This window comes from Aquirufa sp. OSTEICH-129A (assembly GCF_054558355.1).
Genome location: NZ_JBPXKC010000002.1, coordinates 230,687 through 346,029 on the forward strand (window position 1 = coordinate 230,687; position 115,343 = coordinate 346,029).

The following is a 115,343-nucleotide window of genomic DNA, read 5'->3' on the forward strand; positions in this document are numbered from 1 at the left end:
GCAGGGGGATTAGGCACAACGGCTATTTTTGATATTAACTCCCGCATGGCCTTAATGATTGCCATACCTAGAAATGTGATTGCCGCGATTTCTACGCCCCTCTTAGCCCAAGCTTGGAAACGAAATGACAACAGCCAGATAGAAGAAATCTATAAAAAATCATCCCTAAACTTACTGTTGGTCGGTTGTTTTTTATTTCTGTTAGTCTGGCTAAACTTGGATCAAATCTATCAAATCATCCCTAGAAGTGAAGTTTACGAAACAGGGAGATGGGTGGTCTTGATGGTGGGGATTAGTAAAATCATCGATATGGGAACAGGCTTGAATTCAGAAATTTTAATTAATTCTAAATTTTACCGCTACGACCTACTTTTTTACATTATTTTGGCGAGCATTGTGGTGGTGGGGAACCTTATTTTTATTCCACTTTACTCATTTAATGGAGCGGCTTTAGCGAGTCTGTTGGCTCTCTTCATTTATAATACCATCAAATTTGTATTCATTTGGTACAAAATGGGACTGCAACCCTTTGAAATTCGCACCTTGGGTATCTTATTAGTCAGTGGAGTCATTTACCTATTAGTCAGCCAATTGCCTACCATTGAGGGAGAAAAGTGGATAAGCTGGTTTTTAAATATTAGTCTAAAGACTTTCAGTGTTAGTGCTTTGTTTCTATTGGCTGCTTGGAAATTGAATTTAAGTCCAGACATGAAGCAGTTGATTAAAAATTATTTGAAAAAATGAAATTAATGTCCCTGGCCGGTGGCCTGCCTCATTATTACAACTTAGTGCTGAATAAATTACAGCATGAATTTGGTGTGGAAGTGGTGGTGGTTGTACCTTCTGGCGAGGGTGCTACCTTGGGGGCAGGGGTATTTGAAAGTAAAAGCGGAATAGAATTCAAGGTGATTTATGCGGAGGAATACACTACCTATTATGGCAAAAAATTCTTTAAAGGTTTAAAGGAACTCATACTTCAGGAAAAACCAGATGTATTAATGGTGAATTGGCCTTACCAATTGGCCTATGTATTTTATCCTTCATGGTATCGATTTTTAAGAAAACATAAAATCGCACTCATTTCAAAAGAAATCCCATTTCAGGTGCCTACTTATCAAGAGGCCATTTCTTTTTATGTCAGCGGCGGCGGTATTACTGAAAACAATCAGCAGCATCAAAAAAGCCAGTCTTTACTAGCCTATCTTAAATATTGGATGGTGAGAGAGAGTAGAAAGCGCTTTGTTAACCTAGTGGATGCCCACATAAATTACTTGGATGAAGCTAAAAACATCCATGCAAGCTATGGAGTATCCCCTGAAAAAGTATTTGTGACGGCTAATTCCCCTGATACAGATTTTATAGCTCAGCAATACGCAGCCATCGAAAAAGCAGGATTACCCACATCGCATGCTTTTCGATTATTGCATGTAGGGCGATTGGTGAAATGGAAACAGGTTGATCTACTTATTCATGCGGCTGTTCAGCTTAAAAAAACATTTCCAGAAACGGAATTACATATTGTAGGAGATGGCCCCGAAATGGCTTCGCTAAAACAACTGGTAGAAAGCTTAGGAGCCAATGCCTATATTCACTTTTGGGGAGGTATTTATGACATGCAAGAATTGGGCAAAATCACCTTGGCAGCGGGTATTTACGTGCTAGCCGGAATGGGTGGTTTATCCATCAACGAAGCCATGTGTTTCGGAAAGCCCGTGGTATGCTCCATTGCCGACGGAACCGAGAAAAGATTAGTCAAGGAAGGCATCAATGGTCGATATTTTAAATCAGGAGATTTATCAAGTTTAGTGGAAGTAATCTCTGACTTATTCCAACATCCTGATAAAATTAAGTCCATGGGAATTGCTTCCAAGAATATCATTGAGGAAGAAATCAATATTCATAGCGTTTTGAGTAATTATATGGAAGCCTTTAAATTTGCCATAGAACGTCAAAATAAGCGGTAATTTTTTAATAAATCATTCGACAAAAATTCACATGAAAGTATTACAAATTGTAGGTGCCAGGCCCAATTTCATGAAAGTAGCACCACTACACCGTGCCATACAGGCTATGGAGGGCTGGGAATCTAAAATTGTACATACTGGACAGCATTTTGATGCCAAAATGAGTGATGTTTTTTTCACTCAATTAGAACTACCTAAACCTGATTTCTTTTTAGGAATAGGCGGTGGTACACATTCTGAGGTTACGGCTAAAATCATGCTGGCCTTTGAACCCATAGTTCAAGCAGAAAAGCCCGATTTAATCATTGTGGTGGGAGATGTTACCTCTACCTTGGCATGCACCTTAGTGGCTATTAAAATGGATATTCCTTTAGCGCACGTAGAGGCTGGCTTACGGAGTGGAGATCGAAAAATGCCCGAAGAAATTAATCGAATTTTAACGGATTCGGTGGCTAACTACTTATTTGTTACGGAAGAAAGTGGCATGCAACACCTTAAAAAAGAAGGAGTTGACCCAGAAAGAGTTTTTTTTGTGGGAAATGTCATGATAGATTCTTTGGAGCGGTATCGGGAAAAAGCAAAACAAAGTAGTATCATGGCCGATTTGCAGGTGCAAGCCAAAAACTACATTGTCGTAACCATGCATCGTCCAGCCAATGTAGATACAGAACAGGGGCTTCTTGCCATCTTGGAATTATTGGAATTAAGTACCGCTCAAACGAAAGTAGTATTCCCTATTCACCCGAGAACTAGGGCGCATATCGATAAATTTAAATTATCGGACCGCTTAAATAAGATCCCTAATTTGATTCTAACAGAACCTTTGGGATATCTAGAATTCATTCAGTTGATGTCCAATGCCACCGCTATCCTAACAGATTCAGGCGGAATACAAGAAGAAACCACCTATTTAGGAATTCCTTGCCTGACTTTCCGAGATAGTACAGAACGCCCCATTACTGTCACTTTGGGGACAAACCAATTATTGGCTGATTTAGACCCTCAAAAGACTTACGCGGCATTATTGGATATTTTACAAGGTAAAGTCAAAAAAGGGGAAGTTCCTCCGCTTTGGGATGGACATACGGCAGAAAGAATTGCGGCGATTATTCATCAATTGTTCCCTCATTCATGAACTCACCCCGACCTCTAAAAATCGTCTTACTCTCTTACCATAATAACAATGGCGGAGCGGCGATTGCCTGTGGTCGATTACATGATGCATTAGAAAAAGCTGGCCATCAAGTGACTACTTTAGTCCAAGAAAAAACTGGAAATGGCCCTAGTATTTCGCTAGCAAGTTCTGTTTGGAAAAAATGGATGGCATTTGCCCGATTTGTTGCTGAGCGACTTTACTTCGCTCGATTTGAGCGAGATAAATCCATCCGTTTTCTATTTAATCCTGGGATTTTTGGACAAGATATTTCCCAACATCCTGCTTTATTAGAGGCAGATATCATCCATTTGCATTGGGTAAATTTCGGTTTTTTATCTATTGCCACCATTGAAAAAATTTTACAAATAAATAAACCTGTTTATTGGACCTTGCATGATATGTGGACTTTCACTGGTGGGTGTCACCATAGTGGAAATTGCCAGGGATATGAAAGTGCATGTGGCAACTGTAAGTTTTTAGCCCAGCCCGCATCCAATGATCTATCTCATCAATTATGGTCTAAAAAAGTAAAGCAATTTCAGTACCCAAACCTGCACATCATCACCTGCTCAGATTGGTTAGGTCATCGAGCCAAGTCTAGCAGTATTTTAAAAGGTATTAAGATAAAAACCATCGCCAATGCCATCGACTTACAAATATTCAAGCCGGGTGATCAAAAAAGGGCCAAAAGTGAGCTGGGACTACAGCCTGGTAAGCACTATTTGCTTTTTGTAGCCATGCGCGTTTCGGCGCCTGAAAAAGGCTTTTCATTGTTGAAAACGGCTCTCCAGCAATGGGTGAATCTTCATCCTGATAAGGCTCAAAATACCGAATTACTGGTGGTGGGTGAAATTTCAGATTCACAAATTATGCAATCGCTGGCCTTACCATTGCATACCTTAGGCAAAATTCAAGATGTTCCTACCATGATTCTTGCCTATCAATCAGCCGAGATGTTCATTACCCCTTCCTTGGAAGAGAATCTACCCAATACCATCATGGAAGCCATGGCCTGCGGCACCCCTTGTCTGGGCTTTAAAGTAGGCGGTATACCTGAGATGATTGATCATCAAACAAATGGTTATGTGGCTGAGAGAATTCAAGCCGAGGACCTTTGTGAAGGAATAGATTTCATCGTTTCTCGTTCCAAAGAATTGGGAAATGAAGCGCGCAAAAAAGTAGAAACTCATTACGAAGCCTCCATCATCGCACAAAAGCACCTTCAGTTTTACCAAACATCCCTATAGTATGTCCAAACTACTTAGTATCATCACGGTCACCTACCAAGCTGAAGCCTTTATAGAAAATACCCTTCGAAGTATTTTCTCTCAGCGAGAGGATGACTTTGAACTGATTATCATGGATGGAGGTTCTCGAGATCGTACATTGGAATTGGTACAAGCCTATAAAAATCAAATCGCACACCTTGTTTCTGAGCCAGACAAAGGTATTTACGATGCCATGAATAAAGGGATGGCACTAGCCACAGGAAAATATGTATATTTTTTAAACGCAGGAGATACTTTTGCCGGGCCAGATACCCTACGTCAGATTATACGCGATTTACAAAATAACCCCGATATCCTATATGGAGATGCCATTTTTGTTAATCCTGCCGGCAAGGCCATCGGATTACGTTCAGAAGTGAGTCCCCATGAATTACCCGAAAATCTCAGCTGGAAAGACTTTAAAAAAGGCATGGTGGTTTGTCATCAATCCTTTATCGCCAAAAGAGAATTAGCTCCGATGTTTTCTATGGAATATCGAATGAGTTCTGACATCGATTGGGAAATTAATTGCTTGAAATTAGCCCATAACATCAAGAAGACCGATTATCCGATTTGTCGATATTTAATGGGAGGAGCTTCTGTAAAAAACCTCAAAACGAGTTGGAAAGAACGCTTTCAAATACTTAAAAAGCATTATGGATGGTGGACTACCTGCTATTATCACCTGATTATTGCCATTAGAGGATTAGTTTTTACCTGGCAAAAAAAGGGTAAATACTGGTAATCTTTTATAATTTTACGGAAATATGAAAAGACTAGGCTACTTGATATTATTTTTAATACTTTTTACCTGCCAAAATAGCTGGGCGCAAAAGTTTAAATTAGAAACAAGTGTGGGAAGTAGCCGTATTTTATGGTATGAAGATCAACAAACCGTTGATTTTGCGACTCAAATCACCTTTCAAAAACCCAACTCCAAAAAACTATTTTTCGTCCGCCTTAAAACATATGGGAACACACATCATTCGCTCGTGGACCTAAAAACCTATACTTTCATTGAACCTCAAAATGCGCCTACCAATTTAAATAATTTAGAATCCGCCTTTCGTGGAGGTGAAGCAGAAATAGGTATCAAATGGCAACATAAAGCTAAAAAAGAAGAACCGTTTTTTTTTCCTATGGTAAGCATTTACAGTAAATCATTGGCAAGAAGAATCTCTACTCCAACTTATAAATACATTGAAGAAGAGAAATACAGTTTACATGGTATTACAGCTGGCTTTGGATTAAAAATTCCAGGAAAAAATGATTTTGCCATCTCTGGTCAGGTATTTGAGCCCATCATTCGAGAAGTTACTTTATTTGGCCGATACGTAGGTGTACCCTTTCAAACATTGAGTACGGCAAATGACTTATCTTTTAAAGGAAAAATAGAATATAAACGCCAACAAATCGGGGCAACGTTCATGTACGAATTGCTTAACTTGGGTTCATCCTCGAATCCAAATTCTAAATCCATTCCAGCTTCGAGTGTGCATTTTCTTTCAGGCTACCTTACCTATTATTTTTAATGAAATTCAACCATACTTTAATTATCCGGATTTGTACTTTTCTACTGATCCCCAGTTTAACTTGGGCTCAAAATAAAGATGAATTCTCCAACAAAACATTAGCCACGGTAGAGGTACAAGCCTTTGAGAAAAAACGTAATCCACTTCGTTCTCCCGATGCCATCGTATTGCTAGATTCAAGCAAACTAAACGTTGGAAATGCCCTAAGTTTCCTACCCGCTTTAAATTCGCAAGCAGGAATTCGGATGGAAGAACGCTCGCCTGGAAGTTATCGTTTAGCCATTCGTGGAAGCTCACTTCGTGCTCCTTTTGGTGTACGAAATGTCAAAATATATTGGAATCAAATGTCTTTTACAGATGCTGGAAACAACTCCTACTTTGCATTACTTGATCCTGAGCAATTCCAACAAGTAGTCGTATCAAAAGGCCCAAGTGGGGGTCTTTATGGAGCGGGAACAGGAGGCGTATTATTGATGTCTAGTCAGGCTTACCAAGCTCCCTCTGTACAGCACCAGCAACTTTTTCATTCCCTGGGTGGCTATAAACAATCTTGGGATATCCGCTTAGGCAAGGCCACTAGTTCACACCGTTTTTACACTTCATTCTGGCAACAAAAAGGCTACCGAGATCAGTCTGCCCTGAAAAAACAATGGTTCTCCTATGAATGGAATAAAAGTTTTGGAACCACTGGTGCCATCAATTTAATTGCCTATTATGGAGATTTAGCCTACCAAACTCCCGGTGGATTAACCTTAAAGCAGTATCAAGAAAACCCCATCCAAGCCAGACCTGCCGCCGGAATTAACCGAGGTGCGGTAGAGCAAATGGCTACCTTTAAATTGAAAAGTTATTTTGTTGGGGCTCATGTTTCCAATGCTTGGAATGCCAATTGGGCCTGGGATGCCATACATGCTGTTCAAGTAAATAGTATCGAAAATCCGACCATCCGAAACTATGAGTTCCGAGAGGAACCCAACCTGAATAACCGTGGAGTAATACATTATAAACAAGCCGCAGGGAAAGGTCAATTTACCTGGGATCTGGGCTATGAATTTCAAGTGGGACAATTTGATAGCCGTACCTATGGAAATCGCAAAGGGGTAAAAGATACCTTACAATTTGAACAAAATACACGTGTCCAACAGGGTGGCATTTTCACTCAATTGGAATACGATGGCATTAAAAATTGGGCTTTTACCTTGGCCGGTAGTTACAATAAACTTTGGACTGAATTCCAATCCAGTGAAGGTATTTTTTCTCCACGTTTAGCCATAGTCAGAAGACTAAGTACTCATCAGAATTTAGTTGCCAAGGTAGCCCATGGTTTTTCACCCCCCAGCATAGCTGAAATTAGACCTTCTACCAATGTTATCAACCGCTCATTGAGAGCTGAAAAAGGCTGGAATTATGAACTTAGTTACCGAGGCTGGAGTCCTGCTGCTCGCTTAACCTGGGACTTAAGTCTTTATCAATTCAATTTGGACGAAACCATTGTATTGCGTAGAGCGGCAGACGGAGCTGACTTTTATGATAATGTGGGTAAAACAACCCAGCAAGGTATGGAACTTAGTTTACAGTGGGCGCCTACTTCCTTCTTACAGGTACTTTCTGCCACCACTTGGCAAAACTTCAGATTCACAGATTACAGTAATGCAGGTAAAACCTACAACGGTAATTTTTTAACAGGAACGAGTCCTTTCCAACAATCTTTACTTTTTGTTTGGAATATTTTACCGGGTTTAAGCTGGAACCAGCAGTTCTTAATGAGCGATTATATTTATTTGAATGACGCCAATACGGACATTCTCCCCTCGAGTAGAGTGTGGAACAGCAAAATTTCCTACCGCAAAAATATGGCCAAATATACTTGGGAATTGTGGCTTGCCGCCGATAATATTGGAAACGAGAAATACAGCGCTGGTCCAGATCTCAATGCCGTAGGTGCTAGGTACTACAATGCTTCTCCAGGAAGAAACTTCTCAGGAGGACTGAAAATAGGCTTCTTTTAATTAAGAAGGCCTTGTAAAATTCAGTTTTTCCATCAATTCACTGGCATGTGAATCACTTACAGGTATTTCAAATGTACCTATTTTGATGCGCTGCTGTTTGATGGATTCAATTTTTCGCATGTTGACAATAAACGATTTGTGCACACGCATGAATGAGTGATTGATCACTTTTGCTTCAATAGACTTCATGGTCAGCTTGGTCAACACTGGCCTCCTTTCACCCTCTAAATAAATTTTGACATAGTCTTTCAAACCTTCAATGTGGGTGATTTGTGGAATGGAAATACGAACCAAAGCATACTCCACATTGACAAAAAAGAAATCTTCTTGTGGGGCTGCTTCTACTGAACTAGCTCTACTACCTGCATCTACCTTACTTTTCTTATTTTGGAATAAACCTAAAGCCTTGTGTGCAGCCAAACTAAATCGTTCGATACTTACTGGTTTCATTAGGTAATCGACGACATCTAATTCATAACTTTCCACGGCATAATGATCATAAGCGGTAACCAATATAGTCAATGGTTTGTCCTTCAAGGTTTGTAAAAACTGAGTTCCCAACATACCTGGCATTTGGATATCTAAAAAGATTAAATCAACAGACTGAGTTTGTAAGACTTCCATCGCTTCAAAAGCATTCTTACAAGAAGCCACCAATTGCAAAAAGGGTAATTGTCGTACGTTTTCCTCCAACAACTTTCTGCCCATGTTTTCATCATCGACAACAATACAATTTAACTTTTCCATATACCTATAATTTATGCAGTTTTAATCGTAGTCCTACTTTAAAGTCTTTTTCCAAATCTTCTATATTCAATACATGTCGATTTTTATAGAGTAATTCCAATCGACGAATAACATTTTTTAAACCTATTCCAGAGCTTTCATCCTTGACACTAGGATCATGATCTCCTTTTTTATTTTCCACGGTAAAATTCAATATACCATCCTCTATCCCAAAACTAATTTTAATGACGGGATCCACCACGAAGCCTACTCCATGTTTAAAAGCATTTTCAACAAATGGAATCAGTAACATGGGTTCAATAATGCAGTTTTTTATTGTACCTGTAATTTGAAAATCTATCCGTACATCATCATCAAAACGCATTTTTTGTAAATCAATGTAATTCTTCAAATACTCTAATTCCTTAGTCAAAGGTATCATGGACTGATCCGAATCATACAGCATATAGCGCATTAAATTGGATAAACGAATAGTAACATCTTCCGCTTGTTTATCGGCCTTGGTACGAATTAAATACACAATACTATTCAATACGTTGAAGATAAAATGCGGAGAAATCTGGGAGCGAAGGAAGGATAACTCCGACTTCATTTGCTCATTTTTCGATTCTTCATTTCTAGCTTCTATGGTGATAAATTCCAATAATAAACCATAAGTTGACGCGATTCCCGTTATCATAATTAAGGGGAAAAAGCCTTTGATGGTCGGCCACTCCATTGTTCTTTCGTCAAATGGAAGGATATAAGCCATGACAAAATACTGAATAAACCAAAAGCTTATTACGAGCAAAATAACGGAAACAATGTAGGACAATACCCCTCCTTGCCTAAACACAATGGGGATTAAAATGAGGGTAATGGTGTAAAACATGGGGACTACCGTGCAAATCTCCAACCAAATATGCTCAGTGAACTCAGGGTTTTGATGAGGATGTGGGTGGTCGTTCGAGTGCGACTGGTGCACAGGACTTAATAGAGGTAGCCCAATCCACAAACCCCATAAAATGAGGTTGAAGAGTATTTTAAAAGTTCGTTGAGATTTAGGTTGTAATAAAGCCTTCCACATAAGCCTGTTTTATTGCCCACAAAGCTAGCTATTCTATACCAATTTAGAAATCCACTCTTCAATCAAGGGAAATCAATCGACAAAACAAACAATTTTGACTTCTATTGAAATTATGCAGGCTTATCGACAAAATATGGGTATATATCCTCCTTTCATCTAGGCTAATCGAAAATTAAATTTTACTTCGAAAATGCTTTCTACATTCGTTCCATCATTTCAAACCACCCCCTATATGAAACTTTATTCAATCCGCCCTTTAGTATTCTGCTTATCCGTGTTCATGTCACAAGTTGCATTGGCGCAAACTACCTTATCTGCTCAAGATAAAAAAGATGCCAAGACAGATTCCGAAACCAAAACCTTGTTTAAAGGAGGTACTTCTCCTAAAATCAAAAGTATTGGTTTATCCTTTTCTCCATTGGTCCAGTTTGGACAATTGGGCCCACAACAAGGTGGTGCACTAGCCTTGCATGTAAATAATAAATGGGAAATTGGTGCTAGCTTTTTAGGCAGCATGCGCCACCGAAATGAGTTTTACTCCAATGATCTGAGACAAAATTTCTCTGCTTTTTCCTTGGCATATACACCCAATGCCAACAAATTAGTTCACCTAAGTTTTCCATTGTTGATAGGAGTTATTCGTTATCAAGATGCTAGTATGATGACAGGCATGCCGGGTCCAGGCGGGCGATTTGACAATTTTTATTGGAGAAATGCTCGTAATGCCTTTGGCCTTCAGCCAGGTATTAATGCCGAATTAAATGTTCATAAATACATTCGTTTATTTGCTGGAGCTAATTATCGCTTAGCTATTGGAAATGACGAGATACCTGAGCTATCTGGATTTTCAGGTCAGGTAGGACTTAAAGTTGGTTTTTTCAACCACAAAATTAGCCCAAAGAAATAATCTACTCTCTGAATAAAAAAAGGCGAACCAAATGGTTCGCCTTTGTATTTTATAAAAACTGTACCTTAGAAATTCCTTTCTCCAGCCTCTCTTTTACCTAATAAAACAGCACCTACCATAGCCACAAAGAATAGAATAGATACTAATTCAAAGGGTAGTAAAAACTCGCCATAAAGTACTTGACCCAGATTCTCCACCATACCTGTTTGAGAATTAAACTTCTCCAAAACCGGGCCAGGAATATTATTTTTACGAATGATCGCTATTAGAATCACCAATAAAGTACCTGCCACTACGGAACCCGCTAATTTGGTTAACGAACTTTTAGACTCAGGAATATTCTTCTTTAAATCAAACATCATGATAACAAATAAGAATAATACCATGATGGCTCCTGCATAAACAATAATATTAACAGCCATCAAAAATTGAGCATTTAACAACACGTAATGTGCAGAAATACAGAAGAAGGTAAATACCAAATACAATACACTGTGGATGGGATTCTTCGACAAAATCACCATCAACGCGCTCAATAAGGTCAAGGCCGATAAAAAGTACCAAATATTAGAAATCTCCATACATCTATTTATTTCCAACCATCGCGCAAATAGCGATGATCCATTTTTTCAACTAATTTATCTTTACCCCAAATCACTTCATCGCGCTGGTGGAATACTGGTACCATGGTATCATGGCGTAAGAAAATAGCTTCCTTAGGACAAGCCTCCTCGCATAAACCGCAAAAAATACAACGAAGCATATTGATTTCATATACTTTGGCATATTTCTCTTCACGGTACAATGACTCCTCACCTGCTTTTCTTTCCTCGGCAACCATAGAAATTGCTTCGGCTGGACATGCCACAGCACAAAGGCCACAAGCCGTACAACGCTCTGCACCAGCTTCGTCACGCTTCAAAATATGTTGCCCACGATACACAGGACCCAAATAGCGCTTTTGCTCAGGATAACGTATGGTAACGGGCTTCGAAAAGAAGTGTTTTAAGGTAGTGGCCATACCACCTACTATGGCAGGTAAGTACATACGCTCAGCTAGGGTCATTTCCCCTTGCTCCAAGACCTTGGTTTTATTGCTTAATTTCATATACCTAAGCTATTTTTTTCTTAACTAATAATTGATCATACACGAACAATGCCGCGATTAATAGCACTAAACCTGCGATGGAAACCATGAATGGTTTTCCCACTAAAATTCCAAATCCAGTCACGACCACGTTGTACATCGCTAATGGAATTAAGCCAGTCCAACCTAAATTCATTAATTGGTCATAACGGAATCTTGGGATGGTCCAACGTACCCACATGAAAACAAATACGAAGCCTAAGGACTTTCCAATCAAAGCACCAACACCAACAAAACTAGCTACATTGCTTCCAAATTGCTGCGTCACAAAATCAATCCCTGGGTAATCATAACCACCAAAATATAAAGTAGCCATTACTGCACCCGAGATAAACATATTGATATATTCAGCAAACAAATAGAATCCCAATTTCATCGAAGAATACTCGGTATGGTATCCACCAATTAATTCCGTTTCACATTCTGGTAAATCAAAGGGGGTACGATTACATTCGGCAAAAGCACAAATGATAAAAATGATGAAACCCAAAGGTTGATAAAAAATGTTCCAATGGCCATTTTGCTGTACTTCAACAATCTCTTTCGTAGATAATGAACCGGTAATCATCAAAATAGTAATGATGGCCATACCCATAGCTAACTCATAAGATATGTTCTGAGAGGCGGCACGAATGGCCCCTAGCAAGGCAAATTTATTGTTCGATGCCCAGCCACCGATCATGATACCATAAACGCCAAGAGAAACAATACCAAAAACCCACAAAATACCGATGTTTACATCTATACCTTGTAAATCAAAAGTAGCTCCACCAATGGTTACTGTATCTCCAAAAGGTACTACTGCTGAGGTCATTAAAGCGGTTAACATGGACAAACATGGTCCGGCGATAAACAACCATTTATTCGAATTAGCCGGGATAAAATCTTCTTTCATGAACATTTTAACCGCATCTGCCAAAGGCTGTAAAATACCAAATGGACCAGCACGGTCTGGACCAATTCGGTCCTGCATGAACGCAGCAATCTTCCGTTCAAAATAAGTTGAATAAGCAGCAACCCCTAGAGTAATCGCGAATACGATTCCTACGATGATGGCTTTTGCGATAAAAACGGTATTAATTAATTCCATGATTATTTCTTTTCTGAACTAGGAAGACTCTTTTTAGCAGGTAAAAAACTACGATCTCGATCATCGTCAATTGGCTTATAAGCCAAGGCCGCTTGTTTGATTGGGAAGGATGGTTTAATCAAATTAGCTCCGTATTTATTCGCTGAAATTACTGAATGCCGAGCTATTTTGGTTGGCCCCTCAATTACCCAATCCGAAGTTTTCTTACGTTCAAAACGACAAGTATTACAAATAAATTCTTTCACCTCACCCCACTCATTCTTACGTCCTGTCACACGAATAACTTCATCTCCACGATACCATAAGGTCACATTGCCCGAGCATTTGTCGCAATCACAATGTGCATCTTCAGGCTTAGAGAACCAAACACGACTTTTGAAACGGTATGTTTTATCGGTTAATGCTCCAACAGGACACACGTCAATCACGTTTCCAGAAAAATCATTGTCAATGGCCTTTTCTATGTAGGTACTAATCTCCGCATGATCACCACGGTGCATCACTCCATGAACACGACCCTCAGTCAGCTGATCTGCGGCATATACGCAACGGTAACATAGAATACAACGATTCATGTTAAGCTTGATGTAAGGACCTAAATCAACAGGCTCAAACGTATTTCTTTCCTCAACCGTACGAGTAGAAGAAACTCCATGCTCAAAGGAGAAGTCTTGTAAATGACATTCTCCAGCTTGATCACAAACAGGGCAATCTAAAGGATGGTTTAACAACAAAAACTCTACAATACCTTTTCTTGTTTCTAATACCTGCTCATTGATGGTATTTTCTACAATCATACCATCTTGTACCGTAGTGATGCAAGAGGGTACCAATTTTGGCATAGGACGAGGATCTTTTTCTGAACCGGCAGTAACTTTAACCAAGCAACCCCGACATTTACCTCCCGTACCTTTCAAAGGTTCATAGTAACACATAGCAGGAGGCGCAATCTCTGGACCAATCATCCTTGCCGCCTGCATGATGGTAGTACCTGGTTCTACCTCTAATGTGATGTTATCAATTGTTACTTTCATTTTCTATTTTTAAGGGTTTAAGCCCTTGATCAATGTTCAATTAAAGATCTTTTTCTAATGCAGCCCATCGTTCCATAAACGCTTTCACGGTATATTGGGTGGATCTAGCTTTTAATTCTTCACCTAAAAGTACTTTTTCAGAATTGGGAGCCTCTAACCAACGAATAATTAAATTCGTCATTTGCCCTTCATCCATATAATCTACTAATAATCCCTCTATCCCCTGGGTGAAATCAGCAATTCCGCCACTTTCCTTAAACCCGACCAATGGCTTGGCTTGATAGCCTGCTTCTAGCATTACCAGTGGAAAAGGGTCCTCTCTAGACGACAAGAAAAACAGGTCCATGGCCTCAAAATAGGCTTTAGTATCTGCTCTGGCAGGGATTAAATGCACTTGTGCGCCTACATCCCATTTTTCTTTCTCTTCTATGAGCTCCGCAGAATAGAGGTTATCACCCATGCCTAACCAAACGAAATGAACTTCCGGTTTTAATCGAATCACCTGTCTAGCTACGCGAATAAAAACATCTGTTCCTTTCCTCCATTCAGCTAATCCACAACCCAAGACCAATGGACTTGTTGCTGGGATATTCAATTGTTCTCTTACTTGCTCAGACGTTCCAGATTTGGTTTTAGCCAACTCGGCAACGGGTGGAAGTAAAGCCAATTTTTCTTGGGGAATACCATATTTCTCCTTCAATAATATTCTCACTTGTTCTGAAACCGCAAAAACATGCTTTACTTTTTGCGCTAAAAACTGCATGTCCTTTTCCGAAGCATAAGTCTCGCAAGAAAACTTCAATTCATGCACATAAGCACCAAAAGCAATTTTCAAGGAAGTCAGCTGCTGCATCAAGGATAAAGATGCTACCGTATTTCCTAGAATTAAATCAAATTTTTGTTGACGAAATTCGCCCAACATCTTTTGAATTTCTGCTTTATTAGGTTCCCGATCTGGTGAACTTTCCTCTCTTTTGAGAAAAGGTATTTTTTTAAATATATTTCTGGCCTTGTTATGCTCTCTCCTCCAAATCCAAACTTCCGCATATTTACGGTAAGTGGCTAATAAATCTCCGCCTTTCTCTAATAACAAATATCCTTTTTGACCCTTTGCCGCATTTTCTTTCAACCAATGCAATAATACGAGTTGTGCTCCTGCACGGTTAGCATCATGCCCTACAAAAAGAATTTTGGCTCCCATCATTAATTAGACCAGCTGGCACCCGGACGCATGTAAACCGCACCAGGTTGAGTCGCTAATTCAGGATGTTCAATATGCCATTCAAATTCATCTCTAAAATGACGAATTGCCGCAGCTACAGGCCATGCGGCCGCATCACCTAATGGACAAATCGTATTTCCTTCGATTTTCTTAGCCACATCCACTAACAAATCAATATCTTCTTTTCGGCCATGGCCTAATTCAATACGCTTGATAACCTTATCCATCCAGCCAGTACCTTCTCGGCAAGGAGAACACTGACCACAAGATTCATGGTGATAAAAACGAGCAAAAGTTAAGGTATTATGTACGATACATGTTGTCTCATCCATCACAATAAATCCTCCTGAACCTAACATCGTACCTGTAGCAAAACCTCCGTCAGACAAAGACTCATAAGTCATCAATCTTTTCTCACCTGATGCCGTCGTTAAGATCATTTCTGCAGGTAAAATAGGTACAGATGAACCACCAGCTACTACAGCCTTTAATTTATGCCCTTCCCGTATACCACCACACCATTCATCTGAGTAGATAAAATCCTCTACCGTTATCCCCAATGGAATTTCGTACACACCTGGCTTACGAATATGCCCTGATGCAGAAATTAATTTAGTACCTGTACTTCTTCCTATTCCAATCTGCGCATACGCATCACCACCATTATTCACAATCCATGAAGTAGCAGCGATAGACTCCACATTATTGACTACTGTCGGACATTGCCAAAGACCTTTTACGGCTGGGAATGGTGGCTTATTACGTGGGTTACCACGTTTACCTTCCAAAGATTCCAACAAAGCTGTTTCTTCTCCGCAGATATAAGCACCGCCGCCCGACTGAACATATAAGTCCAAATCATAGCCAGAACCTAGTATATTTTTACCCAACAAACCCTTATCATAGGCTTCTTGGATGGCTTTTTCTAAAATATGAATCACATACATCAACTCTCCACGAACGTAGATGTAAGATGTATTGGCTCCTAAGGCAAAACTGGAAACAATCATACCCTCAATTAAGGTATGAGGAGATTTCCACATCAAATAGTGGTCTTTGAAAGTACCAGGCTCAGACTCATCTGCATTACAAACTAAATAACGGGGTACTCCTTCTGGTTTTGCCAAAAATGACCACTTCATCCCAACTGGGAATCCTGCACCACCACGACCACGCAACCCTGATTTCTTCACCTCTTCGGTTACTTCATCAGGAGTCATTTTTTTTAACGCTTTTTCTACCGCTTGGTACCCACCATGCTTACGATATACGTCAATCGTCTCAATTCTAGGTACCTCAATATGTTCGGTTAATATCTTCATCCTCGCTTATTTTCCTAATTCATCAATGATTTGATCTACCTTCTCCTTCGTCAAGTGCATGTAAAACTTCTCACGAATCTGAAATACAGGTCCCCATCCACATGCAGCTAAACATTCTACTTCTTTGACGGTGAATTTACCATCTGCTGACGTTCCTCCAGTCTCAACTCCTAAGCGCTTTTTCAAATGGTCATACACCTCAACTCCTCCCATCAAGCAACAAGGACCGGTTCGACAGTACTCAATGACATGTTCTCCCACCGGTTCCAAATGGAACATGGTATAAAAACTAGCCACTTCATACACCTCCACCGCCTTAATAGACAATAAAGAAGCTACATAATCCATCACCTCTGGACTGCACCATTTCCATTCGGCTTGAGCCAAATGTAAAATGGGCAAAAGTGCCGACTTCTGTTTCCCCTCAGGGTAACGAGCAATGATTTTCTTCACTAATTCCAGCGTTTCTGCTGGGAAAACGATGTTATTCTTACCTTCCATGTATTATGTATCTAACTCACCTGCAATCACATTCATCGATGACATTGTTACAATGGCATCCGATAAAGTCGAACCTTTGATCATTTCTGGGAATGCTTGATAATATATATATCCTGGTCTACGGAATTTCAAACGATAAGGTGTACGTCCACCATCCGAAACCAAATAAAATCCTAACTCTCCATTACCCCCTTCTACCGAATGATATACTTCACCCACTGGAGCGTCTATTTCTCCCATTACAATTTTGAAATGGTAAATTAAGGCCTCCATGTTTCGGTAAACCTCTTGCTTAGGAGGTAAGTAATAATGTGGGGCATCTGCATGGTATGGTCCTTCTGGCAAGTTATCCATGGCCTGTTGAATGATGCGTAAACTCTGCCACATTTCCTCTTCACGCACCAAGAAACGGTCATAGGTATCTCCTTTGGTACCTACTGGAATTTCAAAATCAAAATCTTCATACGATGAGTATGGATTCAAGGAACGCACATCATAATCTACTCCAGCAGCACGTAAATTAGGACCAGTAAAACCGTAGTTTAAAGCACGTTCAGCCGAAATGGCGCCCACATTCTGTGTACGATCCATGAAAATTCGGTTACGTACCACCATGCTTTCAAATTCCTTCAAAGCAGCAGGTAACTCGGCCAATAATTTCTTAATTTTCTCTATGGCAACCGGGCTTAAATCCCTTTCCATGCCACCAAAACGACCCATGTTGGTCGTTAAACGAGCTCCGCAAAGCTCCTCGTAAATTTCATAGATAAACTCCCTCCATTGGTAAACATACAGGAAGCCGGTAAGGGCTCCGGTATCAACCGCCAAAATGGAGTTACAAATAATATGATCTGCCAAACGAGCCAATTCCATCATGATAACTCGGATATATTGTGCACGTTTTGGAACTTCTATTCCCAATAATTTTTCTACCGTCATGTGCCAACCCATATTATTAATAGGAGCTGAACAATAATTCATGCGGTCAGTTAATGTGGTAATTTGATAGAATGGACGACGCTCCGCAATTTTTTCAAATGCACGGTGGATATATCCCACGGTTTGCTCTGCATCCACAATCGTTTCTCCATCCATGGTCAAGATATTTTGAAAAATACCATGGGTGGCTGGGTGGGTAGGACCTAAATTTAGGGTAGTCAACTCGTTCACATAAGGGCCGCTTTTCGGCGTCTTATCTAGACCTACGTTGGGGTTATTTACTAATGCTACTTCAGACATGTTTCGCTCGTTGAAGGTAGTTTATCTACCAAATAATTCATCTATTTTATCGTGACGGGTGGCGTCCTCTAAAGGATATTCCTTACGCATTGGATGGTAATCCATGTCCTCAACGTTCAAAATACGAATCAAATTCGGGTGACCTTCAAAAATGATACCGTAAAAATCGAAAGCTTCACGCTCCATCCAGTTGGCGGTGGCAAACAAACCAGTCACCGTAGGAACCTCAGGCTTTTCAATCGGTACATAAATTTTGATCCACAATCGCACATTATTTTCTAAACTGTGCAAATGGTATATAACCCCCAACTCTTGCCCTTTAGCCTCAGGAAAATGTATCCCTGCTAAATCAGTTAAAAATTGAAATTTCAATACCGGATGTTGGTACAGAAAATGAAGCATCGGAACGATGTGTTCTACTTCAGTGGTTATTTGTAAGATCCCATGGGATTCAGCGATTCCATAAATAGCCTCTTCGCCGAATTGCCCTTGTAAGGCATCTATAATTTGTTGATTACTCACGTTTTCCATGCTCGATTTACTTATTCAATACCATAAGATTCCAACAAAGCCTTATACTCGGGTTGGTTTCTACGACGAATAGATTCATTTTTTGCTAGTTCTTGGATTTGCATAAAGCCATCCAAAATCTGCTCTGGACGAGGAGGGCAACCTGGCACGTATACATCCACTGGGATAACCCGATCAATACCCTGCAATACAGAATAAGTATCAAAAATACCTCCAGAACAAGCGCATGCACCTACGGATAAAACCCAACGAGGTTCAGCCATCTGCAAATACACTTGCTTAACAACCGGTGCCATTTTCTTGGCTATCGTCCCCATTACCATCAACACGTCCGCTTGGCGAGCAGAAAAACTCAAACGCTCTGCACCAAATCGGCCAATGTCATAATGAGAGGCCATAGTAGACATGAACTCAATACCGCAGCAAGATGTAGCAAAAGGCAATGGCCAGAGCGAATTTGCTCTAGCCATCCCTACTAATGAATCTAAACTGGTAGCAAAAAATCCTTGACCCTCTAAACCTGCCGGCGCTTCTACGATATTAATTTTTGCATCACTCATATATAATCTTCTTTTCTATTAAAAATAAACCCAGCAAAAAGCTAATTGTTTATTTTTCCCAGGTTAAAATACCTTTTTTAATTACGTAGATAAATCCAGCTAATAACAAGCCCATGAATACGATCATTTCATAAAAACCGTTCCATGCCAATTGCTTAAAGTTAACCGCCCAAGGGTACATAAATACAATCTCCAAATCAAACAAAACGAATAATATCGCTACCAAGAAATACTTCACCGAAATCGGCGTACGAGCATCTCCAATAGATTCAATTCCACACTCAAAAGAATCGTCTTTTTTCTGCGAATGACGTTTAGGACCTAGGGCATGGGTTAACACCATGACCAGAACGATAAATGCCAAGGCCGCCCCTAATTGAACGAAAATGGGTAAAAAATCTTGAGGTTGATAGTTCATCTTGTACTTCGCTAAATTTGAAGCGGCAATTTACTCACTAAAATCTAATTTTGAAGATTATTTTATTAAAAATACTTGGTTTTTCCTGGCACTGCTACTGGGTACAATCCATTCGCATCTGGCTTCAATGGCATATCTGCATCCCAAGCAAATCGACTTGGTGCTATATTGATCCCTGAATTAATCGCTTTATCCCATTCAATGATCTGTCCTGAATAGGTAGCCATTCTTCCTAAGATGGATGTCATGGTAGAATATGCCCCATTTTCTGCATCAGCAAATTTGTACTCTCCCGCTGCTACACTGGCCCATAACTCATCATGCTCGGTTTGATATGGATTATTCTCTTTTGTCTTTTTATCAAAAGCATAACTCACATTTCCTTTCAAATCCAACATTTTGGCTGAATCAAATAACACCTTTCCTTTAGTACCAATTAAATGCTCATCTACCTTTGTCCAGGTTCCAGGAATATGCCGACATTGACTATTTAGGATAGTACCATCTGCATATTCAAATTCTACAATATGGTGATCAAAAATTTCACCATAATCCTTCCCTTTTCTTACTTCTCTACCTCCTGTACCTCTGGCTCTAACTGGATATCCGTTTTTCGCCCAGTTGATCACGTCAATATTATGAATGTGTTGTTCTGTAATATGATCCCCGCAAATCCAGTTGAAATAATACCAGTTTCTCATTTGGTATTCCATTTCCGATTGCCCCTCCTTGCGTGGTTTTACCCATACGCCATCGTTATTCCACCAACAAGATGCCGATACAATATCACCAATCTGGCCATCTTGCACACGCTTCATCAAATCACGGTAAGAATTTTGGTAGTGACGCTGCAATCCCACCACCACATTCAATTTCTTTTCTTTGGCTATTTTAGCCGCTGCCAAAACACGTTGTATACCCGCTGGATCAGTTGCCACCGGTTTTTCCATGAAAATTTGCTTTCCTAAACGTACCGCCTCTTCAAAATGATAGGGACGAAATCCTGGAGGAGTTGTCAAAATCACCACATCAGCCAAGGCCATGGCTTGCTTATAAGCATCAAAACCTACGAATTTATGGTCCTCAGGCACATTGACTTTCTGATTCACCGGTACTGCTTGAGCCGATTTATCTTTGGCACGAGAATTCATGACGCTCTTGTAGCAATCTTCCAATCGATCTTTAAAGGCATCAGCCATAGCCACCAATTGAATATTTTCTTTCGTACTTAAAGCCTGAATGATGGCTCCTGTTCCTCTACCACCGCAACCAATCAAGGCTACTTTCAAGGTATCTCCCACCAAACTTTGGCTAAAACTTACTCCTGGACTGGCCTGTGTGACTAGTGGAGCTGCTAGCATTGCTCCGGCTCCCAGGCTCGACTGCACGATGAATTCTCTACGTGAATTTTTCATGTTATTTAGGTATCTATTTTGAAGGTTAAAAATCTTTTAAATATTGATCAAAAAATGCCCGAACTTCCTCCGGACTTGGTTGTTTGGCAGGTCGCATAATACGAAATCCTACAAAAGGAGCGTCTGCATTCCACCATTTACTTTTAGGCTCCTGAGGATCTCTTCGGTTCCAAACTGGATCAGCGGCTAATCGGCTGGCACTTCGAGCCATGTTGGCCTCATCCCGGAAACTACCTCCACGGACAATGGCATCCGCATATTTATCTTTAAAAATCGCTTGATGTGCCTTTTTATTAGCTGAGTAAGTTGGCTCATAATGATCCAATACCCATTCATGTACATTTCCTAGCATATCATATAATCCCCAAGCATTAGGCTTTTTCTGACCAACCAAATGATATTTATCCCCTGAATTACTAGCTATCCAAGCGTAATCTTCTAATTTCTCATTGGCTGATAAGGAAGAATAAGCTCCTTTACCACCAGCCCGACACGCATATTCCCATTCGGCCTCGGTAGGTAATCGGTAAAATATCTGGGTTTTGGCATATAACCACTTACAATACATCAGCGCAGCAAAATGCTGCATGGAATTGGCTGGGTAGCCCCCTACTTTTCCCATTCCAAGGGTAAAATCAATGTAGGGTGGACTAGGACGAGAAATAGCATCGGGTCCTTCTTTAGCTGGTTTGGGAGCAGGATCACGATCTTCTTCAAAAAACAATTGATACTCGTCATAGGTCACTTCGGTTTTCCCCATCCAAAATGCCTCCATGGTCAATTTTTGTTGAGGACCCTCATCTGCATTTCTCCCCGCCTCAGTATTCGGACTTCCCAATAACAAATTACCCGCAGGAATGGCCTGCATATCAAATGCTACCGTAGAATTAGGAATGGTTTGTCGGTATGATTTTAATTGCTGCCCCATTCCAAGCTGACTTATCCCTACACTCAAGGCCAGTACTAATACACGTAATTTTCTATTCATTCTTTAATTAATTCTAATCGACTTTCAAGATACCATGATTCAATAATATTTCCAATTCCCCATTTTGGTATTCCCATACAAGCACCTGTACCTTGGGAATGCTTTTTAGTAATTCTTTGATCTTGTCCAATTCCATCATCGTAGCAGCTGTGGCTATCCAATCTGCCCTTGCTCCATCAGGTGCTATGGCAGTAGCCGATCGAGCATGCTCCAATCCTAGGCCTGTCTTGGGATTAATGACATGAGAATAATTTTTTCCAGCAATTTCAACTTGCTGATAGGTTTTACCTGAACTTGCTATCGATTGGTTTTTAATTTCAATAAAATCAACTGCTACTTTTTTTGAATTGGGCAATTCTAGACCGACTTTCCATGCATCTCCGTTGGGATTTACTTGGCTGGCGCAAATTTTCCCTCCTGCATCTACTAAGGCATAAGGATACCCTGATTTCCTTAAAAAATCCAAAACTCGTTGGGCTACAAAACCTTTCCCAATAGAACCCAAGTCTATTTGACAAGCTGAATTAGTTAATCGAATAGCACTACTATCCGCATTAAATTCTAAACAAGCTATTTCCGTGGCCTTTAGTCCAAATTGTAATACATCTTCCGCTGGTAAAACATGCGTCTTTCTTGCTATTCTCCACGCAGCAACTAATTTCCCAATAAAAATATTCAGGTTTCCGCCACTCTGCTCATATGCCAACATCGATTCCTTCAAGATAGCTTTAAATGGTTCCTTAATTGGGAAAAATTGCTCGGTTCCAGCTTTTTGGTTCACCTGACTAACATCAGAATTAAGCTGATAATCACTTAATTGCGATTCCAAATTCGCTGCTAAGGCTTGGGCATTTTTAATGGTTTGAGACAATCCTGTCGAATCTTGAGTAGAGACAATGATTCGAAATGGAGAGCCCATTCTGGCTGTTTCAAATCGATATTTGGTCCATTGAGCTTGCGTCAAAAAGCCGCTCAACATCAGTAAGGCAGCGACTAGCAGGGATTTTTTATTCATCTGTCAAATATTACAAAAAAAATTGTAACTTTGTCTCGCAAATAAGGGTATGGTTCGCCTTCATCCGATAAATCCAATTCCCGTTCAAACTATTTGCCATGCTTGATTCATCCAAATTTCTTTTTGAAGCTCTCACCTACGACGACGTACTGTTGCTTCCTGCCTATTCCGAAGTCTTACCACGTGATGTAAAGACTCAAACTCGACTGACCAAAAATATCAGTTTGAATATCCCTATTGTTTCTGCAGCTATGGATACGGTGACTGAGGCTGACTTGGCCATTGCTTTAGCGCAAGAGGGAGGCATTGGAATCATTCATAAAAATATGACGATTGCTCAGCAAGCGGCACAAGTTCGCAAAGTAAAGCGTTCAGAATCCGGTATGATCATCGATCCCATTACCTTACATGATACGCAAACTTTGGGAGATGCTCAGCGCATCATGAAGGAATTTAAAATTGGGGGTATTCCTGTCATTGATACCCAAGGAATTTTGGTTGGTATTCTAACAAACCGTGATTTACGTTTCCAAAAGGAAACGGCTAGACCTGTACATGAAATCATGACCAAGGTTAATTTAATCACAGCGAATGAAGGAATTAGCATGGAAGCGGCGGAGAGTATTTTGCAAGAGCATAAAATTGAGAAATTACCCATCATCGACAAGAATGGTCGATTGATTGGATTAATTACCTACAAAGATATTTTAAAGCGTAAAAGCCACCCTTTAGCTTCGAAAGATTCGTTGGGTCGTTTACGAGTGGGAGCTGCTGTTGGAGTTACCCCCGACTTATTGGATCGTGTACAAGCATTGGTCCAAGTAGGTGTAGACGTAATTAGTATAGATACAGCACATGGCCATTCCAAAGGTGTCATAGATGCTTTGAAATCCGTTAAAACGTCCTACCCAAGTTTGGATGTGATTGTGGGCAATATCGCTACGGGAGAAGCGGCCAAAGCATTAGCTGAAGCAGGAGCAGATGCCGTAAAAGTGGGGGTGGGTCCAGGCAGTATTTGTACTACCCGTATCATTGCGGGAGTGGGAATGCCCCAGTTAACTGCGGTATATGAGGCTGCTAAGGCCCTAGAACCTTATAATATTCCATTAATTGCTGATGGAGGTATTCGTTTTTCAGGGGATATTGCCAAAGCCATCGCAGGAGGTGCAAGTACCGTTATGATTGGATCCCTTTTAGCAGGTACTGACGAAGCACCGGGTGAAATGATCATTCTAGAAGGTCGTAAATTTAAATCGTATCGTGGCATGGGCTCTTTAGAGGCCATGGAAGATGGATCTAAGGATCGATATTTTCAAGATGCGGAAGATGATATTAAAAAATTGGTTCCTGAGGGTATCGTAGGTCGTGTACCATTTAAGGGTTCAGTGACGGAAATTCTATACCAAATGGTAGGTGGATTAAAAGCTGGTATGGGTTATTGCGGAGCGGGTACTATTGCGGATATGCAACAGGCCAAATTTGTTAAAATCACTTCGGCAGGCGTGAAAGAAAGCCATCCGCATGATGTCAGCATTTCCAAAGAAGCACCGAATTATAGTGCTAAATAAAAAACAGTTTTTTCCCTTAACGCTGTCAAGGTTTGAAACCTTGCCAGCGTTGCAAAAACGAATAAGTTTTTAAAGATATTGTCCAAGATATTGATAATCAAAAAAGCTCAGGGTTTAAACCCTGAGCTTTTTCATTTTTACCAACTATTCAATAAATTATACTGGATAATTATGAACGGTATCAACAAAACATTTCACCTTATCTGGGTGGATGTCAGGATAAACGCCGTGGCCTAAATTGGCTATATAGCGCTGGGTCCCAAATTGATCGATCATCTTTTTGGTTTCACTCTCTACCGTTTTAAAATCGCCATAAAGTGCACATGGATCTAAATTACCTTGAAGTGTTCTATTCGGACCTACCAGTTTTCTTGATTCCTGAATATCCATGTTCCAATCCAATCCAATGGTAGCGCAATTCAATTGAGCCATTTCTTCTCGAGCAAAAAACGCACCCTTTGCGAATAAGGTCACCGGAACCTCAGTTAAAGCATCGCAAATTTGCTTGAGGTAAGGAGTGGAAAAAATACTGTATTGGGCTGGAGACAAAATACCTGCCCAAGAATCAAATACTTGAATCAAGTTGGCACCTGCCGCCACTTGGGCTTTCAGGTAGGCAATGGTAGAATCCGTAATTTTTTGCAATAGCGCATGTGCTAAAGCGGGTTCAGCATAAAGCATTTTTTTAGCCTGAGAAAAAGTTTTAGACCCTTTCCCTTCCACCATATAACAAAATATAGTAAATGGTGCCCCAGCAAAACCTATTAAAGGTATTTTACCCGACAAATCCCGCTTAACAATTTTTATGGCATCCAACACATAGGCCAAATCCTCTTCGGGAACGGCTGTTTTCAAGGCATTTAGATCCGCTTGGGAACGAATGACTTGGGGAAATACAGGGCCCTTTTGCTCCTCCATCACATAGGGCAAGCCCATGGCTTCGGGAACGACCAAAATATCTGAAAAAATAATAGCAGCATCTACATCAAATCGATCTACCGGCTGAATGGTTACTTCGGCTGCCCACTCCGGATGGGTGGCCAATCCTATAAAAGAGCCAGCCTTGGCCCTAACTTCTCTATACTCTGGCAAGATTCTTCCAGCTTGACGCATCACCCAGACAGGTATTCTATCTACTGGCAACCCTTTCGCAGCCCTAATCAGGCGATCATTTTGTAGTACTTCCATATTGTAAATCAAGCCACAAAGGTAGTTAAGAAATGGCAAATGATTAGTTAATAGTGATTAGTTATTAGTGATTAGAGATACCTGCCATGCCGAAATCACTAAAAACTCATCCCTAATAACTAATAACTAAACCCTAATAAATAATATCCTTGTATCTTTACCATCTTAACCTGTTACCCATATGCAAGTAATTAGTGCGCAATTCATCACCAGTAATACCGATTACTTAAAATGTCCGCCTGACAAATTCCCAGAATTTGCCTTCATCGGTCGTTCGAATGTGGGTAAATCTTCTTTAATCAACTCCATTACCTTTCACAAAAAATTAGCCAAAACATCTCAAACACCAGGTAAAACGCAATTAATCAATCACTTTTTGATTAACGACAATTGGTATTTAGTGGATTTACCTGGCTATGGTTATGCCCAAGTAAGCAAAGAAAAGAGAAAGGAATTTGAAAAGATGATTTTAGATTACCTGATCAATCGTAAAAGTTTAACCTGTTTGTTTTTATTGGTAGACCTACGTTTGAAGCCTCAACCCGTGGATATTGCATTCATGGAAAGAATGGCAGAAGAACAAATTCCTTTTTACATTGTCTTCACCAAAGCGGATAAATTATCTCAAAAACAGGTGGATGACAATTTCAAACATTACCAAGAATACTTATTACAATCTTGGGAAGCTTTACCGAAAATGTTCATCACTTCCGCTGAAAAACATCAAGGAAGAGAAGAAATCTTAGCTAGTATTCAGGAATTAATTGACTCATCTCCCTATAAATCAAGGAAATCTTAATATTTTTGCGACCGAATTAAACATCACACATGGAATTATTAAATGAAATTGCCCACATCTCAGGCAAAAGCGGATTATTTAGAGTATTGAAACCCACTCGTACGGGGGTTATTGTAGAAACATTAGATGCTCTTAAGCAAAAGTCTGTTGTTAGTGGTCAAACACGTATTTCTGTATTAAAAGATATCTCACTATACTTAGATGATCACCAAGATAGCACCTTGCCATTAGGTGATTTATTCCAAAAGATTCATACTGTATGTCAGGGAAGCTTACAAATCGAGCCAAAAAAGGCAAGTGATTCAGAGTTATTTGGCTTATTAGCCAGCATTGTTCCAAACTACGATTCGGATCGTGTATATGCCTCAGACATCAAAAAAATCCTTTCTTGGTATTTAATTTTAGTGAATAATACTCCTGATATGTTCCAAACTGCTCCTGCCGAGCCTAAGGTGGAAAAGGCGGCAAAAGCGCCAAAAGCAGCAAAGGAAGTAAAAGAAGTGACAGAAGAAAAAACGGAGAAAGCTCCTAAAAAAGCAAAAGCGACTAAATAAGCCGCTCCATACTAAATAAAAAAATCCCGATTTATTCGGGATTTTTTTTATGCTTATTTCAAAGAATTGATCCAAGAAGCAATTTTCATGGCATCCGCCTTTGGTACATTTTTCAATGCCATCATTGGTGGGTAACCTGGCCAGTTCTCTGGTTTTGGATTCGCAATTAATTCAACAATTTTCGCATTGCTATACTTTTTCTTAGCAACCTCGGTGTAGGCAGGTCCAACTAAACGAGCGTCTACCTTGTGACAAGCAAAGCAAGTATATTTTTGCATTAATGGCTTGATATCAGCAGGAAAATCTTCTGCATGGGCTTGAAATCCAAATGCAAAGGTTCCTAAGGTAACAGCCAAAATAAATTTTGATATTTTTTTCATTTTGATTGAATGTTTAATTGTTCACAAAATAAGGGATTTAAACTTTATTTTCTATATGCTTTTACGCATATTTCTCCCTTTTTATTAAATAGAGGCATGAAAAGCATCCACAGCAGCTCTAACACTTCCATGTTGATCCAATAATTCCGAAGCTTTATCTTCTGTCACACCCGTGGCCTCCTTAACCATACGAATGGCTCGTAAAACTAATTTGTGGTTACTTAAGGCCATATCCACCATTTTATTTCCTCGAACCCGACCTAATCGAATCATTACCGCAGTCGAAATCATATTCAAAACCAATTTCTGTGCTGTACCTGATTTCATGCGAGTACTACCCGTCACATACTCAGGCCCCACTACCACTTCGATCGGATATTGAGCCACCTGGGCAATCAAACTTCCCTTATTACAAACAATGCAAGCGGTTAAAACGCCGTGGGCATTGGCATCTCGTAGACCTCCAATAACATAAGGCGTCCTTCCTGAGGCGGCAATACCTATCACCACATCATGTTCATCAATGTCGTAAGCTTTCATATCGAGCCATGCCTGCTTTTCATCATCTTCGGCATTTTCCACAGCCCTTCGAATGGCGCCATCACCCCCTGCAATTAAACCTATAACCCAATCATGAGGGACTCCGTAAGTTGGAGGACATTCCGAAGCATCTACCACTCCTAATCTACCACTTGTACCAGCTCCTATATAAAATAATCTGCCACCCTTTTGCATTCTAGCAACTATCTGTAAGACCAATTTCTCAATTTGAGGTATCACCTTTTCTACCGAATAAGGCACTGTTTTATCTTCGGCATTGATTTGTCGTAAAATGGTATCTACCGACTGTTTATCCAAATCCAAATAATTAGAGTCAGACTCGGTGGCTAGCTTGCTTAAATTCTCGGTCATTATTTTGAAGAAAGTGTGTAAAAATGCTTAAAAAAATGAGGAATTGTTTCTATTCCTTTATAAAAATTAAACAAGCCAAAATGCTCATTAGGCGAATGAATGGCATCTGAATCCAATCCAAAACCCATTAAAACCGACTTAATTCCTAATTCTTTTTCAAAAACAGTAGGTACCGGTATACTTCCTCCGCCACGAGTAGGAACGGGCTCTTTTCCAAATGTCTCGGCTAAGGCCTTGGAAGCAGCTTGATAAGCAATGGAATCCGTTGGCATCACATAAGCCTCCCCACCATGATGGGGTGTGACAGTCACTTTCACTCCTTTAGGTGCTATGGACTTAAAATGATCTATAAACAACTGGGTGATTTTTTCTGAACTTTGATTTGGAACTAATCGCATGGAAATTTTAGCATGCGCTACCGAAGGGAGAACTGTTTTAGCCCCTTCACCAATGTATCCACCCCATATTCCGTTAACATCCAGTGTCGGACGGATGGACGCTCTTTCAAGGGTAGAATAGCCTTTTTCCCCATGTACGGAAGCAATTCCTAAATCTTTTTGATAAGCATCCAAATCAAATGGTGTTTGAGCCATAGCCGCTCGGTCGGAAGCACTTAATTCTTGAACAGCATCATAAAAACCTGGAATGGTAATCCGATTAAATTCATCATGCATGGAGGCAATCATTTCACATAAAATATTGATCGGATTTGCTACCGCACCTCCATAAACCCCTGAATGTAAGTCGCGGTTTGGTCCTTGAACTTTTACTTCCAAATAGCTTAAACCTCGTAAACCTACATCAATGGATGGAATGTCATTGGCAATGATGGCCGTATCAGAAATCAAAATAACATTTGCCTTCAATAATTCTTTATGATTCGCCACAAAAATGGCTAAATTATTGGAGCCAATTTCCTCTTCCCCTTCAATCATAAACTTGATGTTACAAGGTAAATTATCCGTAGCTAACATCGCTTCAAAGGCTTTCACATGCATGAAAACCTGTCCTTTGTCGTCAGAAGACCCACGGGCATAAATGATATCATCTTTGATAACTGGTTCAAAGGGCGGGCTCTCCCATAATTCCAAAGGGTCTGCAGGTTGAACATCATAATGTCCATATACCAAAACAGTAGGAGCTTGGGGATCAATGATTTTCTCACCATAAACCACTGGAAAGCCAGCAGTTTCTTCTAAACGAACGTGATCTGCACCAGATTGACGTAAATTTTGGGCAATATATTCTGCCGCTCTACGAACATCTCCAGCATAGGCAGGATCCGCCGAGATAGAGGGGATTCGTAATAAATCCAATAATTCATCTAAAAATCGTTGTTGATTTGCTTGAATATAAGCTTGCGTTTTTTTCATATCGAAAGGCGAATGGGATTACAACATCCACGCACAAAGATAAATAAAAACGACTTAGGATTGTTTCTTTCGAGGGATTAGATACATGCGATTCTCCTTTCCTTGAAGGATACGCGCAATATTTTTGCGGTGCATGAAAATGACCAAAGATGCCACGATAAATCCAAAATATATCAGAATCGGAAATTCCTCTCCAAAGACCTTGAAAACCATCAAAAAGGGAAATACCAAGGAGGCCACCATAGAACCTAAAGAGACGTAATTGGATACATAAAATACAAGTAAAAATACAGCTATGCTCACCAAAGCTGCTTCGGGATGCAAGGCCAAAACCATACCCATCAAGGTGGCCACTCCTTTTCCTCCTTTAAAATCACAAAATATGGGCAGCAAGTGACCTAATACTGCCAAAAATCCAAAGACAATTTTTAAGGATACGCAGGTCTGCCAATCAATCAAATGAAGGTAAAATAAAAAAGTAGACAAAGAAGTAGCTAAAAATCCTTTAAATGCATCCACAAACAAGACAATACTACCTGCTTTTTTTCCTAATACCCGAAAGGTATTGGTAGCTCCTGCATTCCCACTTCCCAAGGTACGGATATCTACTCCATGGTAGGCTTCACCATACCAAATAGCCGTAGGTATAGAGCCCAATATGTAGCTTAATAAACAAAGCCCAATGAGAATTAAAATCATTATAATATTAAATGTCACCATAATTTAACGAGGCGCAGAACCCAAATATAGGGTGGCTTAAACCTAAAATCAAGAACATTAAAAACATTCTTGAAATGTTTAAATTTTCGTCTTAATAATATACCAAAATTGCTTAGAATGAGAAATTAACCGATGCCATCAGGCGAAAAGCCTTAGGTGAACCGTGATCCATATACGACAAACGGTGGAAGGCTTGAATCCTAAATAATTTGAAAATATTATCGATTCCATAACCCACCTCAGCATAAGGTACATTAGGATTCAAGGAGTCAAAAGAATACATGTCGAGAAACTTCGATTTCAATGGATTATTGACATCTTTCATGATGTCTTTATTTGCCTTTCTTTGACTGCCCCACAATAAATTTCCGCTAGCAATAAATCGCCATTTCAATTTCTTGATCAAGGGAATACGATTGAATAATAAACCTTCGAAATTATGGTTGTATTGCAAAGAAACGAATTGATCACTCACAAATTCAAAATAATTCATGGTGGAGAAGGCACTACGTACAAAAAACAAAGTCTCATTTCCTAGATGAGGAAATAATAAGGGAGCTGGTAAGTTGGATGGGGTATAACCCATGGATAAGGTATAATCAGATCTACCTAAAGTGCCTAATCTAAATGTTTGATAAGCTTTTAGCGTAAATCGCTCGTAATCAAAATCACCTCCCAAAAAGCCTTTTAGTCCCCTTTGATATCGAAAAGTCACCACGGGTATGCGCTTGGTAGCTAAAGTGATGCGTTCATTACCATTCATGATAAAAGTTTCCCCCTTGGCAAATCTAGCTTCTAGGGTAAAAAAGGACTCTTGGTAATAATCTTGTACAGGCGAAGCATTCCCTAACTCAGGTTTTAAACGGTATTGAAATCTAAACAGTGGATCAAATGAACGCGTATTCATTTGAGCTGTAAAACTCAAACCTTTGGTAAGCTCAGTACTAAAAAATGCCTCACTTTCCCTTCTAAAAAATGCTCCAGAAAAAGCTCCCCATCGGGTAAAAGCATAAAATAAGCGGTTATCACCAATTAATTCGGGAGTTAAACCAACCCGTTCGATATCATAGGAATGCCGTAATCCAGCAATTGTCCACTTCGCTTTGGAGAAAAGATAATTGACTTCAATGGAATATTTGGGCACTAAATCTTTTGTACCAAATCCCACATTACCTCGCAAAATCCAATGTTTATCAAAATTAGAATTGGTTCTGAATCCCAATCTAAATCGTGCTCCCTCCAAGCGATTGACGGCGAAACTACTCAAATAAGGCCCCACCTCAATATCATTGAACTTCTTATAACCACTCAATGCTATTTCCGCTATTTCCACATAGGTACGCACAACGGGCAAATTCTTTACCGAATCAATCAAGGCAAAGGCCGTTAAATCTTGTCGACTTAAAGGTTCATACCGTGCATGTTTCCAAAACTCAGGGTCAGGTTCTTTGGCATCCTCGGCTACTTCTGAAGTCAAATCATAAAACTCTAATGGCTTAGGCTGGTTAACAATAAAGCCTTTATTGGAGATATACATCTTTAATAACATCCCAGCTGAGCCTTTGGTCAGTTCTTCAATATCAATTAAAAAACGAGTGCGCGAGGGTAACCAAGCTCCATCAGCCACTTGTTCTAATTCTTGAGAGATTTTAATCTTATCAATGAAATTTAAATTGGCTTGCTTGTCGATCACCGCATCAATCTGCACTAAAGCAAAACTGGTAGTATCAATCCACATTTGACCCGTAAAGACTAGGTCTTGTGGATTTTTAGGATCAAAATCCAATTGATAGCAGATATGACCATCTACATTGACGGTATCGCCCAAGAAATATTTATAATTTCCTTTCCAGTTATCTCCAATAGGGCTGGCAAAATCCTTTCCGAAGAAGGGCACATAATTTTGGTAAAAATTATAATTTGCTACCAGATTACCACCTACCAACTGGGAGATGAAACCTCCGTCTTGTACCCCGACACCTTTGATATTGGTCTTTAGGATTTTTTCCTTCTTTCTTTTGGGGGACTCACGGTAATAAAATTTACCTATTGACTCCGAGATGTATGTTGGAATAACAGGCTTTCCATCTTCTCCTGCTTCTTTTTCAAACTTTTTAATGGAGGATTCAATCTCCCGCATGATTTTTGTATTCCTTAATTTCTCTGAAATGTTGTCTACATCCAGCTCCATTTTGGTATAAGAATCATACTCATAAGCCGTCAACTTATTGCGGTCATGGATGTCGCGCTGCTTTAATACTTGACGTAAAATTTTGAAGGCTGGATTTTCCCCAGAATACACCACGACTTCTTGCAAAGATCTCTGGGCTGGTTCCAATTGAAAATCAACTACTTGAGTCGTTTTCTTCTTATCAATGAATTTGACCTTTTTTTTGTACCCGACAAAAGATACAAATAAAGAATCCGTTAAGACTTTGGAATTAAACGTGTATTCCCCTTGAAAATTAGTTGTTGTACCTAGATTTATACCCACTAAACCCACCGAAGCAAAGGGCACAGGATCTCCATTGGAAGCATCCGTTACTCTTCCCTTGATCACATATTGAGCTTCAGCCCAATGCACACCCACCAAAAGAATTAGCAGAGCCAAAAAAACACGACTTCTCCAATTCATTTATCTACTGTTGAACAAAGTTAAAAGCTTAAAAGATACCTAAGCAAAAATACAGATTGATTGCAACAATCCCACTATATGTCGTGAGATTTTCGATTTTCGTCGACAAATCTTTTGAATTTCTGTAAAGCACGCGCTCGATGAGCCATTTGATTTTTTTCTTGAAGGCTCATTTCGGCAAAGGTCCGACTTTCACCCTCGGGCTGAAATACGGGATCGTATCCAAAACCAACTGAACCTTGGGCTTGTAAAGTAATATTTCCTAGTATTTCTCCTTCAAATTGAAAATACTGACCTTGTACATGATAGGTTAAAACGGTCACGAATCTTGCTTGGCGTTGATTGATGTGTTCTAAATTTTTCAATAATAATTCAAGATTCTTACGATCGTTTTTGGGCTCCCCGGCATACCTAGCGGAATAAACACCAGGTGCTCCACCTAAGGCTTCCACTTCTAAACCTGAATCATCCGACAAACAAGTAACCTGATAGCGTTGAGCAATGAATTGTGCTTTCAACAAGGAATTTTCCTGTAAGGTTTTTCCAGTTTCTGGTATTTCTTCCTCCAGACCCAAGTCTTTGACGGTTCTAAGCTCAAACTCCCCTTGTAAAAGCGTTGCAAGCTCTTCTACCTTATGAGGATTTTGGGTCGCCAGATATAAGATGGGTAACATGGAATTATTGAACTGGAACCTCTATTTCAAAGCATAAAGGTGAGTTGGCTGGAATAGATCCTTGGTTATTGGCGCCATATCCAAGTTTGGATGGTATGATGACGATGGCTTTTTCTCCCATTTTCAACTTCATGATACCTTCATCAAAACCGGCAATAAGTTGACCTGCTCCTACCAACATAGATGCTCCATTACGAGAATCAAAAATTGGATCATAAACGACCTTTCCGGCAGCATCCAGTTTTAAATAACTAAAACCTAAACGTCCTGTATAGTTGACCAGATACGTTTGAGCTGGTATTAGGGCTTTACCATTGGGATTAGAAATGGTTTTTTGGAATATCAAACCACTACTTGTCACCTCAGGATTGTTGACATTGTAGGTCTTTTTCATCTCATCAATTACCTGAGTTTCTGATTGGATAGAAATCAACTCTATATCGATTTTAATGACAGAAAAAGCAGGAATAAGGCCATTTCCATAAGAGCTACCACCAAAGGCTAAACTAGCTGGTAGTATAAAGACGCCTTTGTCGCCTTCTTTCATGTATCGCAAAGGCAATGAGAAAATACTCTCAAAACTTCCCGTTACATAGGCCCTAGGCTGCTTAAGAATACGGGAGGTAGAATCTACTTTGGAACCGTTTAATAAAGTCATGACATAATGGAACTTCACTAAATCGGTGTAATTAGCTTGTTTACCCGAAGTCCCTGCAGATAAGATGGAATAATACATCCCTTCTGGAGATTTTTGGGCATTTAACTTGTTATCCTTAATGTATTTTTGAATATCACTTTCGTTGTTTTCAACCTGTTGATCGATGGCATTAAAATTACAACTAGCGAATGTGAAAAGCGTAAAAATTAGTGTAATAATTAGGTAAAGTGTACTTCTATTCATGATAACTACTCATTAATTTTGGCTAAATATACTTCAAACATCAAGGGGGTATAACCCGGAATACTTCCTGATCCTGCTTGACCGTACCCCAAGGTAGAAGGGAAAACCAAGATAGCCTTCTCCCCCAATCGCATTTTCTCGATACCTTTTTGAAAACCTTTTACGGTTTGTGATCCTCCAATGGTTACTGAAAGACTGTCTGTTTTCAACATATTACCGTCAAAAGCTACACCATTTAAAAAACGGCCTGTATATTTCACTTTGACGACTTTACCGCTGGCAGCTAATTCCCCAGTACCTTTAACTAATTGTATAAATCGTAAACCATCCTCGGTGGTTTCAGTGACATTATAACCACGAGCAGCTATAAATTCATTGATATTATCAGCTTGTGAACGTACTTTATAGGATTTAATCGTCACTCTCATAGGTGTGTAGGCAGGTAAACCCGGAAACTCCTGGGCCGTTCCTGGCAATGCCAATACCGCCTGTTCTCCTTCACGAAGAAATGCCATCAAGCGGCTAAATACTGGATTCGTAAATCCATAAAGATAGACAAATGGAGCATTGTTTTTACGATCAGTACTGTCTAGGACCTGACCTGTAACCAAGTTAGCAAATTCAAAGTGTACGGATAAGGTGTCCCCTTTAGTGGCTAATTCGCCGCTTGGATTTGTTTTAGTGAGCACATAATAGGCTCCGTTTTCCATGGCGGTTGGACTTTGGCCCAATTTAGTAAAATAGGCAGTAATCTGAGCTTGATTTTCTTTGGCTCTAATTTCATCCACTAATTCCACATTGCTTAAACAAGCCCCCAAACCCAAAGTCAAAGCCAAAAAAGCACTAATTCTAACAAACATTCGATTGACCATCATCATATAGATTCACTAATTCACTCAATTTTATTCCATTTTAAACGAATATGATATCCGATTCGTATGGAACAAAGAAGTAAGGGGACCGAAATCCCCTTAAAATTTATTTTTTGTTCAATAACTCTACTTCAAATACCAATACTGAATTGGCTGGAATAGGACCACGCTCTTGATCTCCATAACCTAAAGCTGAAGGAATAACGAAGATACCTTTTCCACCTTTTTTCAATAAAGTTAATGCCTCGTTGAAACCAGGAATCATTTGACCTAATGGCATTTCAGCAGCACTTCCTTTATCAAATTCTTTACCATCAACGAAAGATCCACGGTAGTTTACAGACCAAGTCTCTCCCATTTTAGCTGAAGCTCCAGCACCTGGATTAAGTATAGCATAATACAAACCGGAAGCTGATTTCTGGAAATTCTTACCTGATTTAGCCACATAGTCAGCTATCACCTTTGGCTCTTGAGCCAATTTTCCAGCCGCCGCTTGCTTGTTAGCAGCCGCTTCTTTTTCCATTTCTTTTTCAAACTCTGCACGTGATTGTACTTTTAATACCTTAACTGTGTATTTCAAATCTGAACCAGGCTTCAAGAATGGAGGAAGTGGCGCTTGAATGTTTTTAGTCAAACTATCGATCGGAACTAAGATAGTAGCACTATCTCCTAAGGCCAATAAACGTAATCCGTTTTCGAAAGTACCTTTGAATGAACCAGGAGCGTTATTCGGAGCTTGAATCATTCCTTTACCTGGCTTACCTTCTTTGTAAGTATCCTGTAAAACAGAATCTGTTGAATTTTTAATCACTAAACCAAAAGTAATGATGTCTCCATCCTTCAGTTTTTTGGCTTTGTCGTCATGACTGTGAAATTGAATTTTTACGCCATCGATAATCTCGACTTTGTTTTGATTACATGCAGACAAAAATACGACTGCGGATAAAAGACCAATGAGTTGTTTACGCATGATTGTTTTGTTGAGACCTGAGTCTGTTATAGATTGTTTTAGATTGTTTCGTTTATAAATTTTTAACTCGATTTATTTCAGAAAGATACAAAGGTAACACTTCTTGCAATTTTTCCTTCGCCCCTTCGATGGAGCTAGAAGAAAATCGACCACCTGAGGCATTTTTGTGACCACCTCCTTCAAAATATGTAGAGGCAAATTCATTGACAGCAAATGGTTCGATGGACCGAAAAGATAATTTAATACCATCAGGACGCTGTATTAATAAAATAGCCCAAATTGCCCCAGCTATTTGTAAGCCATAGTTTACGATACCTTCCGTATCTCCGGCTTGGGAATTAAATTGCTTTTGATCCTCCTCTGTGATCCAAAGTAAGGCCAAATGGTATTCAGGTAGATAATCCAAGCGGTTGGCTAACACATGGCCTAAAAATCGCAAGCGGTCCAAACTAGCCGAATCAAATATTTTTCGATGAACGGCATTGGTATTAACCCCTTTTTTAATCAATTGAGCTACCACCTCATGTACATGGGCTGTCGTGTTGGGATGGCGAAAAGAACCTGTATCCGTCATGATACCAGAATACAAGCAGGCACCCATGGATTCATTTATGTAGGCATCATGTCCCCATTCTTGAATCAAATCAAAAATTAATTCACAAGTGGAAGCGGCGCTTGTCCGGTGATAATAATAATCACCAAAATCCTCTGGATTGAGGTGATGGTCAATCACTACTTTTTTCCCACGAGCCGCTTTAATTAAATGACTCAGACCATGCAAACGTTGCATACCTGAAAAATCCAAACAAAAAACGAAAGCCGCTTCTTGAATGATTGCTTCAATTTGTACTCGATGTACCGTATCTTCAAAATTAAGTATATCCTCCGCTCCTGCCATCCACTTTAAGTTGGCAGAAACCACTGAAGGTACGATAACACGGACATCAACACCCAGCTGAAGCAAATAATTTTGCCAAGCTAATGAAGAGCCAATGGCATCAGAATCAGGATTAAAGTGCGTCGTGATGACTGCCTTAGTACCAGGAAGTAATTGTGCTTGAAGCGCCGAAATGGAAGACATAAATTTGATAATGCGCCATAATAAATTTGGGCGTTCGCAAAGTTAAAGATAAATTTGATTAAAAATTTTACTATGCCTACAAATCGCACCTTTACTATGATCAAGCCTGATGCTGTGGCAGATGGCTTTACAGGACCCATCATTCAGCAAATTGAAGCAGCTGGTTTTAAAATCTTGGCTCTTAAAAAAGTACAATTAAATAGTGAAGAAGCTGGTAAGTTTTATGCTGTTCATGCAGAAAGACCTTTCTACCAAAGCTTGTGTGATTATATGAGTTCAGGAGCCATTATCCCGATGATTCTTGAAAAAGAAAACGCCGTTGAGGATTTTCGCAAACTGATTGGCTCTACTAATCCAGCGCAAGCAGCCGAAGGAACTATTCGCAAACAGTTCGCCAGATCCTTGGAATCCAATGCCATTCATGGTTCTGATTCCAATGAAAACGCCGCCATAGAAGGTTCATTTTTCTTTTCTGAAAAAGAACTTATCTAATTATTTGTGCTTAAAGAATAAAAAACCATTCTCTTCTTTCATGAAGGTAAGATGTGGGTGATATCGCATGGCATCATCCACATCATTTTTCATGACAAAGTAAGTAGGTCTATCCACACGGTCATTCTTAATCAGTGTTTCTCCATCTGGAGAGCCTTCTGGCTTTTGGAAATATAGGAGATGAGCAAATGACTTAAAACCAACGGTTTCTATGTACACCTTTTGACCTACTTTAGATTCATAAAAATCTATCACAGTAGCCTGCGTATATCCTTCAATTTTTGGCACCACTACCGCCATGTAAACCATGATGATGGCAATTCCCGTTATCATTAAGCCATAAATGCGCTTAGGAACTAAGGCCCCTTTCTTGGTAATCCAAAACAAAATAGCCAAGGCAAATGCCAATCCTATGCCTATTTCAAATCCCGACCAATAAACAGGAGCTTGTAAATTTCCTTGAACAAATTTATCCTCAATGTAAGGAATGAATTCAAAGGCATGAGATCCAATGTAGGGCACTAGGGATAAAATTAATGAAAACAACAAACCTATGACAAGCAGCCCGATGCTGTGAATTCTTTTCCAAGAACTGAAGCCCGATTCCCAATCGCATAAAACTCGGGCAGAAAAAAAGCTCAATGGAATCCAACACATGGAAGAATAATGAACAATTTTAGTCTTAACTAAACTAAATAGAATTAACACGACCCAAAATAATATTCGAAACCAAAGGCTCAAATCTCGCTCATGCTCCGTAGCTAAATTAATTTCAGATTTTCGGGAAATCAATGGACTTATCGCCCAAATGGAAATAGGAAAACAGCCTAATATTAATACGATGGCATGGTAATAAAAAGGCTGGCCATGTCCTGCATCGCCGGTAGTTAAAAGCCGAACTTGGTAAGCAAAAAAATCAGCAATAATGCCAGTTCCAAATTTTAAGGCAATGATTCCGTACCAAGAGATAAAGAAAATAATAGCAATGATACTAACCCAGGTTAGCGCTTTCAACCAAGCAAAAAGTCGGCTCCATTCTTTTCGATTCAAAACGAGATAAACCACAGCGGTTAATCCCCAAATCAACAAGGCAACCGGACCTTTAGTTAATAAAGCAAGACCGATAAAGCAGGCAGAAATAACTAATTCCTTTGTGGCAAAGTCTTTCCAAAAAGATTGAATTAAAAAATATACCCCCAAGAAAATCAACAAATTAAATAATGGATCAATGATGCCGGAACTAGCATACACATGAGGAGTAATGGCCGCTAAATACGAAAATGCCCATAAATGACCCATTTTAGGTGAAAAATGCTTCACTCCAATTCGATATAATGTCAATAAAGTGGCAATTCCAATCAAGGCATTAGGAAAGCGGGCGGCAAACTCCATGCTAGTCCAAGCCAGGTCTGTAAATGTCCCAAAGAATTGAAAACTTAAGGCTTGCAACCAGATAAACAAAGGTGGTTTTTCCCAAAATGGCTTAAAATTAATTTGAACACTGAGGTAGTCCCCCGTTTTAATCATTTCTCTGGCCGACTCCGCAAAATTGATTTCATCCCAATCAAATAAATGGCTCGCCCCAAGAAAAGGAATATACACCAAGGCCCCGATAAAGAACCAAAAAAGGTAAGGTCTACGCAGCAGGATTGGACTCATGAGGCATTTTTTTATAGATGGTCAAATAATATAGGATAGCTGAACTCATTACCCCAATGATGGCCCCAACCGCGGTATCTATGGGAAAGTGTTGAAAAAGATACACGCGCGACAAAGCGACACCTGCGGCCATGCAAGCCATGAGAATACCCCAGCGAGAAGATTTGATTATCAAGGCCATCCAAAAAAACATAAACCAGGCAGCTGCGGTATGTCCGGAAGGCATACTATTAAATTCATTGATAAATACCCCGGGTACGGTATACCATGTATAGCTTTCATCTCTAAAATAAGCGAATGGCCTTAAACTACCTTCAAAAACAAAATGCTTAAGTCCCTGAGTGATGAGCGTGGATAATAGATAAGATGCTAAATAGGGTAAAACCCATTTTCGCTGTTTAATGTATAGAAATATGGCAAAAAGCAAAGGCAGGAATACCTCTGCTAAACTGGTGAAAAACCGAAATACTAGGTCTAAAATGGGTTGATGCCACTCATTAATCCAGCGCACTTGATCAAATCGCTGAAAGGCTAAGGAATAAATCCAAACAATGACTTCGAAGAACAGCCAAGTCCGTATAAAAGATCGAATGGAGGCGGGTAGTTGATTCATGAATTCAAAGGTCGTAAGATTTTATCAAATTGTTCCAGCTTAACCTTGCTGTTTCCAAAAAAATGACTAATTTTGCAATCCTTTTTACCCGAGAGAACATGAAAGTATTGGATGCCTATCAGATACCCATCATTTCCTTAGAAGATAAATCGTACCGATATAGCTTTGAGGGCGGAGATGAATTTTTTAAGGCTTTTGAGCAGGAATGGGTACAAAAAGGCAAGTTTCAGGCAGAGATAGAGTTAAATAAATCTGCTACCATGATCCAGGTTTTGATGAAGATCAAAGGCCATTTGAATTTAATTTGTGATCGATCCAATGAGGAATTTGAGTTCCCCATGGATATTCAGGAAAAGTTAATTTACAAATACGGGGATCATTTTGAGGACTTGGGGGATAATCTGTTTTTAATTGACAGAAAAGAACCAAAACTTGATTTATCGCAGGATTTATATGATTTCATAGCCTTACAGGTGCCTATGAAAAAATTACATCCTAGGTTTGTTAAACCAGAAGATGAATCAGCTGAAAACGAATTTTTATATACCACAGCCAAGGAAACTGATATTCCTAAAACAGAGGAAGAAAGCATGGATCCACGCTGGGCAGCATTAAAAAAATTAACAGACAATAATTAGAAATTAATTCAATTTACATACAATGGCACATCCTAAAAGAAAGATTTCAACCACACGCCGTGACAAAAGACGTTCTCACGATTTTAGCACTCCAAGACAATTAGCTGTGGATAGCCAAACAGGAGAAACTCATTTATTCCACCGTGCCCACGTTCACGAAGGAAACTTATTCTATAAAGGAAAGATGATCGTAGAAGGTTATTCTTCTTAGTCTTATTTCTCTTTATCAAGGAAAACAACTTATTTTTGCCTCAAGCGAAAATATCCCGTTAAAATGCTATTTTTTGACTAAATTTAATACTATTTTTGCCTCAAGCTTTAGTAATTAAACATAATTAGATGAAAATAGCGGTCGACGTGATGGGTGGAGATTTTGCTCCGAAAGCAGTAATAGAGGGTATACTTTTAGCGCTTCCAAGTCTTTCCAATAATGAAATAATTCTAGCTGTAGGTCCTCGTGATACCATCCAAGCTATTTTGGATGAACATCAATATACTGGAACGCAAATCCAAATCATTCACGCAGATCAGGTGATTGAAATGGGTGAACACCCTACCCGAGCTTTATCCCAAAAACCCAATTCCTCCATCGGAATTGGGTTTGGTCTTTTAAAGGAGGCTAAAGCCGATGTCTTTGCTTCGGCAGGAAATACAGGAGCCATGATGGTGGGATCCTTATTCTCCGTAAAAACCATTGAAGGTATACAAAGACCAGCCATTGCTGGTTTTGTTCCACAGACCAATGGAAAATATGCCGTGATGCTGGACATTGGTGCCAACGCGGACTGTAAGCCAGAAATGCTTGAACAGTTTGCCTTGTTAGGTTCCGTATATTTTGAAGCTACTACTGGCATCAAATCCCCTCGCGTAGGCCTCATCAATATTGGTGAAGAAGAACAAAAAGGTTCTATTTTGGCCCAGGCGACTCATGCTTTATTAAAAGCGAATACAAACATTAATTTTATCGGTAATATTGAAGGAAAAGATTTCTTCAAGGGAAAAGCAGACGTTATTGTAACGGACGGCTTTACGGGAAACATCATGTTAAAAATGGGTGAATCCATTTATAACATCATGAAGGACCAAGGGATGACCAATGAATTTGTTGAAAATACCAATTACGAAAAATACGGAGGTAGTCCCATCATTGGAATCAATGGCAACGTGATCATCGCACATGGTGCATCGAGTCCGCTAGCTATTAAAAATATGATTGGACTATGTAAGTCCGTGGTGGAATCGAAAGTCTACGAGAAAATCAAGGGCATCATCGAGAACAAATAAAAAAGTTTAGGTTAAAGAAACATGACCCATAAAATAAACGCAGCCATTACCGGAGTAGCAGGATATGTACCGGACTATGTGTTGACCAACGAAGAATTAGAAAAGTTAGTCGAAACTAACGACGAATGGATTACCACTCGTACCGGAATCAAAGAACGTAGAATTCTCAAAGGTGAAGGCTTAGGAACTTCTTTCATGGGAGCCAAAGCTGTCACTGAATTATTGAAGAAAACGAATACGAAACCAGAGGAGGTTGATTTATTAATTTGTGCTACGGTTACCCCAGACTATTTTTTCCCGTCTTGTTCCAACTTGATTTGTAAATCAGTGGGTATTCGCGAAACGGCGTCTTTTGATTTAGCTGCTGCTTGCTCGGGCTTTTTAAATGCTTTAGGAACAGGTACTGCCTTCATCGAATCAGGCCGTTACAAAAAAGTTGTGGTAGTGGGTGCAGATAAAATGTCGGCCATTGTAGACTACACAGACCGCACTACTTGCATTCTTTTTGGAGATGGAGCCGGTGCCGTGATGTTGGAACCTACAGAAGATGGTATGGGGGTTCAAGATTTTATTTTAAAATCAGACGGAGAAGGTTGTGAAAGTTTGATGCAAAAAGGAGGTGGAAGTGCCTATCCTCCAAGTCATGAAACCATCGACCAAAAACTACATTATATCCGCCAAGAAGGTCAATCTGTTTTCAAATTCGCGGTGACGCGCATGGCAGATATTTCTGCGGAAATTATGGAAAGAAATCAATTGACAGGAGATGATATTGCCTTTTTGGTACCTCATCAGGCCAATAAGCGCATTATTGATGCTACGGCGAACCGCATGAACATTGGGGAAGATAAAGTGATGTTGAATATCCATCGATATGGAAATACCACAGCAGCCACCATCCCATTATGTCTTTGGGATTATGAAAACCAATTGAAAAAAGGAGATAATTTAATTTTAGCAGCTTTCGGTGGAGGCTTTACCTGGGCATCTGCTTATGTGAAGTGGGCTTATAATCCGAAATAATTTTACATTACATACATGGCAACTACAGCAGACATTAAAAATGGAATGGTTATCAAATACAATGATGACCTTTTTTCCATCGTCGAATTTTTACACGTTAAACCAGGAAAAGGCCCAGCTTTCGTTCGCACGAAATTGAGATCCTTAACTTCTGGCAAAGTGATTGATAATACTTTCAACTCAGGGGTAAACATTTATCCAGTTCGTGTGGAGAGAAGAAAATTCCAATTCATTTATAAAGATGAATATGGATATAACTTCATGGACAATGAATCATTTGAGCAAATCTTGTTAAATGACAACCTCGTGGTGATGGCAGATTTAATGAAAGAAGGTCAAGAAGTAGAAATCTTAATTAATACCGAGAATGATGAGGCTATTTCTTGCGAATTACCTCCATTCGTGGAATTAAAAGTAACTTACACAGAACCTGGTGTTCGTGGAGATACAGCTAACTCGCCCAAAAAACCCGCTACCGTAGAGACAGGTGCCACCATTACCGTACCTATCTTTATTGAACAAGACGAAGTTATCAAAGTAGATACGCGTACTTACGCCTATGCGGAAAGAGTAAAATAAACAGCTTATCTCATTTTTATTACATTTGTACCATAAGCACAAGCAGGTAAACCTAATACTATCAAGAATGGACACCAAAGAAATACAGCGATTACTAGATTATATCGCAAAATCACCTCTAGCAGAGGTTAGTATTGAAACTGAAGGATTAAAAGTTTCTGTTAAAAAACATGGAGAAGCTGCACCAAGTGTACAAGTAGTTCACAGCCCAGCTCCTGCAGCTACGCCTGCACCGGCAGTTGCCGCGGCTGCACCAGCCGCTCCAGTGGCAGCAGCACCGGCTCCAGTAGCAGACAATTTATATACAGTAAAATCACCTATGATTGGAACCATTTATTTAGCTCCAGGGCCAGATAAAGGTAATTATGTAGAAGTTGGATCGAGCATCGAACCTGGTAAAACGGTTTGTATGATTGAGGCAATGAAATTATTCAACGAGATCGATGCGGAAGTATCGGGTAAAATCGTGAAAATTTTAGTGGATAATGCCACACCTGTTGAATTTGACCAACCCCTTTTCCTAGTAGAAAAAGCATAATATAAGCTCCGCCTGCAAAAGGCTTTAGAGCGCCAAAAAAGAATTACTATGTTTAAAAAAATACTCATTGCGAATCGTGGGGAGATAGCCCTTCGAATCATTCGTACCTGCAAGGAAATGGGCATCAAAACGGTGGCTGTTTTTTCCACAGCAGATCGCGACAGTTTGCATGTTCGTTTTGCGGATGAGGCGGTTTGTATTGGCCCCCCTCCCAGTAAACAATCTTATTTAAGTATCCCTGCCATTATTTCAGCCGCTGAAGTTACCGGTGCTGATGCCATTCACCCAGGTTATGGCTTTTTATCTGAGAATGCAGAATTTTCTCGCATTTGTGAAGAACACGGAATCAAATTTATTGGAGCTTCGGCTGAGATGATTAATTCCATGGGAGATAAAGCCACGGCAAAAGATACCATGAAAAAAGCTGGGGTACCTGTGATTCCTGGTTCAGATGGTCTCCTGGATACCGTCGAGGAAGCCATAGAATTAGCCAAAAAAATTAAATACCCTGTTATCATCAAAGCCACTGCTGGTGGTGGTGGACGCGGTATGCGTATCATCCGTGAAGAGTCTGAATTTGCTAAACTTTGGGATGATGCCAAAATGGAAGCTGCTGCAGCCTTTGGAAACGATGGAATGTACATGGAGAAATTCGTGGAAGAACCTCGTCATATTGAAATTCAGGTAGTGGGCGATAAATTTGGTACTGTATGTCACTTATCAGAACGTGATTGCTCCATACAAAGACGTCACCAAAAATTGTGTGAAGAGACACCATCTCCTGCCTTAACAGACGACCTTCGTACTCGTATGGGTGCAGCAGCAGTGGCGGGTGCTGCGGCTATCAAATATGAAGGAGCTGGAACCATTGAGTTTTTAGTAGACAAAAATGGCGACTTCTATTTTATGGAGATGAATACACGTATTCAGGTAGAGCATCCTATTACAGAAGAAGTAACCGATTTTGACTTAATAAAGGAGCAAATTAAAGTAGCAGCTGGTATTGCTATTTCAGGGCAAAATTACTTCCCTAAATTATATGCTTTAGAATGTCGTATTAACGCGGAAGATCCTTCCAATGGCTTCCGACCATCTCCTGGTAAAATCACCAACTTACATTTACCTGGTGGACATGGAGTACGTATTGACTCCCACGTTTACTCTGGCTATACCATCCCTCCAAATTATGATTCCATGATTGCGAAAGTGATTGTAAGCGGACAAAGCAGAGAGGAAGTTTTACTACGAATGAAACGAGCGCTTCAGGAATTTGTGATTGAGGGAATTAAAACGACCATTCCTTTCCACATTAAATTAATGGATGACCCTGGTTTTCAATCGGGTAAATTCACCACAGCCTTTATGGACAGCTTTGATTTAAGCAATTTATAGGCCCTGATGGAAACATTCAAAGAAGGAGGCGAAGGCCTCCTTTTTTGTTTTCAGACATATATTTTTATTTTTTGATATCTCGCTTGGATATTAGTCTTTGAATTTCTAAATTTGCACTCCCATTTTTCGATTGAATGCCCGTTTAGTTGCAAAATAGGTCATAATCAAATCCTTAAGACAAATTCCGTGGTCTTTATGGTGCGATTCAACAGTTAAACAATACTATAGTGGATACTTTAAGTTACAAAACCATCTCCGCCAATAAGGCTACAGTACAGAAAGACTGGGTGGTGGTAGATGCTGAAAATCAAGTTTTAGGACGTTTATGTTCTGAAATCGCAAAAATTATTCGTGGCAAGCACAAGCCTTCATTCACTCCACACGTAGATTGTGGTGATAATGTCATTGTGATCAATGCGGAGAAAGTTCGCTTGACAGGAAAGAAAATGACTGACAAGGTGTACATCCGTCACACAGGATATCCAGGTGGACAGCGTTTTGCTACTCCACGTGAGGTGTTAGTTAAGAACCCACGCGGTGTGATAGAATCTGCGGTGAAAGGTATGTTACCAAAAAATCGTTTAGGACGTGAATTATTCACTAACCTATTTGTATATGCTGGTACTGAGCACCCTCATGCAGCTCAACAACCAAAAGAAATAAAGTTTTAACGGACAATATGACCCAAAAATAGGTCAATCCTCAATCAAATGGCAGAATTAACAAGCAAAATCGGTAGAAGAAAGACGGCAATTGCCCGTATTTCAATGACCCCTGGTAAAGGCCAGATTAAAATCAACGGCCGTACGATGACTGATTACTTCCCATCTGAAATTCTTCAGATTGTCGTTAATCAGCCTTTCGCATTAACCAACACATTAGGTTCTTTTGATGTAACCGCCAACGTAGATGGTGGTGGAATCAAAGGACAAGCTGAAGCTTTACGCTTAGCTATTTCTCGTGCATTGCAAACGCAAGACTCGGAATTACGTTCACCTTTGAAAAAAGAAGGTTTCCTAACGCGTGACCCACGCATGGTAGAACGTAAGAAACCAGGTAGAAGAAAGGCGCGTAAGAGATTCCAATTCTCTAAGCGTTAATCCCAAATTGCGTGGAAAGGGCTTGTCTGTTGCCGATGCCTTTTCCACATTTTTATTTTTCCTCATTCTTAAACTCAAAAAATGGCACAATTAAGCTACAATGAATTATTAGATGCAGGTGTACACTTTGGACACCTTACCCGTAAGTGGGACCCGAAAATGGCTCCTTACATCTTCATGGAGAAGAACGGGATTCACATCATCGATCTTAATAAAACTCTTTCTTGTTTAGACGAAGCTACTGCAGCTATGCGTGCTATCGTTCGTTCTGGTCGTAAGATCATGTTCGTTGCGACTAAAAAGCAAGCACAAGAAGTGGTATCTGCTGAAGCAGAAAAATTAAAGATGCCTTACGTAACCGATCGTTGGTTAGGTGGTATGTTGACTAACTTCGCGACTGTACGCAAGTCTATCAAGAAGATGTCAAGCATCGACAAAATGTTAAAAGACGAAGTAATCGTAAAAACTCTTGCTAAGCGTGAGCGTTTAATGATGACGCGTGAAGAAGAGAAATTGAAGCGTGTATTAGGTGGTATCACTGAATTAACTCGCCTTCCAGCAGCTCTTTTTGTGGTTGACGTTAAGCGTGAGCACATTGCAGTAGAAGAAGCTAAAAAATTAGGTATCCCAGTTTTTGCTATGTGCGATACTAACTCTAACCCAGATTTAGTTGATTTCCCTATCCCTGCAAATGATGATGCTTACAAATCCATTGCTGTTATTACAGCTGCTATTGGTAAAGCTATCGAAGAAGGTTTAGCTGAAAGAAAACAAGATAAAGACGATGCTCGTTTAGCTGAAGAAGAGGAATCAAAGCGTATTGCAGATGAGGAATCACAAGAAGCAGCTAAAGTAGCCGCTAAGTACGAAAAAGAAGCAGAACAAGAATAAACATATTCATAAAATGTCAATTACAGCCGCAGACGTTAATAAATTACGCCAAATGACTGGCGCCGGAATGATGGATTGCAAAAAAGCTTTGACGGAAGCCGATGGCGATTTCGAAGCAGCAATCGATATTCTTCGTAAAGCAGGTCAGAAGGTAGCAGCAAAACGTGCTGAAAACGCAACCAACGAGGGAGTAGTACTCGTAGCTCTTTCAGCCGATCATTCAAATGGTAAATTAATCGCTCTTGCTTGCGAAACTGAACCAGTTTCAAAAGTAGCCGATTTCAATAACTTAGCTCAAAGCATTCTAGAAGCTGCTGTGAAATCACACGCTCCTAGTGCTTCTGCTCTTTTAGCTGAACCACTTTCAGACGGACGTTCAGTAGAAGGTCACATCATTGAATTAACAGGTAAAATTGGTGAAAAAATCACTTTAGCTGCCTATGAAAACATTGATGCGGAGAAAGTTGTATCTTATATCCACTCCAACAACAAAATCGGTGTTTTAGTAGCATTCGAAGGTGTTGAGGGAACAGATGTGACAGAAGTAGGTAAAGATATCGCGATGCAAATCACTGCGATGAAGCCAGTAGCTTTAGATAAAGATGGTGTTGATGCGGAAACGATTCAACGTGAAATCGAAATCGGAAAAGATCAAGCTCGTCAAGAAGGTAAGCCTGAAGCGATGTTAGAGAAAATTGCAGTTGGTAAATTAGAGAAGTTCTACAAAGAATCTACTTTATTGAACCAACAATTCGTGAAAGATTCATCGATCAATATTCGTCAGTTGTTAGAGCAAACTCAGAAAGGTTTGACGATCTCAACTTTCAAACGTGTGGCTTTGGCTTAATTTCCAATCCACCGAAAGTAAAAAAGACCAGCTGAAAAGTTGGTCTTTTTTTTGCCCATTAGATTTTTTTAATTCTGTGTAAATGAACATCTTCTATTCCTCGAAGTGTGTAACCTCGCTTTCGCATCAACCCAGATTCAATAAAGCGAAAATATCGTTCATTAGCCGCATTGAATTTACGGAATGATTCTACCCGTTGCCTTTCGGCATCATGCTTTTCATTTAATATTTCAAATTGAAATACAATACTTCCTTCAAATCTCATAGCGGTTACATTGATTATCGGTTTGGACAAAAAAATGAAAATTATTTAACGGAATATAGTCTGTCAATAAATCATAATAATCGCGAATTAAATTTCTTAATTGAACGTCGAAAGCAAAATCTACCATTTTACCTAAAATTCCCTTCATTTGAAATCAACTTTAGCATTTCAGTACTTAATATCAACTACTTGATATTTGGTAATCTTATTTCCTGAAAAACATAATCTCTAATTTTTATAAAAGTGGTGATTTCTCATTTTCATTAGTCCAAGACATTTTCTAACTTGTATTAGTTTATATCTTTTGTTTTCCATTTTTTTAAGCAAATGTCAAAAATTGTAGTCCTAGGCGGGGGTGAAAGTGGCGTTGGGGCTGCCTTGTTGGCCAAACATCAAGGCTTCGAGGTCTTTTTATCCGATCAAGGACAATTAAAACCCGAATACCAACAAAACCTATTGGACGCGCAAATTCCTTTTGAACAAGGAAGCCATACCATGGAAAAAGTGCTGGAAGCTGATGAAATAATCATCAGCCCAGGAATACCCGAAAAAAGCCCTATCGTCAAAGAAATTAAGCAAAAAAACATTTCTCTTATTTCAGAAATAGAATTTGCAGCACGGTATACACAGGCCAAAATCATTGCTATTACCGGTAGCAATGGAAAGACAACCACCACCCTATTAACCTACCATTTATTAAAAGAAGCAGGATATCGAGTAGGTTTGGCTGGTAATATCGGCCATAGTTTTGCTAAACAAGTCATGGAAAATCAACATGACTATTATGTATTAGAAATTTCTTCCTTTCAGCTTGATCGTTGTTACCATTTTGCTCCTGATGTAGCCGTATTATTAAACATCACCCCCGATCATTTAGATAGGTACGATTACCAATTCGAAAATTATATTCAATCGAAATTTCGCATTTTTCAAAATGCTACCTCCCATAATACGTGCATCTTTTGGTCAGGTGATCCCGTACTATTATCGCACGCTAGCTCTTTACCCCATCAAGCAAAGCTAAGAACCATTAGTTTTGATGATTCTAAGGCCGACATGCTGATCCAAAATAATCAATTGAAGGGTGCTTCTCAATTCCACTTAAACCTGGAGGATGCCCCTTTGAAAGGCCCACATAATGCCATCAATATGTCAGCAGCAATTTTGGCAGCAGAAGCTGTTGGAATTAGTGCAGAGTCTATTCATAGGGCACTTAAAACCTTTGAAAACGCCCCGCACCGACTAGAACCTTGTGGAACTTGGAATGGAGTACAATTCATTAATGATTCCAAAGCCACGAATGTCGACGCAGTTTTTTATGCCTTAAATAGTTTCAAACAACCCATCATTCTACTCATTGGAGGTGTTGATAAAGGCAATGAATATGAAGTCTTGGATGATTTAGTCAAAGAGAAGGTAAAAGGTATTATCTGCCTAGGTACAGATAACAAAAAACTAGAATCCCATTTTGGGCCTATTTGTTCTTCCATCTTTTCAACAGACAATTTAGAGATAGCTGTCAAAAAAAGTATGGAGTGGGGACAAGCTGGAGATGTAGTATTGCTCTCTCCTGCCTGCGCTAGTTTTGACTTATTTAAAAACTACGAGGATCGTGGAAATCAATTTAAAGCCATGGTAAAAATGCTCAACGATGGAAAATAGAATCTCTGAATTCATCAAGTCTAAATTAGCTGGAGATTACCAAATATGGTTCATCGTATTTGTCCTAAATGCCTTTGGCTTGCTCATACAGTTTTCTGCCAAAGGCCGTATGGTGATGATGAATCCGATGGACCCTATCATGAGCTTTATTAAGTCTTTCGTGATCTTAATATTCTCATTCATCATGATGTCGTGGTTCTCTCGGCAAAACTATTTGAAATTTGCGCAATACAGTCATTTAGCACTTATCTTTTCCTGGATGCTCATCCTAGTTGCCTTTATTTTTGGAGAAAGTAAAGGAGGAGCAAGTCGCTGGTTGGAGATTGGACCTATTTCTTTTATGCCCTCAGACATGGCTAAATTATGTTTGATAGGTAGTTTAGCAAAAGACTTTTCAACCCGACAATCTAATCCTGAGGCATATAATTGGCAGTTTTTCCTTTGGTTATTAATTAAAATTGGAATCACCTGCTTCTTGATCATGTTATCAAACTTTTCAACAAGCATTTTGATATTCCTGACTAGTATCATCCTAATGATTTTTGGTCGGGTTCCATGGAAACAAATTGGTTACATCATTGCCTCCGTCGCTATTTTGGCTAGCTTGGTCGTTACCCTTGAAATAGGCCAAAGAGCAAAAACCGTAAAAGCAAGGATTACAAATTTTAGAAATCGAGTAGGAAAACAGGATAGTAAATCCATTGACAAAAAAGACGAAGATTACCAGCTTTACCGAAGTTACTATGCCATTGCCACGGGAGCATTAAGCCCCAAAGGACCTGGTAGAAGTCAGCAACGTTACTTCCTTTCACAGGCAGAATCCGATTTTGTCTATGCCATTATAGTAGAAGAATACGGTATCGTCGTGGCCATTTTAATCCCAATCTTTTTCCTCTGGCTCATGTACCGAGGGGCGAATGCCGTCCGGCATAGTGGTAAACCATTTGGTGGATTACTATCGGCAGGACTCACTTTTTCTATCGTTTTTCAAGCCTTTATCAATATGCTGGTTGCTGTAGGTGCAGGTCCAGTGACAGGACAGCCTATGCCCATGGTATCAGCAGGTGGTACTTCACTGATATTTACAGCCATTAGTATTGGTCTCATTCTTTCAGTAAGTAGAGATAAAGAACAAGAAACTAAAGATCTTAAAACTATTATTTAGTGAAACCAAAAAGAATCATCATTTCAGGGGGTGGCACTGGTGGACATATCTATCCAGCCATTGCCATAGCTTCAGCTATCCAAGAATTGGCACCCAATAGTGAATTTCTATTTGTAGGTGCTGAGGGAAAAATGGAAATGGAGAAAGTGCCTAAAGCTGGTTTTAACGTTGTAGGGCTCCCTATCGTTGGCATCAACCGTCAACACATGATGAAAAACCTACTTTTCCCCTTTAAATTAATCAAAAGTCTATCCAAAGCGTTTTCTATATTAAATGAGTTCAAACCTGATTTGGCCGTAGGAGTTGGTGGATACGCATCGGGCCCCATGTTACTAGCTGCTTGGATTAAAGGTGTCCCATTTGTCATCCAAGAACAAAACTCTTTTGCAGGAATTACCAATAAATTTTTGAGTTCCAAAGCCCAACAAATCTTTGTGGCCTACCCCAATATGGAAAAATTCTTCCCCAAAGAAAAAATTCATTATTTAGGTAATCCTGTTCGAAAAGACTTGATCGATCAAGCCGGTAAAAAAGAAAAAGCCATCAAGCATTTTGGTCTAAATCCTAAAATGCCTTGCATTTTAATCATTGGAGGAAGCCAAGGAGCTAGAAGCATCAATTTAGCTATCCAAGCCGGATTAGAAAAATTAGCCCAATCTCAGGTGCAAATTATTTGGCAAACAGGTATACCTTTTGAAAAAGAAGCCATAGCCTCCGTAGAAAAGCAAAAAGATCTAAGCGCTTTTGTGTCGGCATTTATCTATGAAATGGATTTGGCCTATGCTGCTGCCGACTTAGTGATTTCCCGAGCAGGCGCTCTTTCCGTGTCAGAAATTTGCTTGGTAGGAAAAGCCAGTATCTTAGTTCCGTTACCGAGTGCCGCTGAAGATCATCAAACCCAAAATGCCCATAGCCTAGTATCCGAGGGTGCTGCCATATTAGTCAAAGATGGAGATGCCCAACAGACATTAATCGATGAGGCCATTAAAAGCTTACAAAACAAAGAGCTCATCGCTCAAATTGAAAAACAAAGTAAATCCATGGCTAAACCGATGGCCGCACAAGATATAGCTACGAACATTTTAGCCTTGCTTACCCTACATGAAAAGTAATATTCAACTGAAAGATTTAACTTATGTCTATTTCCTAGGTATAGGGGGTATCGGTATGTCGGCCATTGCCCGCTGGTTTTTACATAATGGATTTCCAGTGGCAGGATACGATAAAACAGAAAGCCCATTGACCAAAACCCTTAGTCAGGAAGGCATGAATATCCATTATACGGATGATATTACCTGCATTCCTGCTGAAATTCTGGCGGATACAGCGCATAGCCTATTCATTTATACACCAGCCATTCCGGCTGATCATGTTGAAAAAAACTATTTGCTTAGCTTAGGCATTCCGCTATTTAAAAGATCTGAAATATTAGGCTGGATTACACAACAAATTCCAACCTTAGCTGTGGCAGGGACACATGGTAAAACCACGACTTCTTCCCTATTGACGCATTTACTTATTCATGCCAATAAAAATGTGACCGCCTTTTTAGGTGGAATTACACAAAATTATGGGACGAACTTTATTCCCAATAAAGACAAAGAAAATATCATTTGTGTGGTAGAGGCCGATGAGTACGATCGTTCATTTTTAACCTTACACCCTTATGCGGCCGTAGTTACCTCCACCGATGCTGACCATTTGGATATCTATGGAGCCTCAGAACAAGTGGTAGAATCTTTTCAATTATTTGTTAGCCAAATTCAGGACCAAGGTTTTTTTATTCAAAAAGTAGGCTTGGGTTTAGTATCCCAACAAAAAAATGCAACTTTTGGAATAGATTCAGGTGATTTCCAGGCTATTAATATACGTATTCAAGCACATCGCATGGTGTTTGATATGCTATATCCTGGGGGTGAAATTAAAGATATTCCGATGCGTATTCCAGGTTTTCATAACATTGAAAATGCTTTAGCAGCGGCTGCCCTTTCCATGCAAGTGGGATTAACAGGTGAAGAAATTAAAGCAGGTATTGCTAGCTTCAAAGGTGTAAAAAGAAGGTTTGAATACCATGTTGAATCCGAGGATCATGTCATGATTGATGACTATGCACACCATCCTACTGAAATAGCGGCATGCTTGAATTCCGTACGGGCTTTATATCCCAATGAGAAAATAGTGGCTGTTTTTCAACCACATTTATTTTCCAGAACTAGGGATTTTTTAGATGATTTTGCACAAAGTCTTTCCTTAGCAGATGAATTATATTTATTGGACATTTATCCAGCCAGAGAACTTCCCATTCCGGGAGTCACTTCTGAAAAATTATTGGAAATTGTCCAGTTAGAACATAAACAATGCATCAGCAAAGAAGCTTTAAAACAAGTCATTAAAGTCAAAAAGCCCCGACTATTAGTCACCATGGGTGCAGGAGATATTGATTTACTTTTGGCCGATTTAAAAGACTCATTACAATAAAATTAAAAAAAAACTCATTACATGGCTCTATTAAACACAAGTAAGTGGGCACTAATCAAACGATTAATCAGCTTAATCATCTTGTTGAGCATGGGCGTAGCAGCCGTTATCTATTCTGATTTATCTTACAACGATATCAAATGCACGGGCATCGTGGTTAAGTTAGATTCTGAAAATGAAAGACCGCTTCTAGGTAAAAAAGATATCAATAATGTTGTCACTGAGCAAGGTACTAGGTACTATGTAGGCAAGTATCTTCAAAATATTTCCTTACATCAAATGGAAGAGCGAGTCAAACGCATTCCTTTGGTAAAATCCTGTGAAGCGCACTATGACTTTTCGGGCAAAATCATCATTTCTGTCAAAGAATATAGCCCCATTGCACGTATCCTAAGAAGCACCGTCAGTGAATCTGAATTGAGCGACCAATATGTCACCCAAGATGGTAAATTCATTGGTACTAGTCCACTTTTCACCCCCCGAATCCTCGTCGTTTCAGGTCCTTTTTTCAAAAAGAATCGAAAAAACCTAAGTGATGCGAAAGGAAAACATTTGGTAGCACTATTTGAATTCATCAATAACAATGAATTTTGGAGAGCCCAAATTTCACAATTGGAAGTTGCGGAAGATGGTGGTGTTGTGATGATTCCTACCTTAGGTATCACGCGGGTCGACTTTGGTTTGCCTATCAATGTGGAGACAAAATTCAAAAAACTAGCCCTGTTTTATAAGAAGATAATTCCAAACAAAGGCTGGAATACTTATCGCTGGGTACGCTTAAAATATAAGAATCAGGTTATTTGCGATTATTAGTCAAAATAGCTATTTTTAAACCTTTATGGCTTCCTATTAAGCTAGAGTAATCTTCAATAACAAATTATGCGGAACGATTTAATCATCGGATTAGACATTGGTAGCTCCTTCGTAAGAGCTGTAGCTGGCAGACAAAATGCCACTGGTAAATTAGAGATCATTGCATCAGGTAAAGCCAGTACGGTTGGAAACATTTTACGAGGAGAGATTGTCAATATTCATAAAACTACTGCAGCTATTGCAGAGGCGCTTAAAAAAATCTCTGGTGCCTTGGAAGGCAAGAATACCGATTATTATTTTGCCTCGAATTTGTCAGGAAGTCATATTAGTGTTCAGCCCTATTCTAGCACGAAAATCCGGAAGAATCCGCGCGAGGCTGTATCACTTCAGGAGGTTTATGCCTTGATTGAAGAGGCTAAAAAACCCATTACAGAGAAGAATCCTTGTATTTTACATACGCTACCCATCGGTTTTAAAGTAGATAATTTACCTACTACCCTAGACCCTGTTGGACAAATTGGTCAGAAAATCCAAGCCGACTTCATGGTAGTTACGGCGAATCCTGATAAATATGGTTTATTGGTTCAATGCTTAGAAGCAGCTGAATCTGACCACCTCAAAAAGGGAAATGTTTATTTTAGTCCAATTGCTGCATCGACAGCCGTATTAAGTCCAGAAGAAAAAGAAGAAGGAGTTATCTTGGTAGATATCGGAAGTGGCACCACTGAAATCAGTGTATACCAAAACAAAAGATTGGTACAAGCCAGCATTCTAAATTGGGGTGGAGATAGGTTGACCGAAGACATTAGAATTGGATTGAATGTATCATTGGAAAATGCAGAAGCATTAAAAACTACCTTTGGCTCAGCTGTAAGTAAATTAATTGATATCAATGAAGTAGTAATGATTCCAGGTATTGCGGGGCGTAAACCTAGCCCGGTATCAGTTAAAAACTTAGCCATCATTTTAGAAGAGCGCCTAAAAGAATTGGCCGCTAAAATTGTAGCTGAAATCAGTAAAGTTGGCGATCCTCAGGCCTTCAAAAGTGGCATTGTGCTTTGCGGTGGTGGAGCTCAATTACCCGACATTGCTGAGTTATTCCAAAAATTGACCGATTTAGAATGCCGCATTGGTGTTCCTATGGTGGTACAAAACTCACAGGCATCGGAAGAAATTCTTGATCCATCCTTTGCTACCGCCATTGGTTTAGTACAAGTTTATTACGAACAATTAGACCAAGCTATTCCAACAAAAGAGCAAGAACCTGCTATCATTGGTGGAGATGGTCCAAAAGACCCCGGTAAAGTTGGAGACAAACCAGGTATAAAAACTATATTCTCCCGTGTAGTAGATGTACTCATGGGTAGCAATGAAGCAGAAGGAGAATACTAATTACTTTAAAATAAATATAAAAAGGCCCCAATGAATTTGGGGCCTTTTTTTTGATTAAACCCTACATGGGCATAACGTAAAAGCCCTAGCTTACATCCTAAGGCTGCTAACTAGGTAAAGGGTTATTGTCTTCCAAACAGGTGATATTCCACCAATTGAATCATAATATGAATGACCTTGATGTGAATTTCTTGAATACGGTCAGCAAAACCTTCGTGCTCAACACGAATTTCTACATCTCCTAAACCTGCCAATTTCCCACCATCTTTTCCAGTGAGTAATATCACCTTCATTCCTTTTTGTTTAGCAGCTATTACTGCTTCTATAATACTGGCTGAGTTTCCACTTGTGGATATTCCCACTAATACATCCCCTGCTTGTCCTAAACCTTCTATAAATCGGGAAAAAACAAAATTGTAACCAAAATCATTACTCACACAAGTTATATGAGATGGATCTGAAATTGCCATGGCTGCTAAAGCAGGGCGGTTTTCCCGATAACGTCCAGATAATTCTTCGGCAAAATGCATGGCATCACAGTGGCTACCCCCATTTCCACAGGAAATGATTTTATGACCCTCTTTAAGGGCCTCCACCATAACCTGAGCCGCAGCCTCAATGGCCTGTATTTGTTTTGGATTATTTACAAATCGCTCTAAAACCGACTGAGATTCCTTTAATGAATTCTGTATTAATTGTTGTACCATGCTCATAACTACTGTTAAAAATCTCCGCCTGCGCCACCGCCACCAAAATCTCCACCTCCGAATCCACCAAAATCGAATCCACCGCCTCCGCTGTTTCCACCGAATCCGCCTCCCGAATGACCTCCTCCTAAGAAGATGGGTGGAAAAAACATTCCTCCACCGTGGGAACCAGGACCGGACCCTCCTCCTCTATTTTTGATGGCCCGAATGATGGTGATGATGATAAAGAATATGACAATAATAAAGACTAATGGGATTCCTTTTTCACCTTCTCCATTCCCATCAGATTGAAAGGTACCACTAGCCCTTTGCATCATTTCTGTGGTAGCAGCATCAATACCGCCAAAATAATTCCCCTGCTTTAAGGCAGGTTTTAAAATCCGATTGATAATCCTTTTACATATAGCATCAGGCAAGACCGATTCTAAACCTCGGCCTGTAACAATCCTAATTTTCCTAGTTTCTGAGGCAATCAGTAAGACTAGACCATTATTTTTACCCTTTTGACCAACTCCCCATGCCTTGCCTATTTCCATGGCATAATCATAAGGATCGGTATTGCCGGTGGTAGGAACAATCACTATCTCCAATTGAGTGGATGTGCTATCCGCATAGCCCCTCAATTTTTGTTCTAAGTTTTGCTTTTCTTCTGGGCTCAATTTATTGGACAAATCCAGCACATAACCATTTGGCTTTTCTGGAATACCATTTTGTGCCAAAAGTAAAGGCATAGACAGGCCAAGGAAAGCCATGCCCAAGATAAAAACTCGTATTATATTAAGCCCCAAAGGACAACTCATCCGTGAGCTCATTGATATCGTCTTTTTGGTAAGGGAAATACATGGTCAGAACTTCGCCAATTCGACGAATCCCCCAAGCTAATCCTGCTCCTATTTCATTTTTGGCCAAATAAGGCCTCATCTCATCGCGTATGGTTTCCCAAAACTCAGGGTTTACATGGGCATCAATCCCTTTATCCCCAATGATGGCATATTTACGATCTTTGATGGCTAAGTAAACCAAAACCCCATTTTGTAAATCGGTTTGGTTCATGCCTAATTGATAGAAGAGCACCTTGGATCGTTCGATCGGGTGCCCTTCACAATGACTCTCTATGTGCACACGTATTTCACCAGAAGTTCCTAATTCAGCTTCTTTAATTGCTTTTAAAATCTCCGCTTGCTGTTCCTGGCTTATGTGCATCCTTATTTCTTCTCGTCAAAATTTACTTCTGGAGCTTTGTCAGAACCGGCCTCTGCTTGGAAATATCCTTTCTCAGTAAATCCAGAGAAAGATGCAATCAAATTATTCGGAAACGTAACCACCTTACTGTTATAAGACTTAACCGATTCATTGAAACGATCTCTTTCTTCCTTAATGCGGTTTTCTGTTCCTTCCAATTGAGCCTGTAATTCAGAGAAATTCTCAGTAGCTTTCAATTGAGGATAATTCTCAGCAACAACCATTAAACGAGATAATGCTCCCCCTAAAGATGATTGTGCTGCTTGGTATTTCTGCATATTTTCAGGACTTAAATCCTTGGCATCCAATTTCATTTGTGTGGCACTAGCACGTGCTTGAATGACATCCGTCAATGTTGATTTCTCAAAATTGGCAACTCCCTGTACGGTTTTAACTAAGTTTGGAATCAAATCAGCACGACGCTGATATGCCGATTGTACATTGGCCCATGACCCTTTTACTTCTTGGTCACTGGTAGCTAATCCATTACGCACTCCGACTCCCCAAAAAATCACAAGAGCAATGACGCCCAAAGCAATCCAAAGTTTTCTGTTCATTGTTGATATTGTTTTAAAATTTTTGCTCTGCAAAGGTATACAAATTACTATCTGTCCTTTGCAAATTTCCATTAAAATGCTTTTTAAAGGATAAATGTTCCATTTCCCTGACAAATGTAAGATTACTTATTTAAATGTCCTTCTGGGCTATGACAAAACGATCTTTTCCATGAAAATCTTGTTTCAATTCCAATTGCTTCCAGTTTTTATTTTCAAAAAGCGCTTTAGTTTCCTTACCGAAGGCCTGGTTAATCTCCAATAGAATCCAACCATCCTTTCGCAAATGTTTAAAAGCCATGCTTTCCAATACTTCATAAAAAATCAATGGATTGGAATCAGGCACAAAAAGGGCTAAGCCGGGTTCATAGTCCTTTACATGCTTTTCCATGTGCTCGGCCTCCTGAAACATGACATAAGGAGGATTGGAAACAATCATATCCCAAATTTCAGCATCTTTTCGCGAGGACCAATGAAACACATCTTGTAAGTCTATTTGTACTTGCGCACCAAGCGATTGGGCATTAAGCTGTGCCTGTTGCTGTGCTTCTTGAGATATTTCCCATGCAGACACTTGAGCATGAGGAGCTTCTAATGCAATAGAAATAGCCACGCAGCCCGAGCCAGTACCCACATCTAAGACTTTATAATCGGTTTTTTGTTGGGGTATTTTTTCCAAGGCATTATCCACCAATTCCTCCGTTTCTGGCCTTGGAATTAGTGTATGAGGATTTAATCCAAATAATCGATCTCGAAACCAAGCTTTACCCAAGACATATTGAAAAGGTTCATGCTGAGTTAATCTAGCCAAGGATTCTTCCCAATGCGGGACCTCTTCCACTTCTTTTCCCATCAAGCAATCCAAGCGAGACGCACCCGTACTCATTTCTACCATCAAATAGGCAATAGCGTCTACTTCTTGGGCTGAATATAAAGGCTGTATGGCTGACTGAACTTGACGAACTAAATCAGCGGCTAAAATGGGCATATACAAGTTTTATGGCCACAATTTACGCAATATTTTTTTTAGAAATGACCTCCAATACCCACTAGTAATTTTGCTATAATTGTATATATTTGAAATCAGTATGGAAAAAATTGAATTATTTCAATGCAATAACCTTGAATCCTTATAAATTAATCTGAATATGAACATTAACCGTAGAGAAGCTGTACAGCGTGTGGTCATGTTAATGGGTGGTGTTGTTTCTGCCCCTGCCATGGCTGGACTGCGAGGAGAAAAGTTAAACCATGGGGCATTTGTTAGTGTAAGCGCTGATCAAGAGTCTTTATTGGCGGAAGTGGCCGATGTAATCATTCCTAACACTGGAACCCCAGGAGCCAAAGCGGCAGGTGTGGAGAAATTCATTGTTCGTGTGGTACGTGATTGTTATCCTAAAGAAGATCAAGAGCATTTTTATGCTGGATTAGCCAAATTAGATGCCAATTGTCAAGCTAAAACGGGAAAATCATTCACACAAGCTAGTGCCGTAGAAAAGAAAGAAGCCTTGACAAGTATCATGCTAGAATCTGATGCTGAAAGAACAGCCAATAAAGGTAAAAAAGCCCCTATTCCTTTCTTTTTTATGATGAAAGAATTAACCACTACAGGTTATTTTACATCAGAAATCGGTGCTACTAAGGCTTTGGAATACCTACCAATCCCAGGTAAATTCGATGGATGTATGCCATTAGCTCCAGGACAAAAAACTTGGGCACTTTAATTTTCATGTCAAGACTAGAATAAAATGAACTTAAATATAGATTCAATCAAAAATCAAACTTACGATGCCATCATCGTAGGATCGGGTGTTTCTGGTGGATATGCTGCCAAAGAATTAACGGAAAAAGGTTTGCGCGTCTTGGTACTAGATCGTGGTAAGCAAATGGAGCACATAACAGGATATACCCCTAGCTATAAAGATCCTTGGGATTTTAAATACAATGGTTTGTTAACCAATGAACAAAAAGCCTCTCACCCCAAATTAGCTCGTGATTATCCTTACAATGAGATGACGGAAACCTATTGGTTCAATGATTCCGACTCCATGTACAAGGAAGAAAAACGTTTTGACTGGTTCCGTCCCAATATCGTCGGAGGAAAATCCATCATGTGGGGACGCCAAACCTATCGTTTAAGTGATATCGATTTCGAGGCAAATTTAAAAGATGGCATTGCCGTGGATTGGCCTATTCGTTACAAAGACATTGCGCCTTGGTATTCTTATGTGGAGAAGCACGTGGGAATTTCTGGGGAAGCATTAGGATTACCTCAATTGCCCGATTCGGAATTTTTAAAACCGATGGACATGTATTGCGTGGAAAAAGAGGTAAGAAAACGTATTGAGAAAAACTTTCCTGGAAGACACATGACGATAGGTCGTGTGGCAAACTTATCTGAAGCCAAGCAAGCTCAGTTAGGCATTGGACGTAGTGCATGTCAATACCGCAATAAGTGCCGCTTAGGATGCCCTTATGGAGCTTACTTCAGTTCTCAATCTTGTACCCTACCTCCTGCTGCCAAAACAGGCTTAATGACGCTTCGTCCAGATTCTCTAGTTTCTGAGATCTTATATGATGAACAAAAACAAAAAGCCAAAGGGGTTCGAGTAATTGACACGGTTACCAAAGATGTACGTGAATATTATGCTAAAATCATTTTTGTTTGCGGTTCTACGGTTAGTACGACTGCCCTATTATTGAACTCCAAATCTCGTCGTTTCCCGAATGGTTTCGGAAATGATTCTGGAGAATTAGGACATAACTTAATGGATCACCACTTCAAAATTGGTGCTAGCGGTGTTTGGGAAGGAGATGAAGACAAATATTACATCGGTCGTCGTGCTAATGGTATCTACATTCCTCGTTACCGAAATATTGGAAACGATAAGCGTGATTACTTACGTGGATTCGGATACCAAGGAAGTGGTTCACGTCAAGGATGGAACCGTGGCGTGGGTGATCTAAACTTTGGTATTGATTACAAAGAATCCATGACAAAACCAGGTCCATGGATGATGGGATTAAGTGGTTTTGGTGAGACTTTACCATACCATGAAAACAAAATGTACTTAGATCCGAATACAAAGGATAAATGGGGATTACCGGTAGTGGTATTTGATGCAGAATTCAAGGAAAACGAGAAGAAAATGCGTAAAGATATCATGGAAGATGCCCGTGAAATGTTAGAAAGTGCTGGTTTGAAAAACGTCAGAGCATTTGATAATGGTTCTTATCCGGGTATGGCTATTCACGAAATGGGAACTGCCCGCATGGGTCGTGATCCAAAAACTTCCGTTTTGAATGGCAATAATCAAGTACATGCTGTAAAAAATGTCTTTGTCACTGATGGTGCTTCGATGACTTCGGCATCTTGTGTGAATCCTTCCTTAACCTATATGGCATTAACAGCCCGTGCGGCCGATTTTGCAGTGAAAGAATTGAAAAAACGTAATTTATAAGTTGAGTTTTTCTTTGAAATGTGGACTTACAGAGTCCACATTTTTTTTCTCAAGACCATGAAAAAAAATATCTTTTACCTCTTTTGCTGTTTAACAAGCGGCCTTTTTAGCATGAATGCACAGGAAAAAAGCTATCCTACCATTGGAAAGATTCATCGATTGGATCCTGCTTTGGATAAATTACTGGATATTAATTCACCCATCGAAATTTTAGGGACAGGCTATACTTGGTCTGAAGGTCCTGTTTGGGTCAAAAAAGGAAATTATTTGTTGTTTTCAGATGTTCCTGAGAATGTAATCCATAAATGGGCGCCAGGAAAGGATGTCGAAGTATTTTTAAAACCATCGGGCTATACGGGAAGCGTACCCTATTCGGAAGAACCGGGAGCCAATGGATTAATCATCAACAAAAAAGGAAATTTAGTTTCTTGTGAGCATGGCGATCGTAGAATTGCCGAGATGCCTTTGGACAATCCTGCCAAAAAGAAAACCTTGGCGCATTTGTTTGAGGGGAAAAAACTGAATAGCCCCAATGATTTAGTACAACATAGTTCGGGAGATTATTATTTTACCGATCCCCCTTATGGATTACCTGGAAGAGGAAAAGATGAACCTGCGAAGGAACTCCCATTTCAAGGTGTTTATCGCTTGAATAAAAAGGGTGAATTGAGCTTGCAAGTTAAAGACATGACGCGTCCAAATGGATTGGCATTTAGTCCGGATGAGAAAATATTGTATGTAGGACAATCGGACCCGAAGGGTTTAATTTGGAAGGCATTCCCCGTTGACAAAGACGGTAATTTAGGAGAGGGAAAAATCTTTTTTGATGGAGCAGAACTAGCTAAAAATGGCTGGAGAGGTGCACCCGATGGATTTAAGGTCGACAAAGAAGGCAATTTATGGGCCACAGGTCCCGGAGGTGTATTGATTATTAGTCCTGCAGGTAAATTATTAGGAAGAATAGAGGCCGGCAGTGCCACCGCCAATGTCGCTTTTGGCGAGGATGGCTCAACCCTATTTATTACGGCCGACATGAACTTGTTACGCGTGAGAACGAAGACCAAAGGAATGGGCTGGTAGGAAATTATAAATGATACAATTAAAAATAAAGGCTTGGGAGAATTCTCAAGCCTTTATTATTACCCATTTATTGCACCGTCAAACGTATCATGGGATTCAAAAATTTACTTTTATCAGGTAACTGGTATCTGGGAAGATAATCTCCATTAAAATGCCAGTTACTAAAATCATCCTTCACAAAACCCAAATATTGGTTCCCAAAATCCCCCATTCCAAGAACTTGACCCGGGTATTTACCTTTTGTGAGAATTAATTCAGCGGATACAACATATTCAAAATTTAGCCACTCCATCGCTAAAAGGCATCCTCCTTCTGGAACGTAAATATCATATTGGCTAATATCAAATTCGTTCCAGCCCTGCTGGGTGGCTCGAACAATGATACTTTCATGGCTTAACTCTTGATCTGGCTTACCCTGTTTGATGGAATATATCCTGATCCGAAATGGATATCTTGGATTTCCCCCAAGTGCCAAATAAAAATGAGCCTTGAGCATTTTACGACCTATCAATTTCTCATCATTCAAAAGTAATCCATATTGAGACCCTACCCCTCCCCATTGTTGTAACGACCCTGTTTTTTTAGGTTTCTTGCTTGTATAAGGTTTATTAATAGACAAAACTCGAAACTCTGGTAAAATGATAGATTTAACTGGTAAATAAATCAATAATTCCCCCTTGACTTTCGATTTATCTACAATTACCAAAGTATCCTGAAAACCAATAGACCGAATCTTGATGGTATCAATGCTTTGATTAGACTTCAACGTGAATCGACCGAACTCGTCTGAATGAAAACCAACTTTCTTATTTTCAAATATGACGGAAGCATAAGGAACATTTGAACTATCACTTCTACTTAACAACTTACAGTAAATTTCTTGGGAATACCCAACAAAACTAATAGACAAAAAAATTATATATAAATATATTCTGGCCATTGGATATTAATGATTACTCGGACATGGAATCTTTTCTTGTTTAACTCCCTTTTCAACTAATATCCCCAATACATACCTTTCCCACCGAATTAATGCAACGCAATATGAACCATCTGGCATACTATTGGCAATATGTCCATTTCCACTACTAGCTAACGCACATCCATAACTAATACCCCAAAATCGCCATCCAGGATCTGTACAATCTTCAATACTTGGATCATTTCCAAATCCTACGAAAGTATAAATTAACAAGCCAATAAAAACAAAAAACATAATCATTCTTTTAAAGTTAAATAATTTTTTCATGGTTAGATATTTACATTAATTAGCGCTTACTCTTTTATGGGATTTTTAGCATAATCCTAAATTTTAAACTTTCGAAAGTTTGTAAATATTATCCCAACAAATCTTGCGTAAAATCAATAAAGATAAGCTTCATTATATTTATCTATTTCTTGATAAAGCTCTTGAACTCCGCTATTCGACATGTTCTAAGTCGAAAACACATTCAAAGGATTTACAATCCAACATATAAAATCAAAGGCCTCAGCTTTTTCGTTCGGAAAATTCATAAATATAATTTATGAATATCATATTAATATTAAATAAAATTTAATGCATTATGTTTTTTACTTTGTGTCATAAAAAAAAATGCATCAACATGAAACAAATAGTGACCCAATTGGCTCTAATCTTAACAGCGGCTCAAATCTTGACTGCTTGTAATGCTGAGAATCAAAAAAAGATGGTTGAAAATGAAACTGTTAAGCCAGTAATTCAATATCAACATAAGCATGTTATGACCAAAGCCGAACAGGATTCCTTGACACCAGATCAGGTACTTCAGGAATTCAAAGAGGGAAACCAACGCTTTAATTCTGGAAATTTGACGCAGCGTGAACATTCAGAAGAAATTAGAAAAGCGGCTACCGATGGTCAATTCCCTAAAGCCATGGTGTTAAGTTGTCTGGACAGTCGAGTACCCGTGGAAGATGTTTTTGACCAAGGTATTGGAGATGTTTTCGTTGGCCGAGTAGCGGGAAATTTTGTTAATACCGACTTAATTGGGAGCATGGAATTTGCCTGCAAAGTAGCCGGGGCTAAGCTCATTATTGTCATGGGGCATCAACATTGCGGGGCGATTAAAGGGGCTATCGACCATGTCCAACTAGGAAATATCACCTCCATGTTGTCCAACATCAAACCAGCCGTGGCCATGAGCCAAGCATTTACAGGTGAAAAAAGTTCTAAAAATGAAGCATTTGTAAAAGTAGTTGCCCAGAATAATATAAGAAACGCTATCGCCCAAATTAGAAAAAAGAGTCCCATTCTTAAAGAAATGGAAAACAATGGAGATATACGAATAGTAGGATCCTTTTACACGCTTCGAACAGGTAAATTAGAATTTATCAACTAATATTTAATTCGCCACAGGTAGTTATGTATAAAAGGCTTGGGATTACCTCAAGCCTTTTTTTGTGCTTTTAGAAATTTTTATTCCGCTGTTCGACATGTTCCGCAGGGCCATGTCGAATAGCGGCTTGGCGGTTGATAAATAAAACTCCATAGCCTTTAAAATTCAATCAACTGATAATCCATAAAAAAGGCCTGAGATTACTCTCAGGCCTTTACCATCCATCAATATTAACTACAATTTCTTAATCTTGATATTTCTATACCAAACTGGGTTACCATGATCTTGCAAACAAATACGACCTTTCATGTTCACACCAAAACCTGGCATATTTTTAAACTTAGATCCTGCAATCATCTTTTTCCAGTTCTCATCGTCATAACGCGTTTCTACCACTTTCGCTCCATTAAGGTATAATTGCAATAAACCGCGGTTATTCACAATGCGTGCTGTATTCCATTCACCTACTGGTTTAGCGGTTTCAACCGAAGAATGTATTAAATCATATAAATCCCCTGCACGGTGATTGAATATCTTCCCATCTGGATGGCCGTCGCTATCCAAAACCTGCATTTCAGGACCTGTATTATAGGAACTACGGTATTTTGGATCTTCTGTTACATTGAAAATAATACCACTATTACCCTTGGGCGAAATCTTCCAATCCACCGAAAAATCATAATTTTCAAATTCCTCATCCGTTGTTAAATCCCCACCATCTTTTTTACTTACATCAAATCCTATCTCGCCATTACTAACCGTCCATGAAGCACCTACGGTACCTGGTTTATTGTAGCCATGCCATCCTTTTAACGTTGTACCATCAAATAATAACTGATAACCTTCTTTCTTCTCTTTGTTAGTCAATGTATTAGCCTTCTGTGCGAATGCGGCTATTCCCATCGCTACCAAAGAGCAGGTTAAGATAAATTTTTTCATAATTAACATTTAGATTTTGTGAACTGCAATACTATAAAAAGAATCTAAAATTTGTATCCCGAAAAGAAAAAATTACACAAAAAAGGTAAAAATCGAGGTTTCGTTCTTTCTTCGTAAATTGCATGTTCATTTAATCATGCTTCATGAAAACTAAAGTTGTCGCCAAACCTTCCATCAATATCATTACCCTAGGTTGTTCCAAAAACCTGGTCGACTCGGAAGTGCTATTTACCCAACTAAAAGGAAATGGTTTGGAAGTGACCCATGAAGCCAAAAAAGATAAAGCCAATATCGTTGTCATCAATACCTGCGGCTTCATTGATAATGCCAAACAAGAATCCATTGACACTATTTTACGCTATGCAGATGCTAAAGAAGCAGGTAAAATAGATAAATTATATGTCACAGGTTGTCTTTCTCATCGCTACAAGGATGATTTAGAAAGAGAAATTCCATTGGTGGATTCCTTCTTTGGAACCAATGAATTACCTCGTTTATTGAAAGCGCTGAAAGCTGATTATAAGCATGAATTAGTAGGCGAACGTCTTTTAACCACACCAGCTCATTATGCTTATTTGAAAATTGCAGAAGGATGTGACCGCCCTTGCTCTTTCTGTGCCATTCCTTTGATGCGTGGTAACCACGTTTCAAGGCCTATGGAAGAACTGGTCAAAGAAGCCAATTCATTGGCTAAAAAGGGAACCAAAGAGCTTATCTTGATTGCTCAAGACCTAACTTTTTATGGCTTAGATTTCAAAGAAGCAGGTAGCCCAAGTGGACGAAAACTAAAGGAATTATTGGAACGACTTTCCGATGTCAATGGCATTGAATGGATACGCTTACAATATGCCTACCCTGCTGGATTCCCAGTAGAAATTTTACAAACGATGGCTGAAAGGGACAACATTTGTAAATATTTAGATATGCCACTTCAAAGTGGTTCTGATGCCGTTTTAAAACGTATGCGCCGTGGTATTACCCGCGAAAAAACAGAAGCTTTGATTGAAACCATCCGAGAAACGGTTCCAGGTATAGCCCTAAGAACCACGCTAATTTCGGGTTATCCGGGAGAAACAGATGCTGATTTTGAAGAAAGCTATTCCTTCGTAGAACGCATGCGTTTCGATCGTTTGGGAATTTTCAATTACAGTCATGAAGAAAATACACACGCATTTTCTGTTCAAGATGATGTCCCAGAAGAAGTAAAGCAAGAGCGTTCGGATGAAATCATGGCATTGCAACAAGGTATTTCAGAGGAATTAAATCAAGCACGTGTTGGTAATACCTACAAGGTGATGATTGACCGTAAAGAAAGTGGCTATTTCGTAGGACGTACTGAATTTGATTCTCCAGAAGTAGACAATGAGGTTTTGATTCCTGCTGAGCAATATGCTCGTTTAGGGGATTTTGTTCAGGTTAAAATAGACCGTGCTGAGGAATTTGATTTATACGGAACTATCGTTTCTTAATATCGAGGAATATCAGGATCAATTCTTCTTGACCAAGCATCGATTCCTCCTGCTAAATTATAGAGCTGCTTGAAACCTGCCTCTTGTTGTAAGTACACAATGACGCTGGCTGATCGCATCCCATGATGGCAAAGTACCAATCCCTTTGATGCTTTAGGTAAATCAGCCAATTTACCTGGAATTTCATTCATGGGGACATGAATCGCTCCTTCTATTCGCGCAAAATCCCATTCATCTTCTTCACGTACGTCCAATAAATAATCAATCTGACCTGATTGCCATAGGGAAAATGCCTCCTCAGGACTTAATTCACGGACGGTTCGACTATCCTCGGTGATTGGAAAAATCTTTTCTTCGGCCAATGGATCTCTTTCCAAGGCAAAAAAATGACTGCGCATTTCTTGTGCATCCCAAGTCATCAAGGCCCCTTGGGCGGGAGATTCCATACCCGCTAAACAAAAAATGGCCTCCTTGGCTTGCATGATTCCCAAAATTCCCGGTAAAAAACCTAAAACACCCGCTTCATCACAAGTCGGAATTTCATTAGGCCCAGGTTCCTGGGGAAAGAAACAACGGTAGGTGGGACTCATTTTTCCCGATGACAAGCGCATATTACAAACACTTAAATGTCCCTCCCAGGTATGAATGGCAGCGTAAATAAAGGGTTTTCCTAAGGCCACACAGTAATCATTGATTAAATACCGAGTCTTAAAATTATCGGTACAATCAATCACCAAATCCACAGATTGGATAAGCAACTCGGCATTATCTTCGTGTAATTGCTGGGCAATAGCCTGAACTTGAATGCTCGGATTTAACCCTTTCACATAGGCCTCCGCTCGAATTGCTTTGAACTCCCCGATGTCGGCCTGCTGATAAATGACCTGTCGACCTAGATTGGACAAATCAACAGTATCGCCATCAATGATGGTTATTTGTCCTATGCCAGCCGCTGCCAAATAGGGTAAAGCCCCACTGGCTAAGCCACCAGCACCCACCACCAATACCTTAGCCTTGGCTAAAGCGAGCTGCTGTGCTTCTCCCCAATCAGCCATTTTAAGCTGTTTTTGATAACGAATGAAGTCCTCTGATGTAAGCATAGGCAACAAAAAAAGCCTCTTTGATTTTCAAAGAGGCTCTAATTTCGTAAAAATTTTACAATCTATACAGTTAAAGTTCCTTTACGTGCAGAAGCAATTAAAGTCTTTTCGAAACCATTCTTATTGATGGTACGAATTGCCTTAGCGCTTACTTTCATACGTACCCAAACACCTTCAGATTCTAAAAAGAATTTCTTTGTCTGTAAATTTGGGAAAAACTTACGCTTGGTCTTATTGTTAGCGTGAGAAACATTGTTTCCTACTCTTGTTCTCTTTCCAGTTAGTTGACAAACCTTTGCCATAATATTTGCTTTTTATTTGAGACTCGCTCTTGAATTATATTTGTTATCAAATCGGATGGCAAAAGTACTCATAATTTTATAAAATTGCAATCCCCTTTCTAAAATTTATAAAATATCTCTCCCATTATTATTCAATTGCTATCTTTGAGTATGGGTAAGCGTAAAACCACCGAATCTCTTCCTAAGAAAATAATATCCTCCATCATCTGGTTAGGCACTTTACCCTTGTGTTTATACACCTTATTAACCTATTTACTTAGTTATTCATTAATTGTTGATCATTGGCTTGCTGGATTCATCATGATGAGCATGCCAGTGGCCCAAATTCTTTGTTTTGTATCGCTTATATATTGGATATTTCAACGTGCCAAAAGAGCGCTATTACCTTTAACTGTTTTGGTATTAGGCTATAGTTTCATTCAAAGGAGTATTGCCATCAATAACCCTAAGGAAAGTTTAGAAAAGCCAATCAAGGTTTTAAATTATAATGTCTACGGGATGTATTCCAATGCCTATGAGGCTAATGAAGAAAATGTAGAAAAATTAAAAAAATTCATGCTGGACTACGAAGCTGACATCAAGTGTTTTCAGGAATTCTATTCCAATGCCGACCGTCCAGCTTATAAAAGTATCAGTATGATGAAGCAACAATACCCTCATTATGCCATACAAGCTTTAAAGAAAGAAATTTTTGATGCCAACGAAAAAATGGGTTTAGCCATATTCTCTAAGTACCCCATCATTCACCAAGAGGGCCAACAGTTTAAAAACTCGGCCAATGGTTTTCTTTTTGTAGATTTAGTTAAGGGGAAAGACACCATTCGCGTCATTAATTTACAATTATGGTCCATGGGAATTCGCGTTGGAAAAGTCACGGGAAAAATCCGAGACCAAGATTATGAAGATGCTAAAAAAGAAGGAAGGGGTATCATAGCTTCACTAAAAAAAGGATTCATCCGTCATAAAGAGGAAATTAGCCAAATCAACCGCATCATTCAGCAAAGCCCTTATCCCGTTTTAGTTACTGGCGACTTAAACGAAACTCCTTATGGCTGGGCATATGGTACTCTCAGGGAAAGAATGGATAATGCTTTTGAAAGTGCTGGAAGGGGATTTGGTTTTACACTGAATCGGAGTCCTTACATGGTCCGTATTGATAACCAATTTTTCTCTAAGGAATTTGAGATTCTTCAATTTACCACTTTAAGAAAAATCACCTATTCAGACCACTTTCCTATCGTAGCCAGCTACGTCATTAAGAAAAACTAAAATAATCTTTTGAGGGTAATTTCCTTCAAGTGAACCTCGGTTCCTCGCTTGATTAAAAATATTACCTTATCTCCGACCTTGGTTTGAAGAATTCGATTTAATTCATCTAACCTATACTCAGTAGCTCGGCGATTATTCACCATCCAAATTTCATCTCCTGCCCTAAAATCTACATCATCCGCTGGTGACCCTTCTTGGACAGATTCTACTTTAAAGCGTTTAAATTCTGGAGATATGGCTACTATGGTTAGGCCTGATAGTCCTTCCTCAAATGGACGGTTCAACCGAGAAGCAATCGGTTTGAAAACCACATAATTATTTAAATAATGAAAAGTCAATTTAAACCTTCGCAAAAATTCCCCTCCGATACTTCCCGATACCGTAGATTTTCCCTGCATTTGTTTGACTTGATACGATAGGGAATCTGGAAAAGAACTAACCACATCCTTCCATTTCCAAGGACCTAAACCCACTTGATTGATTCTTCCCAAATGGCCCAGAATGATACCATTCAATCCCTTCCCTAGTTGAAATTGATGTTTCGACAAATGAAATTTCGTTGTATCTCCTGTTTGACCTTCTATGGAAAAAGCATGTCCTGCACCGGAGTCTATTAACAATAAATCAGACGTGGTATTTCGATTATTCGTCAAATTAACCCCTTGGATATACGGTTTATTATCTAAAATGGTGATGGGAAATTTCAAGCCTTTTCCTGGTCGGTATGTATAATTACCCACATGACGTAGCTCTACCTTCCTATTTAAATAATCGATGGTTACTACCAAATTATTAAATACATCGGCCCCTATTATTCCGTGAATTTTGGTTCCAACAAAACTGGACAAATCCAAAACATCCGAATCTAAAAATATGATGCTTTGTCGGTTCGCTTGCGCCTCTCCCAATCCTATCTTCACATCTATAACGATATTGGCAGAAATAGACTCCCCCATCCCTACCCCATTCACTCGAATTTTACGAACAGATTTTAAACCCAATTTTTTGGCGACCTCCGGATCAGATAAAATAGTAGTCCCTACTCCTGTATCTAAAATAAACTTTAAGGTATCAGAACCATTGATGACAAGGGGTACAATGACCAAATTAGAATATAGGTCAAAGGGTATATAAACGGTTTTTTTTGATTTTTTCCAATGGAAACTAATATACTCTTCCTTCACTACTTTGGGCTTTTGAGCGAAAAGAGCAGTAGATATGAGTAATAGAACACACAGCTTTATAAAAAGCAGCTTTTTCATTCAATGTAAGGTAAGCCTTGCGATAACCTAAATTTATTTATTTTTGTTCAATTATGTCGAAAAAAAAGGCAACAAATCAACTTTGGAAGGTTTTAGGTACGGGCTTTGGTGTGGCGGTAACCTTAGGTGGCACCGTTGGAACAGGGATACTCCGTAAACCAGGCCCCATTGCTGACCAATTGGCCCATCCATATTTAATCATTGGCTTATGGCTCTTAGTAGCTCTATATGCCTTATTAGGAATCAGTACCGTCTTGGAGTTAAGTTTATCTATTCCTAAAGCAGGTGCTTGGTATGGCTATGCTGAAAGAGCCTTTGGCCGATACATTGGTTTTCTAGTGGGAATTAGCTCTTGGCTTGGGACTGTCACTGCCCTTGCCTTTGGGTCATATACCTTCAGTGAATATGTCGGCATATTATTTCCATTTTTTCAACATCAAGAAAATTTTGTGGCCGTAGGCACTTTGCTGTTACTATGGTTTTTCCATCAATTAGGCGTAGTTATGGCTGGAAAATCCCAAGAATGGTTATCTGGCATCAAAGCGGTTGCACTGGTGGGCTTCATACTTCTTTGTTTTATTTATGGTTCTGGAGGCATGTGGCATCAGGATCAGACAGCTGCTAAACCTAGTTTACCTATTTGGTCGGGTATCATGACGGCCTTACTTTCCATTTTTTATGCTTTTGATGGTTGGCACACCGCCGCATATTTCACTGAAGAAAATGCCGACCCCGTGAAAAGCATGCCCAAATCCATGTATATCGGCGTCATTTCTGTTGCAAGTATCTATTTGCTCATCAACGTAGCCATCTTTTATGTACTTCCACTAGAAGATGTTCGACATTCCAAATTGGCCGCGGCAGATGCCATCACCCTGCTTTTTGGGGCTCATACAGGTCAATGGATAACCGCATTTTTGGCTTTAAGTATATTTGGAATTCTGAATACCCAGGTGATGTTTGCCCCTCGTGTACTTTTTTCCATGAGTCGGGACGGACTTTTCTGGAAAAAGGCAAGTGAAGTAAACGCAGTCGGTAGTCCCAGTTTTGCTACTCATTTAACCGTAGCCATGTCCTGTTTACTTTTATTGGCTGGAAAAAATTTAAATGAAAGACTTTCTGACATCGCCACATTTTTCTTTGTAGCCAGTTATTTGTCAGGCTTTTCATCACTGATTCAATTAAGAAAAAAGGAACCACAATTGCATCGTCCCTACCGTGCATGGGCATATCCCCTAGTGCCGGGAATATTATTAATTATTTCAGCTTTATTTTTACTTGGGACGCTTGCTCAAAATCCAAGTAGTGGAATATATGTGGCTCTGTTTATTCTGGCCACCTACCTGATTTATCGAAATTTATTCCAGGAAAAAAGCCCTTAGCGGAGCACATTCAAAAATTCTAAAATTTGTTTTTTATTGACTGTCACCGACTGATTGGCCAAATTAGTCATGATGGTAAACAAATACAGCTTTCCTTTGGCATTTTGATAGTAGCCAGACAGGTTGTAGGTATTTCCAAAAGAGCCTGACTTGGCCCAAGCATGGGATTGAGGATTATCCAATTTCATGGATTTTAAGGTGCCTGATTTTCCTAATTCAGGTAAAAGGATTTGCCATTGGGCCGCTGGCAATTTATTTTTCAAATGCTCCAAAACGAGCATCATATCTTTGGGCCGAAATAAATTATAGCGCGATAGTCCAGAACCATCCACCCATTTCACTTCCTTCAAAAACTCAAATCCAGGCTCTTGAACTAATTTGCCTAGGATGTTAGCCGTAGGGCCATTCCATCCTCTTTGAGCCCCCATCAGGTAAATCAATTGCTCTCCAATCATGTTATCACTATAATGCAATAAGGGTAGCAATAAACTATCCAACTTTCCTGCATAATGAATTTTTGAGTTTGCTGCATCTGGTTTCGCTATGCGATATGTTATAGGTTTATGTAAGGTGTCGGATAACAACCGGGCAGTTAAAACAGGTGAAGTCAAATAAGGTATGGTCACTTGTTTGGGGGAAGATTGGGCAGTGGGGATAGGTAATCGAAATTGATTGGTATTTCTATCCCTTGAGGCGTTCTTTTCTGTAGTTAGGCTAATGCTAGACTGAAAAAACGAAGGATGGACTTTCCAGGTATTTCCCAAATTGGTGAAATGAGCTAAGTTTTCATAAAGTGGTAAACTAGAAATTTCTGCAGCATAATAATCTTGATAATCATCCCAAGCCCAGCCTGCCCCTTGCGGCAATACGAATGAAGGATCATCAGCATAGACTAAATTTTTGTTTGACTGCAGTAAAAAATTAAATAAAGCTGTCCCCTTTAATCTAGTATGAAGCGTTGAGGGGTCTCCAGTGCCCCAAAAATATAAGCTGTCTCCTTTTTCTTGAAAACGAAAAGCCGGAACAGAATCAGGCAAAATAGTTTTGGCCATCAATAAGGTCAACAATTTGACATTAGAGGCTGGCATAAAATATTGTTCAGCTCGTTGAGAAAAAACTACCTTACCCGATGATTCCTGAATTAGGATTCCTGTATGAAATTTAGCTAAGCCAGATTTCACAAATGCTTGTTTCATCTTAGCGGTTTGACAAGCACTAAAGAATAAGCTTGCCAGTAAAAACATCAAATAGTAAGGGAATTTAATCAACATACAAGAGGGTAAAGGCTAATGGGGTTAGAAATGGGTAAAGAAAATTACGTATTTTTAGGCTCATTCTATTCAATATGTTAATCGCATTTGTACTTTTTTATTTGGCATTGAACCTAGCCGTTGGCTGGTGGGCGAGTAAAAAAGTGCATACCACACAAGATTTTGTTTTGGCAGGTAGAAACCTGCCCTTTGCCTTAGCTACCATGGTCACCTTTGCTACCTGGTTTGGATCTGAGACCATTTTGGGTGCTCCCAGGGAATTTGTCCATGGTGGTGTTTTATCCATCATAGAGGAGCCCTTTGGTGCGGCTTTGGGTTTGATGATAGTGGGAACTATCTATGCCCGTAAATTATATGCTTTAAAGGTTCTAACGTTTAGTGATTACTTCCGACAAAGGTTTGGTAATTTCTCCGAAAAGTTATCTGCTATCGTGATGGTACCCTCCTATTTTGGGTGGATTTCAGCACAGCTGGTTGCCCTAGGTTTAACCTTACACCTACTTTTGCCAATCAGTACCGAATGGGGTATTGTTTTCGGGGCATTGCTCGTGATGACCTATACCCTATTAGGTGGTATGTGGTCAATTTCGATCACCGACTTTTTTCATAACATCATTCTCATAGTAGGATTAGCATTTTTAGCCTTTTTACTTTACAAGGAAACACCCAATTTGGGAGCAATAGTAGCTAAGCAAGAATCCGACTTTTTTAAATTCACTCCTCAAAAACATGATTTAAACTCTTGGCTAACCTATTTGGCCGCCTGGATTACCATAGGATTAGGGTCTATTCCTCAGCAAGACATATTTCAACGGGTCATGTCAGCTAAATCATCTCACATCGCGGGTATAGCTAGTTTTTCTGCTGGCATGATGTACTTAAGTGTAGCCATGTTACCCTTACTTATAGCATTTTTAGGAGTGAATTTATACCCAAGTTTACTCGCTGACGATATGTTATTAATCCCTCATTTGGTCATGAAATTTACCCCTACGGGAATTCAAATACTATTTTTAGGCGCCTTGCTTTCAGCCTTGTTGAGTACTACCAGTGGTGCTATTTTGGCTCCTGCATCGGTTTTGGGAGAAAACTTAATCAAACCTTTACTAAAAAATCCATCGGATAAAAAGGTTTTGAGCGTCATTCGTTTGTCGGTGGTGATAGTCACCCTGTCATGTATTTACATGGCTGTCAAGAGACAAAATATTTTTGAATTGGTGGGTGAATCCTCCGCCTTTGGGTTGGTGTCACTTTTCATCCCACTAAATGCCGGATTATGGTGGAAAAAGGCTAGCTCCCTTGGTAGCCACCTTAGTATGACATTGGGATTAGGCGTTTGGGCCTATTTTCAGTTTATTTCACCTTCTGAAATCCCCTCGATTTGGCCAGGATTGGCAGCTAGTTTATTTGGGTTGGTGGCAGGAACCTACCTTTGGCCTAATCCACCCAAGGTTGTTGGATAGCCCCTAGGTATTCCCCCTTCTTTTGTAAGAAAACTAAATCTTGTAAAGCCTCCCCTACGTTCGGGTATAAATGAAGACTGGCTAACTGAGAAATGGGAACCCAACATAGCTCTTGGGCAGTGGTTTCATGTGCCTGAAGGATGGGTATACCAGAAACAATTTTACCTTCAAACAGAATATGTAAAGTACTTTTTTTGTCTTCTTTGGAAGGAATTTCTCCCATAAGAAGAAGTTTTCCCACTTCTACCTCTACCGCCAATTCCTCTTGACATTCACGAATAATGGTTTCTGGAAAAATTTCTCCTGGGTCAGGATTACCCCCAGGAAAATTATACACCATTCCACTGCCAAATTGATAGCGCATTAATAAAACGTGATCATTTTCCATAATCACAATGGCCGGTCTACATCGCATATACTTAATTCAATTAGATAGGTATTATCTGCTTAAATATAGCCATTTTTTTCAAAGCTCCCGAAAGAATTTTACCTTTGGCATACTAAAAAAAGAATATGAAGCTTGCAGACGTTTGCCGTAGCATGGAAGAATGGGCGCCTTTGGCCTGGCAGGAATCCTATGATAATGCAGGATTGATTATCGGAGATCCCACGATGGAGGTAACAGGGGTTTTAATCAGCCTTGATTGTACCGAGGCTGTGGTCGAAGAAGCTATTCAAAAAGGCTGCAATGTCATTATTTCGCATCACCCTATCGTGTTCAAAGGGTTAAAATCCTTAACGGGAAAAAATTATGTAGAAAGAACCGTCATTAAAGCAATCCAACATTCCGTCGCATTGTATGCATCCCATACCAATTTAGACCATGCCCCGAAAGGTGTTTCCTTTCATTTGGCTCAAAAATTAGGAATCAAGGGAAAGGTCCTATTACCAGCAGAAAATGCCCTAAAACAAATCACTTATTTTGTCCCGCTAGCACAACAAGAAGCTGTGAGAAATGCTTTACATATGGCTGGAGCTGGCAACATCGGTGAGTACGCGGGATGCAGTTTCTCCTCAGAAGGTATGGGACGGTTTACTCCGTCTAATGAAGCCCAACCTTTTATGGGTCAAGCAGGGCAATCTACGGAAGTTCCAGAAGTAAAAGTGGATATGATTTTCCCGAGTTATTTAGAGGCTACCATACTTAGAACCTTGAAAAAGGCACATCCTTACGAGGATGTAGCTTATTTCATTCATTCTTTGTCTAACCGTTGGCAAGAGGTAGGAGCTGGGTTTATTGGTGAATTGGAGAAGGCCATGACCCAAGAAGAATTCCTACACTTTGTAAAAAAATCACTCGGTTTGTCAGCCATTAGGTATACGAATATTCCATCCAAAGAAATTAAAAAAGTAGCCCTTTGTGGGGGAGCAGGAAGTTTTTTGATTGGGGAGGCAAAGCGAAAAGGCGCTGATGCGTTTTTGACCGGTGATTTAAAATATCATGAATTCTTTGATGGCGAAAATAGCTGTATGCTTTGTGATATAGGCCATTATGAATCCGAAGTCATGATAAAGGATGCTATCCATGCTTATTTATCAAATATTTTTAGTAATTTTGCCGTTCTGAAAAGCGAGACCTTGACCAATCCGGTCAAGTATGCATAAGAATAAAGAGAGTTAAACACTTTCAAACGTAACAATAATAATGGCTACAGCTACCGAAACTACGATTGCCCAAAAGTTAGAAGCATTATTAAAGCTTCAGACCATTGATTCAGCCTTAGATAATATCAAGAAAGTTAGAGGTGATTTACCCGAAGAAGTACGTGATTTAGAGGATGAGATCATGGGTTTAGAGACTCGTTTGGCTAAATTCCAACAAGAAATCGCGTCTTTTGAAGAGCAAATTTCTAACTACAAAAATTCTAAAAAGGATTCTGATAAGTTAATTGTGAAGTACAAAGAGCAACAAATGAACGTGCGTAATAACCGTGAATTTGAAGCTATTTCAAAAGAAATTGAACTTCAGGGATTAGAAATGGAGATCGCTGATAAGCGCATCAAAGAAATTGATTTCAAAGTTTTGAACAAAAATGACGAAATCGCTTCTGTTGAATCTACTTTGTTTGAACGCAAAAAAGATTTAGAACAAAAGCAGAAAGAATTAGAAGTTATCATCAACGAGAGTGAAGAAGATGAGCAAAAAGCGATGAAAGATCGTGAGAAGGCTTTGAAATTAGTGGACCCTCGTTTATTTAAGTCTTACGAAAAATTACGTGATAATGCCCGCAACGGTTTAGCCGTGGTGATGGTGAAGCGTGGTGCTTGTGGCGGATGTTTTAGTTCTGTTCCTCCACAAAGACAAACAGATATCAAGGACAAGAAGAAAATCATTGTGTGCGAGCACTGTGGTCGAGTTTTTGCCGGTGTGGAAGATGTTATTCCTCCTCCAGAAAAAGAAAAGAAAAGCCGTAGCAAGGCAGCGGTTGCCGCTCCTGCTGCTCCAGCTGCTGAGTAATAAAAAAGGCTCCCGAAAATTTCGGGAGCCTTTTTTATTATATTTCTGTTTGGGATTATTTCTGCAACATTCCCAATAAAGAAGTCAATTTATCTTTTAGATCTTTACGATCTACAATGAAATCCAAGAATCCGTGTTCCAACACAAAATCGGCACTTTGGAATCCCTTTGGTAAATCCTTACCTATCGTTTCACGAATAACACGTGGTCCGGCAAAACCAATCAAAGCCCCTGGTTCTGCAATATTGAAATCACCCAACATGGCAAAAGATGCCGTAACACCTCCAGTAGTAGGATCTGTCAACAAGGAAATATAAGGAATCTTAGCTTCATCCAATAAGGCTAAACGAGAAGAAGTCTTTGCCATTTGCATTAATGAAAAACCTGCTTCCATCATACGGGCACCACCGGAACGAGAAATCATTAAAAAAGGCTGTTTATGCTCCAAAGAATAATCAATGGCTCTAGAAATCTTTTCACCCACCACAGATCCCATGGAACCTCCAATGAAACTGAAATCCATGGCCGAAATGGTAATGGGCATGCCATTCATTTCACCATAAGCCGAACGAACAGCGTCTTTTAAACCGGTTTTTAATTCCGTTGCTTTAACTCGATCTGGATAGTTCTTGGTATCCACAAATTTCAATGGATCACCTGAACTCATTAAAGCATCTAATTCGGTATATTTTGTTTGATCAAATAGTAATTCAAAATATTCTTGAGAACCTATCTTCTCATGGTAATTACAATTGGAACAAGTGTAAGCAAATAAACGATGCTCTCTGGTATGGATGGCCTTCTTGCAAGAAGGGCACTGATACCATAAACCATCTGGGGCTTCTCTTTTGAATTCGGTAGGAGTTTGAATTCCCTTATCTTTTCTGGTAAACCAAGACATAATTTCTTTTTTATAAAGGACTGCAAAGATAATTAAAAAGAGGTGGCATGGAAAACTAATTCCCTATTAGATGATTATTTCAATAAAAATACTCTCTTTACCCACTGTTGCTTTTCCGTTTTAACAATACAGAAATAGGTACCTGTTGGCCAATTCCCCGCTTCTATTTCCTTGTCTAATAGGGAACCTCCTACGCGTATATTTTCTTGATAAACCACTCTTCCTTGCAAATCAACCACGTTTAATTCCACTACTTGGCCCATTTGCTCTAAAGGTAATTGCAAGCGAAATAGCCCTTGGCTAGGATTCGGTCGAATCAGTAAGCCTCTGTCTTCTGTTCCATTTTCTACAGCCAATACTAATTTAGGAGGAGTAACAGCTTGAGCACCTTGAATATTTAAATTATCGATGGCCCAGCCCCAGCCATAGGCGCCGACATCCGCATGTAAACGGAAACGTAGCAATACTTTATCTCCCGGACTAAATTTACCCGACCCTAAAATATCAATCTCTCTTTTTTGGAATAAGGCGGCAGTACCTTTCAGGGTAGAGTTTCCATTTTTATCGACATTGGTTCCAGTCCATGCTTTTTGCCATTCAGAATAATCATTGGAATCCCAGCCATCCCGTAAATTTTGCCAGGTAAGACCTCCATCCTTAGAACCTTGCACAATCACATAATCATAAAATGAGCGATTGACCGTTCCATCTGCATTTAAAAAAGAGGTTCCTGTTGTCTCGGCTGTTTCCACCAAAACCACCTCATCAAAGGAAATGCGGGCCGTATCTGCGCGAATGATAATGGGCTTTAAGAGAATGGCATCGTAATTGGTAAATTTATCGGAACCACCTGAATTATCATAAGACTCTTCTGCTCCATTGGCATAAGGATGATCAGTATGTAAGCCCAAGGAAGTAAAATTGGCTGGCTGGTTGATAGCAAAGCCTTTCAAATAAAAATCGGCACTAGGTTTATTTTCAAAATCTGTTTTGTAGTTATTGACAGCATCCATGGAGGTCAAGACCACAAATTCGTAATTACCCGTGGCAGGAAAATAAACATAATTGGAAATTTTAGCTTTGTCTTTTACCACCACACGGTACTTAATAATATCCCCCGCTTTGATTTGTCCTGCGGCAAAATTGAATGCTCCATTATAGCTAAATGCATCTTTGGTAGAGCGTACAAATCCCGATCTAATTACAGAACCAGTACCTATACTGTATTCCATATAAACCGTATCAATTCCTATATTATCATTTGCCAATAAGGTAGGAAGCGGGATTTTTGTCTGATTTGAGAAAACATATTTAAGCGGGTTGGAGAAAATCGCAACGGGCTTAACGGTGTCTTGACCAATGGTGAATTTATATATGCTCGTGGTAGTGGTTCCCGAAATGATGGGTGCTTGGGCGGGACTCGTAAATTTCTTTCCACTTGCCTCTTCGGCAACCCAATAATAGGCAATGGTTCTTAATTTATTTTCTTTAGGTAAAGTATAGGAATAACTTGTTCCTGATAAGCTTAGTGGTCTGGATGTTGCATTCTGGATGTTACCATCGGTAGAAAGCATCAATTTCACGGAATTTTCTTTGAGCAAGGTATCTGAATATACTTTAGCTGTAAAGACATAATCCTTGGTTACATCTTCTGAATCAGTAAATAAATCTCCTGAAGGAATAACACTTGATGAATACCAACCAAAATCATTGAAAGCGGCCGGCACGATAGTCCCTAACTCTCTGGTAATTTCTCCTTTGGCAATGCTGGGTGTCATTAGGGCATTAGGGTCCTTAGGCCTGTATTTAGAGGCATCTACGTGGTAGATGGAAGACCCTTGGGTGTAAGTTGTAGGAGCATATAACTTAGCTGCCTCTTTTTTATTGGCTGCGAGTACTTTGGTTGTATTTAGAAATAAATTAGCTGAAGTCAGTTGGGTTTTTAATTCAGGAGAATCATTTTTAAAATTGAGGGTATCAGTTAAACTAATCCCTGAAGCATTGACCATAAATTGATCAAAGATACCTGGATAGATATAATAGGCCGTTGAATTATCTACTGTTACTTGACCAATAAAACCCAGTCCATGACCAAATTCATGTAAAACCACAGAATATAAGTCAATTTGATTGATCGTTGGTACATCATCAAGTCCCTTGTACCAATTGGCATAATCCGAATTAAAGTTAGCTACGATATCAAAATCCGTACCATTCAAATTCTTATGGGCCATCTTTTCGGCCAAAGCAATGGGATAAAAAGTATTCACTTTAGCTGCTCCTGGGAAATTGCGCACATTGGCTGTTGCCCCGGCACTTCCCAATACATTACTAGCTAAGGTACGCCACCTACAAAGGATTTTAATTTCAACATCGGAATTTAACACTGAAGCCCAAGTCTCAGCCGCCTTCTCAAAAATAGCTCTTACATCGGCAGGAGGAGGTGTTTCAAAGCTCAGGGTAAACTTAGCCGCACTAGCTGAGGTTCTATTTTGGGTACCCTTGGTCTCCAAATTCATTCGTCTTACCCACTCCCTCATTTCCTGGGTATAGCCCTCTGGGAGTTCGCGTTTTATCTTGGTGAATTCAGGAGTGTATTCTTCAACCATCTTACCTGGAATCATATCCATCGTATGATGTTGAGAATATCCGATGTGCCCTAAACCAAGCACTGCAAGAATGATGTATAGAAATTTCTTCATAAGTGGTAATTATCCCTAAATATAAAGATGTTTGGCTAATATATAAATCGAAAAAGTCCCTCAAATGGGGACTTTTTCGATTAACACACAAAATACGTCGATTAATAATTCGGATTTTGTTGAATATTAGGGTTTACACGCAATTCATTGGTTGGAATTGGCAATTGTAAACGATAATCTGTAGCTGCTAAAGTCAAGAAACGTGCTGGAGTACCAGTTCCATCGGCTCTATCACCACGCGAAGAACGAGAAACTCCTGTTCCTTTACGCTTCAAATCGAATAAACGATGTCCTTCAAAAGCAAACTCCAAACGACGCTCTAAATCGATAGCTGCTTTCAAAGCATCTCCTGATTCTGTAAAATTGCCTGCATCAAAACCATTATAACGATTTCTACGAAGGTTATTTAAAGCAGTTAAGGCTTCAGCATTCTTGCCTAAATTAGCTAATGATTCAGCTAAATTTAACCAAACTTCTGCTACACGTAATACCTTAGAATCCGTAACGTTAGCATTACCAGTAGCTCTACCAAACCACTTAGCTATGGAATTATAAGGCTGACCATTGAATGTTGTCAATCGTACAGAAGCTGCTGTTCTTACATCGTTGGCTTTGAAAGACTGTAAGAATTGGTAGTCTATTACATATTCATTACGAACTCCCGAAGCTGAGCTTTGGCTATATTCCACACCTGGAGTAATACGGTCTTTGTCTACAATCTGCAATTTTAACAATACACCTGTATTTACTGCATCTGTCCAAATTCTAGCATAATCCGCTAAACCCCCTGGGTTAGAACTTAAAGCTAATGAACGAGTCGCTGCATCAGCTGATTCTTGCCATTTTCCTTCGTATAAATAAACACGAGATAATAAAGCGGCTACAGCTGCTTTGTTGAATCGATAAATTCCATTGGCAGTACCAATTCCAGTTTCAGCTGCTTTTAAATCTGCTTCAATCTTACTGAAATTAGTTTTTACAGATTCACGACTTGGTTTCAAGGTAGCATCCGTAGATGTTACATATGGAACTCCTAAGTCTGTATCAGAAGCTTGGGTATAGGCTTTTCCATATATCCGTACCAAATCAAAATGTGCCATAGCGCGGAAAGCCAAAGCTTCAGCCTTAAAATTTTCCTTAGCTGCACCTGCTGGTAAACGATCCAAGTTTTCTAAAATGGCATTAGCTCTGCGAATACCAGTATAAGCTGTTGCAAATAATCCCCAAGTTCCATCCGAAGTATAACGCCACTCATGGAAAGAAAGATTAGATAAACGACCTGTACGTGCCACCAAAACATTATCCGATAAAATATCGGGTAAACTGATCATAGAACCTCCATAATAAGAGCCTCCTAAAGCTGATCCATACATACCTCTGACAGCATTAGCAAAATCAGATTCCGATTCAAAAGCTTGTGCGATGGTAGCTGAGTTATATGGTCCCAGTTCCAATCCTTTTTCACAAGAACCTAGTCCTACTAGGCAAACACTGCATATCGCTAGAATGAATTTTTTCATTTTCATGTCTCTACTAATTAAAATGTGATATCTAATCCTACATTGACTGTTCTAGTTTGCGGATAAGAATATGCCGCATATAAACCTTGAACAGTTCCACCAGCACTTTCCGCCTGGCCAAATCCTACTTCTGGATCTCCTTTGAACTCTGGAGCCCAGTAGAACCAGTTTTGTGCTTGAGCATAAACACGTACTGACTGCATTTTAGCCTTCTTCACCAAGTTGCTAGGCAAATTATAAGCTAAAGTCACGTTACGTAAACGGATATAATCTCCTTTTTGTAAGAAGCGATCAGTAGAGAATGATTGATATAAATTACGTGGATCAGGCAAAACATTCACATCTCCTGCTTTTTTCCAATAATTCAACGCATCTACTGCCTGATTTTGATATACATTCTCTCCATCTGAATTCAAGTCTTGCCATCTGTAGTTTAATATGTAATGACCTCCTTGATAAACAGCGTCTGCTGACAATGTCACACCTTTATAAGTCACTGTAGTTCCTAAACCACCGAAATACTTAATTTGACGAGATTTTCCACTTAAGATTACAGCATCTCCTGCGCTCCAAGTCTCGGTATTGGCACCAGATTTATCCAAATATATTGGCTTACCTGTTTCCTTATTTACGCCAACATAGCGATTTAAATAATATACATCGATTGGCTCACCAATTTTCAATCTAGAAACACCACCTGTACGGTTAAGATTATCTTCTGTCAACTCAACCACTTTATTGTTGTTGTTTGTAAAGTTAGCTGAGATATCCCAGTAGAAATCTTTTGTTTGCATGATCTTGTAATTCAAGGTTAATTCAATACCTGAATTCTCTACAGCTCCTACGTTTTCTGTACGGCTAGAGAAACCAGTAGTTGAAGAAACCGGACGATCAAATAACAAATTAGTTGTCTTCTTTTGGTAGTAGTCTACCGAACCCGTCAACTTGCTCTTCAAAATAGCAAAATCAATACCTACGTTTGTTGAAGCTGATTTTTCCCAGGTTAAACTTGAGTTAGGTAATTGAGAAGGGAAAGTTGCGGAAGTAGTACCATAACTTGAATAACGATACAAACCTAAGGAAGTATAGTTACCAATACGGTCATTACCAGTAGTACCATAACTAGCACGCAATTTCAACTGATTGATGAAAGTTAAATCTTCCATGAAAGCCTCTTTGCTGATTTCCCATCCTGCACTGACAGAACCAAATAAACCATAACGGTTATCTACTCCGAAGCGAGAAGATCCGTCACGACGAATGGACGCATCCAAGAAATAACGCTGGTTGAAGTCATAACCCACACGACCGAATAATGAGAATAACGACCAATCTGTTTTAAATGAAGTGGCAGAAACTGGCGTTGAAGCATTATCCTGTGTACTAACTTTTCCATTCGGGAAACCTTTTGTTCCAAATGAGAAAGAACGATAGTTATCATTTGTATACTCTACCCCTACTAAGGCACGGATATTGTGCTTATCAGCAATGGTATTTGTATAGTTCAATGTATTGGAGAATACATAGTTGAATGACTGATATCCATTATCTGTTTTGGATCCACGAGCTGCAGGGTCACCTACATATTGGTCTAATACGGAATTAGGCTTGATGTATGACTCTCTGTAATAATCTACCCAAGTTACACCTGCCTGAGATCTAAACTCAAAGTTTTTGATTGGAGTTAAAGACACATAAGCACTAGAAATACCTGTATTGGTAGTCAAGGTCTCTGGATTATTTTCCAATGCCTCAGATATTGGGAAACCTTGGTGAGTTAAATTAAAGTTTCCATTTTCTAAACGCTCTGGCTCATATGGGTTGTAGGCATAAATAGCAAAAGCTGGATTCTGCGCATTGTAACGGTCACGAACCTCATTAGTCTTGTTATTGGAGAAGTTTACGTTGGTTCCTATTTTAACCCAATTATTTGGTTTAAACTCCACATTCACACGACCTTGCTTTCTCCACAAATCAGAAGCTAACTTAAAGATACCTTCGTTGATTTGATTTTCTAATGACAAATTATAAGTAAATGTATCACTTGCACCACTTACTCCCACGCGAGTAACTTGGTTCATACCACGACGTAAAAGGGTATTAAACCAATCTGTTTTTTTAGATTCTAAAGTAGCCCAAACTTTGTCTAAGTCAGCCTGAGTTGCGCTAGCAGGACTAGTGATTCCAGCAGCATCTACGTATTCATTAGCATAATCTAAGTCTCTTTCATATTCCAACTTTTGACGAAGATTCATCATTTGGAAATTGTCTGGTGTTTTCTCGTTGATACCATAAGAAGTAGAAACCGTTACTTTGGCATTTCCTTTCTTACCTTTTTTGGTAGTTACTAAAATAACACCATTAGCTCCACGAGATCCATAAATAGCCGCTGAAGAAGCATCTTTTAAGATGGAAATATCTTCAATGTCATTAGGGTTCAATGAACTTAATACGTTAACACTTCCGATAGCTCCTTCACTGTTAGCGGTTGGAACACCGTCAATAACCACCAATGGCTGTGCACCTGCTGTTAAAGTACCTTCACCACGGATACGAATAAAGGCTGGAGCCCCTGGACGTCCGTTTTGAGCGGTAACTTGAACACCCGCAGCTTTACCTTGCAATAAATTTTCAAAGCTGGCCACCGGTTTGTTTTCCAAGGCTTTGGAAGACACGTTCACCTGAGCACCGGTTAAATTTTGCTTTTTGGCTGTACCATAACCAATAACAACCACTTCGTCCAAACTTGATGATTCTGGAACTAAAGAAACATTAATGACCGATTTGTTACCAACAGCTACTTCTTGTTTGGCAAAACCAACAAAACTGAAGGATAAAACGGCATTTTTTCCGGGAACGGAAAGGCGATAACTACCATCACTACCAGTAGTAATACCTCGAGAGCTCCCCTTGATGGAAACACTCACACCTGGCAAACCAGACCCATCTTCTGATGAGCTAACTTTTCCAGAAATTACTTGGTCCTGAGCGAGTACTGGAACTATCCAGAACAGCATCAATCCAAGGCTGAACAATAATTTTCTTTTCATAAGGAAAGTTTTTGATGAAATAAAAGATTAAAACAAAGAACAGTAATGTAAAACCACTTACCTGGGTAAAAGGTTTTAAAAATTAGGAAAATCCCAAAATTTGCCAAAGATAATTTAGGTAAATTTAAAAAACAAGATGAATTATTTGGCTTGAATCAAGCTAAGAAGTCCCTCAAAGTTAGGTACTTGAATCTGAGTATGTGCTAATTCAGTAGCTGTGTGGGAGCTTGTCATACCCACAACTTTCATTCCTGCGGATAGGCCTGCCTGTATCCCTTGGAGGGAATCTTCCACTACCCAGCAGTTTTCATATTTTGCCCCCAGGATATCAGCGGCTTTCAAATAAATTTCTGGATCGGGCTTGCCCTTTTTCACCTCTGCACCTCCCACTATGGCCTGAAAAAAATGCCGAATTGCCAGTCCATCCACGATAAAATCAATGTTCCCTTGTCCGGCAGAAGTAGCCAAAGCACAAGGAATACCTTGCTCTTTTAATCCTTCCAAAAAGCTGATTAAACCGGGAGCTGCCACTCGATGGGCCGCATAAAATCCTCGGTAAATGGCTTCTTTCTTTTCTTCAAGATGTTCAATTTCTTCACGAGACATGCTCCTCCCATAAAACCATTCAAATGTGTCTTTGGAATTCATTCCGTTTAAATCCCGATAAAACACTTCACGAGTCAATGGAATGCCATGTTGCTCACAAAATAATAACCAGGCATCTACATGGTAGGGTAAATTATCTACCACCACTCCGTCCATATCTAATAAAACAGCTTCTACAGGCATTATGATACGCTTAATTGAAGGCCGTCATAGGCCAAAAAAACATGGGGTGGCAATTCTTTTTGAACCTCGGCATGCAATCCCATTTGATGACTAATGTGCGTGATGTAGGCTCTTTCTGGCTTCACCTTGTCGATGACTTCTAAAGCTTCATCCAAGGTAAAGTGCGATATATGAGCTGTCTTTTTTAGGGCATTAATGACCAAGACCTTAGAACCTTTCACTTTTTCTAATTCCTCATCGGAAATAAAATTCGCATCGGTGATGTAGGTAAAATTGCCAAATCGAAAACCCAAAACATCCAAAAGATAATGCCGAACTAAAATAGGTTGAATTTTTACTCCTTGGATTTCAAAGGCTTGATGGGTGATGGGTATGGTTTCAATCTCAGGTACTCCAGGATATTTATTTTCCCCAAAAGCATAGGCAAACTCCCTTTTCAGTTGATCGATTACATTCACTTGAGCATACAAAGGTATACTTGATTTTTGCGCATAATTAAAGCCTCGCAAATCATCCATCCCCGCGGTATGGTCCTTGTGCTCATGTGTATATATGACAGCATCTACCTGCTTAATACCAGCACGAAGCATTTGTTGGCGAAAATCAGGGCCAGTATCTATAATGAAACTTTTACCTTGGGTTTGAATGTGCATGGAAACCCTCAAACGCTGGTCATGATAATCAGAGGAAGTACAAACTTCACATGAACAGGCTATCATGGGTATCCCTTGTGAGGTACCTGTACCCAGAAATTCTACCGAGATCGGCGACATGCCGTTATTCTGTTAATGCTTTAACTTGAGATACAAGGGCATCAAAATTCAAAGGTTTAGCTAAAAAATCATTAAATCCAGCTTCTTTGAAATCTTCCATGCTGTAGTTTCTTGCATTCCCTGTAATCGCTATCATAGGAATGTTGGATTTCGTTGAATCTGCTAAAGCACGAACCGCTCTGGCACATTCCATTCCATCCATGACAGGCATGTTAATATCCAAAAGAATGATATCAAAATCAGCTTTGGCTAATTCGTCTAAAACTTGTTGTCCATTCTTAACCGCATGAATTTCAAAGTTTTGAAACTCTAAAATTTTTCTGGCTAAATTTTGAATGACCGAACTATCCTCTGCAATCAATACTTTTTTCATAACACAATCTTGTTAAAATGGCTCAGGGGCACATGCCCATAATGAGGTAAAAATAACCAAAGCATCGAGGAATTCAAATGAATTTCTGACATAAAAAAAGCGAACCTTGATGGTTCGCTTTAATTTTAGATTATTTCTCCTATTTAACGTAGAAAGAAACGGAAGTTTTATCCCAATCTAAAGTAACTTGACCTGTCTCTGAAACAGCTATAGTAAATTGCTCGGTCATGGCATGCTCACTTGGTTTAGCTGTCACGCGTAAAGCATCTTGAGTGGCTTTGTAAGTATAAGCACCCCACATTTTTGATTCTTTATTGAATATGATGGTCCATTCTGTCGGACCAGGGATAGATAACAAAGAATAAACACCTTTTGCCAAAGGTTTACCTTGAACTAACACATCGTTAGAGAATTCAATGGTCGTGGCTTCATTCGCACCTGTTCTCCAAACTTCTCCATAAGGAACTAAAGCTTTTTGCTCTTTGGTACCAAATACCAAACGTCCTTTGACAGATGGCTTAGCATATTTAATCAAAACTTGGGTTTTACCCACTTTCTGAGAGGCTACTGCTGGTGGCGAAGCTGGACTTTGTGCCAATGCTCCAAAACTTAAAATACAGGAAAGAATAACAAGAAGTTTTTTCATGGTAGTGTTTGTTAATTTTTAGACCTACAAATTAAGCCAATAATTCAATTTTAGCACTATGGAACGATTTCTAATATGAAAATTCTCTGGTAAATAATTATCTGTGTAAACCAAAAACAAGTCAGAAGCCGGTTTATATCTCCACTGTAAACGGGCATTGAGGTTCATATTCTTGGTTTGCTGATTCAACTGAAAGAAGGTAGTAAAAAACAGTTTATTGGTAAAAGTTATGTCCACTTTTGGACGAACAATCCAAAATTCTGAAGCCGAAATGATTTTTTTGCTAGTCCCATCGGCTTGCGTGATGGGCACCTCCACTCCCCAAATATCGTTGTAATCCAAGGCCACAGAAATACCGACATGGGGCTGAAAACGATAGCCCAATTCTCCAGTCATTCCTGTTCTATATCCATTCCCATAATATCCTCCAAAACGTGAAGTCACCGAATATGTGAACAATTTAATGGGTGAAGAGATATACCCAAATCCTACGGATCTCCAGGTATGTTCTGAACCTTTTCTGACTGGCGTATTTCCCATACGGGTAGGATCGAAATCATATAATAATCGAACATAATCATAGCCATGGAAGGCTGAAAAGCTTGACTGATCCTTCATTTTACCTTCCAAAGCTACGTAGGTGGTATTATCTGTCAAACCACCTGAATTATTCCAAAAGCTCAAGCTATTTAAACGAACTTGCGCATAGAATAAGCGACTAGTTTTACTTTTAGGATAAAAAATCTTACCTACCTCTGGATTGATATTAGTGTAATTGACACGAGGCACATAACCCACTTCTGGATTATAACTATCCCCTACCCACTGATGCTTCCAACTCATGATCCAATGGTTGTCTTTGTAGGCCAAAGAAGCCGCATGGGCAAAATTATTCGCCTTAGCATCTGGACTAATGGACTGATAATAGAAGATTTTACCGGTCCAGAAATTATTGGATGAGGCTAAATTGTATTCCACCCCAATATTTCTATTGAATTCAGCAAATCCATTTTGTCGCTGAAATTCGGTATCTATAAAGGACTGCTTGTTGATCATAAATATTCCGATGTTTGAACGAGCAAATAATTTCCTTTGCAAGGCAACCATGGAATAGTTTTGGGTAGGAACTCCCTTATCATCAATTCTTTGCGATTGAACATTCAACAAACCTATCCTCCAGTCATTGGTCAATTTACCACTCACACGAGCACCATAGGTTATGGGTGTTTGCTCATAAATACCAGTACGAGCATTCAAAGCTAAACCAATGCGACGAGAGAAAAATGGACGAATATTTTCGGTCCCAAACCCATCAAATAAATCGGAATTTTCAATGAAGAATTGCCTTTTTTCTGGATAAAACAACTCAAATCGATCAAGATTGGTTTGTTGCCGGTCCACATCCACTTGCGAAAAATCAGGATTGATGGTCAAGTCCATGTTCATACTAGAACTTAATGCCACTTTGATATCTCCACCAATTTGCTTTCTAAAACTGGTTGGACTTTGGGTTTCATAATTACTCGTCACTCCAGATAATACATAAGGAATCACTGAAATATTTTGTTTGGGAGCTGGAGGAGGAGTTTCCCACAACAAAACACCTGAATAAGCTAAAGAGGCCGTAGGGAATTGTCGTGGCACTGGTGCCCAAGCAGATTTTTCTTTGGCTTGCAGATCCAATCTACTGAAATTAATTCCCCAACGAGTACTATTGTTTTTATATCGAATGGATTTAAATGGAATAGCTGCCTCCCAAATCCAAGATTCCTTGTTATAAGAAGTGGATGACTCCCATTTGTTATCCCAATTTAGGTTTACTTTCGCCCCTTCGGACATCTGGCCGTCCCACTGTGCCCCTGCGGCATTGGCTCCAAAAGAAAATCCGGTGGTTTTATCATCGAAAGTATCAATAAAAACAAGGAAGTTATCATTAATACCAAAGCTAAAATCACGTTTAAGTGATTCTACCACATAGCGAGATTGATCTTTCAAAAAACACTCCGCAGAAATATATAAAAACTTATCATCATAGGTCATTCGAACATCCGTACGTACATTAGAACATAGTGTATCGGTTGGATTACACATCATAAAATCACTCACCTTAGCCGCTTCGAACCAGGCGGCTTCATCCAACTTTCCATCCATCTTAAGTGGACTTTTAGCCGGCTTGATGAGCATTTGGAAGTTTTCGTTTCGTTTGGCTGTTTGAGCTAGAGAAAAAAAAGTGGTAAGCGTAAAAATTAAAAGGAAAATTCGCTTCATAAAAAAGGTTGTCGTAAATCAGTCTCGGCAATTTAACCAAATTAAACGGAAGCGTAGGTAGGTATTGTAGGGCAGCTTGGAACTTAGATGGAAATAATTCTTTAGTTTTTTTATTTCTATCGACAAAAATCCTTTTGCTTGTTTTATTTTTGTAGCTAGTACTAATTATCGCAAAGAATTATGGGAAGAGCTTTTGAATTTAGAAAGGCAAGAAAGTTTAAACGCTGGGGTCAAATGGCCAAAACGTTTACAAAAATCGGTAAAGACATTGTTATTGCTGTGAAAGCAGGTGGAGCAGATCCAACAGGTAACTCGCGTCTAAGGGCCATCATTCAGAATGCCAAGGCAGTTAATATGCCGAAAGATAATGTGGAACGTGCCATAAAAAGAGCCGTATCCAAAGACCAAGAGGATTATAAAGAAATTGTATACGAAGGATATGCCCAGCATGGTATCGCTATTTTAGTAGAAACCACCACGGATAATATCAACCGTACTGTGGCGAATATTCGTTCATCTTTCACCAAATGTGGGGGAAGCCTAGGTACGCAAGGGATGTTGGATTTTATTTTTACGCGTAAATCAGCTTTTAAAATTGCGGCTAAACCAGAAATCGATTTAGAAGAATTAGAATTTGAATTAATTGATTTAGGAGGTGATGAAGTTTTTTTAGATACTGAAACGAATCAAATCAATATTTATGGAGAGTTTACGGCTTTCGGAGCTATTCAGAAATACTTAGAGGAGAAAGGATATGAATTATTAGGGGCTGACTTTGAGCGAATTCCTAATGAGACGAAAGAACTTAGCGATGAACAAGCCGCAGATGTGGAAAAACTAATTGAACGTTTGGAAGAAGATGATGATGTTCAAAATGTTTACCACAACATGGGATAAAGTAATAAGTAAAAAGCACCTAAAATTAGGTGCTTTTTACTTATTTAGCTCCTTCACCTTATTCGGACAAATACCTAGCTATCAATTCAAATCCATTCATGGAATAAGCAATTCCTCCAAAGCCTTATTTCAACCCTACCTATTCAGATCAAAAGAAACGTCTGATTTTCACTTGCAAGTACATATCAAAGAATTTGATTTACAAACCAAGGAAATAGTCAAATTTCATGCTGAAGTTTATGTAGATCGAGATTCTATCTTGGGACCACAATTGCTCTACAGCTACCGAAGCAGTTTTAAAACCCAAGGGCTCAAAAAGAATTCGGCCCATTGGGAAGAAATGGCCAAATTAAGTTCCCAAAGCCTAATTAAGCAATTTGCCATTTGGTGGAAAAACAATTGGGATAAAGACCCTAAATTAATTCAGCAAGTTAAGGTAGAATTTTTACCTGATTACTTACCAAGTTCCCAAGATGCCGACAGCCTTTTCTACGGGCAAAAAAAACTGGAATGGAGTGATTTTAAATCTAAACCTACGCCTGGTTCACGATTTGCTGCTCAAATATTTAGCAATTTTGAATACCACGCAAGCCCAAGAATTGAGCTAGGAATCCTATACCTTCCCTTACAAGTAAAGGTGTATATGTTACGATCCTATTCCTGGAAAAAAGAAAATCTCCCAGACAGAGCCTTGGACCACGAAGCCACCCATTTTGCTATTACCCAAAGAGCTGCCAAGCAATTTAAAGAACTTATCACCCAAAGAACATTGCGCCCACTTTGGTATGAAAGCGAGCTGCAATGGTGGTTTTTAGATGCCTACCGCTGGATGAATAGCACCCAAAAAGCCTATGATGAAGAAACTCAACACGGCATCAACTTATTGGAACAAGAAAAATGGAATGAAAGATTTAAATAGTTAGATAAGTGTCTAAATTATAAATCTACTTGAGCCAAATAGGCTTGAGCCTTCTTAGCGTCAAAGCGATATAAATAAGGTGCTTTGTGGGCCCCTCCTAAAAAACGCTTTTCTAAGCGCACCAGAATATCCATACTTAATATCTTTCGTTGGAAATTCGTCCTCACTAATTTTTTACCTAAAATGGTTTCGTAGACTTGCTGTAATTCAGACATGGTGAATGTTTCAGCCAAGAGGTTAAAAGCCAGTAATTTTTGATCCAAAGACCATCTCAAGCGCTCCAGGGCTTTTTCTAAAATAGCTCGGTGATCTAAAAACATTTCAGGGATATCATGTATATCATTCCAAGAAAATTGGTCTGACATGTGGTCCAAATTGACGTTCACTTTAGAAAAATCAACCAAGGCATAGTAACCTACGGAAATATACCGCTCTGACAAAAAGGAAGTATCTATTCTAGATTCACCTATCTGCTCTTGAATTTTGGCATGCTGTTGGATGGCGTTTTGGTTTCGCTTGACATCTCCAAAAGTATAAAATTGCTCCAGGTACAAATCTTTTAGGCCAGTACGCTCAAAAAGTACCCGACTTGCTGCTTGATCAACATCTTCATTGGACTTGACGAATCCACCGGAAAGCGACCAGACATCGGTATTTTTAAATTTCAAAAGAAGTACTTTCAATTGGTTTTCATGAAATCCAAAGATGACACAATCCACTGAAATATTGGCTAACCAATCTGTTGCTGAATAATCTCTCACCATAAACGTAAAATTTAGGGATGCTTTTGAATAAATTCATGAATTTGCTTCACAAAAATCTGGTATCCCTTTTCATTCAAATGTAATTTGTCTGCAACAAAAATATCATCCATCAATGTACCATCTGCACGGAAAAAGGGGCTTTGCATATCCACATAAAACCTATCCTTTTCCTTGGAGATAATCTGTTGAATTCGATTGTTTAAATCTTTTTGTTTATCTAACATGGTCAATCGAGCTAAACTAGGTCTGGCAGCAATAAACACCAATTTGGTAGTAGGCAATTTAGCACGTAGTCGCTTGGAAAACTCGACGAACTCCTGAGCGATGAATTCAGGACTTTGACCCTTTGCTAAATCATTATCACCTTCATACATAAATACCCATGATGGCTGGTATTTAATGACCATTCGATCAAAATAATACAATGCCTCCTCTAGGGTAGAACCACCAAATCCGCGGTTAATGGAGGGATAGGCTGCCATATCTTGACTAAAAGTCTTCCAAAGGCGAAAGCTGGAACTTCCAATAAACAAACGTAGGTTTTTGGCAGGCATGGAAAGTGAGTCCTGCTTTTCATACGCCCTAATTTCCTTTTCAAATTTGTCGATTTGTGCCCATAGGCTAGTGCTCACCAAGAGCAAAATGCCTAGTAATAATTGTTTCTTCATCTTTATTCGTTAGGATAGACTAAACCTATTTGTTTTCTAATTTCATCTAAAAGTCCCATCAATTCTTGACTAAACTGATGCGTCATCCATTTGTTTTCCAATCGGCCAGCGCGTAAATCAGCTTGCACTGCTTCCGCCTCATAAGAATATCCCCATCCCTTTCGTTCGCATGCATACTCCTCCACTTCCCCAGATTCCAAAGTCAGGGTAATACCAAAGGTTTCATGAAAACGAGAATGCATCAAAATTTTTCCTTGGCTACCGTATATCGTACATGTGGTATCTGTTTGAGCCGCCAAAGTAGAAAATAATGTGGCAGTAGCTCCATTTTCATAACTAGTTACGATGGAGCAATTCATGTCCACTCCTGTAGGGGCCATGGTACCTGTAGCCAACAAAGTTTTGGGTTGGCCTAGTAACAATTTAGAAATAAAAAGAGGATATATCCCAATGTCCATCAAAGATCCACCGGTTAACACGGGGTTGAATAAACGACTCTCTACATCATACTCCGCTTTAAACCCGAAGTCAGCCGCCACATGCCTGATTTGACCTATCTTACCCGATTCAATAATCGCCAATACTTGTGCCACAGAGGGATGAAACCTCGTCCATAAAGCTTCCATTAAAAACAAATTCTTTTCTTTGGCTTTTTGAATCATTTCAGATACTTGCCTACCATTTACGGCAAAAGCTTTTTCACATAAAACGGGTATTCCTGCCTCTAAACACAATAAAGTGTGAGCATGATGAAGACCGTGAGGGGAAGCCACATAGACAACATCAATCAGGCCGCTGGATAGCATTTCTTCATAAGAACCGAAGGCCTTTGAACCTGGATAATGGGAAGCAAATTCTTCTGCTCGATTGATATCCCTAGAAGCCACAGCTGTTAGCTGGGCATCTGAAACAAAAGCTAAATCATCGGCAAATTTGCGCGCGATTTTACCGCAGGCGAGTATTCCCCAACGGATAGAATTTCCTGGATTAATCATTTTTTTCTAATTAAATAGCGTTCAAAGTTTGTATCAATGCCTCCACCTGTTCCAATGAAACGGCAGGGAAATTAGCAATCCTTATTTGAGTTTCTTTCATTTTGCCATATCCTGATCCCACAATCATACCCGACGTATCTTTCACTTTCTGAATGATGGTCCCCGCTGCCTCCTGACAATTTAAAACAACTACCGTTTGAGAACGATGCGACTCATGCTCTACAAAAGCTTCAAATCGATCTGATTTCTTGGCAAAATCATATAGTGCCTTCGCCTTGCGATCCGTCTCTTTGCGGATTTGATCCACACCTATTCGGTTAAAATCTTCCGCCACTTTACCTAAAACATATATCCCCATCACATTGGGTGTCTCTGGCGTTTCAAACTTCTTGTAATTTTCCCAAAGGCTCGGTAATGAATGATAAGTTCCAATCACCCCTTCATGCTTTTTCATCCTTTCTGCCTTCTCCAGCATAGCCTCATTGGCAATCCAAACACCCAAACCAGCTGGCATACCAAAAGCCTTTTGAACAGAGAAAAAAGCCGTATCTACGATATTAAAGTCTAAGTTGGTATAAGGAGCCGAAGAAACCATATCTACCGCTAAAAACTTGTCTTTGTTGGCTTTCTTTAATTTATGAATTTCCTGTGAACGCATTTGTACACCGGAACTTGTTTCATTGGCAGTAGCACAAATCAATTCAGCATAAGCTGGCACTTGTACATCTGCCGCATCAAAACCTTCACCAAATGGTTTGTGAGCAGCATGCGCATATTTGTGGAGTTCTTGTGCAAAGTCGAAAAACTTTTTTGAAAATGAACCATTCACTAAGTGAAAGCACTCATGCTCCACCGTATTCATGATGATTCTTTCCCAAATTTCTGTTGCAGAACCCGCAAATAAAATTGCATTATTCTGTTTAGGCAAATTAAACAATTGCCTTAATTGCTCATCGGCATGTTGGTATATTTTTCTAAACTGAGCAGAACGATGCGAGATGGAACCGATGGACAGACGAAATGCCTCCTCATAATGTCCTTGAACAGTAGGATAAAGTGCCGCTGGGCCAGGGGTAAAAAATACGGGTTGCATCATATAATTAGTAAAGCATTCTAAACTTAATGGTATTATCAATCAATTTCAATTCATTGACGATTTCTTCTGAATATTCCTTGGCCACATCGGTGATGACATATCCTGTTTTCTCGGTCGTTTTCAAGTATTGACCAATGATATTCACATGATACTTGGCAAAAACATTATTGATTTGTGCCAATATACCCGGAACATTGTGATGGATATGCAATAAGCGGTGTGCATTTTCCAATGGCGGCAATTGTAATTCTGGGAAATTCACGGACCCATACGTACTTCCATTGTTCATGAACTGCAATAATTTGGCAGGAACAAACTCCCCTATATTCGCCTGAGCCTCTTCGGTAGAGCCTCCGATGTGCGGCGTTAATATCACATTGGGTAAACCTCTCAGCTCATTGATGAATTCCTCATCGTTGGTTTTAGGTTCATAAGGAAATACGTCTACCGCAGCTCCCCAAACTTTGCCTGATTTAATCGCCTCTACCAAAGCAGGGATTTCCACCACATGACCTCTGGAAAGATTCAAGAAAATCACATTGTCTTTCATCCAAGAAAACTCTTGTTTTCCAATGATATTGGTATTGACCTTTCTGCCGTCAACGTGCAAACTCACAAAATCGGCTAAGTTCAATAATTCTTTCAAGCTGGAACATTTCTTGGCATTACCTAAGGCCAATTTATCGACCGTATCAAAGAAGTAAACTTCCATGCCTAATGCTTCAGCAATCACGGATATTTGTGTTCCAATATTTCCGTATCCAACCAAACCTAATTTCTTCCCACGAATCTCATAAGAATTGGTAGCCGATTTATCCCAAACACCCGCATGCATGCGCGTGGATTTCTCAAAAATATTACGCGTAAGCATCACCATTAAACCAATGGATAATTCCACCACCGAACGGGTATTAGAATAAGGCGCATTAAATACAGCAATCCCCCTATTTTCACACTCCGACAAATCGATTTGATTAGTCCCAATACAGAATGCGCCTACGCACATTAAACGAGCAGCATTGGGATGCTCCAATACTTTCTTGGTCAAATTGGTTTTTGAACGTAAACCTAAAATAGAAACATCTTTGATTTTCTCCATCAACTCGGCTTCATCCAAGGCTCCTTTCAATAATTCTACTTGGAAACCCTCCTTTTTAAATGCTTGTACTGCATGTGGATGAACGTTTTCCAACAATAACACTTTAATCCTAGATTTAGGATAAGACTGAGCACGACTCAATCCATTGATGTATAAAAACTCGTCTAAGGAAGGCACCACATGATCAGCTTTCTCTACCACCACTTTACGAGAAACATTTTCTGTAAATGCAAAAAACTTATTGGCTAAACCCGCCTCACGTAATTCGTAATCAGTATAACCATCACCAATCACATAAACCTCGCCTTCTAAGTGTAGGGACTGCAGTAGGCTAACTTTACCTCGATCCTTCGACAATAAATTATCATGATCGTAACCTGTTATATTTCCTTCCGCGTCATAATGAAACGTATTAGCAAATACATTTTCTGCTGGGATACCTAATTCCTGAACTACAGGAACAATGAAATCTTTAAACCCACTGGAAACAATTAAGATTTGCTCGGCATGCTCTTGGATAAACTCCTTGTTCCTTTTAAATGAATCGGAAATTTTACCTTTTAAAAAAGTAATTAATTGATCTACATGACTGCGGTTGGCAGACAAAAGTGCCACTCGATCACGCAAAGAATCTGCAAAAGAATAGGAACCCGCCATCCCTTTTTCCGTAATTTCCCGAATTTTAGAGACAATCTCACCCTGCTTCGGGTTTCCCTGTAAGGCGATATTCGCCAACTCATCTAGCCCTTCTACTTTGGTAAAAGTGCTATCAAAATCAATCACAATGTGCAATGGTTCCAACTGTTTATTAGACATAATTAATCGTTTCTTTATTCAAAAACCAATTCATTGCCCGTTGTTCCGACCACAAGGTTCCTCGATAACCTGAAGGATAAAATCCACAATGCCCGCCTTGAGCTGGCAATTCCAAAAATACCTGTTCCCAGTTTGAAGCCTGAGATGCGGGAAGGCATTCGGGCGATAAAAATGGATCATTTTGGGCGTTCACTACCAAGGTAGGAACCTGAATTTTATCTAAAAAATACAGTGAGCTATTCTGTTCATAATAGTCTTCTGCATCTTTAAAACCATGTAATGGACCCGTAATCACATCATCAAACTCCTTCAATGTTTTAATTCTTTGTAGAATAGCCACATCGACAGCCGTGGGAAATAACACAGCTTTTTCTTTTGCTTTAGATAGAAGAGTTTGTAAAAATCGATGAGTGTAGAGTCCATTTTCTCGTCGTGCCAACTTTCGGCTACTACTTGAAAGGTGCAAAGGTACAGAAAATGCCACAGCTTTTCGAATCAAATTTGGATGATTTTGCCCTTGCTCACCCAACCATTTCAAGGTTAGATTTCCCCCCAAACTAAATCCAGCCAAATAAATGCTATTCGCCCCACGTTGAATACAGGTTTGAATCACTTCTTCTAAATCATCCGTAGCCCCACTATGATAAAACCTGAGTTGCCGATTCATCTCACCTGAGCAGGACCTAAAGTTCCACGCCAGCACATTGAATCCTTGGGCCAACATGGTTTTGGCCAAACCTCTTACATATTGGGCCTGACTACTTCCCTCCAAGCCATGGGAAATAATGAGTAATGGTTTTTCGGATAAAGGCGTATCAGCATACCAATCAAAATCCACAAAATCCTGATCGCTTAAAATGAACCTTTCCCGCTGCGGTTTCAGGTCATTTATTTTACGAAATAAAGCAGTAAACATACTTTGTGTATGTCCTTCAGGTAACCAAATTGGGGCTTGATAATCGGGTTTTGATTGAATTAATGGCACGGTATTAAATAAAAAAGTCTGGTATTAGTTCGTGATCACCCAAGCTTGGATTTACTTTATATACATCAAAATCCGTATAATTAGCTGCACGCAAAACCTCTTCGTCGATGAAAAACTGTCCCGTGGTGCTCACATGATCTTGCTTGAATATTTCATAGGCGGCATCTGCCATGATACTAGGTTTTCTAGCTCGATCTAACATCTCCGAATTGCCCACGGCAAATTCAATGGCTGCGGTAGCTATGATGGTTTTAGGCCAAAGGGAATTAAAAGCTACTTTATTCTTAAACTCCGCTGCCATACCTAGGGTACAGAGTGACATGCCAAATTTTGCCATGGAATAGGCCACATGGTTTTCAAACCAGCGCGCTTCGATGTTCAATGGAGGCGATAGTGTTAGGACATGGGGGTTTGAGGATTTTAATAAATGAGGCAAACAAGCCTTGGATGTCAAAAAAGTTCCTCGAGCATTGACCTGATGCATCAAATCATATTTTTTCATGTCGGTCCATAAGGTACCCGTCAATGAAATAGCCGAAGCATTATTTACCAAGATATCAATCCCCCCAAAGGTCTCTACGGCTTTTTCCACCGCTTCAAAAACATGATTTTCATCACGAATATCTAAGACTAATGGTAAGGCTCGGCCGCCTAAACGCTCAATTTCCTCGGCAGCAGAAAAAACCGTACCGGGTAATTTGGGATGAGGTGTGGCTGTTTTGGCAGCAATAACTACGTTTGCGCCCACTGAAGCCATTTTTTTAGCAATTTCAAATCCGATACCCCTGGAGGCACCGGTGATAAAAACTGTCTTGTTGCTGAAGTCCATCGTGTGTTATTTAAACTTTGTCTAATTTACTATTTTCTTGTCAAGACAGTACATAAAATAAATTTTGGTTTGTACTTTTGTTAATTATTTTTCAAAACCACCTAATGTCAATTCCGTTTAAGTCTATCAGTATATCTCATCGCTCTGCTCCTCTCACGATTCGTGAGCAAGTAGCCTTAAATGAGGAAGAAAGTAGAGCCTTTGCTATCAAATGCAAAGACCTTTTTGGATTACAAGAAATGCTGATTGTATCAACCTGCAATCGCACAGAGGTGTATTACAATACCCCGGAAGATATTTCCCAGGACTTAGTTAAAAGTTTATTGATTGAAAAAGGCTTGCATCAAACGCAAGAATACACGCCTTATTTCCATCTTGAATCTGACGCAGAGGCTTCTTTAAGGCATTTATTTGAAGTTGCTACGGGGTTACAGTCTAAAGTGGTAGGGGATTTACAAATCCCTAATCAAATTAAAAAAGCCTACCAACAGTCTGCCGATTTAAATTTAGCAGGACCATATTTGCATCGTTTGATGCATACTATTTTCTATGCTAACAAAAGAGTTGCCCAAGAAACTTCTTTCCGTGATGGAGCGGCTTCTGTTTCTTATGCGACCGTAGCCTTGGCAGAAGAATTGTCTCAGGCCATTGCTCAACCTAAGGTATTGATTTTAGGTTTGGGGGAAATAGGCTTAGACGTATGTAAAAACATGGAGGACAAAGATTTCGCTGAAATCACCATCATGAACCGTACCTTGGAAAAGGCTGAAAAAATAGCACACGATAAACCTTTCCGGGTGGCACCCATCGAGGATTTATGGAAGGAAATTGCACAAGCAGATATTATTATTTCTTCTGTCCGTAACCAAGACCCGATTATCACCCAAGCTGAATTAAAGAAATTATCGATTTTAACTTTCAAATATTTCATTGACCTATCAGTTCCTAGAAGTATTGAGGAAGGCATCGAAAAAATATCAGGTGTTTTATTATACAATATTGACTCATTAAAAGAACGTGCCGACGAAGCCTTGCGCATTCGAATGGCCTCTGTTCCTGATGTACGTAGAATCATCGATGAATCTGTAATTAGTTTCAATGATTGGTCAAAAGAAATGGAAGTTTCTCCTACCATTCACAAACTAAAAAATGCCTTGGAGCAAATCCGTAAAGAAGAAATTAATCGTCATTTGAAAGGATTAAATCCTCAAGAGGCAGAGAAATTAGAAAAGATCACGGCAAGTTTGGTTCAGAAAATCATCAAACAACCTATTATCCATTTAAAAGCTGCTTGTAAGCGAGGAGAATCGGATAGCATGGTGGATGCCTTGAATGATTTATTTAATTTAGAGGCATACGAGGAGGTTGATTCCAACTCGCCCATCCAATAATTCCCCATGAAATCGGAGGTTTTACAGAAATTGGCTCGCTACTGCGCCTACCAAGAACGCTGTGTTTGGGAAATCAAAGTGAAATTGGACTCATTTTCTATTTTACCGGAGGATCAACAAGCCTACCTAGATTGGTTAGAAGACAATAATTACCTACATCAAGAGCGCTTTGCTCGCTTATTTGTTCGGTCAAAATTCAATCAAAAATCTTGGGGTAGAAATAAAATAAAATTTGAGTTAAAAAGACTTCAAGTTTCAGATGCTTTGGTACAAGCTGCCTTAGGGGAATTACACGAACTTCCCTATGATTCCACCCTGGAATCCATGATAGTCGAAAAATTTAAACAGCTAAAAGATTCCAATGATTGGGCAAGAAAACAAAAGTGCTACCAATATGCCCTGCGAAAAGGATTTGAGCCTGATTTAATTTCCATGTACATTCAACGACTTTCTTAAGGGCTAAAGGAGAGCAATTTCGGCATGCACCCTATCGAACAGAAAGTTTAAGGTTTGTATAAAAACATTTTTTTTATACCTTTGGAACATGATTAAACAATCCACTACCTATTATTACGCTTATTATTACGCAGGATTCACATCTTGCCAATAGGCTATTGTAGGTATTGATTAATTTTAAACTTATTATGAGCCGGCCAGAAGTCGGTTTTTTTGTTTTATGAGCTTCACCATTTCTCCAGCTTCAAGATTACAAGTAGTGCAAGAATACTACTTTTCTACCAAGCTAAAACAGATTGCAGCCTTAAAAGCCTCAGGTATCCCAGTGCTGAACTTGGGAATAGGTAGTCCGGACTTAGCTCCTTCTGATGCGACTATAGAGGCGCTGATAGCTAGCGCCCAGAAAAAAGAAAACCATGCCTATCAAGGATATCAAGGAATTCCCGCACTCCGTGAAGCCTTTTCCCAATTTTATAAAACTCAATATCAAGTAGATCTTGACCCCAATACAGAAATCTTACCCCTAATGGGTTCCAAAGAAGGAATCATGCACATAGCTATGGCCTATTTGGAAAAAGGAGATGTCACCTTAATTCCCAACCCAGGATATCCCACCTACCAAGCGGCCTGTGCGCTCACTGGTGCAGAGGTACAAAGCTATGAACTATCTGAAGCAAATGGTTGGCTACCCGACTTAGATGAATTAGCTAAACGAGACTTATCCAAAGTGAAAATCATGTGGGTGAATTACCCCCACATGCCTACAGGTGCTAAAGCCGATTGGGCATTTTTTGAAAAATTACGTGATTTTGCCTTGAAGCACGCTATCTTATTGGTCAATGACAACCCGTACAGCTTCATTTTAAATGATCAACCTATCAGCATGTTGAGCATTCCCGGTATGAAGGAAGTAGCTATTGAATTAAACTCTTTGTCTAAATCACATAATATGGCGGGCTGGAGAATTGGAGCCGTCTTGGGAAAACAGAGTTTTTTAGCACCTATTTTGACTTTTAAATCCAACATGGATTCAGGCATGTTTTTACCTTTGCAAGAGGCAGCCGTAGAAGCTTTAAAAGCAGATGCCCATTGGTTCAAACAACAGAACAAAATTTATTCTGAGCGTCAGCAAGTGGTATTTCAATTAATGGACTTATTAAATTGCTCCTATGATCCAAAACAAAGCGGTATGTTCGTTTGGGCGAAAATCCCCAATACCTACGGAAGCGGATATGAGCTTTCAGATAAAATATTAGAAGAAAATGCCGTGTTCATCACTCCAGGTGGCATATTTGGAAGCCAAGGGAATGGCTATATTCGTGTATCTCTATGTGCCCCCATTTCCCTTTTTGAATCAGCCATTCACCGCATAAAAACACATTCAAATGGAATCAAATAAAGTTGTAGGAATTTTAGGGATCGGTTTAATTGGTGGTTCCATGGCCCTGGGTTTACGTAAAACTGGCTGGGCAAAAGAGTGCATTGGCATTGATACCAATCGTCCAAACCAAAAAAGAGCCTTGGAACTAGGCCTTATTGATCGCTTGCTCCCATTGGATCAAGCCTTACAAGTCATAGACGTGCTGATTATAGCTACTCCCGTAGATAATTTGGTTGAACAATTACCAAAAATTTTGGACCAATTCAATGAAAAACAGATTGTGATTGAAGTGGGATCGACCAAAAGTCCTATTTATGAAGCTTTAAAAAACCACCCAAGAAGAAAACAATTTGTCTCAACTCACCCCATGGCAGGTACTGAATTTTCTGGACCAGAGGCAGCTATCGATGGACTATTTGAAGGCAAACGTTGCGTCATTTGCGATCAGGAATTAAGTGATCCTGATGCCGAAAAAACCATCGAAAGTTTATACCAAGATGGCTTACATATGAATTTGATTTATATGGATTCCATCAGCCATGATGTCCATACGGCCTATATTTCACATATATCGCATATTTGTTCTTTTGCCTTAGCCAATACGGTTTTAGAGAAAGAAAAAGATGAAAAACGAATATTTGAGTTAGCATCCACTGGATTTGAATCTACGGTTCGTTTGGCTAAATCATCCCCAGAAACCTGGATTCAGATTTTTCATCAAAACCAAGAAAACTTAATGGATGTCCTGGATGAATACATTAATACGCTATTGAAATACAAAGGATTGATGTTATCAGGAAGCTATGAAAAACTCAAAGAGGAATTAGCGAAAGCCAATGACATTGGGCGAATTCTGAACCGCAAATAAAAGATAAGCTCCAGACTTCTTGCGAGGTCTGGAGCATGTTAGTTGTATTGATGAAAGTATAGTAATAATGAATTAGAACACCAGGTTCAAATGAAATAAACTTCAGCTAGTTTGACCTAGGTGCCCGGTAAGAATAAGGCTTCCAAGTATTATTTTGAGGATTCAAATCAGGAAATACATGATCTGGATCTATAGTAACTGATTTGATTGGCAAAGTAGTATTAGTCTTAAATTCCCAGCTTCCTCCTCGCTGCCAAATTTCCACAGGGAAATTGTATCTTTCTTTTTTACCGTCTGATAATTCGACCTCTACAATGCCCGGCATAATCATTTTATCCAAATTCTTAATGGTTACAATGGCGCCACTGGCTGGATTTTGATCAATGTACACCACATCACTAACACTTTGATCTAACTTCCAAAGTTCAAAAAACCATTGTCTCCAAAACCAGGTTAAATCTTCTCCCGCACCATCTTCCATGGCATGGAAAAAGTCATATGGAGTAGGGTGCTTAAAGGCCCATTGCTTTATGTAATTCTTGAAAGCATAGTCAAATCGGTCGGGACCTAAAATTTGCTCTCTTAAGATTTTTAATCCAAAACCCGGTTTGTTGTATGCTTCCCATCCTAAATTTCTAGGTTGAACCACGTCAGGGATCGACATGATTGGATCCGCATTTTCTCTAAACATGGGTTTAGCTATTTGATGCATATCAAACTTACGATTCTTATATTCTCCGTCGTTAAAGGCATCGGTAGAATAAAAGTTGATAAAGGTATTGAAGCCTTCATCCATCCAAGGAAATTTACGCTCATTGCTTCCGACAATCATAGGGAACCAGTTATGACCAAATTCATGATCTGTCACTCCCCATAGTGCGGCCGTTTGGTCACGGAAACCACAGAATATAATTCCTGGATATTCCATGCCTGAAACGATTCCAGCCACATTGGTAGCTGTTGGATAGGTATATTCATACAACCACTTAGAATAATATTCAATGGAAGCTTTGACATATTCAGTTGACCTGCCCCAAGAATTTTTACCATTGGATTCCTCTGGATAAACCGAAATAGCCATGCATTTCTTTCCACTAGGTAGGTTAATTTTTGCCGCATCCATGATGAATGATTTCGAGCTAGCAAATGCTACATCACGGGCATTTTGACATTTAAACCTCCAAGTCAAACGATCTTTAGCTGGTCTGGAAGCTGGATTTTTTACTTCATCTTCGCCACGAATAATCACTGTAGTTTCAGAATTAGCTGCAGCATTCCAACGCTTCAATTGTTCTGCTGTGAAAACTTCGGCAGGGTTTTGTAATTCGCCAGAACCGACTACGATATGCGATGCAGGTACATTGATTGAGTATTCAAAATTTCCATATTCTAAATAAAACTCTCCTGCACCTAAATAAGGTAATACGTTCCAACCCTCGATATCATCATAAACGCACATACGCGGGAACCATTGAGCTACTTGGAATATCATTCCATTTTTCGTCTCTTGTAATCCCATGCGATCAGATCCGTTTTGAGGAGAAGTGAAAGAATAAACAATCTTAATTTTTACTTGACCCAATTTTTCAGCCATTGGTTGTGCCAAACGAATCTGCATACGCGTATCCTCCACGATAAAAGGAGTTGCTTTGCCATCTACTAAAACACTCTCAATTTTATATCCACCATCAAAACCAACATTACCAAAACGTCCTCCTGAAATTGGTGTCGTTTTACCTCCTCTGGATTGAGTATTAAAGGAGTTTTGATCTAATTGCAACCAAAGAAAACTTAATTTATCGGGGGAATTATTTTTGTAGGTAATTTCCACATCCCCTGAAATTTTTCTAGCCTCTTCATCCAAACTTACTTGAATTTTATAATCAGCAGCGTTTTGCCAGTAAGATGGACCCGGAATCCCTGAACCTGATCGATAGGGCGAGTTCGATTGATAATTCCATAAGGGATGAAATAATTCATAGGCACTGTATGCCGACTTCGTTTGAGCCATTCCTGACCAAGTACAAGTCAACAGTAAGCAAGTGAATATTAATACTCTTTTCATATATTTTTCCAATGTTAAGATTCAAACACGGTTAAATTCTCCGTATCCATTAATCGTTTATTTAATCCCAAAGCTTTAGGTACTTCATAGTGATAGAAGAATTTCATGGTATGTAATTTATCCTGATAAAATTCTTTGTCTGCCGCTGAAACGCCACTTTCCAAGGATTTACTAGCTATGGTTCCTTGTTTTATCCATTGCCAAGCCACTACGATTAAACCAAATAACTCCATGTATAGGGTAGAGTCCGCTAAAAACAATTCAGGTTTTCCTTCGCCCGCAATCTTCAATTTGTGCATGGTTACCTGACCCAATTTGCCTACTTCTTGCTCTAATTCGTCTGCATATCGCTTGATTGAGGCTTGTTTTTTTGCCTCCTCAATATCCTTTTGAATTAAGTTCAACAATAATTTTAAGGCCTTACTTTGGTTAGCTGGTATTTCTCTTCCTAACAAAGTCAATCCGTGAATACCGGTAGTTCCTTCATAAATAGACATGATCCGCACATCGCGGGCCATTTGTTCTAAAGGAAAATCTTCCGTATAACCATAACCTCCCAAAACTTGCAATCCCTGATTAACCGCTTGCAAGCCCATCTCCGCAGGATAAGTCTTTGCCACAGGTGTCATCAAATTCAATAAGGTATGGTAGTTTTCAGCCTCCTCTCCACTCAAACATTTGGAATAATCCTCCCACATAAAACATTGGAACAATAATCCCATAGCCCCTTCAACTATGGCCTTTTGGAAATATAACATCCGTTGAACATCTGGATGATTTTTAATCAAAGTAGGAGGCGTTTCTGGGTCTTTATTACTCAATTTACGCCCCTGCGAACGCTCATTGGCATATTGTTTTGAGAAATGATAAGCCGCCGAAGCAATATAAGCCCCTCCCATTCCTACGCCCAAACGCGCTTCGTTCATCATTTGAAACATGTAGGATAAACCTTTGTTAGGCTCACCTACTAAATAGCCGATGGAATCCCCTTTATCTCCAAATGAAAGGTGCAAGGCTGGTGTCCCCTTCTGACCCATTTTATGGTATAAACCCAAGGAAATCACTTCATTGGAAACCCATTGACCATTTTCTTTTCTACGTTTAGGTACCACAAAAAGCGAAATACCTTTCGTTCCTTTCGGAGCACCTTCCAAACGAGCTAAAACCAAGTGAATGATATTTTCAGAAAATTGATTATCACCGCCCGAAATAAAAATCTTTTGTCCTTTTATGGAATAAGTCCCATTGCCTAGATCCTTGGCCTGGGTAGAAACATCATTTAAGGAGCTTCCTGCCTGGGGTTCTGTCAAACACATGGTTCCTGTCCAACGACCATTCAGCATATTGGGCACATAGGCTGCTTTCAACTCTTCAGAGCCAAAAGAGGCAATTAAATGAGCTGCACCATTCGTCAATCCTGTAAACATTACAATGGAATTACTTGCCGCTCCACGAATAAATTCATGAGCTCCACCTACCGTACTTGGTAATTGCTGCCCTCCTTTCTCATAAGAAAATGTTGCACCAACCATGCCAGACTCTCCCATTTCTTTGACATAGGCCTCTGTTGATGGATGCACATGCACCGTTCCATCAATTAATTCAGCCGGATGTCTATCCGTATCAACAAAATGAGGACGTAAGTATTTCTCAGCAATAGATTCTGCTGAGTCCAATACCATGTCAAACATATCGGGAGTATAATCCGCAAAATAAGGGTGTGAACACAAGGAACCGTAGTCCAACACTTCTTTTAAAATAAAGTCGAGATTCCGACGATCGTATTCTTTTGCCATATTGTTATACATTAGGAATCCAAAAATGCAGAAAAAAAATATATTATGCAAGCATACTATATTTCTAGTAAAAGTTCAAAACCAAAGAGCTATTTAAACAGCCCTCAACTGCATTTACCAAAGCAGCTTATCCTATGTATTATTTTTGATGGACCTTAAAGAGTTGCGCCGCTCCGGCATTTTTGGCAAGTAGGATCGAAAAACCATTTGCCCGCGTACGGATTTTAGACATTTTGCGCACTTGTCCAGAATAGTGAAATCCAGTTTCCTTAGATTTTTTAGGTGTATAGATTCCCTTGGCATTACCTAATAATAACAAACCGTAATCCGCATCAAACCTCCCCCATTCTGGTAAAACATCAAAGAAATTCCCGGCTAGAAGAATATCCAAATTCCCATCCCGATTAAAATCAGCGGTTTCAATAGCTTTAATTGGAGAAAACTGAGCCTCTTTGGGTAAGTTGGACCAGGTAAAATTTCCCTTTCCATCATTGATTAACAAACTTGATTCGGTCCGTACAATTTGCCTTTGAATACTACCCTTTCTTTCTTCAGCTGTGAATAAATCTTGGATGGTCTTATTGGCGAAATCCTGGTAAGTGGTAAACCTTTTTTTAATTAATGGAATGGCCTTTTGCAATTCACCTTTTAATACCATGGGATAAATATTTCCGTCTTCAGATTTGCTGGAAATAATTTGTTCCAATGTGCCATTTTTATCAAAATCATTCACGTCTAAAATGGCCGGTTTTTCTACTGAGGCGTGAATTTTAGTATTCAAGCCCATGTTTCCTAAAACAAAATCCACATCCCCATCTTGATCTAGATCTGCCGCATGTATCGTATTCCACAATCCACTGGAATTGGGTAGGTTCCCTTCTGAAAGCAATTGCTTCCCTTTTGAATTTTTAAAGATAAAAATACCTCCCCAATCCTGTGAGACTATTAAATCAAGATAGCCATCTCCCTGTATATCTGCCCATACAGCATCGGTTACCATTCCTAAGTCGGAGATACCGGGCATAAATCGCCTACTTTGTTCCGTAAACTGCCCATGTCCGTCATTGACTAAAAAACTGCTCGAAGGACTTAAACCATATTTGGAGGAGATTAGCCTAGATCCAATAAATAAGTCTAGGTCCCCATCCTTATCAAAATCAGCGGCAGCAGCAACAGATCCATTTTCTAGAATTTGAGGAAAACCTGTACTTATTTTAAAATTTCCTTTGCCGTCATTGATATATAATTTATCTCCTAACTCTGGTGATGTAGGGATAAATTCATTACTACCGGTTAACACCAAAAGATCCAGGTCTGTATCCTTATCGGCATCAAAAAAAAGAGCATAAGAGCACTCCAAAGTTGCATCGGAAGCAAAAGCTGGGCTACTTCTTTCGACAAATTTACCTGAGGATTGTTGCAGAAATAATTTCTTTTCTTGCCCCTTTCCTCCCCCTAAATACAAATCATCTAAACCATCTCCATTGACATCGCCTACTGCCAAGCCTGGCCCAAGGGTGGAAAACTTTTGTTTCAATAAAACGTCTCGATCAAAATCATTGAATAAACTTTCTTGGTGTTGATAGTTCAAATTGCCTTGGCTTATATCAGCTATCAAAACTTCCGCTTTAAAGACCTTAGTTGCGCTTTGCTTTTGGGCATTTTTATAGTCCAAAACTAGCTGCTGATCCGACTTTGGATTAAGAATCCATTGAACGGCATCGTCTGGCCAAACTACTTTCATGGAATCTATGATCGCGGATTGGCCTAGTCCAAAAACTAATTGATGATCACTTGAAGATTGATAACCTCGATTAGGCATCTGTTGGAGCACCTTCAATGCCCCTTTTTGATATAGGGTAACGGTTGTACCTATACCATTGACATTTTTTGCTGTCCCTTTAAGTTTAATCCTTAAGTAATGGTTTTTTAGCTGCTCAGTACTTTTATTTTTAAAAACTGAAATAGGAGCATTGACATTATTAACCACTAAATCCAAATCACCATCATTATCTAAATCACCATAGGCTGAACCATTGGAGAAACCCGGCCCACCAAGTCCCCAAGCATCAGCTTGATTGACAAAATTCCAATCTCCTAGATTTTTGAAGGCATAATTTTGAATAGGCACAGAAGGGATTTTATCTGTCAAATCCTTGTAATCAAACTTGACTCCTTTTAATATCTGCTGAACGGTTCTTCTATCCCCTAAAAAATCAACAAAATCCTGATCAGTTAAATCCTTGGCGATACCATTGGCTACGAAAATATCTTTTTTGCCATCATTATCCATATCGAAAATCAAGGCTCCCCAACTCCAATCGGTGGCATGAACTCCGGCTAATTGTCCAATTTCACTAAAGGTCCCGTCGCCATTGTTCAGATGTAAATTATTTCGCATGTATTGATGCCAAAAACCTTGTTTCAACTTCAATTCCATCAAATTATACCCTTCAAATGTACTCGTAGTTTTAAGGCGTTGATCATTTCCGGGCAACATATCGGTCACATAAATATCCAAAAAACCATCATCATTGATGTCAGCAATATCCGCCCCCATGGAACTTGAACTTGTATGAGGCATTTCGTTGACAATATCCTCTTTAAATGTTCCATTTTTCTGATTGATGTACAGATAATCGTGCTCATAAAAGTCATTGGAAATATAGATATCTGGCCAATTATCATTGTTGACATCGCCAATGGTTATTCCAAGGCCAAACCCAATTAAACTTCCAAAAATCCCTGCTGATTCAGAAACATCCGTGAATTTTATCGAATTACTTAATTCCGAATCATTTCTAAACAATTTATCTCCCCCCAATTTATCCCGTTGATTTCGGGAGTTGGTGTATCCTAACTTACCAAAGGGCGTCAGGCTATTATTCAACAAATACATGTCCAAATCCCCATCTCGGTCATAGTCAAAAAAGGCTGCATGGGTAGAAAAACCACCATCTTCCAATCCTACCTCTTTGGCCACTTCCTTGAAGCGAGGAATTCCGGCTTTAATCCCTTGATTTAGATACAACTGATTACCCCTCAAATCGAGAGAACCTGAATTACAAACATATATGTCCATCAGACCATCGCCATTGATATCAGCAAATGTGACTCCGGTAGACCAAAATTTCTTCCCAACTATTCCTGCCTGTTTAGAAATATCCTCAAAACGCATATTGCCTTTGTTGAGGTATAATTTATTGTCTTCTAAATTAGAGCTTACAAACAAATCAGATAATCCGTCATTGTTCACATCACCGATGGCAACTCCCCCTCCATTGTAAAAATTTCGATAATTGAAAATATTAAAATCTTTACTATCCTTGATATTATTGGCAAAATCTATCCCTGTTTCAGATGCAGGCAATTCTTCAAAAAGCGTTTCTTCTTTGTTCGAACATGAAAACAGTAAACAAGAAATTACACTACAATATAAAAGTAAGCGCATAACATTACATTTTCTTAATCATTCCCCCTTAAGGAACTGGGTCATAACCACTGCCTCCCCATGGATGACAACGCGCGATACGTTTCGCAGCTAATTTAGTTCCTTTCCAAATACCATGTTTAAGTAAAGCCTGTTTGGCATATTCAGAACAGGTGGGGGAATACCTACAAGCATTGGGTAAAAATGGAGAAATCATTCCTTGGTAAAGCCGAAGAAGCAATAGCATGAAATGCCTTAATAGAGTTGAAATAAATCCCATTTTTGATGACTGATTTTCAAAAATAAGTCTTTTTCACTCAAATTTATTGGTTTTTACCGCTTTTGAGTTGAAAAAACTATACATTTCTACTATATTGTGTAGCATAAAAAGACTTACCTGTTCATGAAATTGAATCTCCCAAAATCCATCTTTTTATTCTCCCTAAGTGCATTTATCGGGATTCTATCTTGTTCTCATCAACCAGGACACCTTTTTGAATTCAGTTCTGCCACAGAAAAAAGAAATGATAGCATTGCTTCCCTATACAATCCAACGGTTGCAAAGCAGAAAGCTGTCAAATTGGATACTTTTTTTCAAAAATTACATAGCAAAACAGGGTTCAATGGAGTGGTGCTTGTTTCCCAATATGGTAAAATCATTTATAAAAAAGCCTTTGGCTTTGCTAATTACTTCACGAAGAACCCCTTAACCACGCAAACCCATTTTCAGTTGGCCTCTGTTTCCAAACAGTTTACTGCTGTTGCCATCATGCAATTGAAGGAAAAAAATCAGCTTAATTATGATGATCCCATCTATCAGCATATCCCAGGCTTTCCATACGATTCCAGTTTAACCATCCGTAGTTTATTAACACATCGTTCGGGTTTGCCTAACTATGCCTATTGTTTGGATAAATTCTACAATAAGAAAAGCCCACTGACTAATAAAATGGTTGTTGATATGATGATTCGTTTAAAACCTCGAATCGATTATCGTCCTAATGCCAAGTTCAGTTATAACAATACGAATTACCTACTACTAGCCTACATCGTAGAACGTTTAAGTGGGGAAGATTTCCGTGGATATTTGAAAAAGCACATTTTCGAACCAGCAGGAATGCACAACACCTTTGTTTATGACCCCATGCATCCGGAAATGCTAAAAACGGCTGCTACGGGATATTCTCCTAGAAGAGGTCAGCCGGCGGTGGTAGGTTTTGATCATTTGGATGGCGTAGTGGGTGATAAAGGAATTTACTCTACCGTAGATGATATGCACCATTGGGATATGGCCTTGAATAATGAATCCATTGTCAAATTAAGCACTTTGGAAGAAGCTTTTTCACCGCAACATCGCACGCCTAACGTTTTGCCTAAAAACTATGGTTTTGGTTGGAGATTGACTCAGTTAGATAATGGTGAATGGCTTACCTACCATACCGGTTGGTGGCATGGTTTTAAAAACTATTATTTACACAACGCCAAAGATAATTCAGCCATTATTATCCTAGGAAATATGGCCAACCATTCTTTGGGCAGAGTTAATATCGTTCAATCGATTCTATATCCAGAAAAAACAGCTTTATTTATGAAAGGCGAAGCCCTACCGATGGAATTTACCGGTGGGATATAATTTAATTCGACAAAATCATGAAAATTAAAACTACTTTACTCACTTGCCTAGCTTGCCTGTGTTTTAGCACAATGGCTTGGGCACAAGACGACGAGGCCATCAAAAATACGGTCAATGCCTATTTAGATGGAATAACTAAAGGTGATACCGCTTTATTAGGCAAGGCTTTTCATTCAACGGCCATTTTACGAACATTTAATGCAAGCACGGGTAAAATCCAAGATTTCCCAGTTAGAAACTTTATCCGCAATACTCCTGCCGGTGGAGCCAAAGCCACGACCAAATTAGTGGCCTATTCCTATGCTGGAATTTCAGCTACGGCTACGGTAGAACTTGAATTTCAAGACTTCAAATACATTGATTTGTTGAGCTTATTGAAGGTGAATGACGAATGGAAAATTGTTTGTCGGGTTTTTAGTCGGGTTGACAATGACGTTCAAATAAAAGGATCAGCGGGGATAACTGCAGCGAAAACTCCAGCAAATACGAGTAAGAAAGTAGTTAAACCGAAAAAAGATGATGGTTGGTAAAATAGATTTTACTCCATAACAAAAGGTAAAAAGAAAAGCCCAGGCAATGCTTGGGCTTTTCTTTTTACCTTTAATTATTTGTAGCGAATAGGAACTACCAATAGATAGGGCCTTTACCTAAATACTTCTCAACGATTGGCTCATAATAAGGCTTCAACTCGTTGTAATCAGGTACTTTAGGCGATTTGGTATACAAATCGTATTTATTAAAATCTTTGATCCAAGCTAAGTACTGCTCATCCTCAGCATTCATGAATTGCTTGTAAGCACCACCAGTGTGCCAAGGGTAGAAAGAATGGTAACGAATCATGACCATTCCAGCATGAGGAATTTTGTTATCCTTATGATTTTTCAATACCTGATATAGGTACTCATCATGCCCCCAAGCCAATTCTAAATTATCTAAACCACAACCTGGAGCATAAACACCTAAGTCAGTATTGTATAAATCCACCAATGAATCTGGGTTCAAGGCATTGAATTCTGGATATACGCAAGAATCTGGGAATTTACATCCAACGGCAAACACATCGCCTACTAATCCCCATTGTTCTGCTTGAGAGGTTCCATCTTCATCGCTTCCAAATAAATACATGGCTTTACCTAAGTCATGAATTAATCCTACTAACTGCATCCAATCCGGACGACCTTCAGCACGAAGTCCTTCAGCTGTTTGCAATAAATGGATTACATTGGGAAGATTTAAGTCTGGATCACTGACGTCTACCAAAGCATTCAAACGCTCCATCATTTCCCATAAATCCATCGGACGTTCAAAAGTCAAATACTTTTTCTTCA

111 protein-coding genes (2 of these 111 running past the window's edge) are annotated in these 115,343 nt (G+C 39.4%); 47 read left to right on the forward strand and 64 right to left on the reverse strand.

The window, feature by feature from the left end; genetic code table 11:
- The 7 genes in view from SKC36_RS04830 to SKC36_RS04860 are tightly spaced (at most 31 nt apart) and all read left to right on the forward strand, a layout consistent with a single transcriptional unit that may run on beyond the window.
- Positions 1–744, forward strand: partial view of a lipopolysaccharide biosynthesis protein gene (locus SKC36_RS04830; RefSeq protein WP_459464991.1) — the 3' portion only. The gene continues 753 nt to the left of window position 1, outside the view; the window shows 744 of its 1,497 coding nt (coding positions 754–1,497); the start codon falls outside the window, past its left edge; the stop codon is at positions 742–744.
- On the forward strand, positions 741–1,964 hold the full coding sequence (locus SKC36_RS04835; protein WP_459464993.1) for a glycosyltransferase family 4 protein: 1,224 nt from the start codon (positions 741–743) through the stop codon (positions 1,962–1,964). The genes SKC36_RS04830 and SKC36_RS04835 overlap by 4 nt, the downstream gene beginning before the upstream one ends.
- A gap of 31 nt (positions 1,965–1,995) precedes the next feature.
- Complete coding sequence (gene wecB, locus SKC36_RS04840; protein ID WP_459454311.1) at positions 1,996–3,099, forward strand: non-hydrolyzing UDP-N-acetylglucosamine 2-epimerase; 1,104 nt, start codon at positions 1,996–1,998, stop codon at positions 3,097–3,099.
- Positions 3,096–4,367 carry a glycosyltransferase gene (locus tag SKC36_RS04845; protein WP_459464995.1) on the forward strand — a complete coding sequence of 424 codons (1,272 nt, stop codon included), beginning with the start codon at positions 3,096–3,098 and terminating at the stop codon, positions 4,365–4,367. The genes wecB and SKC36_RS04845 overlap by 4 nt, the downstream gene beginning before the upstream one ends.
- Before the next feature lies 1 nt (position 4,368).
- Positions 4,369–5,133 carry a glycosyltransferase family 2 protein gene (locus SKC36_RS04850; protein ID WP_459464997.1) on the forward strand — a complete coding sequence of 255 codons (765 nt, stop codon included), beginning with the start codon at positions 4,369–4,371 and terminating at the stop codon, positions 5,131–5,133.
- A gap of 22 nt (positions 5,134–5,155) precedes the next feature.
- Entirely contained in the window at positions 5,156–5,920 is a 765-nt protein-coding gene (locus SKC36_RS04855) for a hypothetical protein (protein ID WP_459464999.1), read from the forward strand.
- On the forward strand, positions 5,920–7,929 hold the full coding sequence (locus SKC36_RS04860) for a TonB-dependent receptor (RefSeq protein ID WP_459465001.1): 2,010 nt from the start codon (positions 5,920–5,922) through the stop codon (positions 7,927–7,929). The genes SKC36_RS04855 and SKC36_RS04860 overlap by 1 nt, the downstream gene beginning before the upstream one ends.
- On the opposite strand, the gene SKC36_RS04865 is transcribed toward SKC36_RS04860, so the two are convergent.
- Complete coding sequence (locus SKC36_RS04865; RefSeq protein ID WP_459454306.1) at positions 7,930–8,676, reverse strand: LytR/AlgR family response regulator transcription factor; 747 nt, start codon at positions 8,674–8,676, stop codon at positions 7,930–7,932.
- A 4-nt stretch (positions 8,677–8,680) separates the two neighbouring features.
- Positions 8,681–9,742 carry a sensor histidine kinase gene (locus SKC36_RS04870; RefSeq protein ID WP_459454305.1) on the reverse strand — a complete coding sequence of 354 codons (1,062 nt, stop codon included), beginning with the start codon at positions 9,740–9,742 and terminating at the stop codon, positions 8,681–8,683.
- A gap of 232 nt (positions 9,743–9,974) precedes the next feature.
- Between SKC36_RS04870 and SKC36_RS04875 the strand changes: the two genes are divergently transcribed.
- Entirely contained in the window at positions 9,975–10,649 is a 675-nt protein-coding gene (locus tag SKC36_RS04875) for a hypothetical protein (RefSeq protein ID WP_459454304.1), read from the forward strand.
- A gap of 65 nt (positions 10,650–10,714) precedes the next feature.
- Here the strand turns inward: SKC36_RS04875 and SKC36_RS04880 are convergent, their stop codons facing one another.
- The 14 genes from SKC36_RS04880 to SKC36_RS04945 form a co-directional block, all read right to left on the reverse strand.
- Complete coding sequence (locus SKC36_RS04880; protein WP_459454303.1) at positions 10,715–11,230, reverse strand: NADH-quinone oxidoreductase subunit J family protein; 516 nt, start codon at positions 11,228–11,230, stop codon at positions 10,715–10,717.
- Positions 11,231–11,238: 8 nt separating this feature from the next.
- Positions 11,239–11,757, reverse strand: a complete 519-nt coding sequence (locus SKC36_RS04885) for a NuoI/complex I 23 kDa subunit family protein (protein ID WP_459454302.1) — start codon at positions 11,755–11,757, stop codon at positions 11,239–11,241.
- A gap of 4 nt (positions 11,758–11,761) precedes the next feature.
- Positions 11,762–12,886 (reverse strand): NADH-quinone oxidoreductase subunit NuoH, encoded by a 1,125-nt coding sequence (nuoH, locus tag SKC36_RS04890; protein WP_459454301.1) that lies wholly within the window; start codon positions 12,884–12,886, stop codon positions 11,762–11,764.
- 2 nt (positions 12,887–12,888) lie between these two features.
- Positions 12,889–13,920: an NADH-quinone oxidoreductase subunit G gene (locus SKC36_RS04895; protein ID WP_459454300.1), complete on the reverse strand. Its 1,032-nt coding sequence runs from the start codon at positions 13,918–13,920 to the stop codon at positions 12,889–12,891.
- Between the two features lie 40 nt (positions 13,921–13,960).
- A complete protein-coding gene (locus tag SKC36_RS04900) occupies positions 13,961–15,124 on the reverse strand; it encodes a glycosyltransferase family 4 protein (protein WP_459454299.1) in 1,164 nt (387 codons plus the stop codon).
- Positions 15,124–16,464 carry an NADH-quinone oxidoreductase subunit NuoF gene (gene nuoF, locus SKC36_RS04905; protein ID WP_459465003.1) on the reverse strand — a complete coding sequence of 447 codons (1,341 nt, stop codon included), beginning with the start codon at positions 16,462–16,464 and terminating at the stop codon, positions 15,124–15,126. Before nuoF ends, SKC36_RS04900 begins: the two co-directional genes overlap by 1 nt.
- 6 nt (positions 16,465–16,470) lie before the next feature.
- Entirely contained in the window at positions 16,471–16,965 is a 495-nt protein-coding gene (locus tag SKC36_RS04910) for an NADH-quinone oxidoreductase subunit NuoE family protein (protein ID WP_459465005.1), read from the reverse strand.
- A 3-nt stretch (positions 16,966–16,968) separates the two neighbouring features.
- Positions 16,969–18,204 carry an NADH-quinone oxidoreductase subunit D gene (locus SKC36_RS04915; RefSeq protein WP_166232623.1) on the reverse strand — a complete coding sequence of 412 codons (1,236 nt, stop codon included), beginning with the start codon at positions 18,202–18,204 and terminating at the stop codon, positions 16,969–16,971.
- Positions 18,205–18,225: 21 nt separating this feature from the next.
- Positions 18,226–18,735: an NADH-quinone oxidoreductase subunit C gene (locus SKC36_RS04920; protein ID WP_459465007.1), complete on the reverse strand. Its 510-nt coding sequence runs from the start codon at positions 18,733–18,735 to the stop codon at positions 18,226–18,228.
- Between the two features lie 11 nt (positions 18,736–18,746).
- A complete protein-coding gene (locus SKC36_RS04925) occupies positions 18,747–19,295 on the reverse strand; it encodes an NADH-quinone oxidoreductase subunit B (RefSeq protein ID WP_129026350.1) in 549 nt (182 codons plus the stop codon).
- Positions 19,296–19,344: 49 nt separating this feature from the next.
- Entirely contained in the window at positions 19,345–19,713 is a 369-nt protein-coding gene (locus SKC36_RS04930) for an NADH-quinone oxidoreductase subunit A (protein WP_459454296.1), read from the reverse strand.
- A 65-nt stretch (positions 19,714–19,778) separates the two neighbouring features.
- Complete coding sequence (locus SKC36_RS04935; protein WP_459465008.1) at positions 19,779–21,128, reverse strand: Gfo/Idh/MocA family protein; 1,350 nt, start codon at positions 21,126–21,128, stop codon at positions 19,779–19,781.
- A gap of 25 nt (positions 21,129–21,153) precedes the next feature.
- Positions 21,154–22,116 (reverse strand): formylglycine-generating enzyme family protein, encoded by a 963-nt coding sequence (locus SKC36_RS04940; protein ID WP_459454294.1) that lies wholly within the window; start codon positions 22,114–22,116, stop codon positions 21,154–21,156.
- A gap of 13 nt (positions 22,117–22,129) precedes the next feature.
- A complete protein-coding gene (locus tag SKC36_RS04945) occupies positions 22,130–23,131 on the reverse strand; it encodes an FAD:protein FMN transferase (protein ID WP_459454293.1) in 1,002 nt (333 codons plus the stop codon).
- 98 nt (positions 23,132–23,229) lie between these two features.
- Between SKC36_RS04945 and guaB the strand changes: the two genes are divergently transcribed.
- On the forward strand, positions 23,230–24,699 hold the full coding sequence (gene guaB, locus SKC36_RS04950) for an IMP dehydrogenase (RefSeq protein WP_459454292.1): 1,470 nt from the start codon (positions 23,230–23,232) through the stop codon (positions 24,697–24,699).
- Between the two features lie 156 nt (positions 24,700–24,855).
- Here the strand turns inward: guaB and hemE are convergent, their stop codons facing one another.
- Positions 24,856–25,887 (reverse strand): uroporphyrinogen decarboxylase, encoded by a 1,032-nt coding sequence (hemE, locus tag SKC36_RS04955; protein ID WP_459454291.1) that lies wholly within the window; start codon positions 25,885–25,887, stop codon positions 24,856–24,858.
- Positions 25,888–26,068: 181 nt separating this feature from the next.
- Between hemE and yihA the strand changes: the two genes are divergently transcribed.
- Together yihA and SKC36_RS04965 are read left to right on the forward strand one after the other, a co-directional pair.
- Positions 26,069–26,686, forward strand: a complete 618-nt coding sequence (gene yihA, locus SKC36_RS04960; protein WP_459454290.1) for a ribosome biogenesis GTP-binding protein YihA/YsxC — start codon at positions 26,069–26,071, stop codon at positions 26,684–26,686.
- 29 nt (positions 26,687–26,715) lie between these two features.
- Positions 26,716–27,240, forward strand: coding sequence for a DUF5606 family protein (locus SKC36_RS04965; RefSeq protein WP_459454289.1), 525 nt, complete (start codon positions 26,716–26,718; stop codon positions 27,238–27,240).
- A 53-nt stretch (positions 27,241–27,293) separates the two neighbouring features.
- Here the strand turns inward: SKC36_RS04965 and SKC36_RS04970 are convergent, their stop codons facing one another.
- From SKC36_RS04970 to SKC36_RS05015, 10 genes are all read right to left on the reverse strand, one after another.
- The gene (locus tag SKC36_RS04970) at positions 27,294–27,620 is read right to left on the reverse strand and encodes a c-type cytochrome (RefSeq protein WP_459454288.1); all 327 of its coding nucleotides are present in this window, start codon (positions 27,618–27,620) and stop codon (positions 27,294–27,296) included.
- A gap of 84 nt (positions 27,621–27,704) precedes the next feature.
- Positions 27,705–28,532: an N-acetylmuramic acid 6-phosphate etherase gene (murQ, locus tag SKC36_RS04975; protein WP_459465010.1), complete on the reverse strand. Its 828-nt coding sequence runs from the start codon at positions 28,530–28,532 to the stop codon at positions 27,705–27,707.
- Positions 28,532–29,905: a dipeptidase gene (locus tag SKC36_RS04980; protein WP_459465012.1), complete on the reverse strand. Its 1,374-nt coding sequence runs from the start codon at positions 29,903–29,905 to the stop codon at positions 28,532–28,534. The genes murQ and SKC36_RS04980 overlap by 1 nt, the downstream gene beginning before the upstream one ends.
- Positions 29,906–29,959: 54 nt before the next feature.
- The gene (plsY, locus tag SKC36_RS04985) at positions 29,960–30,604 is read right to left on the reverse strand and encodes a glycerol-3-phosphate 1-O-acyltransferase PlsY (protein WP_459454285.1); all 645 of its coding nucleotides are present in this window, start codon (positions 30,602–30,604) and stop codon (positions 29,960–29,962) included.
- 133 nt (positions 30,605–30,737) lie between these two features.
- On the reverse strand, positions 30,738–33,260 hold the full coding sequence (locus tag SKC36_RS04990; protein ID WP_459454284.1) for a DUF5686 and carboxypeptidase-like regulatory domain-containing protein: 2,523 nt from the start codon (positions 33,258–33,260) through the stop codon (positions 30,738–30,740).
- A gap of 74 nt (positions 33,261–33,334) precedes the next feature.
- Positions 33,335–33,934, reverse strand: a complete 600-nt coding sequence (gene rdgB / locus SKC36_RS04995) for an RdgB/HAM1 family non-canonical purine NTP pyrophosphatase (protein WP_459465014.1) — start codon at positions 33,932–33,934, stop codon at positions 33,335–33,337.
- A gap of 4 nt (positions 33,935–33,938) precedes the next feature.
- Entirely contained in the window at positions 33,939–34,835 is an 897-nt protein-coding gene (locus SKC36_RS05000; protein ID WP_459454282.1) for an FKBP-type peptidyl-prolyl cis-trans isomerase, read from the reverse strand.
- Positions 34,836–34,840: 5 nt separating this feature from the next.
- Entirely contained in the window at positions 34,841–35,695 is an 855-nt protein-coding gene (locus SKC36_RS05005) for an FKBP-type peptidyl-prolyl cis-trans isomerase (RefSeq protein ID WP_459454281.1), read from the reverse strand.
- Positions 35,696–35,813: 118 nt separating this feature from the next.
- Positions 35,814–36,677 (reverse strand): FKBP-type peptidyl-prolyl cis-trans isomerase, encoded by an 864-nt coding sequence (locus tag SKC36_RS05010; protein ID WP_459454280.1) that lies wholly within the window; start codon positions 36,675–36,677, stop codon positions 35,814–35,816.
- Between the two features lie 52 nt (positions 36,678–36,729).
- The gene (locus SKC36_RS05015; protein ID WP_459465016.1) at positions 36,730–37,758 is read right to left on the reverse strand and encodes a DHH family phosphoesterase; all 1,029 of its coding nucleotides are present in this window, start codon (positions 37,756–37,758) and stop codon (positions 36,730–36,732) included.
- 72 nt (positions 37,759–37,830) lie between these two features.
- On the opposite strand from SKC36_RS05015, the gene SKC36_RS05020 reads away from it, so the two are divergent.
- Positions 37,831–38,250: a nucleoside-diphosphate kinase gene (locus SKC36_RS05020; protein ID WP_459454278.1), complete on the forward strand. Its 420-nt coding sequence runs from the start codon at positions 37,831–37,833 to the stop codon at positions 38,248–38,250.
- Here the strand turns inward: SKC36_RS05020 and SKC36_RS05025 are convergent, their stop codons facing one another.
- Together SKC36_RS05025 and SKC36_RS05030 are read right to left on the reverse strand one after the other, a co-directional pair.
- Complete coding sequence (locus SKC36_RS05025) at positions 38,251–39,909, reverse strand: ArnT family glycosyltransferase (RefSeq protein ID WP_459465018.1); 1,659 nt, start codon at positions 39,907–39,909, stop codon at positions 38,251–38,253.
- Positions 39,887–40,522, reverse strand: coding sequence for a phosphatase PAP2 family protein (locus SKC36_RS05030; RefSeq protein ID WP_459454276.1), 636 nt, complete (start codon positions 40,520–40,522; stop codon positions 39,887–39,889). The genes SKC36_RS05025 and SKC36_RS05030 overlap by 23 nt, the downstream gene beginning before the upstream one ends.
- Positions 40,523–40,584: 62 nt before the next feature.
- On the opposite strand from SKC36_RS05030, the gene SKC36_RS05035 reads away from it, so the two are divergent.
- The 11 genes from SKC36_RS05035 (at position 40,585) to tsf (ending at position 48,814) form a co-directional block, all read left to right on the forward strand.
- Complete coding sequence (locus tag SKC36_RS05035) at positions 40,585–41,160, forward strand: YceD family protein (protein ID WP_459454275.1); 576 nt, start codon at positions 40,585–40,587, stop codon at positions 41,158–41,160.
- A gap of 22 nt (positions 41,161–41,182) precedes the next feature.
- Complete coding sequence (gene rpmF / locus SKC36_RS05040; protein WP_459454274.1) at positions 41,183–41,371, forward strand: 50S ribosomal protein L32; 189 nt, start codon at positions 41,183–41,185, stop codon at positions 41,369–41,371.
- A 128-nt stretch (positions 41,372–41,499) separates the two neighbouring features.
- On the forward strand, positions 41,500–42,444 hold the full coding sequence (plsX, locus tag SKC36_RS05045; RefSeq protein WP_459454273.1) for a phosphate acyltransferase PlsX: 945 nt from the start codon (positions 41,500–41,502) through the stop codon (positions 42,442–42,444).
- A gap of 21 nt (positions 42,445–42,465) precedes the next feature.
- Entirely contained in the window at positions 42,466–43,467 is a 1,002-nt protein-coding gene (locus tag SKC36_RS05050; protein ID WP_459465020.1) for a beta-ketoacyl-ACP synthase III, read from the forward strand.
- A gap of 15 nt (positions 43,468–43,482) precedes the next feature.
- Entirely contained in the window at positions 43,483–44,046 is a 564-nt protein-coding gene (gene efp, locus SKC36_RS05055; protein WP_459454271.1) for an elongation factor P, read from the forward strand.
- A gap of 67 nt (positions 44,047–44,113) precedes the next feature.
- Positions 44,114–44,584: an acetyl-CoA carboxylase biotin carboxyl carrier protein gene (gene accB / locus SKC36_RS05060; RefSeq protein WP_459454270.1), complete on the forward strand. Its 471-nt coding sequence runs from the start codon at positions 44,114–44,116 to the stop codon at positions 44,582–44,584.
- A gap of 48 nt (positions 44,585–44,632) precedes the next feature.
- Positions 44,633–45,976, forward strand: coding sequence for an acetyl-CoA carboxylase biotin carboxylase subunit (accC, locus tag SKC36_RS05065; RefSeq protein ID WP_459454269.1), 1,344 nt, complete (start codon positions 44,633–44,635; stop codon positions 45,974–45,976).
- 227 nt (positions 45,977–46,203) lie between these two features.
- Entirely contained in the window at positions 46,204–46,647 is a 444-nt protein-coding gene (rplM, locus tag SKC36_RS05070) for a 50S ribosomal protein L13 (protein WP_109322237.1), read from the forward strand.
- Between the two features lie 39 nt (positions 46,648–46,686).
- The gene (gene rpsI, locus SKC36_RS05075) at positions 46,687–47,076 is read left to right on the forward strand and encodes a 30S ribosomal protein S9 (RefSeq protein WP_109322236.1); all 390 of its coding nucleotides are present in this window, start codon (positions 46,687–46,689) and stop codon (positions 47,074–47,076) included.
- 81 nt (positions 47,077–47,157) lie between these two features.
- On the forward strand, positions 47,158–47,967 hold the full coding sequence (gene rpsB / locus SKC36_RS05080; RefSeq protein WP_459454268.1) for a 30S ribosomal protein S2: 810 nt from the start codon (positions 47,158–47,160) through the stop codon (positions 47,965–47,967).
- A gap of 13 nt (positions 47,968–47,980) precedes the next feature.
- On the forward strand, positions 47,981–48,814 hold the full coding sequence (tsf, locus tag SKC36_RS05085; protein WP_109322234.1) for a translation elongation factor Ts: 834 nt from the start codon (positions 47,981–47,983) through the stop codon (positions 48,812–48,814).
- A gap of 58 nt (positions 48,815–48,872) precedes the next feature.
- Here the strand turns inward: tsf and SKC36_RS05090 are convergent, their stop codons facing one another.
- Positions 48,873–49,109 (reverse strand): hypothetical protein, encoded by a 237-nt coding sequence (locus SKC36_RS05090; protein ID WP_459465021.1) that lies wholly within the window; start codon positions 49,107–49,109, stop codon positions 48,873–48,875.
- A gap of 297 nt (positions 49,110–49,406) precedes the next feature.
- Between SKC36_RS05090 and murD the strand changes: the two genes are divergently transcribed.
- From murD to ftsA, 6 genes are all read left to right on the forward strand, one after another.
- Positions 49,407–50,741 (forward strand): UDP-N-acetylmuramoyl-L-alanine--D-glutamate ligase, encoded by a 1,335-nt coding sequence (gene murD, locus SKC36_RS05095; RefSeq protein ID WP_459465023.1) that lies wholly within the window; start codon positions 49,407–49,409, stop codon positions 50,739–50,741.
- A complete protein-coding gene (locus SKC36_RS05100; RefSeq protein ID WP_459454265.1) occupies positions 50,731–51,906 on the forward strand; it encodes an FtsW/RodA/SpoVE family cell cycle protein in 1,176 nt (391 codons plus the stop codon). The genes murD and SKC36_RS05100 overlap by 11 nt, the downstream gene beginning before the upstream one ends.
- Entirely contained in the window at positions 51,906–53,018 is a 1,113-nt protein-coding gene (murG, locus tag SKC36_RS05105) for an undecaprenyldiphospho-muramoylpentapeptide beta-N-acetylglucosaminyltransferase (protein WP_459465025.1), read from the forward strand. Before SKC36_RS05100 ends, murG begins: the two co-directional genes overlap by 1 nt.
- Complete coding sequence (gene murC, locus SKC36_RS05110; RefSeq protein ID WP_459465027.1) at positions 53,008–54,384, forward strand: UDP-N-acetylmuramate--L-alanine ligase; 1,377 nt, start codon at positions 53,008–53,010, stop codon at positions 54,382–54,384. The genes murG and murC overlap by 11 nt, the downstream gene beginning before the upstream one ends.
- Positions 54,385–54,405: 21 nt before the next feature.
- Positions 54,406–55,197, forward strand: coding sequence for a cell division protein FtsQ/DivIB (locus SKC36_RS05115; RefSeq protein WP_459465029.1), 792 nt, complete (start codon positions 54,406–54,408; stop codon positions 55,195–55,197).
- Between the two features lie 66 nt (positions 55,198–55,263).
- Entirely contained in the window at positions 55,264–56,589 is a 1,326-nt protein-coding gene (ftsA, locus tag SKC36_RS05120) for a cell division protein FtsA (RefSeq protein ID WP_459465031.1), read from the forward strand.
- Positions 56,590–56,711: 122 nt separating this feature from the next.
- Here the strand turns inward: ftsA and lpcA are convergent, their stop codons facing one another.
- From lpcA to prmC, 5 genes are all read right to left on the reverse strand, one after another.
- Positions 56,712–57,302: a D-sedoheptulose 7-phosphate isomerase gene (gene lpcA / locus SKC36_RS05125; protein ID WP_459465033.1), complete on the reverse strand. Its 591-nt coding sequence runs from the start codon at positions 57,300–57,302 to the stop codon at positions 56,712–56,714.
- 8 nt (positions 57,303–57,310) lie between these two features.
- On the reverse strand, positions 57,311–58,048 hold the full coding sequence (locus SKC36_RS05130) for a TPM domain-containing protein (protein ID WP_459465034.1): 738 nt from the start codon (positions 58,046–58,048) through the stop codon (positions 57,311–57,313).
- 25 nt (positions 58,049–58,073) lie between these two features.
- Positions 58,074–58,499 (reverse strand): TPM domain-containing protein, encoded by a 426-nt coding sequence (locus SKC36_RS05135; protein ID WP_459465036.1) that lies wholly within the window; start codon positions 58,497–58,499, stop codon positions 58,074–58,076.
- 2 nt (positions 58,500–58,501) lie between these two features.
- Positions 58,502–59,095 carry a LemA family protein gene (locus SKC36_RS05140; protein ID WP_459465038.1) on the reverse strand — a complete coding sequence of 198 codons (594 nt, stop codon included), beginning with the start codon at positions 59,093–59,095 and terminating at the stop codon, positions 58,502–58,504.
- Positions 59,096–59,225: 130 nt separating this feature from the next.
- On the reverse strand, positions 59,226–60,080 hold the full coding sequence (prmC, locus tag SKC36_RS05145) for a peptide chain release factor N(5)-glutamine methyltransferase (RefSeq protein ID WP_459465040.1): 855 nt from the start codon (positions 60,078–60,080) through the stop codon (positions 59,226–59,228).
- Between the two features lie 166 nt (positions 60,081–60,246).
- Here prmC and SKC36_RS05150 point away from each other — a divergent pair, with 166 nt between their 5' ends.
- The 3 genes from SKC36_RS05150 to SKC36_RS05160 all read left to right on the forward strand — a co-directional run bounded on the left by SKC36_RS05150 (position 60,247) and on the right by SKC36_RS05160 (position 63,633).
- Positions 60,247–60,816: a gluconate 2-dehydrogenase subunit 3 family protein gene (locus tag SKC36_RS05150; RefSeq protein WP_459454357.1), complete on the forward strand. Its 570-nt coding sequence runs from the start codon at positions 60,247–60,249 to the stop codon at positions 60,814–60,816.
- Positions 60,817–60,840: 24 nt separating this feature from the next.
- On the forward strand, positions 60,841–62,553 hold the full coding sequence (locus tag SKC36_RS05155; protein ID WP_459454255.1) for a GMC oxidoreductase: 1,713 nt from the start codon (positions 60,841–60,843) through the stop codon (positions 62,551–62,553).
- Between the two features lie 111 nt (positions 62,554–62,664).
- Positions 62,665–63,633 carry an SMP-30/gluconolactonase/LRE family protein gene (locus tag SKC36_RS05160; RefSeq protein WP_459465042.1) on the forward strand — a complete coding sequence of 323 codons (969 nt, stop codon included), beginning with the start codon at positions 62,665–62,667 and terminating at the stop codon, positions 63,631–63,633.
- A 67-nt stretch (positions 63,634–63,700) separates the two neighbouring features.
- On the opposite strand, the gene SKC36_RS05165 is transcribed toward SKC36_RS05160, so the two are convergent.
- Entirely contained in the window at positions 63,701–64,498 is a 798-nt protein-coding gene (locus SKC36_RS05165; protein WP_459465044.1) for a peptidase associated/transthyretin-like domain-containing protein, read from the reverse strand.
- Positions 64,499–64,579: 81 nt separating this feature from the next.
- On the reverse strand, positions 64,580–64,849 hold the full coding sequence (locus SKC36_RS05170; protein ID WP_459465046.1) for a hypothetical protein: 270 nt from the start codon (positions 64,847–64,849) through the stop codon (positions 64,580–64,582).
- A gap of 388 nt (positions 64,850–65,237) precedes the next feature.
- Between SKC36_RS05170 and SKC36_RS05175 the strand changes: the two genes are divergently transcribed.
- Positions 65,238–65,993, forward strand: a complete 756-nt coding sequence (locus SKC36_RS05175; protein WP_459465048.1) for a carbonic anhydrase family protein — start codon at positions 65,238–65,240, stop codon at positions 65,991–65,993.
- Between the two features lie 231 nt (positions 65,994–66,224).
- Here the strand turns inward: SKC36_RS05175 and SKC36_RS05180 are convergent, their stop codons facing one another.
- Positions 66,225–66,929, reverse strand: a complete 705-nt coding sequence (locus tag SKC36_RS05180; protein WP_459454252.1) for a 3-keto-disaccharide hydrolase — start codon at positions 66,927–66,929, stop codon at positions 66,225–66,227.
- 143 nt (positions 66,930–67,072) lie between these two features.
- On the opposite strand from SKC36_RS05180, the gene rimO reads away from it, so the two are divergent.
- Positions 67,073–68,398 (forward strand): 30S ribosomal protein S12 methylthiotransferase RimO, encoded by a 1,326-nt coding sequence (gene rimO, locus SKC36_RS05185; protein WP_459465050.1) that lies wholly within the window; start codon positions 67,073–67,075, stop codon positions 68,396–68,398.
- Here the strand turns inward: rimO and SKC36_RS05190 are convergent.
- Entirely contained in the window at positions 68,395–69,498 is a 1,104-nt protein-coding gene (locus SKC36_RS05190; protein WP_459465267.1) for a ThiF family adenylyltransferase, read from the reverse strand. The two genes, rimO and SKC36_RS05190, sit on opposite strands and share 4 nt — an antisense overlap.
- A gap of 62 nt (positions 69,499–69,560) precedes the next feature.
- Positions 69,561–69,800, reverse strand: a complete 240-nt coding sequence (gene rpmB, locus SKC36_RS05195) for a 50S ribosomal protein L28 (RefSeq protein WP_459454249.1) — start codon at positions 69,798–69,800, stop codon at positions 69,561–69,563.
- Positions 69,801–69,950: 150 nt separating this feature from the next.
- Between rpmB and SKC36_RS05200 the strand changes: the two genes are divergently transcribed.
- Positions 69,951–71,069 carry an endonuclease/exonuclease/phosphatase family protein gene (locus SKC36_RS05200; RefSeq protein WP_459465052.1) on the forward strand — a complete coding sequence of 373 codons (1,119 nt, stop codon included), beginning with the start codon at positions 69,951–69,953 and terminating at the stop codon, positions 71,067–71,069.
- On the opposite strand, the gene SKC36_RS05205 is transcribed toward SKC36_RS05200, so the two are convergent.
- Positions 71,066–72,253, reverse strand: coding sequence for a retropepsin-like aspartic protease (locus SKC36_RS05205; RefSeq protein ID WP_459465054.1), 1,188 nt, complete (start codon positions 72,251–72,253; stop codon positions 71,066–71,068). The two genes, SKC36_RS05200 and SKC36_RS05205, sit on opposite strands and share 4 nt — an antisense overlap.
- A gap of 131 nt (positions 72,254–72,384) precedes the next feature.
- Between SKC36_RS05205 and SKC36_RS05210 the strand changes: the two genes are divergently transcribed.
- The gene (locus SKC36_RS05210) at positions 72,385–73,713 is read left to right on the forward strand and encodes an APC family permease (protein ID WP_459465056.1); all 1,329 of its coding nucleotides are present in this window, start codon (positions 72,385–72,387) and stop codon (positions 73,711–73,713) included.
- Here SKC36_RS05210 and SKC36_RS05215 read toward each other — a convergent pair.
- Positions 73,710–74,909, reverse strand: a complete 1,200-nt coding sequence (locus SKC36_RS05215) for a D-alanyl-D-alanine carboxypeptidase (protein ID WP_459465058.1) — start codon at positions 74,907–74,909, stop codon at positions 73,710–73,712. The genes SKC36_RS05210 and SKC36_RS05215 overlap by 4 nt on opposite strands.
- A 149-nt stretch (positions 74,910–75,058) precedes the next feature.
- Between SKC36_RS05215 and SKC36_RS05220 the strand changes: the two genes are divergently transcribed.
- Positions 75,059–76,447: a high affinity choline transporter 1 gene (locus SKC36_RS05220; RefSeq protein ID WP_459465060.1), complete on the forward strand. Its 1,389-nt coding sequence runs from the start codon at positions 75,059–75,061 to the stop codon at positions 76,445–76,447.
- Here the strand turns inward: SKC36_RS05220 and SKC36_RS05225 are convergent.
- Positions 76,422–76,862: an NUDIX domain-containing protein gene (locus SKC36_RS05225; protein ID WP_459465062.1), complete on the reverse strand. Its 441-nt coding sequence runs from the start codon at positions 76,860–76,862 to the stop codon at positions 76,422–76,424. The genes SKC36_RS05220 and SKC36_RS05225 overlap by 26 nt on opposite strands.
- 98 nt (positions 76,863–76,960) lie before the next feature.
- Between SKC36_RS05225 and SKC36_RS05230 the strand changes: the two genes are divergently transcribed.
- Both SKC36_RS05230 and SKC36_RS05235 read left to right on the forward strand, forming a co-directional pair.
- Entirely contained in the window at positions 76,961–78,052 is a 1,092-nt protein-coding gene (locus SKC36_RS05230; protein ID WP_459465064.1) for a Nif3-like dinuclear metal center hexameric protein, read from the forward strand.
- Positions 78,053–78,092: 40 nt separating this feature from the next.
- Complete coding sequence (locus SKC36_RS05235; RefSeq protein ID WP_459454241.1) at positions 78,093–78,905, forward strand: zinc ribbon domain-containing protein; 813 nt, start codon at positions 78,093–78,095, stop codon at positions 78,903–78,905.
- Positions 78,906–78,960: 55 nt separating this feature from the next.
- Here SKC36_RS05235 and accD read toward each other — a convergent pair whose 3' ends face one another.
- From accD to SKC36_RS05280, 9 genes are all read right to left on the reverse strand, one after another.
- Entirely contained in the window at positions 78,961–79,806 is an 846-nt protein-coding gene (accD, locus tag SKC36_RS05240) for an acetyl-CoA carboxylase, carboxyltransferase subunit beta (protein ID WP_459465066.1), read from the reverse strand.
- 74 nt (positions 79,807–79,880) lie between these two features.
- Positions 79,881–82,508, reverse strand: coding sequence for a T9SS type A sorting domain-containing protein (locus tag SKC36_RS05245; protein WP_459465068.1), 2,628 nt, complete (start codon positions 82,506–82,508; stop codon positions 79,881–79,883).
- A 101-nt stretch (positions 82,509–82,609) separates the two neighbouring features.
- Positions 82,610–84,034 (reverse strand): RagB/SusD family nutrient uptake outer membrane protein, encoded by a 1,425-nt coding sequence (locus tag SKC36_RS05250; RefSeq protein ID WP_459454238.1) that lies wholly within the window; start codon positions 84,032–84,034, stop codon positions 82,610–82,612.
- 11 nt (positions 84,035–84,045) lie between these two features.
- On the reverse strand, positions 84,046–87,078 hold the full coding sequence (locus tag SKC36_RS05255) for a SusC/RagA family TonB-linked outer membrane protein (RefSeq protein WP_459465070.1): 3,033 nt from the start codon (positions 87,076–87,078) through the stop codon (positions 84,046–84,048).
- Between the two features lie 141 nt (positions 87,079–87,219).
- Positions 87,220–87,867, reverse strand: a complete 648-nt coding sequence (locus tag SKC36_RS05260; protein WP_459454236.1) for an HAD family hydrolase — start codon at positions 87,865–87,867, stop codon at positions 87,220–87,222.
- Positions 87,867–88,631: an MBL fold metallo-hydrolase gene (locus tag SKC36_RS05265; RefSeq protein WP_459454356.1), complete on the reverse strand. Its 765-nt coding sequence runs from the start codon at positions 88,629–88,631 to the stop codon at positions 87,867–87,869. Before SKC36_RS05265 ends, SKC36_RS05260 begins: the two co-directional genes overlap by 1 nt.
- Before the next feature lie 13 nt (positions 88,632–88,644).
- Complete coding sequence (locus SKC36_RS05270; RefSeq protein WP_459454235.1) at positions 88,645–89,013, reverse strand: response regulator; 369 nt, start codon at positions 89,011–89,013, stop codon at positions 88,645–88,647.
- A 139-nt stretch (positions 89,014–89,152) separates the two neighbouring features.
- Positions 89,153–89,659 carry a DUF2911 domain-containing protein gene (locus tag SKC36_RS05275; RefSeq protein WP_459465072.1) on the reverse strand — a complete coding sequence of 169 codons (507 nt, stop codon included), beginning with the start codon at positions 89,657–89,659 and terminating at the stop codon, positions 89,153–89,155.
- A gap of 24 nt (positions 89,660–89,683) precedes the next feature.
- Positions 89,684–91,927, reverse strand: a complete 2,244-nt coding sequence (locus SKC36_RS05280) for a DUF5916 domain-containing protein (protein ID WP_459465074.1) — start codon at positions 91,925–91,927, stop codon at positions 89,684–89,686.
- Between the two features lie 180 nt (positions 91,928–92,107).
- On the opposite strand from SKC36_RS05280, the gene SKC36_RS05285 reads away from it, so the two are divergent.
- Both SKC36_RS05285 and SKC36_RS05290 read left to right on the forward strand, forming a co-directional pair.
- Positions 92,108–92,824 carry a YebC/PmpR family DNA-binding transcriptional regulator gene (locus SKC36_RS05285; RefSeq protein ID WP_459454232.1) on the forward strand — a complete coding sequence of 239 codons (717 nt, stop codon included), beginning with the start codon at positions 92,108–92,110 and terminating at the stop codon, positions 92,822–92,824.
- A complete protein-coding gene (locus SKC36_RS05290) occupies positions 92,802–93,743 on the forward strand; it encodes a hypothetical protein (RefSeq protein ID WP_459465076.1) in 942 nt (313 codons plus the stop codon). Before SKC36_RS05285 ends, SKC36_RS05290 begins: the two co-directional genes overlap by 23 nt.
- Positions 93,744–93,760: 17 nt before the next feature.
- On the opposite strand, the gene SKC36_RS05295 is transcribed toward SKC36_RS05290, so the two are convergent.
- Genes SKC36_RS05295 through SKC36_RS05325 form a run of 7 tightly spaced genes read right to left on the reverse strand, consistent with a single transcriptional unit; the run spans position 93,761 to position 100,995 of the window.
- The gene (locus SKC36_RS05295; RefSeq protein WP_459454230.1) at positions 93,761–94,507 is read right to left on the reverse strand and encodes an NUDIX hydrolase; all 747 of its coding nucleotides are present in this window, start codon (positions 94,505–94,507) and stop codon (positions 93,761–93,763) included.
- A gap of 11 nt (positions 94,508–94,518) precedes the next feature.
- Positions 94,519–95,175 carry a GDSL-type esterase/lipase family protein gene (locus tag SKC36_RS05300; protein WP_459465078.1) on the reverse strand — a complete coding sequence of 219 codons (657 nt, stop codon included), beginning with the start codon at positions 95,173–95,175 and terminating at the stop codon, positions 94,519–94,521.
- A gap of 2 nt (positions 95,176–95,177) precedes the next feature.
- On the reverse strand, positions 95,178–96,170 hold the full coding sequence (locus SKC36_RS05305) for a Gfo/Idh/MocA family protein (protein ID WP_459454228.1): 993 nt from the start codon (positions 96,168–96,170) through the stop codon (positions 95,178–95,180).
- Positions 96,171–96,180: 10 nt separating this feature from the next.
- Positions 96,181–97,263, reverse strand: a complete 1,083-nt coding sequence (locus SKC36_RS05310) for an aminotransferase class V-fold PLP-dependent enzyme (protein ID WP_459465269.1) — start codon at positions 97,261–97,263, stop codon at positions 96,181–96,183.
- 7 nt (positions 97,264–97,270) lie between these two features.
- Entirely contained in the window at positions 97,271–99,181 is a 1,911-nt protein-coding gene (gene serA, locus SKC36_RS05315) for a phosphoglycerate dehydrogenase (RefSeq protein ID WP_459454227.1), read from the reverse strand.
- Complete coding sequence (locus SKC36_RS05320; RefSeq protein WP_459465080.1) at positions 99,174–100,166, reverse strand: YheT family hydrolase; 993 nt, start codon at positions 100,164–100,166, stop codon at positions 99,174–99,176. Before SKC36_RS05320 ends, serA begins: the two co-directional genes overlap by 8 nt.
- A 4-nt stretch (positions 100,167–100,170) precedes the next feature.
- Positions 100,171–100,995: an SDR family oxidoreductase gene (locus SKC36_RS05325; RefSeq protein ID WP_459465082.1), complete on the reverse strand. Its 825-nt coding sequence runs from the start codon at positions 100,993–100,995 to the stop codon at positions 100,171–100,173.
- A gap of 104 nt (positions 100,996–101,099) precedes the next feature.
- Between SKC36_RS05325 and hemA the strand changes: the two genes are divergently transcribed.
- From hemA to SKC36_RS05345, 4 genes are all read left to right on the forward strand, one after another.
- A complete protein-coding gene (gene hemA / locus SKC36_RS05330) occupies positions 101,100–102,386 on the forward strand; it encodes a glutamyl-tRNA reductase (RefSeq protein ID WP_459454224.1) in 1,287 nt (428 codons plus the stop codon).
- A gap of 6 nt (positions 102,387–102,392) precedes the next feature.
- Positions 102,393–102,842, forward strand: a complete 450-nt coding sequence (locus tag SKC36_RS05335; RefSeq protein ID WP_459454223.1) for a regulatory protein RecX — start codon at positions 102,393–102,395, stop codon at positions 102,840–102,842.
- 220 nt (positions 102,843–103,062) lie between these two features.
- Complete coding sequence (locus SKC36_RS05340; protein WP_459465084.1) at positions 103,063–104,241, forward strand: pyridoxal phosphate-dependent aminotransferase; 1,179 nt, start codon at positions 103,063–103,065, stop codon at positions 104,239–104,241.
- Positions 104,228–105,091 carry a prephenate dehydrogenase gene (locus tag SKC36_RS05345; RefSeq protein WP_459454221.1) on the forward strand — a complete coding sequence of 288 codons (864 nt, stop codon included), beginning with the start codon at positions 104,228–104,230 and terminating at the stop codon, positions 105,089–105,091. Before SKC36_RS05340 ends, SKC36_RS05345 begins: the two co-directional genes overlap by 14 nt.
- A gap of 106 nt (positions 105,092–105,197) precedes the next feature.
- Here the strand turns inward: SKC36_RS05345 and SKC36_RS05350 are convergent, their stop codons facing one another.
- From SKC36_RS05350 to yidD, 4 genes are all read right to left on the reverse strand, one after another.
- A complete protein-coding gene (locus SKC36_RS05350; RefSeq protein WP_459465086.1) occupies positions 105,198–107,156 on the reverse strand; it encodes a M1 family metallopeptidase in 1,959 nt (652 codons plus the stop codon).
- Positions 107,157–107,170: 14 nt separating this feature from the next.
- Positions 107,171–108,952 carry an acyl-CoA dehydrogenase gene (locus SKC36_RS05355; protein WP_459454219.1) on the reverse strand — a complete coding sequence of 594 codons (1,782 nt, stop codon included), beginning with the start codon at positions 108,950–108,952 and terminating at the stop codon, positions 107,171–107,173.
- Between the two features lie 139 nt (positions 108,953–109,091).
- A complete protein-coding gene (locus tag SKC36_RS05360) occupies positions 109,092–112,403 on the reverse strand; it encodes a VCBS repeat-containing protein (protein WP_459465089.1) in 3,312 nt (1,103 codons plus the stop codon).
- 28 nt (positions 112,404–112,431) lie between these two features.
- The gene (gene yidD / locus SKC36_RS05365; RefSeq protein ID WP_459454217.1) at positions 112,432–112,629 is read right to left on the reverse strand and encodes a membrane protein insertion efficiency factor YidD; all 198 of its coding nucleotides are present in this window, start codon (positions 112,627–112,629) and stop codon (positions 112,432–112,434) included.
- A 156-nt stretch (positions 112,630–112,785) separates the two neighbouring features.
- Between yidD and SKC36_RS05370 the strand changes: the two genes are divergently transcribed.
- Positions 112,786–114,015 (forward strand): serine hydrolase domain-containing protein, encoded by a 1,230-nt coding sequence (locus SKC36_RS05370; protein WP_459454216.1) that lies wholly within the window; start codon positions 112,786–112,788, stop codon positions 114,013–114,015.
- A 17-nt stretch (positions 114,016–114,032) separates the two neighbouring features.
- Complete coding sequence (locus tag SKC36_RS05375; RefSeq protein WP_459454215.1) at positions 114,033–114,545, forward strand: nuclear transport factor 2 family protein; 513 nt, start codon at positions 114,033–114,035, stop codon at positions 114,543–114,545.
- A gap of 94 nt (positions 114,546–114,639) precedes the next feature.
- On the opposite strand, the gene SKC36_RS05380 is transcribed toward SKC36_RS05375, so the two are convergent.
- Positions 114,640–115,343, reverse strand: partial view of an inositol oxygenase family protein gene (locus SKC36_RS05380; RefSeq protein WP_459454214.1) — the 3' portion only. 127 nt of this gene lie beyond the right edge of the window; only the last 704 of its 831 coding nucleotides appear in the window; the start codon falls outside the window, past its right edge — the gene reads right to left on this strand; the stop codon is at positions 114,640–114,642.

Excerpts from the sequence above, each read along its gene's own strand:
- prmC (WP_459465040.1), bottom strand. The coding sequence starts at position 60,080 with ATGCCCATTTTAGCCGCTGATTTAGTTCGTCAAGTTCAGTCAGCCATA.
- hemE (WP_459454291.1), bottom strand. The coding sequence starts at position 25,887 with ATGGAAGTACTACAAAATGATCGCCTGATTAGGGCTGCGAAAGGGTTG.
- nuoH (WP_459454301.1), bottom strand. The coding sequence starts at position 12,886 with ATGGAATTAATTAATACCGTTTTTATCGCAAAAGCCATCATCGTAGGA.
- SKC36_RS05305 (WP_459454228.1), bottom strand. The coding sequence starts at position 96,170 with ATGATTAATCCAGGAAATTCTATCCGTTGGGGAATACTCGCCTGCGGT.
- SKC36_RS05285 (WP_459454232.1), top strand. The coding sequence starts at position 92,108 with ATGGGAAGAGCTTTTGAATTTAGAAAGGCAAGAAAGTTTAAACGCTGG.
- yidD (WP_459454217.1), bottom strand. The coding sequence starts at position 112,629 with ATGCTATTGCTTCTTCGGCTTTACCAAGGAATGATTTCTCCATTTTTA.
- SKC36_RS04895 (WP_459454300.1), bottom strand. The coding sequence starts at position 13,920 with ATGAAAGTAACAATTGATAACATCACATTAGAGGTAGAACCAGGTACT.
- plsY (WP_459454285.1), bottom strand. The coding sequence starts at position 30,604 with ATGATTTTAATTCTCATTGGGCTTTGTTTATTAAGCTACATATTGGGC.
- SKC36_RS05035 (WP_459454275.1), top strand. The coding sequence starts at position 40,585 with ATGACTAATTTTGCAATCCTTTTTACCCGAGAGAACATGAAAGTATTG.
- SKC36_RS05245 (WP_459465068.1), bottom strand. The coding sequence starts at position 82,508 with ATGAAGAAATTTCTATACATCATTCTTGCAGTGCTTGGTTTAGGGCAC.
- SKC36_RS05050 (WP_459465020.1), top strand. The coding sequence starts at position 42,466 with ATGACCCATAAAATAAACGCAGCCATTACCGGAGTAGCAGGATATGTA.
- SKC36_RS05155 (WP_459454255.1), top strand. The coding sequence starts at position 60,841 with ATGAACTTAAATATAGATTCAATCAAAAATCAAACTTACGATGCCATC.
- plsX (WP_459454273.1), top strand. The coding sequence starts at position 41,500 with ATGAAAATAGCGGTCGACGTGATGGGTGGAGATTTTGCTCCGAAAGCA.
- SKC36_RS05025 (WP_459465018.1), bottom strand. The coding sequence starts at position 39,909 with ATGAGTCCAATCCTGCTGCGTAGACCTTACCTTTTTTGGTTCTTTATC.
- SKC36_RS04965 (WP_459454289.1), top strand. The coding sequence starts at position 26,716 with ATGGAATTATTAAATGAAATTGCCCACATCTCAGGCAAAAGCGGATTA.
- SKC36_RS05215 (WP_459465058.1), bottom strand. The coding sequence starts at position 74,909 with ATGAAACAAGCATTTGTGAAATCTGGCTTAGCTAAATTTCATACAGGA.
- SKC36_RS04885 (WP_459454302.1), bottom strand. The coding sequence starts at position 11,757 with ATGAAATTAAGCAATAAAACCAAGGTCTTGGAGCAAGGGGAAATGACC.
- SKC36_RS04860 (WP_459465001.1), top strand. The coding sequence starts at position 5,920 with ATGAAATTCAACCATACTTTAATTATCCGGATTTGTACTTTTCTACTG.
- SKC36_RS05130 (WP_459465034.1), bottom strand. The coding sequence starts at position 58,048 with ATGGCTTTCCTTGGCCTGTCTATGCCTTTACTTTTGGCACAAAATGGT.
- SKC36_RS05260 (WP_459454236.1), bottom strand. The coding sequence starts at position 87,867 with ATGCCTGTAGAAGCTGTTTTATTAGATATGGACGGAGTGGTGGTAGAT.
- accD (WP_459465066.1), bottom strand. The coding sequence starts at position 79,806 with ATGTCTTGGTTTACCAGAAAAGATAAGGGAATTCAAACTCCTACCGAA.
- SKC36_RS05300 (WP_459465078.1), bottom strand. The coding sequence starts at position 95,175 with ATGAAGAAACAATTATTACTAGGCATTTTGCTCTTGGTGAGCACTAGC.
- SKC36_RS05190 (WP_459465267.1), bottom strand. The coding sequence starts at position 69,498 with ATGCTTACATCAGAGGACTTCATTCGTTATCAAAAACAGCTTAAAATG.
- SKC36_RS05115 (WP_459465029.1), top strand. The coding sequence starts at position 54,406 with ATGGCTCTATTAAACACAAGTAAGTGGGCACTAATCAAACGATTAATC.
- SKC36_RS05345 (WP_459454221.1), top strand. The coding sequence starts at position 104,228 with ATGGAATCAAATAAAGTTGTAGGAATTTTAGGGATCGGTTTAATTGGT.
- SKC36_RS05275 (WP_459465072.1), bottom strand. The coding sequence starts at position 89,659 with ATGAAAAAACTTCTTGTTATTCTTTCCTGTATTTTAAGTTTTGGAGCA.
- SKC36_RS04915 (WP_166232623.1), bottom strand. The coding sequence starts at position 18,204 with ATGTCTGAAGTAGCATTAGTAAATAACCCCAACGTAGGTCTAGATAAG.
- SKC36_RS05255 (WP_459465070.1), bottom strand. The coding sequence starts at position 87,078 with ATGAAAAGAAAATTATTGTTCAGCCTTGGATTGATGCTGTTCTGGATA.
- rdgB (WP_459465014.1), bottom strand. The coding sequence starts at position 33,934 with ATGTTACCCATCTTATATCTGGCGACCCAAAATCCTCATAAGGTAGAA.
- SKC36_RS04880 (WP_459454303.1), bottom strand. The coding sequence starts at position 11,230 with ATGGAGATTTCTAATATTTGGTACTTTTTATCGGCCTTGACCTTATTG.
- SKC36_RS04920 (WP_459465007.1), bottom strand. The coding sequence starts at position 18,735 with ATGGAAAACGTGAGTAATCAACAAATTATAGATGCCTTACAAGGGCAA.
- SKC36_RS05160 (WP_459465042.1), top strand. The coding sequence starts at position 62,665 with ATGAATGCACAGGAAAAAAGCTATCCTACCATTGGAAAGATTCATCGA.
- SKC36_RS05230 (WP_459465064.1), top strand. The coding sequence starts at position 76,961 with ATGAAGCTTGCAGACGTTTGCCGTAGCATGGAAGAATGGGCGCCTTTG.
- SKC36_RS05210 (WP_459465056.1), top strand. The coding sequence starts at position 72,385 with ATGTCGAAAAAAAAGGCAACAAATCAACTTTGGAAGGTTTTAGGTACG.
- SKC36_RS05250 (WP_459454238.1), bottom strand. The coding sequence starts at position 84,034 with ATGAAAATGAAAAAATTCATTCTAGCGATATGCAGTGTTTGCCTAGTA.
- SKC36_RS05175 (WP_459465048.1), top strand. The coding sequence starts at position 65,238 with ATGAAACAAATAGTGACCCAATTGGCTCTAATCTTAACAGCGGCTCAA.
- SKC36_RS04990 (WP_459454284.1), bottom strand. The coding sequence starts at position 33,260 with ATGAATTGGAGAAGTCGTGTTTTTTTGGCTCTGCTAATTCTTTTGGTG.
- SKC36_RS04855 (WP_459464999.1), top strand. The coding sequence starts at position 5,156 with ATGAAAAGACTAGGCTACTTGATATTATTTTTAATACTTTTTACCTGC.
- SKC36_RS04940 (WP_459454294.1), bottom strand. The coding sequence starts at position 22,116 with ATGAATAGAAAATTACGTGTATTAGTACTGGCCTTGAGTGTAGGGATA.
- SKC36_RS04875 (WP_459454304.1), top strand. The coding sequence starts at position 9,975 with ATGAAACTTTATTCAATCCGCCCTTTAGTATTCTGCTTATCCGTGTTC.
- SKC36_RS04850 (WP_459464997.1), top strand. The coding sequence starts at position 4,369 with ATGTCCAAACTACTTAGTATCATCACGGTCACCTACCAAGCTGAAGCC.
- SKC36_RS04980 (WP_459465012.1), bottom strand. The coding sequence starts at position 29,905 with ATGAAAAAAACGCAAGCTTATATTCAAGCAAATCAACAACGATTTTTA.
- SKC36_RS05340 (WP_459465084.1), top strand. The coding sequence starts at position 103,063 with ATGAGCTTCACCATTTCTCCAGCTTCAAGATTACAAGTAGTGCAAGAA.
- SKC36_RS04845 (WP_459464995.1), top strand. The coding sequence starts at position 3,096 with ATGAACTCACCCCGACCTCTAAAAATCGTCTTACTCTCTTACCATAAT.
- nuoF (WP_459465003.1), bottom strand. The coding sequence starts at position 16,464 with ATGAAGATATTAACCGAACATATTGAGGTACCTAGAATTGAGACGATT.
- SKC36_RS05355 (WP_459454219.1), bottom strand. The coding sequence starts at position 108,952 with ATGGCAAAAGAATACGATCGTCGGAATCTCGACTTTATTTTAAAAGAA.
- SKC36_RS05235 (WP_459454241.1), top strand. The coding sequence starts at position 78,093 with ATGGCTACAGCTACCGAAACTACGATTGCCCAAAAGTTAGAAGCATTA.
- rpsB (WP_459454268.1), top strand. The coding sequence starts at position 47,158 with ATGGCACAATTAAGCTACAATGAATTATTAGATGCAGGTGTACACTTT.
- efp (WP_459454271.1), top strand. The coding sequence starts at position 43,483 with ATGGCAACTACAGCAGACATTAAAAATGGAATGGTTATCAAATACAAT.
- SKC36_RS05000 (WP_459454282.1), bottom strand. The coding sequence starts at position 34,835 with ATGAATAGAAGTACACTTTACCTAATTATTACACTAATTTTTACGCTT.
- SKC36_RS05310 (WP_459465269.1), bottom strand. The coding sequence starts at position 97,263 with ATGCAACCCGTATTTTTTACCCCTGGCCCAGCGGCACTTTATCCTACT.
- SKC36_RS05225 (WP_459465062.1), bottom strand. The coding sequence starts at position 76,862 with ATGCGATGTAGACCGGCCATTGTGATTATGGAAAATGATCACGTTTTA.
- tsf (WP_109322234.1), top strand. The coding sequence starts at position 47,981 with ATGTCAATTACAGCCGCAGACGTTAATAAATTACGCCAAATGACTGGC.
- rpsI (WP_109322236.1), top strand. The coding sequence starts at position 46,687 with ATGGCAGAATTAACAAGCAAAATCGGTAGAAGAAAGACGGCAATTGCC.
- SKC36_RS04945 (WP_459454293.1), bottom strand. The coding sequence starts at position 23,131 with ATGAATAAAAAATCCCTGCTAGTCGCTGCCTTACTGATGTTGAGCGGC.
- SKC36_RS05325 (WP_459465082.1), bottom strand. The coding sequence starts at position 100,995 with ATGGACTTCAGCAACAAGACAGTTTTTATCACCGGTGCCTCCAGGGGT.
- SKC36_RS05270 (WP_459454235.1), bottom strand. The coding sequence starts at position 89,013 with ATGAAAAAAGTATTGATTGCAGAGGATAGTTCGGTCATTCAAAATTTA.
- SKC36_RS04900 (WP_459454299.1), bottom strand. The coding sequence starts at position 15,124 with ATGATGGGAGCCAAAATTCTTTTTGTAGGGCATGATGCTAACCGTGCA.
- lpcA (WP_459465033.1), bottom strand. The coding sequence starts at position 57,302 with ATGAGCATGGTACAACAATTAATACAGAATTCATTAAAGGAATCTCAG.
- SKC36_RS05370 (WP_459454216.1), top strand. The coding sequence starts at position 112,786 with ATGAAATTGAATCTCCCAAAATCCATCTTTTTATTCTCCCTAAGTGCA.
- SKC36_RS05135 (WP_459465036.1), bottom strand. The coding sequence starts at position 58,499 with ATGCACATAAGCCAGGAACAGCAAGCGGAGATTTTAAAAGCAATTAAA.
- SKC36_RS04910 (WP_459465005.1), bottom strand. The coding sequence starts at position 16,965 with ATGGAAGGTAAGAATAACATCGTTTTCCCAGCAGAAACGCTGGAATTA.
- hemA (WP_459454224.1), top strand. The coding sequence starts at position 101,100 with ATGTCAATTCCGTTTAAGTCTATCAGTATATCTCATCGCTCTGCTCCT.
- rpmF (WP_459454274.1), top strand. The coding sequence starts at position 41,183 with ATGGCACATCCTAAAAGAAAGATTTCAACCACACGCCGTGACAAAAGA.
- SKC36_RS05360 (WP_459465089.1), bottom strand. The coding sequence starts at position 112,403 with ATGCGCTTACTTTTATATTGTAGTGTAATTTCTTGTTTACTGTTTTCA.
- SKC36_RS05100 (WP_459454265.1), top strand. The coding sequence starts at position 50,731 with ATGGAAAATAGAATCTCTGAATTCATCAAGTCTAAATTAGCTGGAGAT.
- SKC36_RS05200 (WP_459465052.1), top strand. The coding sequence starts at position 69,951 with ATGGGTAAGCGTAAAACCACCGAATCTCTTCCTAAGAAAATAATATCC.
- SKC36_RS05010 (WP_459454280.1), bottom strand. The coding sequence starts at position 36,677 with ATGCGTAAACAACTCATTGGTCTTTTATCCGCAGTCGTATTTTTGTCT.
- accC (WP_459454269.1), top strand. The coding sequence starts at position 44,633 with ATGTTTAAAAAAATACTCATTGCGAATCGTGGGGAGATAGCCCTTCGA.
- SKC36_RS05015 (WP_459465016.1), bottom strand. The coding sequence starts at position 37,758 with ATGTCTTCCATTTCGGCGCTTCAAGCACAATTACTTCCTGGTACTAAG.
- SKC36_RS05030 (WP_459454276.1), bottom strand. The coding sequence starts at position 40,522 with ATGAATCAACTACCCGCCTCCATTCGATCTTTTATACGGACTTGGCTG.
- guaB (WP_459454292.1), top strand. The coding sequence starts at position 23,230 with ATGCTTGATTCATCCAAATTTCTTTTTGAAGCTCTCACCTACGACGAC.
- accB (WP_459454270.1), top strand. The coding sequence starts at position 44,114 with ATGGACACCAAAGAAATACAGCGATTACTAGATTATATCGCAAAATCA.
- wecB (WP_459454311.1), top strand. The coding sequence starts at position 1,996 with ATGAAAGTATTACAAATTGTAGGTGCCAGGCCCAATTTCATGAAAGTA.
- ftsA (WP_459465031.1), top strand. The coding sequence starts at position 55,264 with ATGCGGAACGATTTAATCATCGGATTAGACATTGGTAGCTCCTTCGTA.
- SKC36_RS05020 (WP_459454278.1), top strand. The coding sequence starts at position 37,831 with ATGCCTACAAATCGCACCTTTACTATGATCAAGCCTGATGCTGTGGCA.
- rimO (WP_459465050.1), top strand. The coding sequence starts at position 67,073 with ATGAAAACTAAAGTTGTCGCCAAACCTTCCATCAATATCATTACCCTA.
- SKC36_RS05170 (WP_459465046.1), bottom strand. The coding sequence starts at position 64,849 with ATGTTTTTTGTTTTTATTGGCTTGTTAATTTATACTTTCGTAGGATTT.
- SKC36_RS04865 (WP_459454306.1), bottom strand. The coding sequence starts at position 8,676 with ATGGAAAAGTTAAATTGTATTGTTGTCGATGATGAAAACATGGGCAGA.
- SKC36_RS05290 (WP_459465076.1), top strand. The coding sequence starts at position 92,802 with ATGTTTACCACAACATGGGATAAAGTAATAAGTAAAAAGCACCTAAAA.
- SKC36_RS05005 (WP_459454281.1), bottom strand. The coding sequence starts at position 35,695 with ATGTTTGTTAGAATTAGTGCTTTTTTGGCTTTGACTTTGGGTTTGGGG.
- murC (WP_459465027.1), top strand. The coding sequence starts at position 53,008 with ATGAAAAGTAATATTCAACTGAAAGATTTAACTTATGTCTATTTCCTA.
- SKC36_RS04925 (WP_129026350.1), bottom strand. The coding sequence starts at position 19,295 with ATGAGTGATGCAAAAATTAATATCGTAGAAGCGCCGGCAGGTTTAGAG.
- SKC36_RS05295 (WP_459454230.1), bottom strand. The coding sequence starts at position 94,507 with ATGGTGAGAGATTATTCAGCAACAGATTGGTTAGCCAATATTTCAGTG.
- murD (WP_459465023.1), top strand. The coding sequence starts at position 49,407 with ATGTCAAAAATTGTAGTCCTAGGCGGGGGTGAAAGTGGCGTTGGGGCT.
- SKC36_RS04935 (WP_459465008.1), bottom strand. The coding sequence starts at position 21,128 with ATGAAAAATTCACGTAGAGAATTCATCGTGCAGTCGAGCCTGGGAGCC.
- SKC36_RS05280 (WP_459465074.1), bottom strand. The coding sequence starts at position 91,927 with ATGAAGCGAATTTTCCTTTTAATTTTTACGCTTACCACTTTTTTTTCT.
- SKC36_RS05335 (WP_459454223.1), top strand. The coding sequence starts at position 102,393 with ATGAAATCGGAGGTTTTACAGAAATTGGCTCGCTACTGCGCCTACCAA.
- SKC36_RS05350 (WP_459465086.1), bottom strand. The coding sequence starts at position 107,156 with ATGAAAAGAGTATTAATATTCACTTGCTTACTGTTGACTTGTACTTGG.
- SKC36_RS05220 (WP_459465060.1), top strand. The coding sequence starts at position 75,059 with ATGTTAATCGCATTTGTACTTTTTTATTTGGCATTGAACCTAGCCGTT.
- SKC36_RS05375 (WP_459454215.1), top strand. The coding sequence starts at position 114,033 with ATGAAAATTAAAACTACTTTACTCACTTGCCTAGCTTGCCTGTGTTTT.
- SKC36_RS04970 (WP_459454288.1), bottom strand. The coding sequence starts at position 27,620 with ATGAAAAAAATATCAAAATTTATTTTGGCTGTTACCTTAGGAACCTTT.
- SKC36_RS04870 (WP_459454305.1), bottom strand. The coding sequence starts at position 9,742 with ATGTGGAAGGCTTTATTACAACCTAAATCTCAACGAACTTTTAAAATA.
- SKC36_RS05180 (WP_459454252.1), bottom strand. The coding sequence starts at position 66,929 with ATGAAAAAATTTATCTTAACCTGCTCTTTGGTAGCGATGGGAATAGCC.
- SKC36_RS04835 (WP_459464993.1), top strand. The coding sequence starts at position 741 with ATGAAATTAATGTCCCTGGCCGGTGGCCTGCCTCATTATTACAACTTA.
- yihA (WP_459454290.1), top strand. The coding sequence starts at position 26,069 with ATGCAAGTAATTAGTGCGCAATTCATCACCAGTAATACCGATTACTTA.
- rpmB (WP_459454249.1), bottom strand. The coding sequence starts at position 69,800 with ATGGCAAAGGTTTGTCAACTAACTGGAAAGAGAACAAGAGTAGGAAAC.
- SKC36_RS04930 (WP_459454296.1), bottom strand. The coding sequence starts at position 19,713 with ATGAACTATCAACCTCAAGATTTTTTACCCATTTTCGTTCAATTAGGG.
- murQ (WP_459465010.1), bottom strand. The coding sequence starts at position 28,532 with ATGACCGAGAATTTAAGCAAGCTAGCCACCGAGTCTGACTCTAATTAT.
- serA (WP_459454227.1), bottom strand. The coding sequence starts at position 99,181 with ATGTCTAATAAACAGTTGGAACCATTGCACATTGTGATTGATTTTGAT.
- SKC36_RS05140 (WP_459465038.1), bottom strand. The coding sequence starts at position 59,095 with ATGAACAGAAAACTTTGGATTGCTTTGGGCGTCATTGCTCTTGTGATT.